This is a genomic window from Collinsella aerofaciens, assembly GCF_028209395.1.
In the GTDB taxonomy this organism is placed as follows: domain Bacteria; phylum Actinomycetota; class Coriobacteriia; order Coriobacteriales; family Coriobacteriaceae; genus Collinsella; species Collinsella aerofaciens_AZ.
Map to the genome: position 1 here is coordinate 57,672 of NZ_JAQLDQ010000004.1, position 100,939 is coordinate 158,610.

The following is a 100,939-nucleotide window of genomic DNA, read 5'->3' on the forward strand; positions in this document are numbered from 1 at the left end:
TTTTCGGCGTCCTGTTCGACAAGGAAGACGAGGCCGCGCACCTGTTCAACGAGCAGAAGGCCCGCGTCGAGCAAACGTCGAGGCTCGCGTCGTCAGGTAAAACCGTGGCGTATTTCTACATTAACTCGAACGGGGCCGCCGTCACGCGGCGGGCGGGCGACTACGTGGCGCAGATGATCGAGCTTGCAGGCGGCAGCTACGCGCTCGATGACGCGCAGACGGCGTCGACGTCAGGTTCGTCAGTAACGCTCGAAATGGAGCGCTTCTACGCGACGGCGAAGGATGCCGACATCATCGTCTACAACGGCACCATCGACGAATCGGTTGCCACCTTGAACGACTTCGTAAGCAAAAACGCGCTATTGTCGCAGTTCAAAGCCGTGAAGAACGGCAACGTCTGGGTCACATGCGCCGACATGTACCAGCAGATGACTTCTACCGCCGACATTATCGACGAGCTGCACGGAGCGTTCACCGGCGATGACGCGAGCGACTTCCATTATCTGAGGAAGCTTGGCTAGCGTCATGAGAAGCCGGCTTTCCATGACATACGACGAATCGGGACGCGCCGCGCGGTGTCGCGTCGTGACGGCGCTGCTCGCTGTTGTCCTCATCGTGCTCGTCGGGGCCAACCTGTGCATCGGGAGCGTGCTCGTGCCCGCAGACCACATCCCCGGCATCCTTTCGGGCGGCGCGGCCAATTCCATGGAAAGCCAAGTCATCTGGGAGATTCGCCTGCCGCGCGTGCTTTCAGCCGTGCTTCTCGGCGGGGCACTTTCGCTCTCCGGGTTCCTGCTGCAGACGTTTTTCTACAACCCCATCGCCGACCCGTTCATCTTGGGCGTCTCCTCGGGCGCAAAGTTCGTCGTCGCGCTTACGATGATCGTGCTTCTGGGCGCGAACCAGGCCATGTCCTCGCCGGCCATGGTGGCCGCAGCGTTTCTGGGATCGCTTATCACCATCGGCTTCGTGCTCCTCATCGCACGGCGCATAAGTTCCATGGCCATGCTCATCGTGGCGGGCGTCATGGTGGGATACATCTGCTCGGCGGCGACGAACTTTCTCATCGCCTTCGCCGACGACCAGTCCATCGTGAACCTGCACAACTGGTCTTTGGGTAGCTTCTCGGGTTCGAACTGGGACGACATTGCGGTCATCGCGGTCGTGGTGATCACCGTGAGCGCATGCGTATTCGCGATATCGAAGCCCCTTTCCGCCTTCCAGCTGGGAGAAGCCTACGCGAAAAGCGTCGGCGTGAACGTCGCACGCTTCCGCGTGGTGCTCGTCCTTCTAGCGAGCATGCTCTCCGCCTGCGTGACCGCGTTCGCTGGTCCGGTGTCGTTCGTAGGCATCGCGGTTCCGCATCTCGTAAAGTCGGCGCTGAAGTCGTCGAAGCCCATCCGCGTGATTCCTGCGTGCTTCTTGGGAGGCGCCATCTTCTGCGCGGGTTGCGATTTGATCGCGCGCACGCTGTTCTCTCCCGTCGAGCTTTCCATCAGCGCCGTCACCGCCATCTTCGGCGCGCCGGTGGTTATCGCACTCATGTTGAAGAAGCGGGTGAGGTAGATGGGGGAATTCGTGCCGCGGCCCAAAACGCTCGGAGGGGAGTCGAACCTCGAAACCCCGGTCGAAACGCAGGCTGACGGAGCGCCGTTTTTCCGCATAAGCGACCTGTCGGCGGGCTACGACAAGAAGGTCGTAGTCGAAGGCGTCGATCTGGAGGTTCGCGCGGGCGACGTCGTGGCGCTCATCGGGCCGAACGGCTCGGGCAAGTCGACCATCTTGAAAACCATCACGCGCCATCTGGCACCGCTTGCCGGCGCGGTCGAGCTCGACGGGCGGGAGATTTCCCGATGGAAGACGGCGGAATTCGCAAGGAACCTTGCCGTTATGCTGACAGATCGACCCCGGACCGAGCTCCTCACCTGCCGCGATATCGTAGAGGCGGGAAGGCATCCCTACACCGGGCGAATGGGAACACTTTCGCCTGACGACCATAGTCGGGTCGACGAGGCCATGAAAACCGCACATGTGGAAGAGCTCGCCGAGCGCGACTTCATGCAGATAAGCGACGGGCAACGCCAGCGCGTCATGCTCGCACGCGCCATCGCGCAGGATCCGCGTGTGCTCGTGCTCGACGAGCCCACATCGTATCTCGATATCCGCTACCAGATCGACCTGCTGCGAATACTTCGCCACCTTGCGAAATCGCGGAATGTGGCTGTCATCATGTCCATCCACGAACTCGAGCTCGCGCAGAAAAGCGCCGACAAGGTGATTTGCGTGAAGGACGGTCGGGTCTTCCGCGCCGGCGCACCCGAGGACATATTCACGCGCGAGACGATTGGCGAGCTCTACGGCCTTCAACATGGCACCTTCAACGAGCACTTCGGCAGCGTGGAAATTGGGCGCCCACACGGCGATGCGCACACGTTCGTCATCGCCGGCGCAGGTACGGGGTCAGCTGTGTTTCGCCAGCTCATCCGGCAGGGCAAGGCGTTCTACGCGGGCATTCTGCACGAAGGGGACATCGACTGCGAGCTCGCGCGCGACCTGGCGACGGAATGCGTGGCCGAGCGCGCCTTCGAGCCGATCGGGGATAAAACCATAGCCCGCGCCAAAGAGCTCCTCGTCCACTGCGCGCGCCTTATCGTGTGCCCCGCTGACTTCGGCACCATAAACGCCCGCAACGCAGAGCTCGTCGAATTCGCACGCTCGCATGGTATCGAGGTCATGCGAGCGTGCGAAGGTGCATCGGAGGATTCCCAATTGGAGTGGGAAGGATAAACTGGACTTTCATTTAAGGATCCTCAGGCTACAGCTCCTACGCCGGCGAGGTCTCCAAGGCGCCGGAGAACCTCGTGAACAGGAATTTCCACGCCGACGAGCTCAACTAGGCCTAATCCAAACGAGATTCCAGACTCGACAGACCGTTGAGAGTCAGATCGTTGGCGACCTCAGAGACGCGCTCGATAGGAACCGAGCCGTCAGACAGTGCCCACGTGCGATAGATACCGATAATACCCGACAGCAAAAACGCCAGATAGTAGTCGAACATCTCGTCCTTGAGACCTTGGGGCAGCAGATCACGCTCGGCAATCTCGTGTTCGAGCGGCGCACGAAGACGAGCCATGAAATCATCGAGCGGAATATTCTCGATCAGCTGACGATTGAGCACTAAGTTGTTGCACAGTGCCTCGTTAACGGTTTTAAAGAAGGTCGCCGCCGCGCCAAGAGCGCGCTCGTTGGTGTCGCCGTCCATAGAAGCAAGCGTTTTCTCGACCGAGTCGACAATCATCTCCACCACATCGACGGCAATGGCATCGAGCAGGCCGTCAACCGTACCAAAGTGAACGTAAAAGGTCTTGCGGTCGACATTGGCCTCGCGCGCGATGGCACTCACCGTAATGTCTGCCAGCGGCTTTTCCATGAGCAGGCGCTCGAAAGCCGAAAGGATGGCATTACGGCTGCGAACGATGCGGCGGTCAAGACGCGGTTTGCTGGTTGCCATGGAAGTGTCCCTTCGATATGCGAGCATTCATCAACAGATGAGAGATAATCTACGTAAGAGGATTATCCCCCATACAGCACAAATATGCCCCGCATCATGAAGAACGCACGACTGCCCTACTGCGACTTAGGGTGCTTCTTCTTATTGAGTGCCGACGGAGATACGCGAATACCGTCGCCTGTCTGGCGCACATAGGCTTTATGAGCCGGCTTAGCGGTCCCAGAAGCCTTCTGAGCGCGCTTCTTGGGATCACCGGTAACAGCATTCGTGGGGTGCGGCATAGTGGGCGCAGAGGGCGTCTGAGGCGTGCGGCCGAGCTTGCGCATCACGCGATCCCAGCGCGCATGGATACTCTCGTTGTGGGCGCTCTTAAGGCCCAGCAGGGGCGCAGCCAAAATGGTCGGCGCGATAAACGTAATGAGACGCCACAGCAGATAGCCGGCGGTCGAAGCCGACCCAAAGAAATGACCCAAGAACAAAGCAAAGCCGCCCTCGGCGCCACCAGTTCCACCGGGCAAGGGAACCGCAGAGCTCAGCAGCTGGACAAAGGCGCTCGCGGCCATGACCGAGAAAAAGTCGACTTCGTGGTGACCAAAGGCAAGCATCAGGAAATACGGCACGAGGTAGAAAAACGCGAGCTGCAGCATGGTGATAAACACGGTGAGCAGCATGGAAGAAAAATGTCCGGCCGAAAGCTTGAACTTCTCGGAGAAGGAGTAGATCTCGCCATCGACAAACGAGCGCCATCCATCGATCTTAGTGGCCGAGACACCTATGCGCTCGAGCCAATTGATGATGCAATGGGCGACGCGCGTGACGGTCTTAGGCATGAGCGCGACGGCGAAGATGCCGAGCAGGATGCAGCAGTGACCGCCAAAACTAAAGACGCACAGCAGCGTCATGTCGCCATAGCGCTCGGCAAAAAACGGCATGCGAGCAAGCAATAGGATAGCGCCCCAGGCAACGAGGCCAAACTGATAAACAATAAATCGGGTGAACTGCGTGGCACCCGCTTCGCCCACGTTTTGGCCCGCTTTGGTCAGGCGGTAGATCTGGGCAGGCGTAGAGCCCATCATCATGGGCGTCAGGTTGCCAAAGAAGATGCCACTCGCCTCGACCGAGATCAGGTCGCGAATGCCGACGGGTGAATTGGGGTCGAGCCAGACGGCGATCGCATAGGCCACAATGCCAAAGAACAGATACATAAACATGCAAAGACACGCGACAACGAGCCAGGGCGCCTGGACGCTCGACATAGCAGCCCAGAACTGCCCCATCTGCCCGGTTACCACCAGATAGACGATATAACCCACCAGCACAACGCCGATAAAGATTGCGCCGCGGCGTGCGCTCTTATTGTCATCGCCGCCCGAGGCCTCAACCTCGACCTGGGGCTTGGACGTATGCTGAGAGGACTCCGTCATGAGACTCCTTCTAACAGTCAAAATATCTTGGATATTGTACCCGTAAGGGCCATAGGCAGAACGCAAAGCTCTGGTTCAAACGGGAATTGCAGACGGTTGTTTGAAAATAAAAACCCGGGCTTCCATAGGAAGTCCGGGTATCAGATGCGTGGTAGCCCGTACCAGATTCGAACTGGTGATCTCCGCCTTGAGAGGGCGGCGTCCTAAACCGCTAGACGAACGGGCCACATGACATCTGCACTGCCGTGCTGCGAGGAAATATATTACGGGACAAAAAACATCAGCGCAAGAAGAAATTCCAAATTGCCGAAAAAATTGTCGGCAGGTTATGGAACGCGCAGGTCAACTGGTTAGCTAGTTCAAGTTGAGATGAGCCAGGAGGGCTTCGCGGTTGTTGGGGATGTTGTCCTCGATCACGGCGTCGAGGGCGGCGTTGAGAAGCTGTCCCAGCTCCGGCCCCGGCTTGACGCCGGCGCGGATCAGGTCGCCACCATTGATGGCAAGCATCTTGCGTGTATAGGGCTCCCCCGCCTGCAGCAGATCGTGGGCGAGCGTACGCATCTCCTCGATCGTCTCGACGTAATAGAAGCACGAGGGCGCCTTGCCGAGCGTGTCGCCACGCTTAAGGTCCATGAGCTCGTCCATCAGACGCGGCGTATCGACACCCTCGCCCGAAAGCGCGCGCATCATATTGAGCAGGCAGGAGCGCTCGGGGCGCAGCGGCTTGTCATGGTATTTGATCAGCAGGCACACATCGCGCACCAAATCGTGCGAGAGCGCCAGGCGATCCATGATGACACGCGCCTTCTTGGCGCCGAGCTCGGGATGACCGTAGAAGTGGCCGCTGCCGTCGTGATCGACCGTAAAGCACTCGGGTTTGGAAACGTCGTGCAAAAACGCCGCCCACATAAGGCTCGACGAGGGCGCGACGCCGTCGCACAGCGCCAGCTCCCCTGCCACCGTCAGCACGCGGGCGATATGCTCGTAGACGTTAAACGCATGATAGACGCTGCGTTGATCAAACCCGCGAGCGGACGCGAGCTCGGGCACGGCGGCGCAAACAAGCTCGGGGTAGCGCAGCATCGCGTCTCCCCCATGGCCGGTCGAAAGGATACCCTCGAGCTCAATGCCCACGCGCTCGCGCGCCACAGCATCGAGCAGCGGCGCGCACTCGGCAAGCGCCTGTTTAGTCTTAGGCTCGATCATAAAATCCAGACGGCAGGCAAAACGCACCGCGCGCAGCATGCGAAGCGCGTCCTCGTTAAAACGACGCTTGGGATCTCCAACGGCGCGGATGAGCTTGCGGTCTAGGTCGCCCTGACCATCGTAGCGGTCGACAAGACCACGCTCGGGATGCCAGGCCATAGCGTTAACGGTAAAGTCACGACGCGCCAGATCGTCCTCAAGCGACGCCGCACGCTCCACACTCTGGGGATGGCGGCCGTCGGTGTAAAAGCCGTCTAGGCGGTAGGTGGTGACCTCAATGCGCTCATCATCGCAAATAGCCGTGATGCCGCCAAATTTTATGCCCGACTCAACCACGGCAATATCAGCCGCTTCGAGCGCCTCTTTGGACTCCTGCCACAGGCCGCTGCAGCACATGTCAACATCGTGGCTGGGGCGTCCCATCAGGGCATCACGTACCCAACCGCCCACGTACCAAGCCTCAAGACCTGCTGCCTCAAGCGCACGCAGGACACGGATAGAGGCATCGGTCGGCTGCGTACCGTTGAGCGAAACATTGCACATGCCTATGGCCTCCTGCGACTATCAAATTGGCTATCGATTGCGTCTGCAAGAAGTCTAGCAAGAAACAGCCTCCACTGCACACGCAAGTCCGATAAACAAAAACGCATCCGTCCTGGTCTAAGACGGATGCGAAATAATTGAACTATTCAGGCAAGGTGCCGGAACTAGCAAACCTGACGGATTGCAATACCCTTCTGATACTCATCGACCTTGGCAAAATCGCCCAGACCCGGGCACTCGACCACGTTGGCGCCGGTGGCCATCGAGAGGCGCAGGGCATCCTCGACGCGCTCGGGGGCGTCGTGCCACACGGAAAGGAAGGCGGCCAGCGAGGAGTCGCCCGCGCAGACGGTCGACAGCAGCTTGACGTCGAAGGTGCGGTTGGCAAACCAGATGTGCTCGCCGTTGGAGAAGTACGCGCCGTCGCCGCCGAGCGTCAGCAGTACATTCTTAGCGCCCTTGGCGTGCAGCTCGGCCATGGCGCCCTTGACGGACTCGTCGTCGCCACCGCTCACCTTAATGCCAAAGATGTCGAGCAGCTCGTCGTCGTTGGGCTTAATGAGCAACGGCTCCATAGCAATGAGGTCGGCCAGCTGATGGCTCGAGATATCGAGCACGAACTCGGCGCCCTTCGCCTTCACGCGACGCAGGACCTCTGCCAGAAAGCCCTCGGAGGTGTTGGGGGGCAGCGAGCCGCTGATAACCAGGCAGGTCATGTCATCGAGCGAATCGATAAGCTCAAACATCTCCTGCTCGTTGGCTTCGTTGATGGCGGCACCGGCGTTGACCATGTTGTACTCGGTGTCGGGACCGGCATTGAGGAACACGTTGACGCGCGTGATGCCGTCAGTCCACACGGGCTTGACGGGCACGCCCAGGGCCTCGGCACCCTTAACGATAAACTCGCCCGAGAAGCCGGCGAAGAAGCCCAGGATCGTGGTGTCGACGCCGTAGTGGTCGAGCGTAAACGAAACGTTGAGACCCTTGCCGTTGGGGGTGTAGACAGCGTTACGGGTGCGGGTAACGGTGTTGGCGGACAGGCCATCGCAGGAGATGTTGTAGTCAATAGCGGGATTTGCAGTAAGCGTGTAAATCATGAATGTTCCTTTCACGAAGCAACGTGTTAATGAAAGTATATTCCACGCTTCGGTAAAAGGCTACAACAACTCGGTGAACGGTGTGGAACGCGTGAAGCGCGGCTCCGAGGTTCGAGTGGGACAAAAAAACGGCGCCCCGGTCGAAACCGGGACGCCGTATGCGCACGAGTTTGTCGCGTTTCGCTTACTTGCGATCGAGCTTGCGGACAGCAACGCGCTTGCTGTACTCGTCGACGTGACCAAAGTCGCCGATGCCGACGGACTCAGCAACGTTGGCGCCGGTGGCCATAGCGAGCTTCATGGCCTCCTCGACGTTGTCGCGATCCCTGTACCACTTGTGCAGGAACGCAGCGAGGGTGCAGTCGCCGGCGCAGACGGAAGAGACAAGCTTGATGTTGAACTCACGCTTGGCATACCAGATGTCCTCGCCGTTGGAGAAGTAAGCGTCACCGCGGCTACCACGGGTGAGCAGCACGTTCTGGACGCCGGCCTCGTGAGCCAGCTTCATGGCAACGCGGACCTCGTCGTCGGTGTCGACCGGCACGCCGAAGATAGCCTTCATCTCGTGATGGTTCGGCTTAATGAGCAGCGGCTTCTTGTGAGCGAGCTCCTTGAGCTTGTCGGAGGACAGGTCCAGGACGACGTCGGCGCCGCGGGCCTGAGCGTGCTCCATGACCTGAGCCAGGAAGTCAGGCGTAGCTTTGGGAGGCACGGAACCGGAGACGATCAGGCACTCAAGGTCGCCCGCGGTGTCCAGGATGTTGTAGAGCTCCTCCTGGTGCTGCGGCGTGATCGGAGCACCGGGGTTGAGGATGCCGTACTCGTGCTGGCCATCGTTGACGTAGGTGTTGATGCGCGTGATACCGTCGGTCCAGACCGGGCGGCAGAGGCAACCCAGGTTCATGACCTCCTCGACGATGAACTTGCCCGTGAAGCCGGCGAAGAAACCGAGCGCGACGGTGTCGACGCCCATCTTCTTAAAGGCGAAGGACACGTCGAGGCCCTTGCCGTTAGCCGTGTAGCTGGCCGAGCCGGTGCGGACGTTCTCGTCGGGCTCGAGCGGAGAGCTCGAAACCGTCATGTCGACAGCCGGGTTAGCGGTTAGCGTGTAGAACATTTACAGTACCCCCTGTATATGTGAGGGCCGCGTGGCCGGCCCATTCCAACCACGCGGTTACCTCTGATACCAAATTAGCGAGCTGCGGACTCGAGCAGTGCCTTGACCTCGGCAGCGGTGTTGCAGGCGAGCGCCTTCTCGGCGAGCTCGTCGCACTCGGCCTTGGTCCACTGGCTGATGGTCTTGCGGGCGCGCAGGATGGACGGAGCGCTCATCGAGAACTCCTCCAGGCCCCAGCTGATCAGCAGCGGCTCGAGCAACGGATCGGCAGCGGCCTCGCCGCACATACCGACCATGATGCCGGCCTTCACGCCGCTCTCGATGATGTTCTTGAGCGAGCGGAGCACGGCGGGATAGTAAACCTGGTACAGGTTGGAGATGGTGTCGTTGCCACGGTCGGCGCACATGGTGTAGCCGATCAGGTCGTTGGTGCCGATGGAGAAGAAGTCGGCGACCTCGGCCAGGCGGTCAGCGAGCAGCGAGGCTGCAGGCGTCTCGACCATGATGCCGACCTCGATGTTCTCGTTGAACTTGCGACCCTCTTCGGTCAGCTCGGTCTTGCACTGCTCGACGAGCTCCTTGACAGCCAAGACTTCCTCGACGCAGGTGACGAGCGGGATCATAATCTTGACGTCACCGAAGGCGCTGGCGCGCAGCAGGGCGCGGAGCTGGACCTTGTACTGGTCGGGGTTGGCCAGGCAGTAACGCACGGCGCGGAAGCCCATGAAGGGGTTCTCTTCCTTGACCATGTGCAGGTACGGAATCTCCTTGTCGCCACCCACATCGAGCGTGCGGATGATGACCGGAGCGCCCTTGAGCGCGCTGGCGACCTTACGGTAGGCGTTGAACTGCTCCTCCTCGGAAGGAAGCTCAGCAGAGTCCATGAACAGGAACTCGGAACGGAACAGGCCGATAGCCTCGGCGTCGTGATCGAGCGCGTTGGGCACGTCATCGGGGTTGCCGATGTTGCAGGCAATGATCTTCTTGATGCCGTCGGCAGTCACGGACGGCTTGCCGCGGAAGGCCTCGAGAGCCGCCTTCTCGGCAGCGAAAGCCTCGGCCTTGGCAGTGTAAGCGGCGAGCGTCTCCTCATCGGGATCGGCCTCGACGATACCCTTGCCACCGTCGACGACAACGGTCATGCCGTTGCGCAGTGCGGTGCAGCTGTTGGAAACCGAAAGGACAGCAGGGATCTCGAGGGCGCGCGCAATGATTGCGGAGTGCGACGTGCGGCCACCAGTCTCGGTGACGATACCGGCAACGTGCGCCTTATCGATCGTGGCGGTCATGGACGGCGTGAGGTCGTGCACGACAACGACGGTGTTCTCGGGCAGGACGGAAAGGTCGACGACCTCCTTGCCCAGCAGCTCGGCCAGAATACCGGTGCGGATGTCGGCGATGTCGGCCGCGCGCAGACGGAACATCTCATCGTCCATGGACAGGAACATGTTCTCGAACATGGTCGAGGTGTCCATGAGCGCCTGCTCGGCGCAGGTGCCGCCGTCAATGGCGGCGTTGATGGCGTCGGTCATGCCCGGATCCTGAGCCAGGACAATGTGTCCGCTCATGATCTCGGCCTCGGCCTCGCCCACCGTCTCCTTCATGTGGTCGGCCTGAGCCTGGGTCTTCTCGCAGAAGACCGAAAGAGCGGTCTGATAGCGCTCCTTCTCTGCTGCCGAATCAGCAACCTCGTGCGGCTCAAACGTCAAGTCGGGATCGACGGCGACCATGACGGTGCCGATACCGATGCCCTCGGAAGCGTTGACTCCCTGATACATTCCCATTCCTCTCTCCGTGTCATGTGATAAAGCGTTTTGCCATATCCATGACAAAAGAGCGCAGCTACCTTAAGACAGGTCACTGCGCCCCCAAATATGAACTTAGTTGTTCAACATGCGACCCGTTTGAGTTCTACTCGCCAAGACCGCTCTTGATGAGCTCGATGGCAGCAGCCAGAGCCTCGGCCTCGTCGGCGCCGTCGCACTTGACCTCGACCTCGGTGCCGCAGGGGATACCAGCAGCCATGAGGGCCATCGGGGACTTGCCGTTGACCTCCTTCTCGGGGGTGACGACCGTCACGTCACAGGCGTACTTGCCCATGGTGGAGGCGAACAGACCAGCCGGACGCATGTGCAGACCCTGAGGATTAACGAGGGTAGCCTTCTCAGAAACCATAGTTGACTCCTTTTTTGTGTTTAACCCCTGTCATGCATGTGGCAGGAGTCAGATTCACGACGTTGTTTATATTAACTCACATCAAACGGTTTTTCATTGTGTTTCGCACGAATTGTTGGACGGATGTCTGTCTTGTCCGCTCGCCTGCCGGGCGGGGCGGTTAAGTTTTCTGCTCTACAGTCCTGCGCAAGACGGAAAGCACATTAAGTGCTTTCCTTTGCGTGCGGAACTCGCGACAAACTTAACCGCCCCGCCCGGCAGGCGAGTTGCGGAAACTCGGATGGTCCAGAGCAATATCGTGCGAAAGGAATTCTGGCTGAATTATTGTTCGCGTGGGTGATTCAGTCGATGAGGGCTATTAATGCCCTGTTGGGGACTAAGGAGTGTCCCGGGGTGCCGGCAGGAAAAGGACGTCCCTAAGTGCCGGGTGGCATGAAAAAAGGCGAGGACCCGTAGGGAGTCCTCGCCTTTGTTACAGGGGGCGATGTTATTCGCGTACTGTTGAATTAAACCAGGCGGGCGTTGATCGTCTTGGCGATCTCGGCGGCGTCGGTGGAACCCTTGACGGTGGCACGGAAGTCCTCGTCCATGAGCGCCTCGGCGACCTTGGACAGGATCTTGAGGTGCGTGGTGCCAGCCTGTGCACCAGGGATGAGCAGAGCGATGGCCACGTTGACGGGAACGCCGTCCATGGTATCCCAACCGGTCACGCCGGACTCGTCCTTAACGACGATGACGGCAGCCTCGGTAATGGCGTCGGACTTGGCATGCGGAATGGCGAAGCCCTCCATCATGCCCGTGGTGCCCTCGGCCTCGCGGGCCAGGAAGGCGTTCATCACAGCGTCGGCGTCGCTGGCGATACCGGCCTTGACAGCCTGGTTGGAAACGAAGCTCAGAGCCTCGTCACGAGAAGCGAAGTCCTCGGCGACAAAGACATTCTCAACCTTCACGAAGTCGGCAGCCTCGGCCTTAGGGGCCTCAACGGCAGCGGCCTTGGAAGCCTCAACCGGCTTGGCTACAGGAGCGGCCTTCTGGTTCTTCTCGAAGTCGTACTTCTTGAAGGCCACGAACAGGATGCCACCGACCACAGCGCCGATGAGGATCGCGAGGACCCACAGCGGACCGTTCTCGACAACGGGCAGGACCAGGAAGCCACCGTGGGGCGCCGGATCGTGGACGTTGAACATAATGGTCAGGATCGAGGCGATGGAGGAACCGAGCATCATGATGGGCATGACCGGCCAGATGTTCTTGGTCATGAACGGAATGGCGCCCTCGGTGATGTGGGTGCAACCAAGAATGAGGTTGACGATACCGGCGTCGTGATCCTCCTGGCTGAAGTACTTCTTGCCGACAACGACAGCGAAGGTGGTGATCAGCGGCGGAACGATGCAGGCGGCGGAGACGGCAGCCATGAAGTTGGTGCCGAAGTTGTAGGTGTCGGTGCCGACGCCGGCGGCCAGGGCCTCGGTGAGCATAGCGGTACCGGTGACGTAAGCAGCCTTGTTGACCGGGCCGCCCATGTCAACGGCGCACATGCAGCCGATGGCAAGGCCCAGGACAATGGCGCCAGAGGCGGACAGGCCCTTGAGGAAGTCCATCATGGCGGTGTTGATGGCAGCCATGGGGCCGGAGATGCCGAGCATGACCAGGCCGACGATGGCAGTCGAGAACAGCGGGTACAGGAAGATAGCCTTGAGGCCGTCCAGGTTCTTGGGCAGCTTGGAGAAGACCTTCTCGAGCAGCAGGATGACATAGCCAGCGAGGAAGCCGCCGACGATGCCGCCCAGGAAACCGAAGCCCACGCCGGCGCCGCCGGCGTCGATCATACCGGTCTCGGCGTTAACGGGCAGACCCTGGATGGCGATCATACCGGCAACAAAGCCGGGGACGAGTGCCGGGCGCTTGCCGATGGACTCGGCGATGTAGGCGGAAAGCACGGGAACCATGAGGTTCATGGCGATGCCGCCGATGATCTTGAGCATAGCGGCAAAGCTGTTGTAGTCAGACGCCGTCGAATCGAAGGACGTGATGCCCCACAGGAACGAAACGGCGGTCAGGACACCACCGGCGACGACGAAGACCAGCATGTGGCTGACGCCGTTCATGAGGTGCTTGTAGATGATGTGGCCGATGGACTCCTTCTCCTCGACCTCATCCTCGACATCGGCAGCAGCCGCAACCGAGTCGTCACCCTTGGCGGCGAGCGCGCGGTCGATCAGCTTACCGGCTGCCTCAACGGACAGGGCCTTGGAAACACCAACGGAAACCATGCGCTTGCCGGCGAAACGCTCCGCCTGGACATCCTTATCGGCTGCGACGACGACGGCCTTGGCACCGGCGATCTCGCTCTTGGTGAGCTCGTTCTCGACACCGACCTGGCCATGGGTCTCAACCTTAATGGTCAGACCTCGCTCGGCAGCTGCCTTCTCCAGCGCCTCCTTCGCCATGAAGGTGTGCGCGATGCCGGTCGGGCAACCGGTGGCGGCGATGATGTCAAACTTAGGCATGTGTCCCTCCTTCTTGAGTACTGCGCCCGCAGGCGCTCCCCTACACGCGCATCCTTGCGCGCTTTTCCACAACTGAAAGATACCAACCTACCGTCCGCGTGAGAAGAGACAAGGCGCAATTCTCCGGTGAAAGGTTCTTTCATAACCGTAAACGGTAAGTGAAAGTTTACCATCAACACTTGAAACGGCAAGGTGTATCTTGTGATTGAAAATGCCCGTATACTATGGCATTGCAAATCAAGTTAGATTTTCATGCCAACCAGGAGCCATCCATGACCGATAGTAGCAAGAGCGCACTTTCCCTCATTAGTACCCACCAGGGATACAGCGAGTCCGAGCAGCGCATTGTCGACTATATATTGGAGCACCAGTCCGAGGCGCCGCGCCTGACGGCCGCCCAGCTCTCACGAGCCGCCGCCACGTCCGAGGCGACGGTTTCGCGCTTTTGCCGCAAGCTGGGCTTTGGCAGCTTCCGCAGCTTTCAGTTTTCGTTGGCGAGGGATTTGGAAAGCCAGCGCAACGAGGGCCTGACTGACGAGGTCTCGCTCGACAATATGGAGCAGAGCCTCAAGAACATCCTGGCTGCCAAGGTGAGCGAGCTTAATGCGACCATCGACGGGATCGACCACGATACGCTGGCGGCTGTTGTGCATGCCCTTAAGCATGCAGGGGTTATTGAGTTTGCGGCTGTGGGCAATACCAACGCGGTCGCGCTCGATGCGACGTTTAAGTTTTCGCAGCTGGGCCTGCGCTGCATGGCGAGCACCATAAGCGAGACCTCGATTGGTTTTGCGCTCACGTTACGCCCGGGTGACGTTATCGTACTGATTTCGAACTCGGGCAAGTCGCGCCGTTTGAATCGCATGGCAAAAGCGGCTCGCGACTGCGGCGCAACCGTAGTCGTCATCAGCAGCGACAGCAAATCCCCGCTCGCGCGCCTGGCAGACTACACTTTTAATACCGTCAACCACGAAGCGCTGCTGACGACGGGCGACTTTGCGTTCTCCAAGATCAGCGCCACGATGATCATCGAAGTTATCTACAACTTCCTGCTGCCCGAGATTGAAGACGCTCGCGAACATATCAGCTACTACGAGGAGCTCATCCAGCCGGACAAGGTCGTTGAGTAAAACGCGTAGTGGGACAAAAAATTTCAGTCTATTTTGTCCCACCAACACCGCTGATACGACCTAGCCTCGAACTTCTTCGAGCATCTGCTTTGCGTGGGCCAAGCTTGCCTCGGACTGATCGCCGCTCAACATGCGGGCAATCTCGGCGGTACGCGCTTCGCCGGTTACCTCGTCCAAATGCGTCTGGGGAACATCGCCCGGCTCCTTGCTGACAACATAATGCTTGTCGGCCATGACGGCGACTTGCGCCAAGTGGGTTACGACAATCACTTGATGCGTAGCGGCAAGATCGGCCAGCACACCAGCAAGAGCACGAGCCGTGGAGCCGCCGACACCGGCATCGACCTCGTCAAATACCAGTGTGTCGACGCCGTCAGCATTACCCAAGACCACCTTGCTCGCCAGCATGACGCGGCTGAGCTCGCCGCCCGAGGCAATGCGGCGCAGGGGACGCGGCGTCAAGCCGACACCGCTGCGATACAAAAGCTCGTAGCTTGAAGGACCCGCCGGCGTCCACTCGGCGCGCGGAAGATCACGCGACTCCCAAACGAGCTCGGCGCCGCCCATCTCCAGGCGCGCCATTTGGCGGCCAACCTCGTGACAAAAACGCGGAGCAGCGGTATTACGCGCACGCTTGAGTGCCTTGGCGGCAGCGAACAGCTCGCGCTCGGCGCTCCCGAGTGCCTCACGCGCCTTTTTGATCTGTTCATCGCCATCATCGACCAGGGACATCAGCTCTTGCGAGCGATCGCGCATGGCAAAAACATCGTCCATGGTGGGACCCCACTGACGCAACAGGCCCTTGAGATCGGAATACCGCTCACGCATGCGAGCGAGCTCGCGCGGGTCGAAGGCGACGCCATCGCGATAGGCACGAAGCTCGTTCGCGCTATCCTCAAGGGAGATGCAGGCATCCGAAAGCGCATCGGCAATGTCGCCCAGTTTGCGATCGACGGTAGCCATACGGGAAAGCTCTGCCACGGCGCTGTTCACGGCATCGAGCGCTCCACCTTCGGCGGCAAGCGATGCATGGGCATCGTTAGCTGTGGCAACCAGTACCTCGGCATGTTCGGAGCGCGGCAGCAGTTCCTCGAGTTCCTCATACTCACCCGGCTTGGGGTCGACCTCGGCGATACGCTCCAGGGCGAAGCGCGCCTCCTCGACGCGACTCCCCTGCGCACGCGACGCCTCCTCTACGCGACGGACCTCCTTGGCAGCCGCACGCGACGCCTTGAAGCAGGCACGGTAACGGTCGAGCGCCTCGAGCGCAGAGCGACCAGCCCAGGCATCAACCATGGCAACATGATGCGCCGGATCGAGCAGACGCTGATGTTCATGCTGGCCGCACAGATCCATCATCACGCCGACGCGCTCGGAAAGCTCGCGCACGCTGGCGATGCGGCCGTCAATCTTGACGCGGCTGCGACCCTCGGCAGAAAGGCTGCGCTGCACGGTAAAGCCCTCCGTGTCGTGCGGGCCGTCGAACAAGCGTGCCTCGACGCTCGCCAGCGCCTCTCCCTCGCGCACGGTCGACGAATCTGCACGCTCGCCCAAAATGAGCTTGAGCGCCGAGAGCAGCGCGGTCTTGCCGGCACCGGTCTCGCCAGTCAAAACCGTTAGGCCCGCACTCGGCACCAGCGTCGCCTCGCGAATGAGTGCAATGTTGGAAACCTGCAGCTCATCGATCATGACGCACTCCGTAGAACACGCGGCTCACGGAGTTATAGAAGCTCTCGGGACCGTAATCGAGAAGCAGCACATCTCCGGGACCGCGACGCACCGCCACGCTCTCAACGGTGCCATCGCAGGTAATAAACTGTCCATCGATAGCGATCGCCGGAACACTCGGACGGTCATCAGACATAAAGATCTCGACGACATCACTCGGCGAGGTCAAAAAAGCGCGAGCCTGAATGGTATGCGGGGCGATGGGCACACAGACCATACCCGTGTAATCGGGGCTGACAATGGGACCGCCGGCGGAAAGCGCATAGCCGGTGGAGCCGGTCGCCGTCGAAACGACGACACCGTCGCCGCGCAGGCGATCGATATGATGGCCGGACACCGTGATGTCAAACTCAACCATATCGGACAGGGGGCCGCGCGTAAGTGCCATATCGTTGAGGGCAAACGTGCGCACGACATCCTTCGTGCCATCGTCGCGCACGGACACGATATCCGCGGCGATGGTGGCGCGGCGGCTCACGTGCAGCTCACCGGACAGAGCATCGCTCACGACCTGCAGAATGTCGCGCTCCTCGGGGCTCGCAGCAGTTAAAAAGCCCAGGTGACCATAGGAAAGACCAAGGATAGGAATCTCGCGATGGTTGAGGATGCGGGCAGCGCGCAGCAACGTACCGTCGCCGCCGAGCGTAATGACCAGATCTGAGCCATCAATATCAGGCGTGCTTTGAATCTTCGATCGCTGGTCGGCAGCCCATGCGACCTCGTAGCCCTGGCGCGAAAGCCAAAGCTCGAGCATCAGGCCGCTCTCGACCGCCTCTTGCTTGTAGTAATTGGGAACCAGAAAGACCTTCATAGCGTTGCAGCTTTCTCGCTCAAAGCCGATACCTGGGATTGCAGCTCATCGTCGGTGCGTTCACCAGGGGCAAACCTTGTGCCGTACAGGAAAAACTCAACGTTGCCCTTAGAGCCATGGATGGGCGACACGCACACGTCAAGCGGAAACAGGCCCTTGGCGGCAAAAAGCTCAATCGCCGCCACGAGCGTATCGCGGCGGACGGCGGGGTCGGTCACGATACCGCGCTCGCCCACCAGCGCAGCCGGCGCCTCAAACTGGGGCTTTACGAGCGTGCAGAACGAACCCGAAGGCTTCAGGCACGCCAGCACCGCATCGATAATGTTCGCGATGCTGGTAAACGAGACATCACAAACAGCCAGGTCGATGGCGCCGGCATAGCCAAGCTCAGGCAGCTGCGTCACGTTGGTGCGCTCATGCAGCGTCACGCGATCGTCCTGACGCAACGACCAATCGAACTGTGCGCGACCAACGTCCACCGAGACAACGGTCGCAGCTCCGCGTTTGAGCAGGCAATCGGTAAAGCCGCCGGTAGAGCAGCCTACGTCCAGGCAGGCAAGGCCCGTGGGGTCGATACAAAACGCATCGAGCGCACCCTCAAGCTTAAGGCCGCCGCGCCCAACGTACGGAATGCGCCCCTTCACGTGCAGCGGCAGGCCCGGCGTCACCTTGAGCCCCGGAGAGGTCAAACGCTCACCGCCGCTCGAAACCAAGCCGGCCATAAGAGTGCGAAGGGCATCCGCGCGATCGGCGCAGATGCCCTGTGAAATCAGTTCGTCATCAAGACGCACGCGTTTCATGAATGCCATCAACCATTCGTATCCGGAGATGCGGCTAGCTATCCTGGGATTCGTTTGCCGCATCCTCATCGTATTCCTGCTCGAGCTTATCGGCCTCACGCGGCGTCAGCTCAAACTTGTCGACCATATCGACCGCGCGGGAGCCCAGCTCAATCGCTTCGTCAAACAGATCGAGTGAACGCTCCAAGGACGTATCCTTGGAGCGAACGGTAGCGATGATCTGGTCCAGACGGTCCGAGATCTCGTCAAAGTTGCGGACAGAACCCTCTGGCATGGCTACTCCTCGACGGAGTCGGACTCGACGGCCTCAGCAGCGTCCACATCCTCGGCAAGTACACCGGCGGTAGCCTGAGCGGCAGCGACCTTGGCGGCAGCCTCAGCAGCCTGGGCCTCCTCGCGAGCGCGATCCTCGGCCAGCAGTTCCTGGTACAGGTCCTCGCCCGGCAACTCCTCGCTGCGCGCGATCTTGCCCAGCACGCCGTTGACGAACGACGCGGACTGGTCGATGCCATAGGCCTTGGCAAGTTCGACGGCCTCGTTGATCACGATAGCGTCCGAGACCTCTTCGTCGGTGAGGAAGCGCATCTCGTAGACGGCGATACGCAGCAGATTGCGGTCGGCGCCGGGCATGCGCATAAGATCCCAGTTCTTGGCGACGGCGCGCAGGGCACAGTCGATGCGATCGATATGCTCGTAGGCACCGCGGCACAGCTCCAGCGCATAGGGGTCGAGGGGGCCCTTCGAGATCAGGAAATCGCCCTCGAGGACGCGCTCGAGCGGACTGTCCGTGGCCTCGGCCTGGAACAGCAGCTGCAGCGCCTGACTGCGGGCAAGCGTACGCCCGCGATAAACCTTAAGGCTCAAAGGTTACTCCTTGGGGAAAACGAGGCCGTCGATGCAAACGTCAACGCGCTCGACCTCAACGCCCACCTGGGCATCGATGGCAGCGACCACGGCAGCGCGAACGGCCTCGGCGAGTTTCTTGAACGGATAGCCAAAGAACACCACAACGCGCACGGTGAGTGCGAGCTTGTCGCCGACGACCTCGGTCTCGACCGCCGGCTCGGAAGCCGGGGCCTTGGACGAGAGCATCATGGAGACAAGGTTGGTGGCAAGGTCCTTGACGCCAACGGAGGCGATGCCCTCGACATCGGACACGGCGCGCGAGACGATGGCGGTCAGAACATCGGGCGAAATGCCGATGCCGTCAATCTTGATTTCCTGGGGCATGAGTCCTCCTAGAAGAGTTGGTTGCTAGACGCGGGAGACGAACTTGCCGTCGCGGGTGTCAACCTTGATGACCTCGCCCTCGTTGAGGTACATGGGGACCTGGATGACAGCGCCGGTGTCGATCGTGGCCGGCTTGGTGGAACCCTGGACGGTGTCGCCCTTAAAGCCCGGGTCGGTCTGGACGATGGTGGTCTCGATGAACATCGGCGGAGTCACGCCCATGAGCTCATCGTCGGCGAAGAGCAGCTGGCAGATGTCGTTCTCGCGCAGCCACTTGGAGTTCTCGCCCACCATGTCCTCGGGAACGGGAACCTGCTCATAGGATTCGTTGTCCATGAAGATGTAGTCGGTGCCATCGTTGTAGAGGTACTGGAACTCACGGGTGGTGAGCATGACGCTCTCGAACTTGGTGCCGGCGTTGCAGGTGTTCTCGACGACGCGGCCGCTCTTGATGTCGCGGGTCTTGTAGCGCACAAACGCGCCGCCCTTGCCCGGCTTGACATGCTGGAACTCGACGATGGTGTAGACCTTGTCCTTAATGCGGAGACCGAGGCCGTTCTTGAAGTCGGCGGTAGAAATGGTAGGCATAGCGACCTTTCTTGTTATGGGCAGAACGCACAAGCGTCCAAATTACATACGAGCGAAATTATACACTTGCAGACGGCGCCTGCAGCGAGCGCATAAAAAGAGAACGCGGGGCGTCCGAATTGCTCCGGAGGCCCCGCCCCAAACTATCTACCGAAGTAGACTAGCAATCGATGACGTGAAGGTCATGCGGCGTCTTGGTGAAGGGCTCGTAGCCGTTCTCGGTGACCACGCCGTAGTCCTCCAGGCGCACGCCGCCCACACCGGGCAGGTACACGCCGGGCTCCATGGTGATAACCGAGCCGACCTCGATGATGTTCTTGCTGCGGTTGAAGTTAGGCAGCTCGTGGATGTCAATGCCCACGCCATGGCCCAGACCATGGTTGTAGTAATCGCCATAGCCGGCATCGCCAATGATCTTCTTGGAAAGCTTGAAAATGTCGTTGCCCTCGACGCCCGGATGAATGGCGGCAACGCACTCCTCGTGCGTACGGCGCACGAGCGCGTACAGGTCGAGCTGCTCCTGGGTAGGCTCGCCCATCACGACGGTGCGCGTCATGTCAGAACGATAATCGCAGTAGCCCGCGCCGTAATCCATGAGGACGAAGTCGCCCTTCTCGATCACGCGGTCGCTCGGAACGGCATGCGGGTTGGCGGTATTGGGGCCGCTCGCCACGATGGAGCCAAAGGCCAGGCTGTCGGCACCGTTGGCGAATATAAAGTTCTCGAGCTCGTTGCGAACCTGCTTCTCGGTCATACCGGGCTTAATATAGCCGAGCATGTGCTGGAAGGCGGCGTCGGTGATCGACTGCGCGTGGCGCATGAGCTCGATCTCCTCGGCGTCCTTGATGGCGCGCATCTTACGGATGTCGTCATGCATCAGCGGCAGCATGCAGGCAACGGAGCGGTCCTCCAGGCCACGCTGAATACCCTGGTAGAAATTGATCTGCATGTCGTCCTCGACAGCGCAGACGCGGCACTTGTTGGCCGCGATCTTGCCGGCGACCCAACCGGGGATGGTGCCCTCGTCCATGTCGTAGACCCAGGGGCTGCCGGCGGGCGTGTTCTCCTCAAAGCTGTTGAGATAGCGCGAGTCGGTATGGAACAGGCACTGGTCGGCCGTAATAAACGCAGCATGCGGGAACTCGAAGGTGTAATCGAAGACGCCCTTGACGCCCGTAAGCCAACGAAGGTTGGCCTCGTCGCGCACCACGATAGCGTCGTAGCCACGCTCAACCATCAGGGCACGGACACGCTCGATACGACCGGCAGGACCGGCAGCAAACTCTGACATGCAGATTCCTTTCTTGTTGTCTCTATAAAGACGGAACGGGTCTCAACCGAACGACGGAATCGCGCGCGATTCGCAACCGATTGGAAACCCGCCCCTCAACATGATACGAAAGACGATGTATGTCAATAAATCCTAGAGAAGTTCTTTGCGAGAAGCCAAGTAGGCGTGAGCATGGCGGTCGAGGACCTCGTCCTCAACGCTCGTTAGACGAATGGCGCCGAGTGCCGCGGGCAGCGGCAACATACTACGGTTCGAGCGGTCAAACTGCTGCCTGCGGAACTCCTCGATATATGAGGCAGGCTCCAGATCGAAGGCAAGCTCCTCGATACCAAAGTCCTCCAGGCAGTCATCGACCTCAAAGACGTAATCGATATCAAAGTCGCAGGCATCATGTGCTAAGCGCGCCTCAAAGCGCATGCCCTCAGACAGCAGCTGGTAGGCAGGAACCTGCGCCGCGGCTTTACCCAGGCAGGCGCGCAGGGTACGCTCCCCCATCTTGCCAAAATCGAGCGCATGGCGGGCGCTCGGGTTCGTGGCCATCAGTACGTCCTTACGGGCAGTCTGAGACCACTGAACGGCATTGACGAGCGCGACCTCCTCGCCCGCAAGAATCTCGGGGACGGTCTCAGTAAACTGATTCCAGCGGGACTTGCTGCTCGAAAGCATGGTGCCAACAAGTACCGCATAGCCGAGCTTGAGGTCCTCGGGGTCCGCCTCGCGAACAAGGTCGAGGTCGCACACGACCAAGCCCGGCTCGGGACGGAACGCGATAGCGGGAAGCGCATTCGTCGACGAGGCGACAAGCGGCTTCATGGTCGTCGCAACCGTGAGCATGGCGTCGAACGTCGTCGGCAGCAAGGCGCACTCGGTGCGACCGCACCACTGATTGGCACACCAACAAACGACCGAGCAGGTCGCCGTGTCACCGACAGCGACAACGAGATCGTCGCAGGTAATGCCGTTAGCCGACAGGGCGCCAAAGACGGTATCGGCATCGGCCAGCGTAGCACCGGCAGGAGAAACCTCGAGGACGAGCAGCGACACGGCAAAACCGGCGTCGACCAGCGCATGCTCGACGACCTCGCCAAAACGCTCGGATGTAGCGTCGTTCCAAACCACCATCGCGCGCTTAGGCTTGCCCACGGCCGAGGCAAACATGCGCGACAGCTCCTCGAACGCGCCCAATCCAACGCGGACATCGACACTGCGGTTTTGGAAATTGATAAGTTGACGGCGAATCATAGCAGTCCACGCTCCAAAAGCATCTCGGCACAAAGGTAGGAAACGTCCTCGAAGGACTTGTTGCGAATATCAAGGGTAATATCGGCGGCCTGGCGATACAGCGGACGGCGATGCTCAAACAGGCGCGCAGCGTGCTCGGGCGAGCGGAAATCGGGCCGGGTATCGGAGCGGCGAATCTGGCGCAACGAGTCCTCAAAGTCGCCTTCGAGGTACACGCATATACCCATCTCATGCATCAGCTCAATGTTCACCGGCGTCTCGACGATGCCACCCCCGCACGACACCAGCAGGCTGCGCTCGCTTTGAAGCGAACGGAGTGCCGAGGTCTCAAGCTCGCGAAAACGATCCTCGCCCTCGGTCTCAAATATCTCGGTCACCGACTTGCCACATCGACGCACAACCAAACGATCGGTATCGATAAAACGCCGCTTGAACATAGTGCCGACGTTGCGCGCGAGCGTCGATTTGCCCGCGCCCAAAAAGCCGATAAAGAAGATATGGTCGCAGCCGTGTTTGATGTGCTGAGACATGGCGAAACCTATTCCTCGCAGGGAAGGTCGCGCAGGGCCCGGCGCTCAAAGATACGGAAGATCTGCGTGTACCACAGGTCCTGGGTTGCCTGCGGCTTGACCAGAATAGTGTCAACGCCGGCAAAGTTACCGCTCCACACGTCCGTGTACAGCTGATCGCCGATCAGCACCGCCTCGTCTGCCGTGGCGCCAAGGCGCTTAAGACCCGCCTTCAAGGCAAACGGGGCGGGCTTCATGGCGTGGCTGATGGCCTCGAGTCCCAGCTCGCGTGCAGAGCTCATGACCTGATCGCGATGCCAGTTGTTGGACACCATGCACAGCTTAAAGCCTTTGGCGCGGGCGGTATCGAGCCAAGCGGAAACCGCGGCGGGAACCTGCTCGGTGTCGCGCGGAACCAGAGTGTTATCGCGATCGAGCAGAATGGCGCGTTTGCCGTCGGCCCACAGGGTATCAAGGTCGATGCGATCGACCGAGGCAACGTATCGTTTGGGGCTAAAAATCCTCATGCTAATTCCAAGACAGTTGATGCTCTTCGTAGGTTTGCGAGAAGTACTCCTCGTCCTGCGTAATGTAGAAATACAGGTCATCGGAGTCGGTTGGCTCAAGCGTGGCCTTGAGTGCCTCGAGCGACGGAGAGCAGATGGGCGTGGGTGGCAGGCCCTCGTGCTTATAGGTGTTATACGGGCTATCGCTCTGCAGGTCGTCGGCGGTAACCTCGCCACCGGTGACATACATCATGGTCGCATCGCTGTTGAGATAGCGCAGACCGTCGAGCTTGCCGGCAAGGCGGTTGTAGAAGACCGAGGCCACGTGTGCACGTTGATCGGCGTTGAGGCCCTCGCGCTCAACGATAGAGGCCAAGTTGACGATGTCGTAGTCGGACATCTCCACACCGTAGCGCTCCTTGATCTTGGCTTCGCAGCTCGCAAAGTCAAGCGACTTGTACTCGGTCTTAAACTGATCGAGCATGGCGCGAATCACGTCATCGGCCGTCGGCGAATCACCCAACGAATAGGTCTTGGGGAACAAGAAACCCTCGAGCGAGTCGTTGGCGGCGCCCTTAAGGAAGCTATAGTCGTCCACGTAGTTGGAGGCCTTGGCCTGGTTGAGGAAGTCTTCCTTAGAGATGCTGTCGTAGGCCTGGGCCACGCGATCGGCGACTTGATCGACTGTCAGACCCTCAGGGATAGTCAGCGCATTGGAGCCCGCGTTGGGGCCTTCCATGAGCTGCTGAACAACCTTGGTCGCATCCATGAGTGTGGTGAACGAGTAGGTGCCAGGCTTAAGCGACATATCGGCGTTAAGCTTTTTCACCGCCGCGTAGTAATCCTTGGGATTTTCGACGATATGGTTCTCGGAGAGAATCGAGGCGATCGTATCGCCCGAAGCACCGTCGGGAATGGTCACCGTAACTTGCTGGCCAGCAGCGACTTTCGCATCCTCACCGGCAAAGAAGCCCTTAACGGCAGGTACGACAAAGAAAGCGATAGTAGCAAGCGCGATTACGGCCACCACAACGCCGATGATCATAGGAACCGGAGAACTCTTCTTTTGAGCACCGCGACGAGCATGCGTGTTGTAGCTCGAGCGAGTCGCCGGAGCAACGCCATGCGACCCGCGAGCGTGATGCGAATGCGATTGGGGGGCCTGCGTTCGCTGGGTAGGTGCCTGTTGCTTAAAGCGAGCACCGCCTGCAGGCTGAGCCGAACGAGCAGTGGGCTGCTGAGCCGCGTGAGAAGCCGGATACTGAACCGAACGAGCAGAAGGCTGCTGACCCGTCCGTTGAACAGGTTGGGCCGAACGAGAGGAGGACTGCACCGGGCGCGCGGCAGACTGAGCTGCGCGCTGGGTCGGCTGTGCCGGACGCTGGCCAGGCTGGGCAGGGCGCGACGCCGACTGACGTGTACAATTCGGCTGGCGCGGATCGGAAGCGCTAGGCATGCGAAACCTCCTCGTTTTTACGATCAAGCCACGTCTGCAAAAACAGGCTGGCGGCAATCATGTCAATCTTGCCCCTCATCTGCTTTTCGTTGAGGCCCTGCTCGCGCAGGATACGCTTTGCCTCTTGCGAGGACAGGCGCTCGTCCTCAAACTCCAACGGAAGATCGAGCTCGTCGGCAATCTTTTGCGCAACAGCGGCAACGCGCTCGGCCTGGGGACCGGGCTCACCGGCCATGGTCAGGGGACGCCCACTTACCAGGATATCGGGCTCATAGTCCTCAACCAGGTAGCGGAACGTCTTGGCCATACCGGTGACCTCTGCAGCCGGGAGCACCTTGACAGGCATCGCCATCTTGCCATCACGGCTCGAGACGGCGATGCCGATCCTGGTCTCCCCTATGTCCAGCGCAAGCGCGACCACAGCGACTACCTAGATTCTTAGGCGCCGAGCGCGGTCTTAGCGGCCGCGAGGGCATCGGCGATGCCGGCGGCGTTCTTGCCACCGGCCTGGGCCATGTTGGGACGGCCGCCACCGCGACCGTCGACCAGGCCCGCGATCTGCTTGATCACGTTACCGGCGTGGAAACCGGCCTTGACGGCGTCATCGGAGCCGGCGGCGAGCAGGGCCGGGGTGCCCTTCTCGGTCACGCTGGCGACGACGCAGGCGACAGGACCGGCGACCTTCTGGTGCACGGTATCCCAGACGTTGCGCAGGTCGGCAGCCTCAAGGCCCTGGAGCTCAGCGACGACGAGCTTGTAGCCGTCGAGCTCGACGGCGCCCTCGATGGCGCTGGAGATAGCGTCGGAGGAGCCACCGGTCAGTGCCTTCTTGAGCTTGTTGGAAGTCTCGCGCAGCTCGGCCTGCAGGTTCTCCACGCGGGCGGGAACCTCATCCACGCGGCACTTGAGCGCAGCAGCGGCGGCGTCGACGAGCGCCAGACGGTCGGCCATGTAGTCGAGAGCACCCTTAGAGGTCACGGCCTCAATACGGCGGACGTTGGAGCCCGTAGAGGACTCGGAAATGATCTTGAACAGGCCGATCTCGGCGGTGTTGGCGGCATGGGTGCCACCGCAGAGCTCACGGGAGAACGGCTGGTCCTCGGCGCCCACGGAGACAACGCGGACGACGTCGCCATACTTCTCGCCAAACAGGGCGACAGCACCGGCGGCCTTGGCCTCGTCGATGCCCATGACGCGGGTCACGACCGGCTTGGAGGCGAAGATCTGCTGGTTAACCAGGTCCTCGACAGCCTTGAGCTGCTCGGAGGACAGGGCCTCGAAGTGCGTGAAGTCAAAGCGCAGGTGCTCGGGCGTCACCAGCGAGCCAGCCTGGGAGACATGCTCGCCCAGGACCTGCTTAAGCGCAGCGTCGAGCAGGTGGGTGGCGGTGTGGTTGCGGCGCAGGAAACCACGGCGCTCGGCGTCGAGCGCGGCGGTCACGGTAGCACCGACGGTCAATGTGCCCTCGGCAACGTGGGCGACGTGAGCATACAGGCCATTGTGGTTCTTGGTATCGGAAACGGTCAGCGCAACGCCCTCGGCGAAAAGCTCGCCGGCATCGCCCTGCTGGCCACCCATCTCGGCGTAGAACGGGGTGCGGTCGAGCACGACCTCGACGTCCTCGCCGGCGGCAGCGGACTCGACGGACTCGACGTTGCGCACGATGGCAACAACCTTGGCGCCTACGATCGCATCGTTGTCATAGCCGTCGAACTCAGTCGCGGCGACCTTGTCGGAAAGTTCGACCCACACGTCGTTGAAGCTGCCCCAGGCGTCGCCCTTGGCATTGGCGCGGGCGCGGGCCTTCTGGTCCTCCATGCAGGCGGTGAAGCCGTCCATGTCGACGTCGTGGCCAGCGGTGCCGGCGATCTCGACGGTCAGGTCGATGGGGAAACCAAAGGTGTCGTGCAGCTTAAAGGCAACGTCGCCCGGAAGGACAGCACCCTCGGCAAGCGCGGCCAGGGCCTCGTCCAGGTAGACGCGACCGTTGTCGAGCGTCGTGGAGAAACGCTCCTCCTCGGAAGCGACGATACCCTTGACGAGCGCGACGTTCTTGAGCAGCTCGGGATAGGCCTCGCCCATCTGGGCGTTGACCTCATCAATGAACTTGGTCAGGAAGGCGCCCTCGATGCCCAGCAGGCGACCGTGGAACACGGCACGGCGGAGCAGGCGGCGAAGGACGTACTCGCGACCCTCGTTACCGGGGAGAATGCCGTCCGAGATCATAAAGTCGACGGCACGAGAGTGATCCGCGATGATGCGCAGGGAGCGGCTGGCACCGGAGTAATCGTCGGCGTCATAGGTCTTGCCGCTGATCTTCTCGCCCAGCTTGATGAGGTGCTGCATCAGATCGCCGTCGTAATTAGCGGTCTTGTGCTGCATGATGGCGGCCATGCGCTCCAGACCCATGCCCGTATCGAGGTTGCGGTGCGGCAGCTCCGGCATGGAGCCATCCTCCTGGCGGTCGTACTGGGTAAACACGAGGTTCCAGAACTCAAGGAAGCGATCGCAGTCGCAGCCAGGCTTGCAGTCGGGGCTGCCGCAACCGACCTCCTCGCCCATGTCAAAGTAGATCTCAGAGCACGGACCGCAGGGACCGGTGGGGCCAGCGGCCCAGAAGTTGTCGTCCTCGCCCAAGCGGGAGATGTGGTCCTCGGCAACGCCCAGGGAGCGCCATACGTCATGGGTCTCGTCGTCCTCGGTAAAGACGGTGAAGTACAGGCGATCGAGCGGCAGCTTGAACTCCTTGGTGATGAGCTCAAAGGCCCAAGCGCAGGCCTGCTGCTTGGAGACGCCGCCAAAGGAGAAGTCGCCGAGCATCTCAAAGAAGGACAGGTGACGGCCGTCCTCGCCGATGCAATCGATGTCGTTGGTGCGGACGCACTTCTGGCAGGAGATCGCGCCGATCTCCTTCATGGTCTTCTTGCCCTGGTAGTACTCCTTAAACTGATTCATGCCGGCGTTGGCAAGCAACAGCGAAGGATCGTCGGGGACGAGGGACGAAGAAGGATAGAGCTTAAGACCGCGCTCCTCAAAGAAGTTGAGGAACTTAGAGCGAATCTCGGCCGTAGTCATTGACGGGTAGTCAGCACTCATAGAGGGAATCTCCTCGGTTTCACATCGAAACAGTTCAAACGTAACGATATTACCATCCCACCGCACCTGTGCAAAAAAGAGGGCCGCCAAACAGCGACCCTCCAGCGAAAGTGCACGTTATTTAGGTCTGTCAAATACTTTGAAAAAAAATGATTTCGGTATAATTGCATATAAGAATCGTCCGGAAGGAGCGATCGATGAATAGCAAACGGTTTGTCGTGAATGCACTAACCTCGGTAGCCCTTTTAGCAATCTTCGCTTACTCGAGCTGGTATGTGAACCAGCCGAGATTTGGCTACGCATTGTACGCAGTAACATCTGGCGATAAAGCGTATTACACCCTAAGCGCAATTGACGCCATCTTTTTCTATGTGGCTGGCCCCTTATCAATCACTTTGATCGCGTTTATTGTTATTTACAACATCAAGAAACGCTAACAGGGCCTATTTGGAATCCGAATCGTCCATGGAGCCGTCGATGCCGGTTTTGGTGTCGTCGTCAGAGCTTGTGTCGTCGTCCTTGGCAAAGGGGTTCTTAAAGAAACCCGTCGCGTCGGGCTGCAGGCCTGAGAGCTTAATCCAGGGATTATCGAGCTCGGGCTTGGGCATGGCCTTGGCCTCGGGCGCGGTCTCGTTGCCGATGAGCTCGGACTCATAGATGAACGTATCGTCGCCAAGCGCGTCGTAGGCGGCAACTGGGTTACCCTCGGTATCGCGATACGGAGTGCCCTTAAACACGGCGCCATCGTATGCCACGAGCTGACGCCCGGTCTCGTTCTCAAAGTAGTAGACGAAAATGCCCTTGAGGGCCGCGCACAGCGGAATGGCGATAACCATGCCGATGGGACCCATGAGTGCCGAACCGATAACGAGAGCCGTCAGGCTCATAACGGGATGCACCTGCACCGAGCTCTGCATGACCTTAGGCGAAATGACATTATCGGTGACGTTTTGAGCCACCATGGTCACGACAAGCGTCCACAACGCCAGCATGGGGCTGAACATAAAGCCGAACACCGTGGCGATCGCCGCACTCACCCAGGGACCGACAACCGGAACCAGGTGCATAATGCCGGTAAAGATAGCCATGAGTGCTGCATACGGATGGCCGATGATCGTAAAACCAATAAAGGCAAGAAAACCGCCACAGATCGATGTGATGACCATGCCACGCATGTAGCCGCCGACCGAACGCGAAAGGATGGCCACCATAAAGCGGTACGAGGTCTCCTTTTCCTGCCCGATGATGGTGCAGACCTCGTGGTGCATGCGGGGATAATCGCAGGCAAGCCAGTAGGCAAGCACCAGACCCAGGAAGATGACGAACAGCTGCGAGGCCGTGTTGGTAATGAGCGGAAACACACCGCGGCCGAGCTCAGCAGCGATTTGCGAGACGTACTTGGACGCTACGGTAACCAACGAAGAAAGATTGTCGTCCAGATACTCCTTGAGCGGCGTGTTGTTGAGCGTCTTAGCGTGCGAGAGCATCTCGTTGAGATCGCCACCCGCAACACGAAGCTGCTCGGGCAGGCGGCTCAGGACTTCCATGATTTGACCGAGCAAAATAGGCGATAGGATGCAGACGACGCCGACGAGCACGGCAACAACCACAATGAGTGCGATGAGCGAACCGAGGCCACGTCCGACACCGTGATGCTCGAGCCAGTTGGTGATCGGAGACATCACAAAAGCGATGATGGAACCGACAGCGAGAAACTCGATGACCGGTGCCAGGATGCCCATAAGGTTAAAGATGACGGCAGCGATGACAATGCAGCCGACGACGCCCCAAATGCGCAGCGTCAGAATGCGGGTATCGCGAAGCGTGCGGTCGATTTGTTGGGGGTGCTCACTCATGAACGAATCATCACTCCGTCGGGGTCAATCTTATCTTGAATCTTCTTAAGGGTACGGCGCAGCAGGCGCGAGACCTGCACCTGCGAGATGCCAAGCTTCTTGGCAATCTCGATCTGGGTCATGCCCTTAACGAAGCGCAGCTCGATAACCTCGCGCTCGCGCGGCGAGAAATCGCGGATGGCTTCCTCGATTACCAGGCGGTCATCGGTAAAGTCGAGCTCGTTGTCGTCGTCGGCATAGCGATCGAGAATCGAAGGCGCATCATCGGAATCGGACGCACCGGGGGCCTCGATGGGCACCGAGGTGTAAGCCGAGGACGATTCCATGGCTTCGAGCACCTCGTCGACGGTCACGTCCAGGTATTCGGCGATTTCCTCAACCTTGGGCGAACGCTGCAGCTCGTTGGTGAGCTTATCGGTAGCCTGGTTGACCTTGGCCGAGAGCTCCTGCAAACGACGGGGCACGCGCACGCTCCAGCCCTTGTCGCGGAAATGACGCTTAATCTCACCCATAATAGTAGGTGTGGCAAACGTCGTGAACTCGAGCCCGCGCTCAGGGTCAAAGCGGTCGATAGCCTTGAGCAGGCCCAAATAGCCGACCTGCAAAAGGTCATCGAGCGGCTCGCCGCGGTTCTTAAATTTGTTGGCAAGAAACCTTACCAGGTTCATATGGGACATGACGAGCTGCTCGCGAGCATCCGGATCACCGGTCTCCTTATAACGACGAAACAGCTCGCGGGTTTTCTCCTTGTCCCAAGCGGTCTTGCCGCTCCGGGAACGTTCGGTCATATTAGATATCCGCCTTGAGGTCGAGGGAAAGCGTTAGAGGCGCCGCAGTCTTTTCGTAGGAATCGCACACGCTTGCAAGAATGAGCTCGGCATACACAGCAGCCTGGTCATCCTCGTCGACGGTGGCCTGTTCCCCAAAGGTAAAGGTCATGCCGACGTGAGATTCGTCCACATCGAAATTGATCGTGATGTCGTCGCAGTCGACCGCGGTGCACCCAAAGATGAAGGCTTCCTCGGCAGCCATGCGGATATCCTCGATGCGATCGACGGACATAGAGCACAGGGCGCCGACGTTGGCGGCCGTCATGCGCACCAAGCGCGCGAGACGCGGATCACCGGCAACGCTCAGCGTAATGGGGCAGGTTGCTTCACTACTCATCGCAGGACTCCTCGGAGGTCTCGGCAGGCGTATAGGTGTAATACTGAGCAGGCTTAGCAGCGGGCTTCTGAACATCATCGTCGTCAGCAGCGGCATCGTCATCGTCAATCAGAACGCGCTCAGTAGGCTGCTCGGCCTCGGCGGCGGCAGCGGCGAGCTTGCGATCGGCGTCGGCTGCAGGAGCCTTCACCTTATTGAAGAGCTTCTGCACGGCGCCAGCAGCAGAATCAGTCACGCTCGATACGGCATTGCTAGCCTCGGCCACGCTGCCCGTGACCTCGGAGATGTCGCGAACGACCGCCTCAACCTCAACGAGGTTAGACGTCAGAGCATCAACGGCAGTCTTGCTCGACTTGAGGAGCGGCTCAACCTGGGCAAGTGCCGGCGTAAGCTCGTCAACGGCGCCATCGAGCTTTGCCACCACGGGCTGTGCCTCGGCGAGCGTATTGTTAAGGTCACTCACCGTCTTGTCGAGCGAGTCGACGACGGTGCGGGTCTTGCGCAGCGTGAGCGCGAGCTCGACAACAGCCCACACGCCGGCAACGGCGAGCACCAGCAGGGCGATTTGAATGGGACTCATACAAGCCTCCCGAAGGAATCGAAATACAGACGTTTTTCATGGTACCCCAAAGAAGGGCAAAGATACCCAAAGGGAATGCGCGAGGCGCCAATGGCCTACTTGGGAGCGTTGCCGCTACGGTCGCGCTCGCTTTGCTCCACACGCCACTCTTCCCAACCGCGGCCGGCAGGCTGCCAGAACGCACCGCGCTCCAACCCCTCGGGCAAATAGCGCTGATCGACCCAGCCTTCGGGATAATCGTGCGGGTACTTGTATACACCGTACTCGTCGCTGCCGGGACGGTGACGATCGCGCAGGTAGCTGGGCACCTCGCGAAGACCACTGCTGTGGATATCGGCCAGCGCCGCATCGATCGAGGCCTCACACGCGTTGGACTTAGGCGCCAGGCACACATAGAGCGCAGCCTGAGCCAGGTTGATGCGACACTCGGGATAGCCAATGACCTCGGCAGATTTAAATGCGGCATGTGCCACCAAAAGCGCCTGCGGGTCGGCGTTGCCAACATCCTCGGAAGCCTGAATCATAATGCGGCGAGCGATAAACTTGGGATCCTCCCCCGCATCGATCATGCGCGCAAGCCAATAAATGGTGGCATCGGGATCGCTGCCTCGCATGGACTTGATGAACGCGCTAATAATGTCGTAGTGCATATCACCGTTTTTGTCATACGAAAACCCACGACGCGGATTGGCGATCTTCACGTCATCCACGGTAATGGGATAGCGTTCCCCCGCCGCCGGCGCTGGCGTTCCCTCGGTATCGGGACGCGTAACGGCAATCTCACTCGCAAGCTCGAGCGTCGTGAGCGCCGAGCGCGCATCACCCGCGGCCAGCGTGCAAATGGTCTTGACTGTATCCTCATCGGCCGAGAACTTACCGTTTAAACCCTGCGGCGCCTCGAGCGCACGCTCAATGAGCGTGGCGATATCCTCGTCCTTCAGGTGCTCAAGCTCTACCACACGCCCACGCGAGAGCAATGCCGAGTTGACCTCAAAGTACGGGTTTTCCGTCGTGGCGCCAATCATAATGACGGTGCGGTTCTCGACCGCATGCAGCAGGGCATCTTGCTGCGATTTCGAAAAGCGATGGATCTCATCGATAAACAGAATGGTGCGGCGGTCGTAGGTGTTCAGACGGGTCTTAGCCTCATCGATTACGCGGCGCAGGTCCTTCACAGTGCCCGTCACGGCGCTGACCTCGACAAACTCGCTCTTGGTATGGTTGGCGATAATGTGGGCCAGCGTCGTCTTGCCCGTGCCAGCCGGGCCGTACAGAATCACGCTCGACAGCACGTCATGCTCAATCGCGGCGCGCAGCCACGAGCCCTTACCGACGGCCTTTTGCTGGCCCACATACTCGTCGAGCGAATTGGGGCGCATACGCACCGCAAGCGGCGCATTTTTAAAGGAGCGCTCGCGCGTCGAAGCAGAAAAAAGGTCGTCCATAGCCATCCCGTGCATTAATCAAAATCGTTGTTGACCAACAGTATACCGAAAGGATACGAACTACCGTTCGTTAATATAGGTGCGGTGCGGAAACTTTAGACCTGGGAACAATTTGCTCGTCAGCTCGCAGAAATAACCATCCGTCATGCTTGCGATGTAATCGACGACGGCCTGATCCTTGTCGTCCTGCCAAGCATAGGTGCGGCCATAATAGGAAAGCTGCTGCTCAATACGCGAAATGTGGTGCTTAAAGATGTAGGAGGACTCGTCACCCTCGTTTATATCCTGCAGGCAACGGTCGTAGAGCTTTTCGAAGGCCTCGCGCAGTTCCGCTTCAGAGTCGCCTTCGATACCGCCCTTGCTATAGATCTTCTCGTAGTTCTCGCGCTTAGCCCGGCGGATCTCCTCAAACAGGTCCCCGCTCATCTCGATACGCGGTTTGCCGTAGCTATGCTCAACGATATCGATGGATGCGTGCGTGAGAATCCAGCTGTTATAGGCGCCGCCCCGACCGTCGTCAAAAGCGTCGGGCGACAGCAGGCCAGCCGCAATGGCGTCCTGGCGATCGCGCCCAACGTAGGCAAGGATATCCGAGATGCGAACGACGCAGCCCTCGAGCGTCATGGGACGCAGGTGCTCAATCGCGCTATAGCCTGTGGCAATGCATTCCTCGACGGTTCGGTCGAACTGGTCAAAGGAACCCATGTCCGAAAGCTCAAAAACACGCTGCTCGTACTCGCCGTTATGGCATAGCACGCCATCGAGCGTTTGAAGCGACACGTTGCGACCGTACAGCGCATCGAGGACGCGGACCGACTGCACGTTATGGAAAAAGAAGCGACCCGTACGCTCGTGATAGATATCGTTGAGGAATCGCTCGCCGGCATGGCCAAAGGGCGTGTGACCCAAGTCGTGGCCTAAGCCAATCGCCTCGATCAGATCGCAGTTGAGCCCCAGAGCACGTCCGATATCACGCGCGATGCGCGAGACAAGCTGCACGTGCAGGCCTCGGCGCGACAGGTCATCGTTACTGCGAAAACTGAAGACCTGAGTTTTGCCGGCGTATCGGGCATACGCAGGCAGATGAAGAATCTTTTCGGTATCGCGCATAAAGGCCGGACGCATGAGCGTGCCCTCGTCTGCGGCTCGATCAACGCGACGGATGACCTGGTCATCGTCGCAACGGTACGGGTTGACATAGCCCGAAGCACGATCTGCGGCAATGCGCTCGACAAGTTCGGGCGATAACGCCGAGGGAATACGGTCCATGCGCGCCTTAATGACGGCCGTTTCTTGATTAGATGCCATGGCATGCTCCTTAAGAAGGATGCGCAATCGGTTACAATGTGCAGCCCACGACCTCGATTATGGCAAAAATCGGCACCAAAAACGGCAGCAAAGGCAGGGAGCGCGATTTTGTGAAGAGGCAGGAGAGGGCAAGGGCCAGGAGCGCAACGGCAAATGCCACGATGCCGCCCATAGGGTCGAGCGTGCAAAGCGCGAAGAGCGCCTTGGCGTCCCCCATGCCAATGCCAGGGACGTGGCGAACACGACGCCAGAGTGACTCAGTAAGCACAAGGGCAAGGTAGACGATGACCGCAAGACCGGCGTGGTCAAACGCCGTGTTAACACCCTTGTCGAGCCAAACGCCTGCAAGCGCCGCCACCGCACACGCGCCGGCAAGCTGATTGGGAAACCGCCGCTCACGGGCATCAATCACCGCGCCGGCAAAGAAACAAATCCAAAACGGGATATAGACCATCGTGCACCTCCATGAACAGCTGCTCAAAAGCAAAAACCACCACAAAGGTACAGGCACCTTTGTGGTGGTTTTGATGGTGGTTATTTGGCGCCTTGCATGACCTCGTCGAGGGTAACGTTGACGGCGTGCTGCGTCGGGACCCAGTCGACCTTTAGGAACAGCGCTGCCACCGTGATGGGGATATAGCTGAACATAAAGATCGGGAAGGTAAACAGGTTGGTCACCAGGCGCCACTTTTGCGCACAATGAATGTGCTTGTACTCAAAGATGGTCGTAAGTAGCGCCAGGATAAAGAAGGTCTGGTACATCATCGCGAAGGTCATAATGAGCGAGGCGGCACAAGCCTGCATCTCGACCTCGGTGGCCAAGAAGCCATGCGAAAGCCCGCCCACGATGAGAAAGGTAGCGTTGGCGAGCATGGAGATCAGGGACAGCAACATGCCCGGAGCGATGGTCATAAACATGTCATATGCGGCAAAGCGATGATAGCAAAACGTCGATTTGACCAGATGCTTACCGTAGGTAAAGAACACCTGGTAGAAGCCCTTGGTCCAGCGCATACGCTGCTTCCAAGACGCTTTAAACGTCACGGGTTGCTCGTCAAAAAACTCCGCCGGCGCATAGCCAATGCGAATGCCGTGAATGGCGCAGAACGTGGTGAACTGAATATCCTCGGTCAGCGTGTGGAACTGCCAGCCGTGCATACCCTCGATAACACTGGCGGAGATGAGGTAGCCCGAACCCGAGACGGCACAGGACGTCTTGCAGATATTACGCGCGTTGTTAAGGAAACGCGCCTCGCGCAGGTACCAAGTGGCGTTGGCAGCCGAGATCCACGAGCTGCCAAAGTTCTTGGAGTTGCGGTAGCTTGTGACCACATGGAATCCCTGGTCAAAGGCGTCATTCATCTTGGAGACGTAATCGCGGGAGATAACGTTGTCGGCATCGAAGATAAAGTAGCCCTCAAAGGTATCGGGATACTCGTTAAGAATGCGGTCAAAACCAAAGTCCATGACCCAGCTCTTGCCTTTACGGGCCAGGTCGTTTCGCTCGTACACGACAGCGCCCGCCTCGCGCGCGAGCTGCGCGGTGTTATCGGTGCAGGCATCGGCGACGACAAAGACCTCGATGAGCTCGGACGGATAATCCTGGTCCTTGATGGAGCGAACGAGGTTGGCGATAACGGCCTCCTCGTTGTGTGCTGCAATAAAGAAGGCATACCGGTGGAGTTTTTTGGCCTTGGGAGGCGCGACCTCGCCGCGGAGAGCACCGATGACAAAGAAGACCACCTGGTACAAGAAGCAGACCGTGAGCAGCGTGACGACAATCTGGTTGAAGATCACGATGGGTGTGTTGGTTTGTAAAAAGGCGAGCATGCAGGCTCCCAGGAACGCGTTACGTAAACAACCGTATATCTTACCGCAGGCTAGGGGCGTTCAAGAAACCACCTAATACTGGCTAGGCTTCGAGCAGGCCGAGCTGCGGTACGATTTCGTCGCCGGCAGCAGTGCGACCAAGCGAACGCGGGGCCAGGTCGTCAAGAACCGCAGCGAGATCCCACGGCAGCTCGTCGCGGCGCTCAATGCGCTCCCCCGTCACGGGATGATCGAACGCTACGCGCCAGGAATGGAGGAATTGCCTGGTCAGACCCTGATCGGCGCGTGCATCGCACTTGCCGTAGAGCGGATCGCCCACGCAGGCGTGGTTGATATGGCGCATGTGCACGCGAATCTGATGCGTGCGACCGGTAAACAGGTGACACTCAACGAGTGTGTAGCCGTCATCAAAGCGCGTGGAATCAAAACGCTCAAGGACCTTGAAGGTCGTGATGGCTTGGCGCGCAAAGGGATCGTCCGAAACCGCCATCTTCACGCGGTCGCGCGTCGATCGGGCAATACCGGTGTTGATGGTGCCCTCGTCCATGGCGATGTGCCCGTGAACGAGCGTAATGTAGCGGCGGTCGAGCGTGCGCGTACGGATAAGATTTTGGAGCGCGCGCTGGGTGTCGTCGTCCTTTGCCGCAAGCATAAGACCTGAGGTATCGCGATCCAAACGATGCACGATACCGGGGCGGTCCTCGCCCTGCACGGTGCCCAGATGGTCGATACCACAGTGATAGACCAGGGCATTCGCGAGCGTACCGCTCTCATGACCATGCGCAGGATGGCACACCAGGCCGCGCTGCTTGGAGAGCACGATGAGATAGTCGTCCTCGTAGCGAATGTCGAGCGGGATGGCCTCGGGAATCACATCGGTGGGATCGTGCGGCTCGGGCAAATCAACCGAAATACGGTCACCGGCTCGCACGGCGTACTTTTTGGACAGGCAGGTCTCGCCATTGACCACTACGGCCCCACCCTCAATCAGATGCGCGCAGGCAGAGCGCGTAGGGCAGCCGTCATTGGCGCCCAGATAGGCGTCAAGACGCTGACCAGCGGCATCGTCGGCAACAAGGATATGGATGTCGGCCATTAGCGCTCATTCCTTTCACGAATCTTGCGGGCACGCTCCCCACGTTGTTTAGCCTTGCGCTTGGCGCGGGCCTCATCACGGGCGTTAAGCTCGGCGGTCGCATCGACCTCACGGGCCGCGGGGCTCAAGAACATGTAACCGAAGAGGGCGAGCACTACACCGACCGTAATGCCGATATCGGCCACATTGAAGACGGGGAAGTCGATGAAGGTGGTGGCAATAAAATCGGTCACGAAGCCAAAGGCCAAACGATCGATTGCGTTACCGATAGCACCGCCCGCAACCATCGCCATGCCCACAACCTCAAGATGGGCAAGCTGGGGTGCACGAACGAGGTACACAAAAATAGCGATAATGACCGCCAACGCCAGCACGGCAAACGCGATGCCATGCCCCTCGCCCATGCTAAAGGCGGCACCGATATTGCGGACAAACATAAAGTCGATGACACCAGGGATGACGGTCACATGCAAAGCGTCGCCCACGGCACGAACCGCAAACTTGGTCAGCTGGTCAAGAAGCAGCACAACCAGCGCCATCCCACCAGCAACACCCAACCGCCAACGCAAAGGCGGCGTCATATCCCCAGTACGACCCAAATCAATCCCCTACCCTCAAGAACATCGAATTACGTTTAACGCAAATCAATATCTTATATTGACCAGCAACGAAATAGCCGATGATTCGTTACCAACAGCGAAAACCCGCCAGAGCGAGCAAGGTGCCTTGAAGCAAGGCGGCATAGACCTTCTGGTCATGCCGCCGAAGCTGAAAGGCAGATTGCCGCTCTGGCGGGTTTGCAGCGTCAACCTGTTACGCGGTTTGGTAAAACCGCGTAACTACAAAGCGTTCGCACACCTCTCGCAGATGTGAGCGTGGCCGTTGTACTCGCCGACGGTGGTGCGGTAGTTCCAGCAACGGTCGCAGCACTCGCCCTCAGCAGCCTCGATGGCAACGGAGAGCTCCTCGCCCTGGGTCAACTCAACATCGGAGACGATGTAGAACTCGGCCAGGTCGACGGCCTTGTCGCCGGTCAGCAGCGCGTACATCTCGGCGGGAACGACCGCCTTGACGCGGACCTGCTGGCTCTTGGTGAAGGTACCGGCGGAGCGGGCGTCCTCAAGGGCCTTGGTCACGGCGCTACGGAGCTCGAGTGAAGCCTCGAGCACGCCCTCGAACTCATTGGCCTCGTCGACCGTAATGGGCGACTTATACCAATCGAGCAGCGCAGCGTACTTCTGGTGATCGACGCAGCCGGCAGGCGCATAGGCCATGGCCTCGTCGACCGTGTAGGACAGGATCGGCTGCAGGTCGCGCATGAGCATCGAGAAGAGCTCGGCAAGCACGGTCTGGGCGCTGCGACGCTCGAGCGAGCCGGGCTTATCGCAGTACAGACGGTCCTTCAGGGCGTCGAGGTACACGTTAGAGAGCTCGGTAACCACGAAGTCGTAGAGCGCACGGTAGGCGCGCGGGAACTCGTAGCAAGAGTAGGCGTCGTCAACCTCGGCCTGGACCTGAGTCAGGCGGGCAACCATGAGCTTGTCGAGCGGCAGCAGGTCGGCAAAGGCGACGCCGTCGGTCTCGGGCTCAAACTGACCCTCGAGCTCGGAGAGCAGGAAGCGCAGCGTGTTGCGGAAACGACGGTAGGCATCGGAGGTACGAGCAAGGATCTCGTGGTCGATGGACACGTCGGAGCTGGTATCGACGGAGGCAACCCACAGGCGGATGATGTCGGCGCCCATCTCGTCGCAGACCTTGTTGGGGTCGATGACGTTGCCGAGCGATTTCGACATCTTACGGCCCTGGCCGTCGAGCGTGAAGCCCTGCGAGACGACCGCCTTGTACGGAGCATGGCCGTTGGCGCCCACCGAGGTGAGCAGCGAGCTCTGGAACCAACCACGGTGCTGGTCGGAGCCCTCGAGGTAGACGTCCGCCGGGTACTCCAGCTCGGGACGGTACTCGCAGACGGCCTTCCAGGAGACGCCGGAGTCCCACCACACGTCAAGAATGTCCTTATCGGCCTTGAGGTGATGGCCACCGCACTTGGGGCAGACGCAGGCCTCGCCCAGGTAGCTCTCGGGAGCGTCGGTGAACCAGGCGTCGGAGCCCTTCTCGTGGAAGAGCTTGATGACGGCGTCGAGCGTAGCGTCGTTCATGACCTTCTCACCGCAGTCGGCGCAGGTGTAGCTGGGGATAGGCACGCCCCAGTTGCGCTGACGGCTGATGCACCAGTCGGGACGCTGCTCGACCATGGCGCCAATGCGGTTGGCCGCGTGGGCCGGATACCATTTGACGTTCTCGCGGACCTCCTTGCCAGCCTGCTCGCGCAGACCGGTCTTGTCCATCGAGACAAACCACTGGTCGGTAGCACGGAAGAGCACCGGATGCTTGCAGCGCCAGCAGTGCGGATAGCTGTGCGTGATCTTCTTCTCGAGGACCAGGGTACCGCGCTCGCGCAGGAACTCGATGATGTGTGGGTTGGCCTCGTCGGTGTCCATACCGCTGAAGGGGCCACCGGTACCAAACTCCTCGCCGGTGTAGAACTTGCCGTCGTCATCGACCGGCATGCAAATGTCGGTGATGCCCTCCTTGAGGCAGGCGAAGTAGTCGTCGACGCCGTGGCCGGGCGAATTGTGGACGATACCGGTACCGTCATCGACACCGACGTAATCGGCCAGCAGCGCCACGCCCTCAACGCCGTCAAAGATCGGCTGCTTGTAGTGGATGTGGTGGAAGGTCTCGGCGGGCACCACGTAGGGCTTGCCGTCGACCATGACCGGGGTGTACTCCCAGCCAAACTCATCGCAGCACTTGGGAGCCAGGTCCTCGAGCATGACCTCGGCACGGCCATCGTGCTCAACGGCGACGTAGGCGGCGCCGGGCTTGAGGGAAACTGCCTGGTCGGACGGGATGGTCCACGGCGTAGTCGTCCAGATGATAAAGTCGACCGGGCCGTCGAAGTTCTCGAGGCCGGCGGGCTTGGAGGTCATCTCAAAGCGAACGAAGATGGAAGGGCTCGTCTCGTCGGAGTACTCGATCTCGGCCTCGGCGAGCGCGGTGTGACAGTGCTTGCACCAGTGAACCGGCTTGTGGCCGCGATAGATCATGCCCTTATCGAACATGGCCTTGAAGACCTCGATGTCGGCGGCGTCATGCTGGTGATAGAGCGTCAGATATGGGTTGTCCCAGTCGCCGAGCACGCCCAGGCGACGGAAGCCGGCCTTCTGCAGCTCGATGTTCTCGACAGCGAACTTGTTGCAGAGCTCACGGATCTTGGCCGTGGAAGTCTGGTTGAACTTCTCGGTGCCGAGCTTCTCCTCGACCTTGTGCTCAATCGGCTGACCGTGGCAGTCCCAACCGGGGACATAGGGAACCTCATAGCCCTGCATCATCCAGTAACGGTTGATCATGTCCTTGGAGATCTTGTTCATGGCGTGGCCGATGTGGATCGGGCCGTTGGCGTACGGAGGGCCGTCGTGCAGCACGAACTTCTTGTGACCCTCGTTCTTCTTCAGAACCTGCTCGTAGACCTTGTTGTCCTGCCAGTCCTTGAGTCGCTTGGGCTCGGACTTGGAAAGACCGGCACGCATGGGAAAACCGGTCTTGGGCAGATTCATCGTCTGCTTGTACTCGTTTGCCACGGTACCCCTTTCATGTCGTGGGCGCGCACGCCCTCTGGGCACCAAAAAAGCGCCCGTCCCTACAAGCTGGGACGAAGCGCCACAAAACGGGCCGTGTGCCCGCAAAAGCTCTTCGCTTAACCACCCAGCTTAGATGCCCTCGCCCGCGTATTCGCGCGCTCGCATCCGTTACTCGGCTGGTCTGTATCGACGACCATCTCGGCGATGTCTACTAAGACGTGTCTGCACGACGCGTCCGTTGGGACCGCAGCTCCGGGGTGATTTTCATCGGTCGCATGCGCGGGTTCTCAGCACTCCCCGCTCTCTGTAGCATGCGGATGGCCGACTACTCGTCCCCATCAACGCTTATGCGGAGTATGCTAGCACGTTCCGCGCCAGCGAAAAACCCTCAACATCGGTTTCATACTTTAGTAATTTCTCACGGTCGCAAGCACTCACTTGGAGCAAAATGCCTGTAAGCACTTTATCGAACGAAAGAAGGTTGCTATGCGCACGATTGGGATGAGCGATTATACCGTCGGCGAAGACTGCTTTGACGAGCTGCCCGGAGCGCTGGCCGAATACGGAGCGACCAAGGTCGCAATCATCGGTGGCAAGCGGGCACTGGCCGCAGCACTTCCCGGTATCGAAGCTGTGCTGGAAGGTACCGACGTCGAGATTCTAGAGACGCGCGTCTACGGTACCAACAGCACACGCGCCAATATCGCCAAGGTCGTAAACTCCCCCGCCTGCCAGGAAGCCGACGTGCTTATCGCATGCGGCGGCGGCAAGGCGCTCGACACCATGAAGACGGCGGCCATCGAGCTCAAGAAGATCGTCTTTACGGTGCCGACGATCTGCTCCAACTGCTCGGCCGCGACCGCCATTGCCGTCGTCTACAACGACGACGGCTCGCTCGAGGGCTATTCGTACCCCAACCGCCCCGCGCACATCTTCATCAACCCCAAGATCATCGCCGAGGCTCCGGCGGAGTACTTCTGGGCGGGCGTGGGCGATGCCCTGTCCAAGCAGCCCGAGGTCGAGTACGCCACGAGCGCCGGCAACCTGGAGCACACCGCAGGTCTTGGCCTGGCGCTCGCACACACCTGCTCCGAGCCGCTGTTTACCTATGGCGTGCAGGGTCTTGAGGACGTTCGCCAGAACCTGTCGACCGAAGCCGTCAAGCAGATCGCGCTCGATATCGTGGTCAACACGGGCTACGTCTCCAACCTGACCAACCAAAACGATTACTACTACAACTCGAGCGTGGCGCACGCGTTCTACAACGCTTCCTGCAGCATTCCGCGCGAGGGCTCCTACCTGCACGGCGAGGTCGTGAGCCTGGGTGTGCTGGTACTGTTCGCCTATACGGGCGATACCGAGAACCTTGAGCGCTACGCCGCCTTTAACAATCAGATGGGCCTGCCCGTGACGCTTGAGCAGGTCGGGCTTTCCGAGGCTGATATCCCTGCCCTGTGCGAGTACGCGCACGCCACCAACGAATGGAAGCAAGGCAACCCGGAGCCCTTCACCGACGAGAAATTCGCCGCCGCCATCAAGGCCGCCAACGCTTACGGCCACACGCTCTAGGACTGACCCAAAACCACCACAAAGGGGACGGGCACCTTTCTGGTGGTTTTTTATTGCTCCAGCATTCAGTTCGTACTCGAACCCGATTCTTTACGAGAAAGGGTTCGGGTACGTTTTTTGTTTATCGGAAATTCTGCGGAAGGACTACTCGGAACGGTAAACAGAAACGAACAGAGGCAGGGTATCATCGTGGTGATGGTATCCTGCCTTTTGTTTTGCAGGATCAAGGTCGCTTTATGCGAACTTGATCGCCACTTATATGGCGCATTGATGGCAATTGCTTCGTACGTGCATACCGGGAGCCTGTACACCTCTGGCAAGGCGTAGCACACTAGACTTTGTTCCAAAGTCCGTGTGCTAAGGGGGCAGGCCCCTTAGAATTCCTGTGGAGTGTGTACGCACGTACGCAGGAAAACGGCAAAATTTCGCTATATCAGGGCGTTCTTTCATTGGAGAGTATGGTATACACGGCTTAGTTCAACAAATAAGAATTTATATATAAAGGAGAATACTGATGAAACTGTTTTTATGTTCTCACTTTTCAAGTGTAGGAAGTCTGATTAAGGAAGAAGTTGAAAGTAAAAAAGACGCATTTATTCCAACAGCTTCGCTGCGTGAAGGCTACACCGGTTATGTCGGCTCGGCTCGAAAATTATTCAAAAAGTTGGGAGCAATCGTAACTGAAATTGATATTTCAACGGAGGCTTATTCAACGATACAGTCTCTTTTTGAAGATGCGGATGTGATCTATTTTACCGGCGGAAATTCTTTTTTCCTTATAGACCAGCTCCGTAAAACGGGAACGGATGAGCTGTTGAAGAAAGAATTGGCAAAAGGAAAACTGATGATTGGTGAATCGGCAGGTGCGATTGTATGCGCTCCAAGCATCCAATATATCGAGCAAATGGATGAAAAGCCGGAGGACTACTCACAAGAAGATGATGCAGGGCTTAATTTGATTGATTTCTATGTTCTTCCGCATTTTCTTACAGCACCATTTAAGAAAGTTACCGAGAAAATAATAACTGAGTTTTCGGATTTGAATCTATGCCCAATTAACAATCGTCAGGAAATTGTAATTGATGGTGAAGGTTCAAAGGTTATTTGCAAAGAGTAATTTAAAATTCCAGTTTGCTGCACTCGTTCCTAGCAGGGTTTGAGGCAGGCACGCCCCAACAAGAAGCCGTCCCAAAGGGGCAAGAATGGGGACTGCGGACGATTTCTTGGACCGTTACGCGGCCCTTCCCAGCGCGGAGCGGAACTCGGCCGGCGTGCGGCCGCCGAGCGCATCGCTGCGCCTCTCCGTATTGTATCGGCCGATCCAGCCCCCGAGTTCCTCGATGAAGCGGGCGGGGGTCCAGTCCGACCAGTCCCTGCCGTGCCAGAACTCCTTCTTGAGCAGGCCGAAGAAGCCCTCCATCGCCGCGTTGTCCGGGCTGCAGCCCTTGGCGGACTGGATTGGCTACGCTGATGTGGACAGTTCCGGGAGAGGCGCAAGAGACGGGAAGGCCGTGTGCGCGTTCCTGCGCGAGGGCCGTGGGGAGGGGCTGCCTGGGTACGGCGCCTGTCAACTCGGTCTACGTCTTTGATGACCGGGTCGTACTCAATATCAACTTCACGGATGATGCCAAAACGGTCACCCGTGAGGAAGTGTTGGGTTCGAGTGCTGTGGACAATGTTCCAGCATGCTGGGATCGAACTCGCTAGCCGGAATCACACGGTACCCGTGACGCAGCAGCAGATCGACAAAAACACCATTGCCCGCGGTGAGCGTACCGCTAAAGGTGCCATCGTAGACGTGACCCGTACCGCACGAGGGGCTGCGGTCCTGCAAAATGCACGCAACGATCTCGGACGGGCCGCCCGCCTGCTCGCACATATCGAGCGCGCGCTGAGCACCCTGGCGAAACTCGCGATCGACCGAGATGCCCTCGCAGGTACAAACCTCGCCATTCACAATCTCGGACGGCTTGCGCGGTGTGGGCAAGCCGCCAAAAACCTCGGGGCACACCAACAGGACCTCGGTCCCTGTGCGTTCGCAGGCCTCGACCAACGCGCGATGGTAATTGTCGAGCCCGTTATATTTGCAGCTCTCTCCCATCAAGCAGGCACTCACCACGATCTTCATACATATCCCTCCCAAACAAAACGCCCCATTTGAGATAGAAACTCAAATGGGGCGTTCGACGTTGTGCAACCAGCCTTACTGCTGCTTTGGCATCAGCGGATTCTCGCGCGTGAGGAGATTCATGAACTCCTCGCCCGTGATCGTCTCCTTCTTGTACAGATAACGAGCCAGCTCATGGAGCTTAAACTTGTTCTCCTTGAGGATCTGCAGGGCGCGGTCATGTGCGTCCTCGATCAGCTTGGCGACGATCGCGTCGACGCGCTCGGCCGTACCGGGGGCACAGGTGAGCGACGTGTCCTGGTTGAGGTAGGCATTCTGAACGGTACCGAGCGCCATCATGCCAAACTCTTCCGACATACCAAAGCGCGTCACCATGTTGCGGGCGAGCTTGGTGGCCTGCTCGATATCGTTGGCCGCGCCAGTCGTCATCTCACCAAAGATGAGCTCCTCGGCAGCACGTCCGCCGCAGTAGACAGCGAGCTTGTCGAGCACCTCCTGGCGCGTGGTCAAGAAGCGCTCGTCCTCCTCGACCTGCATGGTGTAGCCCAGAGCACCGCTCGTACGCGGCACGATGGTGATCTTCGTAACCGGCGCAGAACCCTTCTGGCGGGCGGCAACGATGGCATGGCCGATCTCGTGATAGGACACGACCTGTTTCTCGTGATCGGACAGCACCGTGGACTTACGCTGCTGGCCGGCGATGACGACCTCCACCGACTCCTCAAAGTCATCCTGCGTGGCGCGCTTGCGACCCTCGCGGACAGCGCGCAGGGCGCCCTCGTTGATGATGTTGGCCAGGTCGGCACCCGAGGCACCGGGCGTGGCGCGGGCGATCGCGGTCAGGTCGATCGGCGGCTGCGTCTTCACGCTCTTGGCGTGCAGTTCAAGGATATTCTTGCGACCGGTCAGGTCGGGCAGCTCAACGGGGATGCGGCGGTCGAAGCGGCCGGGGCGCAGCAGGGCCGGATCAAGGCTGTCGGGACGGTTGGTCGCAGCGAGGACGACGATACCCTTGTGGTTATCGAATCCATCCATCTCGGTCAGCAGCTGATTGAGCGTCTGCTCGCGCTCGTCGTTGCCACTAAAGCCGCCGCCATCGCGCTTCTTGCCGATGGTATCGATCTCGTCGATAAAGACGATGCACGGGGCCTTTTCCTTGGCCTGCTTAAACAGGTCGCGAACCTTAGCGGCGCCGCGGCCGACAAACATCTCAACAAACTCAGAACCAGAAATACTAAAGAACGGCACGCCCGCCTCGCCGGCCACAGCCTTGGCGAGCAGGGTTTTACCGGTACCCGGAGGGCCGACAAGGAGAGCGCCGCGTGGCAGTTTGGCGCCGATCTCCTCGTAGCGCTGCGGCTTCTCCAGAAAGTCGACGACCTCCTTGAGGGACTCCTTAGCCTCTTCCTGGCCGGCGACATCCTTAAAGGTCACGCCCACGTCCTTGGAGGCGATCACGCGCGCGCCGGACTTGCCCAGTCCGCCGCCGCCAAAACCACCGCCGCCAAAGTTCATCGACGGACCGTCATCACCCATGGCCTTCTTCATGCGGCGGTTGAGCCACCAGCCAATCAGGAAGAAAATCACCATGGGAAGAATGAGGGTGAGCAGGTAGTAGGTCATCAGGCCCGAGTTCTTATCGGGAACGACCGACTCAAGCGAAGCACCGGACTCAAGCACGCGATCGGTAAAGCCCGCGTCATTCGGCACACCGGTCGTCTTGTAGGCGATATTCTCGTCCTCGCCCTTCTTGGTGTAATAAATCGTGTAATCGTCCGTGTTGTACTCGACCTTGTCGACGCTCTTCTTATCGAGCGCTTTGACAAACGTCGAGTAATCGGTCTTCGTAATCTGCTGCGTGTGACCGATGTTGGGGAACAGAACGGTCGAGAGCACGAGGTAGACGACGAAGGCGATGAGCACGTAGAGGATCATATTCCGTCTACGTTTATTGTCATCCATCTCCATCTGCTTGAACTCCATCTACTGGGGTTGATAATTTTTTCTAGAATACCCAACCCGGACGGCGATAAACCGACGCCGGGCACGAAAGGACAGAGAAGGCATCACTGGGAGTCGGCAAGGTTCAAATCTATACGGGCGACGGCAAGGGCAAGACGACGGCTGCGCTGGGGCTTGCGCTGCGCGCCACGGGCTATGGACTTAACGTACTCATGCTTCAGTTTGCCAAGAAGCTGCACTGCGCCGAGCATGATGCGGCGCCCCGTTTAGGTCTGCGCATCGTACAAGCCGACCGCGACACGCCCGAAGCCTGTGCCGCACAGATCATGGAGCTGGCGCGCGAGCAGATTAGCCAGGTCGACGTGCTGATCTTGGATGAGCTGGGAGAAGCCATGCGCCGAGGCTTTGTGACGCGCGAAGATGTCGAAGCGTTGATCGCAATGAAACCGACCACCACAGAGCTCGTGCTCACCGGCCGCGGCTTGCTGCCACTGGCCGATCTCGCGGACCTAGTAACCGAAATGCGCCCCGTCAAACACTACTTCGACGAAGGCCTCCTAGCCCGCCAAGGCATCGAATACTAAATGATCCGAAGGGGACGGAGGAAAACGGATCATTTTGCCTTATCGCCAGGTCAATGATCCGTTTTCCTCCGTCCCCTTCGGATCATTAGGCGGTGGCGCGGCCGAGCCAGTTGCCGCTGTGGTGGTAGATGGTAAACATCGTGGCCGTGATTAGCCAAGTTACGGGGTAAACCAGCAGCAGGTGCTCAAGCGACGGATCGAACGGCATAATCGCAAACACCCAGATCACCCTGAGCACGACGGTGCCAAAAATCGTGAGCATCATAGGCTGGAAGCTCACGCCAGCGCCGCGGATGGAGCCGGACGCGTTTTCGATAATCGAGAAGATCGCGTAGAACGGCGCGATGAAATGAAGAATCGTCGTGGTGTAGGCCGAAATCGAAGCATCGTCGACAAACAGACGCGACAACGGACCCGAGAACACCAGTAGCACGGCAGACGGGCCACCAATGAGCATAAACGACAGCACAAGCGACGTATGGTAGCCCTTGCGCATGCGCTCGTAGTTGCGCGCGCCAAAGTTCTGTGCCGAGAACGTGGTGATCGAAACGCCAAGCGCCTCGGTAACCATCCAGACAATGCCATCCAAACGGCCCGAAAGACCCCACGCCGTGGTGACATCGGCACCAAACGAGTTGACCGACACCTGAATCAAAACGTTGGAGATCGAATACGCCGCAGACTGAACGCCCAGCGGCAAACCGCACGAAAGCATGCTCTTGCAAATGCCGCGATCGATACCGAGTTTGAATAGCGACAACCGCCACGCCCCCGGAGCGCGCATCATGCGGATCACAATCATCGTAGCATTGGTGCAGATAGTCAGCGCCACCGCGATGCCGCAGCCCAGCGCTTCCATGTGCAGCACGGCGACAAAGAGAATGTCGAGCGCCACGTTAACGAAGCAGCCGGAGGCAATAATGACCGCCGGACCGCGCGTGTCGCCCACGGCGCGCAACAACGCCGTCCCCATATTGAGCAGCAGCGCTGCAAACATGGCGGCAAAGTAGCAACGGGCATACGCCACACCCTCGGCCAGCAGCTCATGCGGTGTATTCATCAGCACAAGCATCGGCTCGACAAACACCATGCCCAGAATGGAAATGACAATGCCGCCCACCAGCGCGAGCGTCATGGCCGTATGGACCGATCGGCTCAAGCGCTCGTCATCGTGCTGGCCAAAAAACTGGCCCGTAATGACCGCACAGCCAGCACCCACACCGACGCAAAAACCAATGCAGAGCTCCGTGAGCACCATCGTGGCTTGAATGCCACCCAGCGCGAGCTTGCCGCCAAACTGACCGACGATATAGGCACCGATAAGCGTGTAAGCCTGCTGAAAAAACGAGCTAAAGAAGATAGGGACGCACAGCGAAAGCAGCTGCTGCCAAATGACACCCTGCGTCACATCGATAGCCGTAGATTTCTTAGCCACACGCCCTCCCCACCAGCGTACATCAAACAACAAAACGGCAAGTTAAGACCAAAGCCAACACCAGCTTAGCACCGACCGGTATCGGCCGAAACGCCCCGAACCAGAGCCCAATGCGAAATAATTGCCTAGTGATACAGCCCCGGCTGGTAGTGGTACTCGTTGCTCACATGCGGGCACAGCTGCCAAAAGGCGACAGCACTTGCCGCGGCCACGTTAAGCGAATCGACCCCGTGCGCCATCGGAATACGCACGGCGCGATCGCAGCCCGCAATGGTTTTGGCGCCCAAGCCAGCACCCTCGGTGCCCATAAAGATTGCCAGGCGGTCAATCTCCTGCAGCGCGGAATCGTCCAGCGACACCGAATCATCCGTCAACGCCATGGCGGCACACGAAAAGCCGGCATCGTGCAGCGCCGCCAGCCCATCATGCGGCCATACGCGCGCCTCGCTGCCAATGCGCGTCCAGGGCACCTGGAACACTGTGCCCATGCTCACGCGGGCCGAGCGACGGTACAGCGGGTCACAGCAAGTGGGGCTCACCAAAATGCCATCGACGTTCAGCGCAGCCGCCGAGCGGAAAATCGCGCCGACGTTGGTGTGGTCGACAATGCCCTCGAGCACGCACACGCGCACCGGGCGCTCCCCCGCTGCCTCGACGACGCCGCCCAAGAACTCATCAACCGGAATCTGGCGTGGACGACGGAATGCCGCGAGCGCACCGCGCGTCACGTTAAAACCCGTCAGCTGCTCCATAAGCTCCATCGAGGCCACGAACACGGGAACCGGACCCGCGCCCTCGCGCACAACCAGGCGTTCAAACAGTGGCATCATCTGATCGAGCCAGCGTTCGCCCAAAAGAAAGCTCACCGGGTGGTATCCGGCGCGAACCGCGCGCTCGATGACCTTGGCACTCTCGGCGATAAAAATGCCCTTCTGCGGCTCCAGCACGCAGCGCAGCTCACGCTCGGTCAGTCGCACGTAGGCATCAAGCCGCTCGTCCTCGAGCGAATCGATTCGCAGCACCTCAACGGCATCAGTCATAGCAGCCAGCCCGCACCTTTCTTTACAGCGCATCTATACCAAACGAGGCGACGCTAAGCGCCGCCCCATGCATTCAAACAATCCGATGATACCGTTCACGCCGGACGATTTACGCCTCAACGCGACGATACGTTACGAACTCATAATCGACACCCTCGTCGCCCTCGCCCGAGGCAATCGTGGCAACACCGCCACGCCGCGCAATCTCCCACGCGGGATCGGCATCCAGATCGGGAAAATACGTATCCACGTCATGCACGCAATGGTCATGCGTAACCTCGGCCTCGGCGCAATACGGCAAAAACTGCCGATACACCTCGCCGCCACCGATCACCCACGCAACGGGCTCATCGGCTACCGCGGCGAGCGCTTCGTCGATGCTATGCACCACGTCGACGCCCATGGGAGCAAAGTCCCCATCGCGCGTGAGCACGATATTGCGTCGATTCTTGAGCGGCCGTGCGCCGGGAAAACTCAGCAGCGTCTTGCGTCCCATAATGACCGGACAGCCTTTGGTGCACGCCACAAAATGGCGCATATCGGAGCGATTGGACACCACCATGTCGCCCTCGCAACCAATGCCCCAGTCGTCACACACGGCGACAATGGCAGAAAGCTTACACGTCATGCGCGTCACCTACACCGCAATGGGGATGTTCTTGACCTGAGGGCCGTGCTCATAGCCCTCGACGATCAGATCATCGGTCGTAAACGCATAGAAGTCATGCACATCGGGGTTGAGCGTTACCTTGGGCGCGGCAAACTGCGGACGCTCAATAAGCTCGCGAACGATATCGACATGACGGTCGTAAATGTGGGCATCGGCAATCACATGCAGCAGCTCGCCGGGAATCATATCGACCGACTGCGCGACCATCATCAGCAAAATGGCGTACTGGCACACATTCCAGTTGTTCGCAGCCAAAATATCCTGGCTGCGCTGGTTGAGAATCATGTTGAGCGTCGGTTTATCATCCTGCGGACGCTGCGTCACGTTATACGTCACGCTGTAGGCACACGGATACAGGTGCATCTCGGACAGGTCGCTAAACACATAGGTGTTCGTCATAATGCGGCGGCTGTACGGCGTGTTCTTAAGGTCGTACAGAACGCGGTCCATCTGGTCGAAATCGCCCTCGGCATAATGGCTCTTCTGCCCAATCTGATACCCGTAGGCCTTGCCGATGGAGCCGGTCTCGTCGGCCCACTCATCCCAAATATGGCTGTTGAGGTCATGCACGTTATTGGACTTCTTTTGATAGATCCATAGGATCTCATCCATGGCAGATTTGAGGGCCGTACGACGCAGGGTAAGCGCCGGAAACTCCTCACGTAGGTCATAGCGTGCCGTGACACCAAAGTTTTTAATGGTATAGGCAGGAGTGCCATCCTCCCACACCGGGCGGACCTTTTGGCCCTCGGTGGTGGTGCCATGGTACAGAATATCGCGGCACATGGTTACAAACTGTTGATCAGCCTTGCTCATTGACCCTCCTGTCAGTCGCCTATAAGCGATTTTAATTGTAGCCCAGGCGCGCAGTGTCGGATTGGACACTTGGGTCGGCACACGCAATGCACGGCAGCCAGCACCCCCACAATCGCAGACGTAACAACTTTGAATTTCTGACATATGCTAAAAAAGCTTGCGCGGAACCGCATACACGCTATCCTATTACTGACATATGTCAGATTTGGAGAGAGTATGGCAGGAAGACGCGAAAAATTACGCCGTGTTGGGATCATCCCCGAATATCGCGGCTTTACCCCCGACGGCCTTGCCAGCGGAGACGCCATCGAGATGACGGTCGATGAGCTCGAAGTACTGCGCCTGTGCGACCTGGAAGGCCTCAACCAAGAGGCAGCCGCACAGCAGATGGGCATCGCGCGCGCCACGGTGGCGGCTATTTGCAGCCGAGCGCATCGCAAGGTGGCAAACGCGTTGGTCAATGGACGGGCAATCGTCATCGAAGGCGGCAATATCGCGTACTCCCCCATTACCACGGCAACGGCCGTATGGCCAGCAAAGGAGATCGACACCATGAGGGTGGCAACCACGTACGACAACGGCAACATCTTTATGCACTTTGGCCACAGCGAGCAGTTCAAGATCTACGACATTCAGGATGGCAAGGTACTCAACGAGCAGGTCGTGGGCACCGACGGCACCGGCCACGGTGCCCTTGCGGGCCTGCTCGACAACGGTGGCGTGGACACGCTCATCTGCGGCGGCATCGGCGGTGGCGCTATCAACGCGCTTGCCCAAGCCGGCATCACGGTGTACGCAGGAGCTCAGGGCAGCTGCGACGCTTGTGTCGAGGCCCTTATCGCCGGAACGCTCGCACAGAACGGCGAGGCCACGTGCAGCTGCCACGGCCATGACCACGACCACGCCCACGAACATGGCGAGTCCTGCAGCTGCCACGGCCATCACGAGCCCGAGGGCCACGAGGGTTGCGGCTGCCACTAACGGCACGGCACCGCGAGCTCGGGGCGCGACGCTGAACGCAGCCCAACTATCAAAGCCAACAACAAAGGCCACCCGGTAACTTCCGAGTGGCCTTTGCCATATCAAGCTGGAATTACAGCCCTATTTCTTATTGCGCATCTGCGCTTCCATCTGGCGCAGCAGCTCCATATCGGACTTGGGACCGCCCGTACCCAGGCCGCCCATGCCGCCCAGACCCATAGCGTCCAGCCCAGGGATATTGGGCATGCGCATCTTCTTGCCCTTCTTGCCCTTTTTGCCCTTCTTGCCGCCGGCCTGTGCCTGATTGGCCATCGTGCGCATGCGGCCCATCATCTTGTTCATCTCGCCCCACTGCTTCATAAGGCTATTGACCTCGGTGGGGGTCACACCGGCGCCCTTGGCGATACGCGCGCGACGCTGGCCGTTGATGATGGAGGGACGCAGACGCTCCTCCTTGGTCATCGACATGATGATGGCCTCGTTCTTGTCGAAGATGCCCTCGTCCAGGTTACCGCCCATCTGGTTGAGCGCGCGCTGGCCACCGGGGAGCATGCCCAGGATACCCTTCATGCCGCCCATCTTTTTGACGGCTTTCATCTGGTCGAGCATGTCATTCATGGTAAAGCCCTCGCGCAGCATGCGCTCGGCAGCCTCGAGCTGTTCGGCATCGGCGGCCTCCTGGGCCTTCTCGATGATGCCGACAACGTCGCCCATGCCCAAGATTCGCTTGGCCATGCGATCGGGATAGAACGGCTCAAGCGAATCGGGTTTCTCGCCCATGCTCACAAACTTGATGGGCTTGCCGGTCACCTGACGCACCGAAAGCGCGCCGCCACCACGAGCATCGCCGTCGAGCTTGGAGATAATCACACCATCAAAGTCGGTGCGCTCGGCAAACGTCGAGACCACGTTGACGATATCCTGGCCGGTCATGGCGTCGACGACCATCAGCACCTGGTCGGGCTTGACGGCCTTCTTGATGTCGACGGCCTCCTGCATCATCTGCTCGTCGATCTGAAGACGACCGGCGGTATCGACGATCACCACGTCACGAAGGTGGTCGACGGCCTCCTGGATGGCGCCCTTGGCGATGTCGACCGGGTGCGCACCGTCGCCGCGGAAGACCGGCACGCCGATCTCGCCACCGAGCGTGGCAAGCTGATCGGCAGCAGCGGGACGGTAGACGTCGCACGCGGCGAGCAGCGGCGAGCGGCCCTGCTTCTTGAGCAGGTAGGCAAGCTTTACGGCAGCCGTGGTCTTACCGGAGCCCTGCAGGCCCACGAGCATGATGACATTAGGAATGCGGTTACTAAAAACGAGCTTGCTCTCGGTGGAGCCGAGCATCTCGGTGAGCTCGTCGAGCACAATCTTGACGACGTTTTGCGCCGGCGACAGCGACTCCATGACCTCGGCGGTCATGCAGCGCTCCTTGGTCTTAGCAACGAACTCCTTAACGACCTTAAAGTTAACGTCGGCCTCGAGCAGCGCCATGCGAATGTCGCGCATGGCCGAGGTGATATCGGCCTCGGTCAGCTTACCCTTGCCGCGCAGGCGGTCAAATGTGTCGTTGAGGCGATCGCTCAGAGAATCAAACACTAGTCACTCCTTAATTGGACTCGCCCACCAGGGCGCGGCAGAAATCTTTGGCGTTAAACTCCTGCAGGTCATCGACCTGCTCGCCCACGCCGATGCGCAGGATCGGGAGCTTGAGCTTCTCGGCCACGGCCATGGCGATACCGCCCTTAGCCGTGCCGTCGAGCTTAGTCATGATAATACCGTCCAGGCCCAGCGCCTCGTTAAACTCGAGCGCCTGGTTCAGACCGTTCTGACCAGTGGCGGCATCGATCACAAGCACGACCGAAACCGGCATGGGGCCGGCGGCCATATTGGCGGCGCGCTTACGCGTCACGTTGACCACCTTGGCGAGCTCGCGCATGAGCTCGGGGCTCGTATGCAGACGACCGGCGGTGTCGATAAGCACCAGGTCGCTGCCGCGCCTGTCGGCCTCGTCGAGCACGTCGTAACAAACGCTCGCCGGGTCGGAGCCGCGGTCGCGCTTGATGACGGGAACACCGGCGCGCTGACCCCACACATCGAGCTGCTCGATGGCGGCGGCGCGGAAGGTATCGGCCGAACCGATCACGACATTCTTGCCGCGGGAAGCCATGGCGCTCGCAATCTTGCCGACCGTCGTGGTCTTGCCGGCACCGTTGATGCCCACAAACAGCACGCAGCTCGGCGTATCGGAGAACGGATCGCGCTCGATGGGCACAAAGTGCTGCTCAAGCTGCTCGGCCAGAGCGCGACGAAGCTGCGGTGCGGTCTTGAGGTTCTTCTTGGCGGCCGTCTCGCGCAGGTCATCGGAGACCTGAATAGCGACCTCGGCACCCATGTCACCCATAACGAGGGTGTCCTCAAGGTCCTCCCAAAAGTCCTCGTCGACCTCGCCGCCAAAGTAGAAGACCTCGTTGAGGGCCTCGCGGCTGCGCTCAAGTCCGCGCGAGAGAGCGTCAAAGAATCCCATTATGCATTCACGACCTTTCCGGTTTCGCGATCGAGTTTTTGCGAGACGACGCGGCTGACGCCGTCGGCTTGCATCGAGACGCCATAGAGAACGTCAGCGTCCTCCATAGTACGGCGCTGATGCGAAATGACCAAGAGCTGTGTATCGGAACGCAGCACATCGAGGGCTCCGATGAGCTTGGACAGGTTGGCGTCATCAAGCGCCGCCTCGACCTCGTCAAGCACATAGAACGGCACCGTGCGCGTGCGGTACACGGCAAAGAGCAGGGCGAGCGCCGTCAGACTCTTCTCGCCACCCGACATGAGCATCATCTTAGTAATGCGCTTGCCGCGCGGCTGCGCCACAACCTCAATGCCCGTCTCGGCAGGATGCTCGGGATCGGTCATCTCAAGATGAGCCTGGCCACCCGGGAACAGCATGGCGAAGATCTCGCGGAAGTTCGCGTCGACCTTCTCAAACGTCACCAGAAACGCCTTGCGCATCTTGCGATCAATGGCCACCGTGATCTTGGTGAGCGCCTTGCGCGCGCTCTCCAGATCGGCCAGCTGGTCCTCGATGTAGTCGGCGCGGCGCTTGAGCTGCTCGTACTCCTCCATGGCAACCTGGTTCACGGGGCCCAGATTGTTGATATGACGCACGAGCTGGTTGAGCTCCCGCTCGGCGGCGTCGCGGTCGGTGGGAGCAGGAAGCATGAGCGCTTCCTCGAGCACCGTGGTGCCATCGGCGGTAATGGCCTTAATGGCGGCCTCTACCTGCACCTCAAGCTTGCCGCGTGCGACCTTGAACTCGTTTTGCGTGGCAGTGGCGGTATCGACCCGCTCCTTAGCGCGGGCAACCTCGGCCTTGGCATCCTCGATGGTCTTCTTGAGCGAAGCGGAGTCCGCCTCTTCCAGAGAGGCCTGGTCACGCAGGCGCTCTGCCCAATCCGATGCGCGTTCCAACAGGGCAGAATAGCGTTCGTGCATGGGGTCGACGCGCAGGCGCAGCAGCTCGAGCGAGCGCGAAGCCTGGCGTGTTCCGCGGATACGACGGTCGATGCCCTCAAGACGATGCTCAAGGTCGGGCACGCGGCCCTTCAGCGAACGCAGGCGCTCGCTCGTCTGGGCCAGGCGCACCTTGGCATCGGCGAGCTTACCGGCGGCCTCGGAATCGTCACGGCGAACGCGATCGAGCTCATCGTTGGCCTCGGCAATCTGGAGACCCAGGTCGCTTGCCTGTGCACGCGCCTCGTCACGCGAACGGGTGAGTTCGTCAACGCGCGGGCGCGCAGCGCGAACGGCCTCGGCGGCCTGCTCGCGGCGCTTGGAGATGCGCACGCGCTCGACCTCGGCGTTGTTGGCGCTTTGCTCCAGGCGGCCAATCTCGGAGAGCAGCGAGCGGCGCTCGCCCTCAAGACGGGCGATCTCGCCGGCGGCATCGCCCTCGGCAGCACGCGCCTCCTCAACGGCCGCATTGGCCTCGACGACCTGATCCGACACATGCTCAAACACAGCAGCCAGATCGGGTTCCAGGCCCTCGAGCTCACGGATGCGGCGCTTGCGCTCCAAGGCACCCGAAGCCTCGCCGGCATCGAGCCCCACGCGCACCAGACCACCACAGCTCACGCGGGCGCCATCGGGAGTCACGTAGGTCACACCGTCAACGACAGGGGCAGCCAACGCGGCAGCCAAGTCATCGACCACGTAATAGCCGCCGAGAAGGGCCTCGACAACCGGGCCATAACCGGAGCGCACGGACAGACGATCGACCAGACGCGTACCGGCAGCGCCATTGGCAGCAGCACCGCCGCTCACGCCGCGCGCCATCAGCAGTGCCTCACCCGAGGCCTTCTTCTGGTCCAGGGCAGCGCGACCGGCGCGCTCGAGTGCGGCAGCGTTATCGAACAGCAGGGCATCGATATCACCTGCGAGCAGCTGCTCAACCAGACCCTCGAGCTCACGCGGTGCCTCGAGCACATCACCCAGACGGCCCGAAACATCGTCGCCCAGCGCGCCCACCAGACGGCTCACCAGCGGCGAGCTGTCTGCCATGCGGGCATCGAGCTTCTTTTGGCTGGCAAGCTCCGAGCGAACCTCGGACAGCTTGTTGCGCGCTTCGCTCTCGCGATTACGCAGGTCCTTGAGGGCAGCGCGTGCCGTCTCGGTGGCCTCGCGCGCATCGTTCTGGGCCTGACGAGCCGCCTCAAGGGCACTCTCAAGCTCCTCAGCACGGTCGCGACGGCTCTCGAGCGAGGCCGTGACCTCCTCGAGCTGTTCATCGATCTGCTCCAAGCGCGAGGCGTACATGTTGTCCTCAACCTCGGCGTTACTCAGCGAGTCCTTCACCTTGGCGAGTTCGAGCGCCGCGTTATCGGCCCGACGCTGCACATCGCGTTGCTCACGCGTAAGCTGCGAAATCTGATTGTCGAGCGCAACGCGACGCTCGTGGAGCTCGGCGGCGGCAGGTCCGGCGGCGTCAACGTCCTCCTGGGCCTGCATGTGCGCGCCGGTCACTTCCTCAAGCTGTGCACGCGCGTCCTCGAGCTCCTCGACCACGCGACGACGCTGATGCTCGGAACTCGAGATCTGGCCACGCATGTCGGACAGGCGCGACACCATGTTGTGGCCCTTTTCCTCGAGCAGGCGCATATCGGAGTTAATGCGGCCGACCACGTCTTGCATATGGCGGCGCTGCTCGCCCAGGTCGCCCACAAACAGGCCCTTTTCCTCGAGCATAACCTGGAGCTTCTCGAGCTCGCGCTCCTTTTCGCCCATGCGGTACTGCGCAAGCTCCAGCTCGGCGGCGCCTTCCTTGGAGCGGCTCTCCAGGTCGTTCCACTGCGACTGCAGCGAACGCAGCTCGTCGACGGCTAGCATCTGCGTAAGCTCGTTCGCGCGCGAGGACAGCTCTTTGTACTTGCGCGCACGATCGACCTGACGCTCCAGCGGTCGCAGCTGACGGGCAATTTCCTTATTGATGTCGCGGGCACGCGTCAGGTGCTCGTCCATCGACTTAATCTTTTTGAGCGCACGCTCCTTGCGGCGCTTGTGCTTGGAGATGCCGGCGGCCTCCTCGATGAGGGCACGGCGCTCCTCGGGGCGGCTCTGCAAAATGGCATCGAGCTTGCCCTGGCTGATGATGGAATGCGTATCCTTGCCCAGGCCCGAATCGTGCAGGATGTCCTGAATGTCCATCAGGCGGCACGGACTCGAGTTGATGAGGTACTCGCTTTCGCCCGAGCGATACATGCGGCGGGTGATAGCCACCTCGTCAAAGTCGACAGGCAACATATGGTCCGAATTATCGAGCACCAGCGTGACCTCGGCCACACCCACCGGCTTGCGCGCCGACGAGCCCGAGAAGATGACGTCCTCCATGGCCTGGCCGCGCAGCTGCTTGGCGCTCTGCTCGCCCAGGACCCACAGAATCGAGTCGGAGATGTTCGATTTTCCCGAGCCGTTGGGACCGACGATGACGGTTAGGCCCGGCTCAAACGTCATATGGGCGCGGTCGGCAAACGACTTGAACCCTTTGAGCGTGAGGGACTTGAGATACACGGTTCCTCGCTTAAACAGGCTTCTTGTTGAGAATCACGCCGTTAGTGGTGTAACCCATGCGGTCGAGCGCCTCGAGCGCAGCGGCTCCCTCGGCCTCCTTCTTGGAGGAACCGGTGCCGCGGCCCTGGCGAATACCGTCGATGAGCACCACGGCGGTAAAGGTCGGTGCATGCGCCGGGCCTTCAGAGCCAACGAGCTTGTACGCCGGAGGCTCGTGGCCGTCGGCTTGCACGCACTCCTGCAAAAACGACTTGGGGTTCGCAGGATGCTCGGCACGCTCGGAGGCCAAATGGGGCTTAAGCGTACGGTGGATGAACTCCGCCGCCGCATCCCAGCCAGCATCCAGATACAGCGCACCCACGAGCGACTCATAGACGTTCTCGAGCGCCGAGTGCAGGCCGCGCGTGCCGGTACCGGTCTCGGAGGCACCAAAGATGATGATGTCGTCGATGCCCAGCTCATGGGATACCTCGGACAGCGTGGCACCCGAGACGAGCGACACCTTCAGGCGCGTAAGCTTGCCCTCGTCAAACTCCGGATAGGACTCAAAGAGCGAACGGGCGACGACGGCGCCCAAAATGGAATCGCCCAAGAACTCAAGGCGCTCATAGCTGGCAGAAACCGGCTGGCCCTCGACGGCCGAGGGATGCGTAAGCGCCGCGCGCAGCAGCACCTTGTCATTGAACTCGTGGCCAAGAATCTCCTGGGCGCGCGTAAGTCGTTCGGATAAAGCCAAGACCTAAGCCTCCCTGGCGTTTTCGATCGCGTCGACGGCGTCGGCGACAGAGTTGAGCGAGAGCAGGGTCTCGTCATCGATCTCGAGATTGAACTCGTCCTCGATAGCCGTAACCAGTTGCAGGCGCTCGAGCGAGTTGGCATCGAGGTCGTTAAAGGTGGTCTCATCGCTAATTTCGGCAACATCGACGCCCAGAACGTCAGCAGCGACCTCGGCGATCTTGTCGAAGATTTCGGAGCGGTCCATAGCGCTTCCTCTCATAGTGCATGAATACCAAAAGAATGGTACCGCCCGGGCGGTACCAAGACACGGTTCTGATTCTACCCCACGAAGCAGGCCGCGAGGCACATAACAGCGCTCTAACTCGCTCTTACAAAACGATGCCGTCCATGGAGTTGGCGACGTTCTCGACCAGCCCCGCGCGCACGGCTTCGGCCGCCGCAAGCGTACCGTTTTTAACAGCCTCGACCGAGGTGGCGCCATGGCCGATCAGGACCACGCCACGCAGGCCCAAAAGAATCGCGCCGCCCTTGGCATCACCAGAGAGCTTGGCCTTAATCTCGCGCATCTGCTTTTTGATGAGCAGCGCGGCGATCTTGGTGCCGAGCGAGGCCATAAAGGCGCCCTTGAGCTCCTGCAGCAAAAACTTGGCAGCGCCCTCGGTAGCCTTGAGAGCGATATTGCCCGACATGCCGTCGGCAACAACGACATCGAAATTGCCCGAGGTGAGGTCGGTGCCTTCGCAGTTGCCCACAAAGCCCGGAACTGCGGCCTTCATAGCAGGGAAGCAGGCCTTGGTAAAGTTAGAACCCTTCTCGTCCTCGGTGCCGTTACCAAGCAGGCCCACGCGAGGATGTTCGATGCCCAGGACGACGCGGGCATAGGCGCTACCCATCTGGGCAAAACGCACCATGTCATCGACCTCGACATCGGGGTTGGCGCCCATATCGCACAGCACCGTCAGACCGCCGGCGCGATTGGGCAACGCATTGGTCAGACAAGGGCGCACCGGCTGCTTCTTGCCTTCGGCCTGATACCTAAACGGCGTCACGTATGCGGTAGCAGCGGCGGTCATGGCGCCGGTGGAGCCGGCGGAGAAGAACGCGTCCGCGTTGCCCTTTTTGATGGCGCGGCAGGCAAGCACGATCGAGGACTTGCGCTTGGTCATCACGGCGCGAATAGGATCGTCATCCATGGCGATGACGTCAGGGGCTTCCAGAGCCTCCACACGTGCATGGGCCGCGGCAAAGGGATTGACGATTTCGGCGGGGCCAACTGCCAAGACCTCGATATCGGGATCGGCGGCAAGTGCGGCCTCGATACCATCGAGAACAACCTGAGGCTTCTCGTCTCCGCCCACAACGTCTACACAAACGCGAACGTTACTCATATACATGCTCCTTATACAAAAATGGCCGACTCATTGAGCCGGCCATTGTGGTTCCATTTGGAACGGCATCGCATCCAGAGTATACCGTTACTCGGTAACGATAACCTCGCGGTCCTTGTAGAAACCGCAGCTGGGGCACACGTGGTGCGGAAGCTTGACAGCGCCGCAACGGGGGCACGTGGACTGAGCCGCAGCCGAGATCTTCATGTTGGCGGAACGGCGGGTGTGAGTGCGGATACGACCCTGCTTTTGTTTAGGTACGGGCATAGTGACCTTCCTTATGAACTATCCAGTGTGGCGATTACGCGCAAGTAGCGATACTACCACAGTTTTACTCGTCAAGCTTGAGATTCTTCAATGCTGCAAATGGATTTTCCGTGGCAGCGGCCCATTCGGCCTCTGCTTGAGCGGCGCAATCGCATTGCTCGACGTTGAGATTGCAACCGCAGGTGGGGCACAGGCCGCGACAATCGGGCTTGCACAGGACAACGAACGGCGTGTCCATGACAACCGCGTCGTTGATGGGCTCACCCAGATCGACGATGCGATCCTCGCCCAGGAGCTCGTAGCCGTCTTCGTAGGCCTCGGGATCCTCGGGCTCCTCAAAGAGGTAGAACTCCTCGATCTCGCCGGCGATATCAAACGAAGCAGGCTCCAGGCAACGGTCGCACTCGCCGGTGGCGTGCGCGCGGACCATGCCCGTGAGCAAGACACCGGTACCGGCATTGGTAAAGACAACGTCGTAGTCGATGCCGTCCTGTAGCTGGTACTCCTTCTCGCCCACCGTATAGGTGGCGACATCGACCTTGCCGGTCAGCGGATACGAATCTCCGGGAAACTCGAGCTGTTCGGAAAGATCGACGGTAACGCTCGGGAACTCAGCCATTACCACTGACCATTCTGTTGGGCGGCACCCTCGTTGAGCTGCTGACGGCAACGGGTAACGGTGCCGGTCAGGCTCTTGAGATTCTCCTCCAGGTGCGTAAAGACCTGCTCTGCGTAGTCCTCGGCAGCATAACGCGTCTCGCGCTCGTACTGCTGGGCACGATCGCGGATGTCGTCGGCCTGCTGCTGTGCCAAGCGGACGATCTCCTGCTCACCGGCAATGGTGAGGGCCTGCTGCTGAGCGTCGGCGATGATGGAATCGGCCTGAGCGGCGGCGGAAGCCATAAGCTCCTCGCGCTCCTTAAGGATACGGCGGGACTTCTGCCACTCCTCGGGATAGCTCATGCGGATCTCGTCGAGGATGTTGAAGAACACGTCGGCGTCGATGACCTTGAACTGAGCGTTCTTGCCGAAAGGCGGCTTGGCTTCCTCGATCAGCCCTTCGAGCTCATCGACCAAGCTGACGATCCTATCGCCAGGAAAATTCTCGCCCGGCATCCGGTCTCCTTTCATAGGTAACATATCATCGTGCTAGTTTACCACATGCCACCAGGCAATAAAAAACGTCACGAAAAGCGGTGTCTGAGCGCTTCGACCACGTTGGGCGGGACAAACGTCGATACATCGCTGCCGAGCGAGGCGATCTGGCGAACGACCGAACTCGAGATATAGCCGTACTGCGGCGCACTCATGACAAAGATGGACTCCAGCTCGTTATCCAAGCGATAGTTGAGGTCTGCCTGCTGCAGCTCGTACTCAAAGTCGGTCATGGCGCGCAGGCCCTTGACCACGGCCCCCGCCCCCTGCTCGCGAGCGAAGTCGACCAAGAGGCCGGTAAAGGGCAGGACATCGACGCCGTCGATATCACCGAGCGCCTCGCGAGCCAGCGCCACGCGCTCATCCAGCATAAACGTGGTGCCCACACCGTTTTTACCCTGCGACTCGGCGACAGCGACGATCACGCTGGGAAAGATGCGGCGGGCGCGGCGGATGACGTCGATATGGCCAAACGTGATGGGATCGAAGGTGCCCGGGACGATCACGCGGTTGATGGTGTCACTCATGGGCGTTCTCCTGAACCGTCATGGCATCGTTGTTGTGAGCATCGGTGCCGGTGCAATCTTCCTCACCATCGTCATCGCCGACCCAACGAAGCAGGTCGACCGAGGTAATGCCGTAGCGCTTCTCGCGCACGATCTCAAAGCCTGCCGGATGCGCGCCCGCATCGGCGGCGGCATGCTCAAACAGGGCATAAGCGCCAGGTGCAAGCAGACCCTGCTGAGCCAGGTTCTGCAGCAGTATCTCGACCGGCTCGGCACCAAAAGCATAGGGCGGGTCGAGCAGGACCAGATCAAAGGGGCCGCCCGGCACACGACCGCGCGAGGCACTCGCCAGCATGTCGCCCGTTACCACGCGCCAACGCGCACGGTCACGGCAGAGCGACTCGATATTCTTGGTAATGAGCCGCGCGGCATTCCGATCGATCTCGAACGTCGTGAGTGAGCGGGCACCACGTGAGAGCATCTCTAACCCTAAGGCGCCGGAGCCGCCAAAGGCGTCCAGCACGCGGACCTCGTCCAGATCGAAGTCGAATGCCGACATGACCATAGATGCGCATGCCTCGCGCACGCGATCGGTCGTGGGGCGGGTGACATCGCGACCACGGGGCTCCTCGATCTTACGACCGCGCCATTCGCCGCCGATGATTCTCATCCTCCGCTGACCTCCTTAAAAATGTGTCGATATCGCATGGCGACCGCATCGCGCAGGGGGCGCGTCGCCACGGAGTCAAGGTTGCAAGCATACCGCAAGAGCTCGACTGCGTCCAAATGGGCCCACTCGATCAGCTCCTCGTCGGCATCCAGGTCGACAAAGCGCAGGGTCACCCCGCCATGCTGGCGGTACCCCAGGATTTCGCCCTCGTGGCGCAGACGAAGGTCCATCTGGGCGAGCGTAAAGCCGTCCGAGGTCTTTTCGAGCGACTGGAGACGGTCTTGCGCCGCCGAAGCGCCGCCGTTGCCCTTGGAGTGCGTCATGACCAGGCAGGTGCCCGACACGCTGCCGCGGCCCACGCGGCCGCGCAGCTGGTGCAGGGCCGCCAAGCCAAAGCGCTCACCGTTCTCGATGACCATGACGGTGGCGTTGGGCACGTCGACGCCCACCTCGACCACCGTGGTCGAAACGAGCACGTCGATCTCGCCGCGCTTGAAGGCGTCGATCACACGATCCTTCTCCCCTGCCGGCATGCGGCCGTGAAGACGCTCGATGGTAAGCCCCGGCAACGCCAGGCGTAGGCGGTCGAGCTCGGTTGCCGTATCGTGCAGCGGCACGGGCACGGTTACGCGACCCTCGTCGTCACGGACGATACCGGGCACATCCTCAAGCTCATCGGCCGAGTCGCTCGGCTCCACGAGCGGGCAAATCACGTAGGCCTGCTGACCCTTTTCATGCGCCTCGCGGATGGCGCCATAGGCAAGGTCGCGGCTCGACTCGGTAAGCACGCGTGTCGTCACGCCAGCGCCAGGGACGGGCCGATGGCGGATGATGCTCGTGTCCAGATCGCCGTAGACCGAAAGCGCCAGCGTACGTGGGATGGGCGTTGCCGTCATAACGAGCAGATCGGCACCAGGGCCCTTCGCACGCAGGGCGTTGCGTTGGCCGACGCCAAACCGGTGCTGCTCATCGATGACCACGAGCGACAGATGCTTAAACGCCACGTTATCCGAAAGCACCGCGTGGGTGCCAAAGAGGACATCGAGCTCGCCCGATTCCAGCTGGGCATGGATCCGCTCGCGCTCGGCCGCCGGCGTGGCGCCCGTCAGGAGCGCCCAGGTCATGCCAGCCTGCAAGAGCAAGGGGCCGGTCTTATCGGCATATTGACGCGCCAGCACGCCCGTGGGCGCCATAACGCAGGCCTGCGTGCCGCTATCGGCAGCCACAGCCAGCGCGCAGGCGGCAACGGCGGTCTTACCGGTACCGACATCGCCCAGCAGCAGGCGGTTCATCACGCGCCCGCCATCGCACATATCGCGCAGGATATCTTGGAACGCGGCCTCCTGCTCGTCGCTCAGAGAAAACGGCAGGGCCTGCTTAAGCGCGGCCAGGTGCTCGCCCGCGGCGTGGGCGTAGGGCACCACATCGACCAGGCTGCCGTCGTTGCGCAGGCGCAGCGCCAGCTGCAGGTAGAGGCACTCCTCGTAGGCAAGCCGTGCGCGCGCGATATCGCGCTCAGCCATGCTCGAAGGAAAGTGGATCGATCGAAGCGCACGAGCATCGCTCATCAGGCGACGTTTAACGCGCAAGCGTGCGGGAATCGGGTCGAAGGGATTGCCGACGACCTCGAGCGCGCCACTTACGATGCGGCGCATCCATGCCTGGCTCAGGCCGTCACTCACATAATGGACCGGCAAAATGGTGCCCGCAGCACGCCCGTCATCAAGCTTTTCAAAGTGCGGCGAGGCCATCTGCTTAAAACCGTAGGCAAACTCGACCTTGCCCATCACGGCCAGGCGGTCGCCCTGCTTAAGCTGCTGGGCAATCCAAGGCTGACGGAAAAAGGCGACCTGCAGCACGCCCGTCTCGTCAACGAGTGAGACCTCGGTCACCTGCATGCGCGGACGCGGCTTCTTTTGAACGATACGGTCGACCGTGGCGATGATGGTGCACACGGTACCGATGGGCGCCATCTCGATGGACCAGGAGCGCGTAAAGTCCAGGTATCGATGAGGGATATGGAGAAGGAGGTCCCCCACCGTCCGAATTCCCAGACGGCGAAGGGCCTCCTCACGTTTACCCGAAACATATTTGAGTCGCGCGATATCCTCGTCGAGCGCATTGCTCTGGGCAAAGCGATCCGAGACGCGCGGCACGGAGCAGAGCTCGGACATGGGCAGATGCCTACTCGATCGAGAAGATCACGGGATAGAGCGGCTGCTCGCCACGATGGGCGTCGATCTCCAGGTCGGGCTGAGCCTCCTCGATAGCGTCGACGATCTCCTGGAAGGCCTCGTCGGACAGCTCCTCGCCGGCCAGAATCGTCAGCGCGTCGCCCTCCTCTTCCTCCTGCATGCGGTTGATGCAATCGAGCGTGACCTGCTTCACGTCGGAGCCGACCACATCGATGGAGCCGGCAATGATGCCCATGACGTCACCGGAGTGAATTGGCGAACCGTCGGAGGCGCTGGAGTCGCGCACGGCGCGGGTGACCTCGCCATCGCGGACCTCGCTGATGGCGTCGACCATAGCGGCGACGGCATCCTCGAGCTCGGAATCGGGCAGGACCGCGAACAGCGCGGAGAAGGCCTGCGGAACGGTCTTGGTGGGAACGACGGCGACCTTCTTGTCGGTGCAGGCTGAGGCAGCGGCCTCAGCGGCCATGCGGATGTTGCCGTTGTTGGGCAGGATGATGACCGAGGTCGCGTTGACCTGGTCGACGGCGCCCAGCAGGTCTGCAGTCGAGGGGTTCATGGTCTGACCACCCGACACGATCACGTCGACGCCGAGGGACTTGAGGATGTCTGCCTCGCCGGACCCAGCGGCAACGGCGACAAAGCCCAGCGCCTTGGCGGGCTCGGCGGCCTTTTCCTGGTCCTCATGAATCTTGGCGGTACGGTCGTGGGCCTCCATCTCCATGTTGTGGATAAAGACCTCGTAGATCTGACCAAGCTGAAGCATGTGCTCGAGCACCAGGTTGGGGGTGTTGGAGTGCACGTGGATCTTGTAATCGGGGTAGGCGCCCACGAGTAGCTCACAGTCGCCCATGGAACCCAGGAACTTAAGGCACTCATCCTCGTCAAACGGGGCGTCGGCCTTAAAGAGGAACTCGTTGCAGTAGCGGAACTCCGAGCCCTCCCAATCGTCGTTGGCCTCGATCTCAACGCGGCCAAGAGCGGCATCGCGTGCAGAGCAGGCGGAATCAAACGTGGCGGAGAAATCCTCGACAACGGTGCTGCGGCCAAGAGCGGCGGCAACAAAGTTCTCAAGGAAAATAGCAAAGCCAAAGGCGCCGGAGTCGACCACGCCGTTCTCCTTCAGAACGGGCAGCAGCTCGGGCGTGCGGGCGACGGACTGGTAGGCCTCGACGACGATGGCGTCGAGCGCGTCCTCGGCCGAGAACTTCTTCTTTTCGCACTCGTCGGCCTTGGTCGAGACATCGCGCAACACCGTGAGGATCGTACCCTCGATGGGCTTACGGACGGCCTGGAAGGCAACCTTGACGGCACGACGGAAGGCGAAGGCGATGTTGGCGGACGTAATGGGCTCGTCGGCGGAGACAAGGCCCTCGGCCACGCCGCGCAAGATCTGCGAGGTGATGACGCCGGAGTTGCCGCGGGCGCCCATCAGGGAGCCGTGGGTGATGGCGCCGGCGATGGCCTCCATGTCGGCGTCGGCGGGAAGGGCAGAAAGCTCCTTGGTCACCGAGGCGAGCGTGAGCGACATGTTGGTGCCGGTGTCACCGTCGGGCACGGGAAAGACGTTGAGCTTGTTGATCTCCTCGGCCTTGTCGGAAACGGCAGCCGCAGCGATCGGAAAACAGGTGCGAATGGTCTTTGCAATCATGGGTATTTAAATCTCCGTTTTCGGATGCTAGTTCAGACGGCTCTTGAGCGCGTCGATATGGATGCCGATCTTAAGGCTGGCGGGATCGATCTGGGCGATCTCCTGCAGGGTGAAGGCAACGGAGCTCGAAAGATTGTGGCAGACGGATTTCATGTTGACGCCGTTCTCGAGCACGACGTGAAGATCGACCGTAAGGCCGTTCTCGTCGGCGGAGACAAGCACGCCCTTGCGGAGGCGCTGACCGGCAAGCAGGCGCACGCTCTCGGCGCCCTGGAGCTGCTCAGCCATACCGACGACGCCATAGCACGTCATCGCGGCATAACCGGCAATATCGGCAATAACGTCGTTCGAGACGCTCAGGCTGCCGTTAATGGTCTCAGACACAAGAATCTCCTTATCTGGTGCTCGCGGCACCATGTCGTGGGAGCAATCATTGCAATATTCTACAACGACCGCGCCATGTTGAGGTGGTGGGTCGCGGGATTACATCCTCGACACGAAATGTTGATATGGCAACGTTCGAGTCAAGTGGTCGCGGCATGAAAAAACCCGCCGCATAAGCGACGGGTTTTACAACCTGGCTCCCCGGGTAGGACTCGAACCTACAACAGCGCGGTTAACAGCCGCGTGCTCTACCATTGAGCTACCGAGGAATTTAAAAGCCCAGCGGAATGGGCTGAGAAATTCTGGCTCCCCGGGTAGGACTCGAACCTACAACAGCGCGGTTAACAGCCGCGTGCTCTACCATTGAGCTACCGAGGAATAGGTGCGTGCTCTCAAGCAACGAAGTTTATTATACGGACGAATCGGCACAGGGCAAGAACTTTTTTGAGAAATTTTCTAGCCTTGATCCCTTGGGGACGGCCTAACTGCCGGCACCGGCAACGGAAACGCCGATGTTTTGACAATGCCAGCGAGCGGGCACCAGAGCGAACAAATTGGCATGAAAAGAGGACGGCATAGACCTTCTGGTCATGCCGTCCTCTTTGAATGACAAGTTGTCGCTCTGGTGTCCGCGCAGCGTCGGCCAGTTACGGCGTTTGGTAAAACGCCGTAACCCTAAGACTCGATATAGTCTTTGAGCTTGCTGCTGCGGCTCGGGTGACGAAGCTTGGCCAGGGTCTTGGACTCGATCTGGCGGATACGCTCGCGCGTGACACCAAACTCGCGACCGACCTCCTCGAGCGTGCGGGGATGCCCGTCGACAAGGCCAAAGCGCAGCTCGATAACCTTGCGCTCACGATCGGCAAGCGAGTCGAGCACCTGGGTGAGCTGCTCCTGCAGCATGGAGAAGCTGGCGGCATCGGGCGGAACGATAGCCTGGGAGTCCTCGATGAAGTCGCCCAGCTGGGAATCCTCTTCCTCGCCGATGGGGGTCTCGAGCGACACGGGCTCCTGCGAAATCTTCTGGATCTCGCGGACGCGGTCGGCGCTCATGTCCATCTCGGCACCGATCTCCTCAGGGGTCGGGTCGCGACCCAGGTCCTGAAGGAGCTGGCGCTGCACGCGGACGAGCTTGTTGATGGTCTCGACCATATGCACGGGAATACGGATGGTACGGGCCTGATCGGCAATGGCGCGCGTAATGGCCTGACGGATCCACCACGTGGCGTACGTGGAGAACTTAAAGCCCTTCTGGTAGTCGAACTTCTCAACAGCGCGGATCAGACCGAGGTTGCCCTCCTGGATCAGGTCAAGGAACAGCATGCCGCGGCCGACATAGCGTTTGGCGATGGAAACGACCAGACGCAGGTTTGCGCTGATGAGTGCCTGCTTGGCTTCGAGGCCCACGTTCTCAATGCGCGTAAGACGACGCATCTCGGCACGCGTGAGCTCGAGCTCGCCGGCATCGGCAGCCTCGAGCTTCTCGGTGGCCTCGAGACCGGCCTCGATCTTCATGGCCAAATCGACCTCTTCGGAGGCGGTCAGCAGGTCGACCTTGCCGATCTCCTTGAGGTACATACGAACCGGATCGCCGGTCAACATCACCGTGGAGGCATCGATGCCACGCACGCGGGAGCGTGAACGGGACGTGCGCACGGTGCGCTTCTTCTTGCTCTTGGAAGAACCCATCTCGGCGTCGGCCTGACGGGCCATCTTGAGCTCGTGCTCGTCGTCGTCATCAAAATCGTCGGTATCGGTATCGTTATCGTCATCGTCGACGTCCATGGGGGCGTCGTCGTTACCGCTCGCGGAGATAATCTGGATGCCGCTGTTGCGCAGCGCGGAATACACCGCGGTGAGCTGCTCGTCAGAAACATCGATATCCTTCAGGGCGACCTGAATCTCGTCCTCGGTTACCGAAGTCCTGTTTGAGCCGTTGCCCATGAGCTTTGCAACGTAGGATTCCAGCCCAGTACCCGTGCTCTCAGTCTTTTTTGGCACAGATTCTCCCTTCATAGTCCACAGGACTCAATACTTTAGCACACACATAGACGTCTATACCCAAAAAGAGGACTGGATATAGGCGAGAATACGCTGGTTGACCACAACATCTAGGCCTGTTCGGTGCCTGCGGCCTCCATACCGATCAAACGGAACGGGTCCGCCACGCCGCCGATCGACTTTTGCAGCTCGCGTTGACGCTGCGAATCCTGCGCGGCCTGCACGGTCAGCGCGCGACGGGCTTCATCATCGAGCGAACGGTCCTGGCGCAGCTTGGCCTGTGCGGCACGCATGCGGCGCTTGATGGTGTAGAGCTCGAGCGTATCAAGCATAAACACGATGTTCGTCTCGGTGGGGTGCTTGCTCGTCGCCGAGATGCGCCCGGCACTCACAAGCGTTGCCGCCTCGGGACACACCGAGCGCGCCGCATCCATGCAGGCTGCAGGATCGGTTCCCGGCGGCGTTGCCAGAACGGCCCATGCGATGGACTCGTGACGTGGGTCAACCCACTCGATAGAGCAGATGCGGTCGGCATACGTGCGGAACAGGTCGGGGTAGCTCGTGAGCATCGTCAACAGCTCGCGCTCCCCTGCCAAGGACTTGCGCTCAAGATCAGTAAGAACCATCGGCGCCGCCGCAGCCGGAGCGCCCGAACCATCAGTCACAGGCACAGCACCCATATCATCAGGCACATCGATCGGCGGCAGATCGTCGACGAGCTCCACGGGCGCGGCGCCGTAGGCATCGAGCGGGACATGGTCGTACGGCTCCTCCTCGACCGGCGCGGACACCGGCGGCGTCGCGCCCGATGCCCAAGCACCGCGAGATGCCCCCTGCGAACCAGACGTCCGACCGCCCGCGCTACCAGAGCGCTCGGCTTGCGCCCGCTGGCGTTCATAGTTCTGCTCACGACGTCGTTCCGCATCTTCGCGCTTGGCGACATCGCGAAACACGCGACCCGAACTCGCGCGAACCGTCTCCAGATCCAAGCCCAGCAGATCGGCAATCTGGATAAAGTATGTGTCGATCATATAGCTATCGCGCAGCGGATAGATAAGCGTCAGCGCATCTTCCAGCGCCTTGGCACGACCGCCCGGCGTGGTGATGTCACTCGACTCCTGCAGCGAACGGTAGACAAAGTCCATGAGCGGCTCGGCAGCGTCGATGCGCGCCTGAAGCTCCTGTCCACCATGCGCCGTGATGAACTCCATGGGGTCGTTGCCGTCGGGCAGCACCACGCAGCGCAGGTCCATCGAATCCTGCTCGATAAACTGAATCGCACGGCGAGCGGCCTTTTGACCGGCGGCATCGCCGTCAAACATATACACGATGCGCTTAGCAAAGCGGGTGAGCGTCTTGACGTGATGCTCCGTGAGCGCGGTGCCCAGCGTGGCGACAACGTTTTTAATCCCCGCCTCCCAACAGGCGATGCAGTCGGTATAGCCCTCCACCACGATGGCGGTATCCTGCGCAACGATAAACTCCTTGGCCCAGTTAAAGCCATAGAGGTTTCGTTTCTTATGAAACACGCTCGTCTCGGCAGTGTTGAGGTACTTGGGGTGACCATCGCCCATGATACGCCCGCCAAAGGCGATATTGTGACCCTGCTCATCAAAGATGGGAAACATCACGCGGTCGTAAAAGCGGTCGGCAAGCTGCCCGCGCCCTCGACTCACGGCAACGTTGGCGTCGATCATCTCCTGCGGAGTAAAGCCCGCCTGCGACAGATGAGCCACCAGCATATTACGACCCGGCGCAAAGCCCAGGCAGTAGCGGCGGCAGACGTCGCCGCCCATGCCGCGGCTGGCAAAGTACTCACGTGGACGGCCATCCTTACCGCGCATAAGCATGGTGTGGTAGAACTGGGCGGTCTCGGCACACAGATCGTAGATGCGGGCACGCTTGGTACCGCGCTCGCGGCGATCTCCGGTGTCGTGCAGCTCAATACCTGCACGATCGGCCAAATAACGGATTGACTCGGGAAAGCTCAGGTTCTCGCGCTTCATGATATAGGTGAAGACGTCGCCACCCTCGCCGCAGCCAAAGCAATGCCACACCTGTGTGGCGGGGATAATGTGGAAGGACGGCGTCTTTTCGCCATGAAAGGGGCAGCAACCCCAAAACTCATGGCCGCGGGGCTTGAGCTCAACCGTTTCCTGCACGATGGCAACTAGGTCGGACGCAGCGCGTACCTGGTCTTTTTCATCATCGCTAATCACGGATACTCACCCCCTGCTCGCCCAAGTTGTGACGAATATCCTCGATATTACCCTCGACGGTCGAGATCAACTCATCCAGCGATTCGAACACACGCGAGGGACGCAGCCAGCGCGTAAACGCCAGCGAAACGGAAGCGCCGTACAGGTCGCCCGTATAACCAATTAAGTTAGCCTCGAGATGCGATGAAGCGGCATCGTCGGCATACGTCGGCGGCAGGCCGACGTTAACGGCAGCAGGCCATACGGTGTCATCGACGAGCACCAGGCCCTCATACACGCCATCGGCAGGCACCTGAATGCCGTCGGAAACCTGCAGGTTTGCCGTGGGAAAGCCCATGCCAGAGCCCTCGTGACGGCCGCGAACAACACCGCCGCGCAGCATATACGGGCGGCCGAGCAACTCAGCAGCCAGCTCCACATGGCCCTGTCCCAGCTCATGACGGATGCGGGTGGCGCAAATGGCCTCACCGCCCTCGCAAAGCAGATCGTGACCATACACGTCAACGCCGTGCTCGGAACCCCAGACGCGCATCTCGGCAACACCAGAAGCACCGCCACGACCCAGCCTAAAATCGCTGCCAACGCGAATCGAACGAATGTCGACCACGCGTGACAACAGTGTGAGAAAACCAACATGGTCGAGTGCCGCAACCTCAGGCGTAAAGGGAACGGCCACCACTGCATCGACCCCGGTCTGAGCCAAGGCATGTAGACGGTCGGCCGTCGTCATCAGTTTTTGAGCGGGCGAAGGACTCACCACAACGTCCGGATCGGGATCGAAAGTGACCACGACCGCCTTGCAGCCATGGGCACGGGCATCACGGACAAGCGCTTCGATGAGTTCCTGGTGTCCACGGTGCACACCATCGAACACGCCGATGGCAATCGATGCAGCACCCAAGTGCTCGCACTCATCAAACGCATCGGCAGTGACGATGCGGGCCTCGTCCGACTCGCCCTCGAAAAAGATACGCGCGAGCTCACGAGCGGACAACATCATCGAACACCGCCGATTGCCTGCGGAAACACGTGCTCCATGACAAAGCGGCCACTCTCAATGCGGGCAAGCGCCTTGAGTCCCCCATCGAGCACCAACGCAAAAGGCGCCTTCGCGGAATCGAAATCGGCAAGCGCACGCTCAACGGGAATGCGTCGGCCGCAGAGCAGGTCGTCGGCAAGATTGCCCGGCAAGTCAACACGCGTGGCGCCCAAGGCCGCAATGGGATCCAGGGCAAAGCCAGCCGCGGACTCGGGAGAAAGCTCCTCGACCGCATGACAAGCGCCAATGGAAACAACACCGGAGGCCGTGCGGCGCAGCGCGGAAATGTGCGCGGCGCTCTCGCAGGCGCGGCCCAAATCGCGAGCGAGCGCACGGATATAGGTACCCTTGCTCACTGAGAACGCCACGGTCCACACACACGTATCACCTTCGCCTCCCACGGCGATCAGGTCGGCGGCATAGACCTCGACGGGGCGCGGAGGTAGGTCCACCGCATTGCCCTCGCGAGCAGACTTGTAGGCGCGAACGCCATTGACCGAGATAGCCGAAAACGCCGGCGGCACCTGCATCTGCGGACCCAGCATAGCGGCCAAGCGCTCACGGGCATAGGCAGGATCGCGGAGCTCGTTGGCAACAGCCACCGTGCGGACCGCCTCGCCCTCCGCATCATCGGTATTGGTCTCGGCGCCAAACGAAATGTCGGCGACATAGCTTTTGGTATCGAGGGTTAGCATGCCCAGCAGACGGGTGGCCTGGCCCACACCCACCACCATGACACCCGATGCCATGGGGTCGAGCGTGCCGGCATGGCCGACGCGCCGCTCATGGAGGGCGCGTCGGCATTTCGAAACCACATCGTGGGACGTGCAGCCCACCGGCTTATCGACGGCGAGCAGCATATTCAGTTGAGAAGGCGTACGACGAGCCATGTACCATCCAAAAAGTTAAAGCTCGACGGTCACCGAAGCGGGATCCTCCCCCACCAGCTCGGCCAGCATGGGAAGTGCCACGGTAAGCGTCTCGAGAATCGTTCCGTTGTTGGAGAAACCGGCGGCAGCGGGATGTCCGCCTCCGCCAAAGGCAGCAGCGATCTCGGACACGTTGAGGTCGCCCTTGGAGCGCAGGTTGCCGCGCACCTTGGTATCGCCCTCAATGCCCTTCAGGAACAGACAGACCTCGACGCCCATCACCGAGCGCACCACGTCAACCAGACCGTCGCACTCGTCCGAGGTGACACCGCAGGCCTCAAGGTCACTCTGGTACGCGTAGCTATACGCGACGCGCCCGTGGGCCACCGTCTTAATGCGGCCCATAACGATGGACTTGAGGTGCAAAAACTCAACGCGCATGCTCTGGTAAACCTCGAGTGCCACACGCGCCGGATCGGCACCGTGGGCAACCAGACGCGAGGCTGCATGGAACGCGGCTGCATCGGCGTTTTGGTACTGAAAACGGCCGGTATCGGTAACCAAGCCACACAGCAGGCAGGTCGCAACGCCATCACGTGCGACAATGCCGCAATTGTCCAAGAAGCGGTCGATGATCATGGCGCAGGCTGCAGCTTCGACGCGCCTCAGGCTGAGCTCGGCAAACTCCTCGCGCGCCGGATGGTGATCGAAGCACACCACATGCTTGGAGCGACGAAGCACCTCGGCGGAATTATTGAGACGCTCGACGACCGGCACGTCCACCGAGATGAACAGGTCCGGATTGTCGGTGTACGCAGATGCCGGCGTCAGGCGATCGGAGCCTTCCATAAAGCGGTAAATGCGCGGAACTGGGTCATCATCTGCCAGCAGCAGCGCAATGTCCTTGTTGGGGAAAAACTTCATGAGCGAAAGGCCCAGACCCAAAACGGAGCCCAAGGCATCGCCATCGGGAGAAGTGTGTCCCGAAATCGCAATGGAGGACGCACCCTCGATGAGCTCGAGGATGCGTCGCTGAATATCTGCAGACTCGCACGAGGTGAGGTCGGCGGAATTAGTCATCTAAAGCTGCCTCCTGGGCGGCATCCGCTATCGGATAGCCGTCCTCGTCCTTTTCGATCGCAAGCGTGGCGGGAACGTTTTCCAGCGCACGCGTGATGCGCTCGGCCTCATCGGTCGAACGATCGATGCGAAAATCGAGCTCGGGCGTAACACGCCAATCGAGCGAGCGAGCCAACAGGCTGCGAATACGGCCCTTGGCGCTTGCGAGCGCCTCCATGACCTCATCGTAGCGGCTCGCATCGCACGACACGTACACGCGCGCGAACGAACGGTCCACCGCGACCTCGACCGCGGTCAAAGTAACCAGGTCGAGACGCGGATCGGAAACCTCAAAGAGCAGGATATAACCGAGCTTCTCGCGAAGCTGCTCGCCCAGACGGCGGGTTGCCTGCGTTTGCTTCATAGCGCTACCCCCTACTCGGTACGGGCAACCTGGTCGATACGGTAACCCTCGATCTGGTCGCCGGGCTTGATGTCCTGGAAGTTCTCCAGGCCAATGCCGCCCTCGGAACCGCTCTTGAGGCTCTTGGCCTCGTCCTTGTAGTGACGCATCGAGGCGATCTTGCCGTTGAAGACCACGATGCCGTCGCGCACCAGACGCACGGAATCGGTCGCGGCGATCTCGCCCTCTTCGACGCGGACACCGGCGGCGATACCGACTTTGGGCACCTTAAAGGTGTCAAGGACGGTCGCGGTACCCGTGGAGACCTCGACCTCGGTGGGCTTAAGCATGCCGATACGGGCAGCGTCGAGTTCCTCGAGGCACTTGTAGATGACGTCGTAGCAACGGATCTCGACGCCCTCACGCTCGGCGGCGGAGCGGGCCTTACCGTCGGGACGGACGCCAAAGCCGATGATGATGGCGTTGGAGGCGTCGGCCAGGACGACGTCGGTCTCGTTGATGGCACCAACGGCGGAGTGGATCGTGTTGATGCGAACCTCGGACTGATCCATCTTGTCGAGCGAATCCTGAAGGGCCTCGATGGAACCCTGGACGTCGGCCTTGATGATCAGGTTGAGCTCCTTGACCTCGGCGTCGGCAATGGTCTCGAAGAGGTTCTCGAGCGTGACGTGCTTGACGCGGCTCTGCTCCTCGATACGGGCCTTGAGCGAACGCTCGTCGGCAAGGGCACGAGCCTCGCGCTCGTCCTCGAACACGCGGAACTCGTCACCGGCGTTGGGCACGGACTGCAGGCCCAGGATCTCGACGGCGTCGGAGGGACCGGCCTCGGTGACGGCGCGGCCCTTGGGGTCGAGCATGGCGCGGACGCGGCCGTAGGTGAGGCCGGCGACCAGCGTATCGCCCACGTGCAGGGTACCGCGGGTCACGAGCACGGTAGCGACCGAGCCGCGGCCCTTGTCGAGCTTGGCCTCGAGGACGTTGCCGGAGGCAAAGGTGTCCGGGTTGGCCTTGAGCTCGAGCACGTCGGCCTGAAGCAGCACGGTCTCGAGCAGATCATCGATACCAATCTTCTGCTTGGCCGAAATGTTGACGAACATGTTCTGTCCGCCCCACTCCTCGGGGATGACACCGTACTCGGTGAGCTCCTGGCGCACGCGGTCGGGGTTGGCGCCCGGCTTATCGATCTTGTTGACGGCGACGACGATGGGTACGCCGGCGGCCTTGGCGTGGTTGATCGACTCGACGGTCTGGGGCATGACGCCGTCGTCGGCAGCCACGATCAGAATGACGATATCGGTCACCTTGGCACCACGGGCACGCATGGCCGTAAAGGTGGCATGGCCCGGGGTATCGATGAAGGTGATCTTGCGGTCGTTGATCATAACCTGCGAAGCGCCGATTGCCTGGGTAATGCCGCCCGCCTCGCCGGCAGCGACGCCGGTGTGACGGATGGCGTCGAGGAGGCTCGTCTTGCCGTGGTCGACGTGGCCCATGACGGTGACGACCGGGGCGCGCGGCTTAAGGTCGGCGGGATCGTCGTAGAACGAGAAGGTGTTCTCCTCCTCGGGGGTGATGATCTTGATCTGACGACCCAGGTCGTCGGCAACGAGCTCGACAAGGTCATCGGACATGGACTGCGTCATGGTGAGCGGCGTACCCAGTAGGAACAGGCGCTTGATGATGTCGTTGGCCGGAACGTCGAGCGCCTCGGCGAGCTCCTGGACGGTAACGCCCTGGGAGACCTTGATGGCGTCGAGCTCCTCGGGGTTCACGCCCTGGGCCAGCGCCTCCTCTATCTTGCGCTCCTCCTGAGCCTTGGCAGCCTCGCGCTCGCGCTTCTCCTTGCGCTTCTTGCGGCGACCGGTGGACTCGCGAGAGGCCTCCTCGACGGCAGCACGAGCCTCCTCGAGTACCTTCTCGCGGCTATACTCCTCGGCCTCGCGAGCCATGCGGCTATAGTGGTCCTCTTCGTTGTTGTGACCGCCCTTGCGCTTCTTGCCCTTGCCCTGCTTATCGGGGTTGGGGAAGTCCATGCCGGCAGCGACGTTGTTGCTGGCGTTGGTGCGATGGCTGTGCGGACGGCTCTCGGAGGCGTTGCGCTCGGAGTTGTTGTCAGAGGCGTTGCGATCGTTACGACGGCCACCGCGGCGGTCGTTGTTGCCGCCACGACGGTTACCGCGCTCGGCGGCGCGCTCAGCTTTGGCCTTGTCCTCGGCGTCCTTCTTCTCCTTGAGCACGGTCTCCTGTGCGGCGATCTGGTCGAGCAGCGAACGGAAGCGCGAACCGGAGTCGGAAGCGGGAACGGCGCGGCGCTGGGCCTCGCGAGCAGCCTCCTCCTTCTCGCGAGCAAGGCGCTCCTGCTCGGCCTTCTTCTTGGCCTCGGCCTCGGCGCGGGCAGCCTCCTCGGCAGCCTGGGCTGCGGCAAACTGGCGGCGCTCCTCCTCGCGGGCCTTCTCGGCGGCGATGCGCTCGCGCTCGGCCTCGGCAGCGCGGGCGGCCTCCTCGGCGGCAGCCGCCTGCTCCTCGGCCTGCTTGGCGGCCTCGACTTCCTGAGCGCGGGCCTCAATCACCGAGGCGAGCTGCTTGCGGACCATGGCAACGTAGGCATCCTCCAAGGTGGAGGAAGCGGACTTAGCGGGAATCTTCATATCGGCGAGATGACCCATCAGTTCCTTAGAGGTCATGCCGAACTCTTTGGCCAGGGTGGACACACGGACTTTTGCCATATGACTTCACCTACCCTTTCTGGCACCTTGGGTGCCTAGAGACTGAACGAGCGTGGGAGATGCGCCGGGACCTGCCCGGCGCGACCGCGCGCTAGATCAGGTCCTCCGCATCATCGAAGGCGTCGGTGTCGTGGACACCGCAGAAACGGGAGCCGGGACGGGCCTGGTTGCGGCACTGGATGCCGTCCTCGGACACGTACTCGCAGCGACGGACGTCCTCGTCCTCCTCGTCACCGATCAGGTCGGCGGCGGGCTCCTCGTGAACGGGAACGTTCTTGAGGATGTCGGCGGCAAGCGTCTCGGACTTGATGTCGATGTGCCAGCCGGTCAGGCGCGCAGCGAGGCGGGCGTTCTGGCCCTCCTTGCCGATGGCGAGGGACAGCTGGTCATCGGGCACGATGACGCCGGCGTAGGCCTTCTCCTCGTCGATGAGGACGCGGGTGACCTTGGCAGGCGACAGGGCGTTGGCAACGTAGACGGCAGGATCGGCATCCCACAGGATGACGTCGACGCGCTCGCCACGGAGCTCGCCCACGACAGCGCGAACACGGCTGCCCTTGGGGCCGACGCAGGCGCCCACGGGATCCAGACGGTCGTCGAGCGAGTGGACGGCGACCTTGGAACGCTGGCCGGGCTCGCGGGCGATCGACTTGATCTGGACGGTGCCCTCATAGATCTCGGGCACCTCCTGCTCAAACAGACGACGCATGAGCTCAGGGTGGGTACGGGAGATGACAATCGGCGGACGGCTGTGTTCGCCACGAACCGGCTGCAGGTTGGAGTTGGGGTCGCGAACGTCGATGATCACGGCCTTGATGTGCTGGTTGTGCAGGTAGCGCTCGCCCATCGGACGCTCGTTGCGCTCGTTCTCGTAACGACGCTGATCGAAGTGCGGCAGCTCGGCCTCGACGCCTTCGCGAATCTTGACAATCGTGAAGTCGGGCGTGGACTGCAGCACGGTACCGCTGATGAGGTCACCGATGCGGCCGGAGAACTCCTCGTAGATCTGCTCTCGGGCGGAGTTGCGCACGATGGCGTTGATCTCGGCCTTGGCGTGCTGGGCAGCGATGCGGCTCGTGTTCTTGGGGGTAACGTCGATCTCCTCGAACTCGGTGAAGTTGCCCTCCTCGTCCATGGAATCGTCGATCGGCTCCAGGCGGTAGACGTAGATCTTGCCGGTGGTGCGGTCGATGGTCACCTTGGCGCCCCACTCAAGATGCAGGATCTCGGCATAGCTCTTGGCGAGCGACTGCTCCAGGCGGTCGATCAGGTAGAGCTGGTCGATGTGCTTCTCCTGGCAAAGCTCCATCAGGGCGGACATCATGTCGGATGCTGCCATCTTACTTTCCTTCCTTCGCGGGCTTGAAGTCGTAGGTGGGCTTCAACTTGCACTTTTTAACATCAGAGAAATCGAGGGTGACGGACTCGCCGTCCTCGAGCTCGAGGGTCACGTCGGTCTCGGTCGCAGCGGCAATCTTGCCGGCGTACTTGCGACGGCCCTCGGTGGCGGTGGAGGTGAGCTCACAGTTCTCGCCCACAAAGCGGGCAAAGTCGCACGGGCGGCGCAGCGGGCGCGCCATACCCGGGCTCGACACCTCGAGCGTATAGCTCGAAGAGATGGGATCGAGCTCCTCAATCACATCGCCGACCCACTTGGTGTTGGCCGTGACGTCATTGAGCGACAGGCTCTGGCCCTCGGCACCCTCGATACGCACACGCACGCAGGGGGCCTTGGTGGCACCCACGAGCTCGACGTCGACGATGTCGACATCGTGCTGGGGAGCAACGGCCTCGAGCGCGTCGATGATCGCCTGCTCGGTCTTGGTCTTGACCATTGCGGCACCTCCATCCATACAAAAAAGAAGCGGGGCCGAAACCCCACTTCTTTCAATACAACTTCATTTGCAAGCAAACTATACCAATAGCTGCGGAAACGCGCAAGCACAGTACGAATCTGCAGGTCAGCGTGCGCACAGGTTCTCCACAAGAATAGAACAATTGACCGCGGGCGCTTTGGGCAGGCAAAACAAAACGAGGGACGACCCAACCGGACCGTCCCTCGTTTATTGCATGTCAGCTTTACACGCAGAGCTTATTTGACCACCAGGTTGACCAGCTTGCCGGGCACGCAGATGGCCTTGACGACCGTCTTGCCCTCGAGCCACTTGGCGACGGCTTCCTCAGCGGCAGCCTGCATCTCCTCGTTGGAGGCGTCGCGGGCGACGTCGATGCGGCCGCGGACCTTGCCGAGCACCTGTACGACGATCTGCACCGTGTCCTCGATGGACTCGGCCAAGTCGAACTCGGGCCAGGCGGCGGTGTAGGCATTGCCCTCGCAGCCGAGCGCCTCATGCCACAGCTCGTCGGCCCAGAACGGGCAGATGGGGGCAAGGACGCTCACGATATCCTTAGCCACGCCGTAGCACATCGCCTTGTCACGGGAAGCGCCCTCAGTAGCATTGAGGTAAGCACTCGCGGCATTGACGAGTTCCATGACGGCCGAGATGGCGGTGTTGAACTGGCCTCGGTCAAAGTCCTCGGTGCACTTGGCGATAGTGCGGTGACGCTCGCGATAGAGCTTCATCGCGGTCTCGTCGAGCGCGGACTTGTCGAAGGCCACGTTGGCGTCGCCGGACTGGACGAGCTGCCAAACGATACGCCAGGCGCGCTTAATGAAGCGGTTGGCGCCCTCAACGGCCTTGGGATCCCAGTCGAAGTCCTTCTCGGGCGGGGCGATAAACAGGATCGCCAGACGCATGGTGTCGGCGCCGTAGGGCTCGATGACCGAGCTCGGGGGCACGACGTTGCCCTTGGACTTGGACATGGTGTCGCCGTTCTCGTCCTTAACCATGCCCTGGCACAGCAGGTTGGTGAAGGGCTCGTCCACACTCAGCAGGCCCAGGTCGCGCAGCGCCTTGGTAAAGAAGCGGCTGTAGAGCAGGTGCAAAATGGCGTGCTCGATGCCGCCGATGTAGTTATCGACGGGCATCCAACGGTCGGCGGCTTCGCGGGAGAAGGGCAGCTCGGTGTTGTGCGGGTCGGTATAGCGCAGGTAATACCAGCTGGAGCAGGTAAAGGTGTCCATGGTATCGGTCTCGCGCTTGGCCGGGCGGCCGCAGACCGGGCAGGTGGTCTCGTAGAAGTCCTTGCACTCGGCAAGCGTCTCGCCGGCGCCCAGGTCCAGGTTCTCGGGCAGCGTCACCGGCAGCTGATCCTCGGGCACGGGCACAATACCGCAGTGCTCGCAGTGAATGGCCGGGATGGGGTTGCCCCAATAACGCTGGCGGCTGATGAGCCAGTCGCGCAGGCGGAACTCGACCTTGCGACGACCGCAGCCCATGGCCTCGAGGTCGGCCACGATCGCAGCCTCGCCCTCGGAGTGCTTACCGCCGCGCATGCCGGTGTACTTGCCGGACTGGACGAGCGTGCCCTCGGCAGCGTGGGCGCAATCCCAGTCGACGGTCTCGGCATGGAAGGTATCGATGGTCTCGCCGCTGGCCTCGACGGCAGCGCGATCATCGTCGTCCAAGATGATCGGCACGATCGGCAGATCATACTTGCGGGCAAACTCAAAGTCGCGCTGGTCGCCGCAGGGAACGGCCATGACGGCGCCGGTGCCGTAGTCAGCCACGACGTAGTCGGCAACCCACACGGGGACCTTTTCGCCGTTAACGGGGTTCACCACGTAGCGGCCGGTAAAGGCACCGTGCTTCTCGAGAGTGCCCTGGGCACGCTCGACGGCAGAAATGTGCTTGGAGTCCTCAACGATCTTGGTGACGGCCGCCTCGTACTCCGTGCCCTCGACGAGCTCGTGCAGACGGGCGTACTCGGGAGCCAGGACAAAGAAGGAGACGCCAAAGAGCGTGTCGGCGCGCGTGGTGAAGACGGTGATCTTGCCCTCGTCGCCCTCGATGGGCTCGCCATCGGCATCGCACAGGGTAAAGTCGACCTCGGCGCCCTCAGAGCGACCGATCCAGTTGGCCTGCATCTGCTTGACGCGCTCGGGCCAGCCGGGGAGCTTCTCCAGGTCGTCGAGCAGCTCCTGGGAGTACTCGGTGATCTTGTAGTACCACTGCACAAGGTCGCGCTTCTCGGGCTCGGTGCCGCAACGCCAGCACTTGCCCTCGGTCACCTGCTCGTTAGCCAAAACGGTCTTGCAGGTGGGGCACCAGTTAACCGGATTCTTCTTACGATAGACCAGGCCCTTTTCCCACATCTTCTCAAAGATCCACTGGCCCCAGCGATAGTAGTCGGGGCTGCAGGTCTTAACGGTGCGATCCAGGTCGTAGGAGAAGCCCATGCGCCTCATCGTGGCGAGCGCCTGGTCCATGTTCTTATACGTCCAGGCGGCAGCCTGCGTGTTGTGCTTGATGGCAGCGTTCTCAGCGGGCAGGCCAAAGGCGTCAAAGCCGATGGGGTGCAGCACGTCAAAGCCGCGCATGCGGGCCTGACGGGCCATGGCATCGCCGATGGTGTAGTTGCGCGCGTGGCCCATGTGCAGGTCGCCCGACGGATACGGGAACATTTCGAGCACGTACTTCTTGGGCTTGCTGGCGTCGGTGTCGACGGCAAAGAGGTTGGAGTCCTCCCAGGCCTTCATCCACCTGGACTCGATGGCCTGCGCGTCGTAGGCAGGGATCTCGTCCTTATGATCTGTGCAATCGCACATATCAGCTCCTTTAATCTTAGCTGGGGTCGGTCGGCTAGGCTTTGCTCGCTGCTGCGGACAGTCCTGCTCGCACGAAGGCCACATTAAGTGGCCTTCGGCTCGTGCGGAACTTGCAGCGAGCAAAGCCTAGCCGCCCGACCCTAGGGTTAACTTGGATGATTCTAGCAAATACAACAAGCGAGATGCCTGCGACTTGCGGGCATCTCGCTTTATCTAAATAACGTGGCTGAGAATCAACCTTTGTCTGAAACTCGTTCTAACACGAACGGGTTTTCCAGGTGCCGCAGATTGCCGTGAAAGAGGAGCGACGCGTACTTTGGTACGCGAGCGACGGTTTGAACGGCAAGGTGCGGTGCTTGGGAAAGCCGCTTAGCGGTAGCTGACGCTTTGCTGAGAGTCTTTCACGACTACATCGTGGGCGCCGCCTTCGACGATGGAGGTGGAGCTGACCAGTGTCAGGCGTGCCTTTTCCTGGAGCTCGGGGATCGAGAGGGCACCGCAGTTGCACATCGTGGACTTGACCTTGTAGAGCGTGCCGCCCACGCCGTCCTTGAGGGAACCGGCGTAGGGAACGTAGGAGTCAACGCCCTCGACGAAGCTGAGCTTCGCGGCGCCGCCCAGGTCGTAGCGCTGCCAGTTGCGGGCACGCGCAGAGCCCTCGCCCCAGTACTCCTTCATGTACTGGCCGTTGACGTTGACGCGCTCGGTCGGGCTCTCGTCAAAGCGGGCGAAGTAGCGGCCCAGCATCATAAAGTCGGCGCCCATGGCAAGGGCGAGCGTCATGTGGTAGTCGTAGACGATGCCGCCGTCGGAGCACACGGGCACGTAGACACCGGTCTCCTCGTAGTACTCGTCACGGGCGCGGCAGACGTCGATCAGCGCGGTGGCCTGGCCACGGCCGATGCCCTTGGTCTCGCGGGTGATGCAAATGGAACCGCCGCCGATACCGACCTTGATGAAGTCGGCCCCGCAGTCGGCCAAGAAGCGGAAGCCCTCGGCGTCGACGACGTTACCGGCACCGACCTTGACGTCCTCGCCGTAGTTGGCGCGGATCCACTCGATGGTGCGCTTCTGCCACTCGCTGAAGCCCTCGGAAGAATCGATGCACAGGACATCGGCACCGGCCTCGATGAGCAGCGGCACGCGCTCGGCATAGTCGCGGGTATTGATACCGGCGCCGACCATATAGCGCTTGTCGTTATCGAGCAGCTCGTTGGGGTTGGTCTTGTGGCTGTCGTAATCCTTGCGGAAGACGATGCCCATGAGGTGATCGTTGTCGTCAACGATGGGCAGAGCGTTGAGCTTGTTGTCCCAGATGACGTCGTTGGCAACCTTGAGGCTGATGTTCTTGTCGCCCACGATAAGCTGCTCACGCGGGGTCATGAACTCGGAGACCTTCTTCTGGTGGTCATCGCGGCTGGGGCGATAGTCACGGCTGGTGACGATGCCCAGGAGCTTGCCCTTGGGGGTGCCATCGTCGGTGACCGGCATGGTGGAGTGACCGGTCTTCTCCTTGAGCTCGATGACCTGTTCCATGGTCATGTCGGGGGTCAGCGTGGAATCGGACTGAACAAAGCCGGCCTTGTGATCCTTGACGGCCTTGACCATGGCGGCCTCGGACTCGGGGGTCTGAGAACCGTAGATGAAGGACAGGCCGCCCTCGGTAGCGAGCGCGACACCCATGTCGACGCCCGAGACGGACTGCATGATGGCGGAAACCATGGGGATGTTCAGGGTGATTGCCGGCTTCTCACCGCGCTTAAAGCGGGTTAGCGGCGTCTTAAGAGAGACGTTGTTGGGGATGCACTGCGAGGACGAATAGCCAGGGACCAGCAGATACTCCGAAAACGTGTGGGACTCACCGGGAAAGAACGTAGCCATGTTTCTCCTTTTTCCATGCGACCGGTCGGCTGCAGGCCTCGTAGGACCCAGCCCAACCTTGGGCGCCCAATACTGGGGAAGTATCTTAACGCACTTTGACTGCTACAATGCATGATTTAAGAAGAGCACACGAGGGTTTGACGCAGGCTTTGCGTTTGCCCAGCAAACACTTTAGCGGGGAGACGTGGAGCGTATGAAGTACAAGACGACGGCAAAGTTGGTCATTCAAGCGTGCGACAAAGACCTGCCGGGCGTGTTCGGTCACGGCTGCGTCTTGCTGCTGCAGGGTATTGCCCACGAACACTCGCTCAACCGTGCCGCCAAGAGCATGGGTATGGCGTATTCCAAGGCCTGGCGCATTGTGAACGAGGCCGAAGGACAGCTGGGCTGCAAGCTCATCGAGCGCGACGGCGCCCGCGGATCCACGCTTACCCCCGCCGGCGAGCGAGCCATAGCGGTCTACGAGGAGCTGCAGACCGACATCAACAACGTCATCGCCACCAAAGCCGACGCCCTCATCGCCAGCATCAACGCAAAGTAGTCTATTTGGTCTGATTATTGATTCGCCGCACGAACGAATTAAGACGCGCGCCATAAAATGGGCCTATCTACTACGTTTAGTTGAACACCCTCTACCACACCAGATTTCGTGAAAACAAAACCGCTGGTAGACAGCTTGCCAGTTTTCAAAAAAGGCAGGTATGGTCGACCCCTAAGGGTTAAACGTAGTAGATAGGCCGTTTTCGTGGCGCAGTCCCCCACGGCCCAGTCCCAAAGTAGCTAAAAAAGCCCATCCCAAAAAGACTACCCCGAGACAAGCCCCAAAATAGCTAGTTGCGGAGGGCGTTGTCTAGGGCGGCGGCTACGGTTAGGGGGTCGTCGGTGCCGGCGAAGAGGCGGATGGTTCCCCCCTGCTTGCCGCGTGGGGCCGAAAGGCGTGTCGTTGCACCGCCGGCGGGCGACGTGCGGAACTCCCCCGGCAATGTGTCGAACAGCTCACCCGCACTTCGCACGATAAGGTCAAACTCAACTGCCGGGCCAAAGCCGTGCTCGAGGATTCCCGTTGCAACCGCATGATCGGGATGCGAACCCAGCCCAGGATAGCGAACGTTACACACCATCTCGTTAGCAGCCAGATACTCGGCCAGAGCACGGGCGCGATCGAAGTGCGCCTGCATGCGGGTATCGAGCGAGTCCAGCCCGCGTTCTAGCACGTCGGTCTCCTCGGCAGACAGGTCAAGCGCGGGCGCACCGCAGCCCGCAAACAACGCGTGCGCGCACTCTGCAGCGGCATCCACGCGATGGCGCTTAAGCTGCGAGCGCGCCACCGAAGCGGCGACGAGCTTGCGCGGCGCAACGCCGGCACACACGCGGTCGAGCGCCTCGAGCGAAAGCACGGCGCCCAGACGCAACGGGTTGCACCCAAAGACGCCCGACACAGTGTTATCAACCACGAGCAACGCATGCGACTCACGAGCCGCGCGGCCCAGAGCGCGAAGGTCGGGCACACGCAGACCAAACCCGCCAATAGAGTTGACGAACCACCACAGGTGAGGCCCCTCGACCTCAAACGAAACATCAAAGCCCTCGGATGCAACAGCAAACGCCGCAACCGACGGCTCCCCCACGAGCACAACGTCGCAGGCATCAAAGCCGCGCGCAAACGCATCGGCAAAGTCGTCCGCAAAGGCCACCAAGCGATCGCCGGGCTGCACAATCCCCAGCATCGACAGCGCCGCCGGCACATGCGAGGCCGCAACAAGACACGTTTCACGTGCGCCGGCCCTTACGGCCCAGGTCTCTTCAAGCTGCTGCACGTCCAAGCGACACCGCCCCTTAAATAAAACTGAACCAAACTAGCCGTGATATTCGCCGTTGTACTGGATGAGCGTCAGGTCCTCAACGCCATCGAGCGCGCGGATGGCGTCGGCGTAGGGCATGTCCACACCGTCCGAGAAGACCTCGACGGCCATCTCGACCTTGTCACCGCGCATCGTCTTGGATTTGACGGTGAACTTGGTGCGTCCAAACGCGCGAACGATATCATCGCCGGTGGTCTGCCCCGTGTAGTGGATGACCATCATGTACACGCGTGCCTTGTCCTGGTGGCTCGCAAAGCCAGCGATCATCACCACGATCACCACTGCCGTGAGTCCTACGAGCGCATACATGCCGGCGCCCGCCGTAATGCCCGTGGTAATGGCCCAAAACAGATACAGCAGGTCGAGCGGGTCCTTGACCGCCGTACGGTAGCGGACGATAGACAGAGCACCGACCATACCGAGCGAGATGACCACATTCGTCGAGATCGCGAGCGTGACCATGCAGGTGAGCACGCACATGCCCACGAGCGTTACAGCAAAACTGCGCGAATAGACCACGCCGGTAAAAAAGAGCTTGTACACGTAATAGATCAGGATGCCCATGGCGAGCGCCACAAGCAGCGAAAGGCCGATCTTGGCAGGGTCGACCTGGCCAAACGCCTCCAAGACGGAGTTCTTAAAAAAGTCCCTGGTGCTCATGGTCTAAATATCCCCTCGGTTCCCAAAATCCGATTCCCAGTAGTTAAAACCGCGCAGGTAGGCGGTCTTGTCATAACACAGGCAGTACTTAGAGACCGCCGTGAGTTCGGCCGCACCTGGCGGCACCATATCGCGCACCAGCTGTGGGCAAAACTCGGTAAACTTGATCTCCATCACCAGCTTGCCGGGCTCCAGCACGGGCAACGCGGGCAACGTCGCGTCAAAGATGTCAAAGCTTCCCACCGCCGCACGCACGTTGCTATCAAAGGTAATGCGCACGGTGCCCTCGTCCATCACCCACGGCTCACGCTCGTAGTCCACGATGGTCCGCGGGCGCATCATGTTGCAGATGCACTCGATGTAGAACTCGCGACAGAGCGGATAAGGGCTCCTCAGCAAAAAGTCGTAGTCGCCGGCCAGAATCTGCTCAAACTCGCCACGCGTGAGTGGCGCGTCCTCCTTGTAGATCCAGCTGCCGTACTTCTTTTTGCGCTCGAGCTTAATCACCTTGTCGCCGCCGTTATAGATGCGCACGCGATATTTTTTTCGCATAAGAATACCGGCGTCTTTTTCCTCGTAGGCCGAGTTGCAGTAGTCGTCAAAGTACAGGCTGCGAATGGTGTAAACACCCGCCCGCGCATACTTGTCCAGTTTAAAAACCGGCGCCATGCGGCAGGCAAGCGCAGCGTGCTCGCCCTCGTTAATGAGATATTTGAGCTCGTGGCGGTAACGCTCCTGCGTGGCGCGTGCGGGCGGGGCCGCCAAGCGCTCAAGCAGCGCGCTAGCCCTCCTCATACGTGTCCTCCACGACCTTACCGCCGTCTTGCACGTAAAAACACTTCATGCCGTAGTGTTTGCCGTCGTCGGTCACATAGTAGTCAAACGCATCTTGGGCATAGCCGTCTGAGTTGGTGGCGCGCACGCGCACAAAATACTGGCCGGCATCGGGCGCATCACAGGTCACCTCGGGAAGCAGCACGTCCTCAGCCTTAAAAAGCACGTCGCTTATGGCATAGTCGCGCGCCAGCTCCACGGTATAGCGAACGTCACGCGCCTTAAAGTCGTAGGACGCATCCCAGTTAATGCGCAGCTTACCGTTATCAATCTGCGGCACGCCAATGTAGAACGGCATGGGCTTTTTATAGCTCTCGCGAAAGCTCTTATAGTTCTCCTCGATCTCGTAGGGAATCGCCGCGGCAATCTGCTCGTATTCGTCCTTGGTGACAGGCAGATTGTCGATATCGGGCGAAGCAAAGACCAGCGATTCGGTAACCTCGCGATAATGTTTGATCATCTTGCTCAGGCGCGCCTCGGTCATATACGAGCGCAGGTCCTTGACGGCGCGGTCGAGCTCGCTGCGGAACGATTTGCTGCGCAGCGCACGATTGAACAGTACGTTGCCCCAGTAGTTGCTTGCGCCGCGCTCCCAGCTCGCGTAGTCCGAAAACCCGGTAAGAGAAAGCTCCAGCTTGCGCAGCATGCCGTCGTTGTCCCAATCGAGGATGTACCACGTATTGGAGTTGAGCGGGCTGTACAGATAGCAGTTACGGTTCTGCGTATCGCAGTTGCCCGTCAGAATCTGAAACGCCAGCCAATAGACCAGGTTCTCGGTATCAAAGTAGGTGTCGAGTACGTCATCGATCTTTTGCGATTCGTCGTTGAGCTCATCGAGCATCTCGATGAGCTTGGTGTGGTCCGAATCGCCCTTAATCTCGAGCATGCCCTCAAAGCTTGCCTGATTGTAGTCGGGATCGTCGGCAAGCTTAATGGTGTCCTCGTAGCGATGGAAATCAAAGCTGTTCACCTTGTACAGGTGCCCGCTCTTATCCAGGCCATGTGCCTTAAGCGCCGTCTTGTTGAGCTGCTCCACCTGCGTAAACAGGCCGTAGTCCTCAAAGGTATCGTTGGACTTTTCAGTCTGGTCGCACACCCACAGATGCACAAACTGCGTGCGCAGGCCCATCATCTGGGGGATTCCACGGATAAGGTCGTAGGCCATCTTGTTGCGAAAACGCATACCTTCGCCCATGTGCTTGTTGAGCGCAATCGCGCGCTGTTGGCGCCAGGTACCCTTGCCCTTTTTGAGCTCCACCTTGTAATTCTTTTGCGTGTAGGAGCTCGATGTCTGGCCGCGCACCTGCACGGTGGCATTGGGCGCTTCCTCGCCATAGCCAACCTCGCCGGCCACCGGGCCGTCTTCGTCGCCCGGCTGCAGCAGACCCATAACCTGATAGCGCGTCACGCCCATGTCGGCATAGTCGTAGACCGAGTACGTGTTGATCTCGGCCCAGCTGTGGTCGGTGTTCTCGGAACTGTTGCCGCGCGAGACCGTCAGGTACATGGTCACGATGCCCGAGTCGTCGTAGACCTCGTACAGCTCGTCTTTATCGCGTAGGTGCTTGGTACCGTCCGAGGACTCGGCCTTTTTAATCTTGTCCTGCTTTTTGACCTTTTTGGTCGAGGAATCTTCCTGCACCGAGCAGCCCGAAAGCAACAGCGTACCGGCAGCCGCCTCAAACAGGCGACGGCGAGACATCATCCTATCGGTCATCAGAACCTCCCCAATGGTTGCGATACACACGGACCACCGTGCGCTCAAAAGCGCCATGCGGCTCACCCTTATGGCGGCCTTCTTCATAGCGCTGCTCGGCACGGTCGAGCAAGCGACCCAACTCCGTAAAGCGACCCGTTTTGTCGGTCGCCACCATGGGCTGCTGACTCAGGATACGATACGGTAAGTTGGCAGTATAGGTATCGAGCCGCAACAGCGCCACGATAAAAAACACCGCCGCACCCAACAAAAAGCCAAAGCCATAAAACTGCTGCGGCAAAAGCAGCGACACGGCAGTCGCCAGCCCGGCCACACCGGCAAACAGGCCAGAGGCCAGCACGGCTCCCTTGTAGTCGGTAAAGTACAGCAAGATGAGCATCACCGTATTGCCCACGGCATACAGGCCATAGCCCACGCATAGCGTGCGAAAATACCCGTGCATAAGGTTGTTAAAGCCCAGCGGTAGGGCCGAGAGTACCGTGGTCTCGAGCGAAATGACCGCCGCGGTCACAAACAGCTGCTTGAGCGCGCAAAAGCGTAGTTCGCTATTGAGCGTGGCAAGCATTTCCTCCTCGGCCACCACAATGTCGCCCACCACGCCACCGTCGTTGAACAGGCTGTAGTAGTCGCGGTAGCGCGGATAGAAATTGACCTCGACCGAGACCACAAAGTTGACGGACGTGACCAGGATCGTCAAAAACGCGATGAGCGCCGGCACATCGTGGTAGGGCGCGCCATAAAACAAGCCCTTGACCTGCACGCCAATGGGACCGGCCCAAATAATCACCAGGTGCGCAAAGAGCCCCAGGTTGGTAAACAGGCCCGTGAGCGCCAGCGGCATAAACTGATCGAGCCATTGCAAAAAGAGCCAGGGGCTGCGGTCACTCTGCGGAAAATACCGGTAAAGCAGCACCACGTCCCAGACGAGCATGACGCCGTAGCCCAGAGCAACTGATGCCAACAGGCCCTCGACCGGCGGCAGCCCCAGTGCCAGCACGGCCAGGGCGCACAGGCACGCCACACCAATGGCAGCCGCAAAGCTGCACAGGATACCGCGGTAATCTTTGATGGCCGTGAGGTAGCTCATGCCATTCCAGTTGACGATCATAATGTTGAACAGCCACAGGCACAGCAGCCCCTGCAGCAGCGTGGCGCCCGAGAACAGCAAAAAGACGCCGTAGAGCACCGTGCCCGCAACGAGCATGATGGCATTAGATCCCCAAAACGAAGGCAGGATCTCATCCTCGCGCTCGGCAAAGAGCATGTCGGCCAAAAAGCGCGTGACCGGCATGGAGAAAAAGCTTGTGAGCGTGAGCGATGCCAGCAGCGTATAGGTCACCATGCACACCAGCAGATCCTGGTTGGCGCGGCCCACACCCCACAGACCGCACAGCACCAAGATACCCACCTGGAGCAGCACGCCAAGCAGCATGGGGCCCGTGCACACAATGCCGGCGTAGCCATAGGCGCGCATCGTAGCAAACAGACCCTTGCGCCTAAACAGGCGTTTGAGCTCAAAACCGATTCCGGCCACCGGCTACTCCCCCTCTCTGGGCAGGTTAAACGCACACGCCGTCTCGTCGTACAGCGCGCGATAGTTGGCGAGCATCTGCTCGTGCAAAAAGTACGTGGCAACGCGACGCTGCCCGCGCTCCCCCATCTCAATGCGACGGGCGCGGCTCACGCACATGCGCTCCATGGCATCGGCCAAGCCCTTGCGATACATGGGCGGCGTCACAAAACCCGCCACGCCAAAGTCGTCGCCCGGGGCGCCTTCGAGCAGCTCGCGACAGCAGCCCACCTCGGTCGTCACGCAGGGACGGCGCGCTGCAAGCGACTCCAGCACGCTGAGCGGCTGGCCCTCGGAGATGCTCGTCAAAATGGTAAAGTCGAGCTTTTCCATGTACTCGACCACGTTGACGCGGCCGGTAAAGATCAGGTCGCGCACGCCCAGGGTCTCAACCAGCGCATGGCATTCGGCCCCGTACTCCTCATCGTCCACGCCGCCCATAATGTGCAGGCGCACGCGAGGCAGGCGCTCGTGCAGCTCAAAGAAGGCATAGATCATGGTCTTGACGTCCTTGATGGGCGCCAGGCGCACCACCGCGCCAATGTCCACCCAGCCGTCATCGGGCTTTAAGGGGATGTCTTTAAAGCGATCGAACTGGATGCCATTAGGGATGACCAGGCATTTGTCCGCATCGCAGCCCATATCGATCTGCGTCTTGCGGGCGTTATGGAACAAACTCGTCACGCGGAAGGCGCGGCGGTAGATCTCCTCCGAAAGCAGGTAGAAAAAGCGAATCCAGCGATCCTTAAACGACGGCACCACCCAGTCAGCGCGAATGATCTCTTCCTCGCGCTCGCGGGTATAGATGCCATGCTCGGTCAGCAGCACCGGCGCATGGTGAACGCTTGAGCCCAGGCAGGCGAGCAGGCCACCGTAGCCGGTCGAGATGGCATGGTACACATCGGCCACCGGCACCTCGCTGCCCAACAGGTAGAGCACAGGAAGCAACATGGAGCGCATGGTGTGGAATGCATCGGCAAAGGGCGTGTAGGGGTACTCGGCCAGGCACACGTCGCGGAAGATGTCCATAAACGTTCGGCTCTGCAAAAACGAGAGCGGATGCACGCGACGGCGCTGAAAGATATCGAACAGCACGTCCCAGTCCGGATTGGAGAGCGACACCAGGCGGCGTAGCGCCTCGCGCTCGCGGTCGTTAAAACTGGTTTCATGTTGCTCGCCCGATAGGCGCAGGGCATCGTCTAGAAACACCTCGTGCACCTCGACCACGTTGCCGGGCAGCTCGTAGACAAACTTGCCGCGGTCGACAGCATGCGCGCCAATCACCCACAGCACAAACTCGTACTCGGGCATGGCCTGTATGTAGCCGTGCATCCAGGTGGACACGCCGCCGTGCACATAGGGGTAGCAACCCTCGAGTACCAAGCAGATTCTCATTTGTCGCCACCCTCCTTGCGTGCAATGGTCACCGTCTTGTCCGTGGCTTTGACCAGGTACAGGTCGCCCATCAGATGCGTAATCTCGCCACCCGTGACTGCACCTGGCTCACCGTTGTTGGCGCGGAACATGAGCCACGCCTCGTCGTGGAAATTGCCCAGGCTGAGCGTCCAGGCATCCGCACTTGTATCCACGCTCACCGTCACGGACGAAAAGCGCTGGATGGCGCCCGAGCATTCCGAACCGGTCTGGCGCCGCAGGTCGGGCGCAGACTTGGTAAGCCACTCCAGGTAGTTGGTCAGACCGCCCTTGTAGACCTCCCAGCCCTCCTTGGCTCCGCGACCGGGATCCAGTAGGTCGTCCGGATGCATAAAGTGCGTACTCACGTAGTGCATGTTGAGCTCGGACACGGCTGCCAGACGCATATAGGAATCGTTGACCATGCCGCCCGAGACAATACGTGGCTGCTCCACAATGCCATCGCTCGCCACGCCAAACTCCTGCACATAGGGCAAGTCGGTGCCATCCTCAAAATACGTACTGGCGATGGTCTTAATGCGCGGAACGTCAGTGCCGATAAGCTTGCGCGCACGGGCCGAAAGGATATTCGACGGTGGCACATAGACCGAGCCATGCGCGTTGGGCAGTACCTCGTCCTGGAAGGCTATAAGCTCGTTGAGCGATGCGACGAGCGCCTCCTTGTTCTTCCACGTCTTGTAGTCGTACAGTGTGCCATAGTCGGTATCCCAGAGCGCCAGCGGCTGATGGTTGTAGCCGTGGAAACCCAGCTCTCCGCCCATCTGCAGCAGCATGCCGCCAAAGTAGCGGAACTGCGTGGTATCGGCCTGGCGCGCGGGCTCGGTCTGGTTGACCGCGTCCTCGTAGTTTTCGATCATCACGCCGGTAAAGCGAACGCCATATTTTTGCGCGAGCTTTTGCAGATCGGGCCACCAGACCTTGGTATAAAAGTCGGCGATAGAAAGCCCGTAGTCGCGCTTGATATAGGTGCCGTCGCCCGAGGGCACGGGGCTGGGAAAGTCGTCCAGATAGAAGACGGCGCTGTTGATGACGGGGTAGGCCGTGGCATCGCCCAGCAGACTGATCGCCGCGGCGTAAAAACCGCGCATGACCTTGTCATAGATACCGATATTGCACACCACGGTGCGACCGCTACCGCAGTCATTCGACCAAATGAGCGGGGCGCCCGCATCGCCGGTCTTAGCCCACACACGAGCCGTCTCGCGCAGCGAAACCGAAAGCGACGAATCAAAGGGGTCCGAGAGCTCGTAGCGCTCTCCCCCGCCCAGCATAAAGTCCTCGCTCGGCACAATGCTTTCGGCTTTTACATAGTCATATCCGGCAGATTCAATGCCAAGCTTGGGAGCAATCACTTGCAGATAGCCCGAGTTATCCGGAGGCATGGCGAGCATAAGCGAACCGCCGGCACTCACCCAACTCATAATGTCGCTCAGGTGCGTACCGAGCCCATCGAGCGACGGCATGAGCAAAATCACGCGATCGTAGGAGGTCAGCGAGGGAATGGCATCCGCGCCGTCCAGCGCAAGGTCCACGTCGCGGTGCGCGATCTTCATATCGAGCAGAATCTGGTCGAACTGCTCCTTTACGTCCTCGACGCCAGCTTGATCGGAATCGGTAATGACCAGGCACGTGGGCTTTTGGCCAAATATTGCCGAGGAGGCCGGAACCGCATCGTTGGCGGCAAGCATCCCCAGCTTATGCTGGCCCGCACTGTACTGCACGCCGGCGCGCTCCACCAGCAGCACGGCCGCCATGGCAATAAAGACCGCCCACACCACAAGCAGCCCCATCCAGCGAAAATGGCCCGCACGGTCGCGGATATGCTGTACCACGCTCATCGGGCCTCCTCTCCGTTGCGCCAAAACGCCAGTTCCTCGCGGTTGGCGGCGCTCAAGTATACATGCTGTTTGTCAATCGCATCAATCACACGGTGGACCTCGTCACCGTCGCGGCGCATCACCGCAAGGCGCAGACAAAGCATCCAAACCTCCTGCTCCTCGGGCACATCGAGCACCAGCTGGTCGGTCACGGCCTGCGCCTCGTCGATCTGTCCGACATCGGCCAGCGCCGTCGCGTATCGAATGCGAAGCTCAAGGGTGTCCTCGCGCTCGCAGCGACGCGCAAGCAAACGCGCGTACTGTTGGCGCTGAATCTGAGCCACGCGCCCCTCGGCCAGACCCGAGCCCAAGTATTCACCAAGAAAATCGCAGTATTCGTTGAGGTTTTGCGCGCTCGGGTCCGTCTTAAAGGCACGCTCCAGCTGCTGCAGTTTAAGGTCGGACTCCTTGGAGATCTGCGCCACCGCCGTCGCGGCATAGTGAGCCACCTCAACGTCGTCGTTAAGCTTAGCCGCCTGCAGCTGCGCCAGGTACGCTTCGGGCTCCTCGGTGAGCATGGAGAGCATTAGGCGACGCCGGTCTGCCGGATCGTTGACGATGAGCGCCTCCTCGAGCGGGATCACGCCCGCATCGGCTTCACGGTCGTGCACTAGGATGCTGCGATGAAGGTCGTCGTTGAAGCGCAGCGACTCCAGCGCAGACTCTTTCAGCCCCTCGCCAAACACCGCGCTGCGGACCGATAGCAGAACCACCAGCAACGGGCCCCACAGCGGCACCAACACTATTACAGCCAGCATGTGCCCGCGCACCGGCAGCAGGCCCAACTTCATGAGCGTCCACAGTATCAGGCAAACCAGCGCATGAATCAGCAGCAAGACGGCAGCAACGACAAGCGAGATCAAGCGACACCTCCCTCACCGTCGCCGGTGTAAGCGATGTGCTGCAGCAGCGCCACGATGTCCTCGCCGTCGACGGGCTCCACCGCAATCTGCTTTGCGCTCAGGCGCTCGCGGATAATGGGCAGATCGCACGCCTTTGCCTGGCGCATAAGCAGGTAGAGCATGTCACCATCGACCAGGCCCGCCGCATCGCTCTCGCGGATTGCCGACCCAATTGCGCCCACCAGCTCGCCGACAGGCTCCATGCCCGGTACCACGCGCAGGAGCAAAAAGCTGCCCATCTTGCCATCTGCCAGCGCCTGCACGGCCGCGAGCTCTTGGCCAAAGGCAGCCTGCTTGAGCACGCAAGTGCCGTCAACGCAGCGTTTATCCTGTGCCACCGCCTCATAGTCAAAGGCACGGCCCAGCGCGCTTTCGACCAGGCCGCACAAGATGCGGAACAGGTTTTGGTAATAGAGCGTCATTTGGTTTTCGGCCGCACTACGCACAAAGATCAACACGGCGGGTGCCCCATCGCGCTCGATTGTGTATCCAAACATGGGAAGCCCCGGCGTCAGCTCGCGGTTCACCCACAGGTTCGAACGACCCCCGTCGCCCAAAAGGGGCGCAAGCTGCTCAAGCGTAAGCGAGCGTGCGGCATCTTCGGCAATCGCGGGACTTGCTGCCACCAGGCGTGCAAATGCTCCGCCAGAAACATGGTAGATCGTCACCGAATCGTTCTCGAGGATCTCGCCCAGAAGCTCGCAGCACTTGCGATAGATGTCGCGTGGGTTGAACACGTCGAGCTCCTGCGTCACGGCAAAGATCTTGCCAAAGCTGTCGTGGCGACCCACGATCTGGCGCCTGTACGCGCGCTTGTCCTCGATCGCGTCGTGGTAGAGCTGCGTAAGGAACGTATTGCGGTTGCGCACTAACTCGTTATGATCGCGCTCCGCCCTAATGGCTTCGCTGTTGCGCAGCTGCACATAGCCGCACACGGCACCCACAACAAAGTATGCAATAAACGGCAGCCAGTTGGACGGCTCGTAGAACAGGCTCTGGAAGGTATAGCCGTACAGAGTAAAGTAACTCGCAGCCAAACCCACCGACGCCAGCAGCGCCGCAACCAGGCCAAAGTCCAAGCCATACAGCGTGCCGATCAGCACCACGTAGAGCAGGCGATAATCGAGCACGTTGAGCTGGGTCGATTGGGAGAACAAGCGCTCCAGCACCTCGAACAGAACCCAGGCAACGCCCGTCTCCAAGCATTTGACAGGCAGCGTGCGCATTTGAATGCGGTCGATGGCCGCGCGCAAGGGGTTGACCTTCTTTGCACGGCCAGCATCCCAGCGAGCCTGAATGGTCGAGAGGTCGCGCAGCAAGTCGTAGCGCTGAAACCAGCCATAGCGCACGCGAGCGACGTCGCTGGCGGGCAGGGCGTAGCCGGCAGAATCGCCATAGGCAACTGAGAGCCCTGGGAACAGCGCCTTGAGGGCGTCGCCCACCTCACCCACCGTGTGATGGAAGGTATCGACTACGTCGAGCGTCTCAAAGTTAGCATTCCAGCTGTCGAAGATACGGCGTACCAGCACCGAAAGCTCCTCGGCACACAGCAGGGGAAACGCCGCATCCTGCGCGCCCTGCAGAGCAACCGATCCGGTTGAGCACGCGTCGAACAGCGGCACCAAAAACGGATCTTCCAGCGCGGCAGACGCGGTATACAGGAACGGCACGCGCAGGATCTTGGTCTGAACGCCCTCGCGAGCAGCGTAGTAGCGGCACAGGTCGTTGGCTGCGTGCGCGATAATGCCCTTGCCCGTTCGCCCCGCGGCATCGGCGGCACCCTCGGCACCCGCGGGCCCCGCTACATACAGCAGTTGGACCCGGCGACCCGCGCACGTACGAAAGACCGAGCGCAGCAGCTCGATATCGCCCACGGTATCGGTATGCGGGGTAAGGTAATTGGATAAGTAGACCACGCGGTCGAACTCGTAGGCCTGCTCCAAGTGCTGGAGCAGCTCTTTCCACGAGGCATGGGGCGACGACCCATCGCGGCGCGCTTCCGCGGCAGCGACGACCTGGACATGGTCCCCGGGGAACGCCTTGGCGCAAAAGTCATCGTCAACATATGCGGTGTTGCCAACAACCAGCACCTCCATGGCGTACTCCTCCCCTAAAATCCACTTTAGTCATAGTCAAACATGCGTATTTTACGCTGTCAACGCGAGTTGGAACGCCTTTAAGGCTGTTTAAGAACTATTTTAGGGGATGTGGAGACACCAAGGTTGCTAAATGAGCGCCCAATCCAGAAGTATGCGGCAAATTCTAGACATGCCGACCATACCGTATAGCGACATCGCTTCTACCTGCGGTTTCTTTTCATAAAAAGGACAGCGTACCCGAGGGTTCCGAAATTTACCGCATACTTCCGGCGGATGATTCCGGAAGTGCGGTGAAAAACCGAGACCTGTCGACCAGACCCCTGTTTTGGGCATCCGCGACCTGCGGTTTTGTTGCCAAAAATCGGGGTGTGCTCGGCGGTTTTCGGTTTTTCCTCGCACTTCCGAAAAACACGCTTAAACCGCGCGTCCCGAAGCATAAAACCGCCGGATATTTGCTTTTCCCCAAATGGGATCCTTGTTTTGCCAAGCCGAATCTTACATCTAAATAAAAAAGAGGGCCGACGCATCAACCCTCTTCAGGTGTCGCCCGAAGGCTTCCACCGCAATTAAGTGTATTCTAGTCGTTAACCTATGCTTGTGAAAGGCAAAGATGATTCAACTAGCCAACAAACATCCAGTCACTACCGGCAGTACTCGGAATCTTAGACGAATCGCCGATGCACACGATGGTCGCCGAAGCGCCGGCCACATACTTGACCTCAAGAACGGAAACACCTTGCTCCTTAAGCCTTGAGGTCATCTCGGTTATCTGAGTTTTATTCACGTCATTTTTGCTGACCAGCTTAACGCCATTGGCATCATTTTCATTCAGGCAGGATTCAACCATATTGTAATCGGACCAATAACAGTACTCTCCAGAAAGCCATCCAAGCTCAGTGGCGCATATCGATCCAGTCGCAGAAACCGTCTTTGGAAGCAATCCGTAACGTTGCCTTTCCTCAAATTCCAGAACATCGCAAAATACGTGATTAGCATTAAGTAATCTCGTTCCACAATAGTCCCCATAAAATGGCGCAAAGTGATTGCGGATAGTCCGCGACAACATCAAGTAGTCGTAGGTGTAATAGCCCATGAAAATTCGCAGACCGTCTCCCCCGGATCCCTCAGCAGAACGACCGAATTCAACAAGGAACTGGTCCCACATGCTCTCAATATAGGGAATTGCGAGTTTAACGCTATCCCTATCAGACAGAGGAGTCTCGCTCTTCTGCTGCATTATCCCCGTAGTATTTGCCAAATGGAAATGAGCGGCCATACGCTCGATCGTTCGGATGAACTCAGGACGATTCCCATCCTCTATAGCCATAATTGCGAAGAAAACACTTCTCAACAGGAGATCATTCGAAAAACGCTGAGGTAAAAGATCACCATATTCACGCTCGTATGCGAATAGCCTGGCTTCGCCCGTATCAATTGAAGAGTAATTAAATACGGAGTACGACGGAACAACATATGACGGAATGACATATGAGCGCACACGGCTACGCTTAATTTGATAACGCTTAAAAAAGGTGGAAATCCAAAAGGTCACAACACCAAATAATGCCAGCTCAAACTCAAAGGCAATACTCGAAGTATCAAGCACATCTAGCCCCTGTCCTCCGAGATAGCCATCGATAACAAAGTGATCGAATGCGACGGACAGCAAAAGAGACATGAACGCCTCGAATGAGAAAGGAAGGGTCCGGTACCGCAATTTACCCCTTGCATGCTTGATTACCCCAAGAAACAACCAATAGAAAAGGGTGGGCATGTATCGCAGCGAAGGACCTGGAACTGAAAACGCATCGCAAATCGCAGCCACAATAAACACGGGGAGCTGGCAACAAATTGTTGGAGCGAGAATTCGGTAGGCAACGTTCAACCTGCCCGACTCATCGGAGGGGTACAGTTCTTCGACGGTGTATTGCCCTCCAATCGCCAAGGGCCCAGCAAAGCGGACAAGCTGAACGCTCACCAAACCGGTAAAGACATAAAAGACAATCCAAAGAATAGTGACCGATTCCACCTGTAAACAATCTCCTCAAGTCATACGCTTGCGATTAATTGTAGATAGACAAAATTGAACAGGAAGCGACAATATTTGAAACTGTTGTTTTACGCTCCCCGGATCAAATGCCTTCAATTAAGAAACCCGGCGAAAAACCAAGACTACAAAATCGAAGAATACGCCCATGCAGAGCTTGACCTGAGCAGCAGCCTCACTGGCTTTTCCTGGAAGGTCTCGGTAACAAGTCTCGAAGAGGCGCAAGACGGCCTCATGTTGAAGCTGCCGCATCGCGTATAGTCAACCCAGCACGGGTCAGAGCGCCGCCGGGGACCAAAGCGGGCCCACCATCCGTCCCCTCCCCAACATTCCCCAGAAAGCTCGCTGATGTTGACTGGTGTTCCCGTAAAATAAACCTCAACAAAATATGTGCGGAGTGCTGGCCTGGAGCTGCCTTCGGACCCTATTGGCTGCTCACCGAGAGGCTCCGCTATGAAACGACCCCTTTACTACCTGCTCTGCGCGATCTCATGCGCATCCAACTTGTAGGGTAAATTCATCGCTCGCGTCGATTACGACCCCAATATTTCCTTAGGAAACACGCTCGGCAAATCGTTAACGCCCATAGCGAAAAGCACTTTTGCGCTGGCATCGTTGCTGAGCTCGTCGCTCAACTTAAGTGCATCAAGCAGTATATTTCGGCGTAAAATCTTATAGTCATCCTCAGTCAGCACTAGCTCAAGATCGCTTAAAACCCCTACTAGATTGACATCGTGAGACGGAGATACCCTGGCGCAGAATAGACGCTCGTCATGCGCACAGATATTTCGAAAATCTTTAATGTGATCATATGCAAGTCTTAGCCTACGTGGGCTGATGCGCTTATCGACTTCATGGGTCTCAGAATAGAGATCGGAAAACGACTTGGCAATGGAATTTCTCATGCTTTCTGGCTGAAACTCGTAGAACTTGAATGCCTGACCAAGCATCAAATAATTCATAAGAATCCATACCGGCGTATTATCGTGATTATTCTCATAATGCCGAATATAGTCCCTTTTATAATCGCTTTTCCATTTTTGAGACCTACATAGCACCTTCTCGAAATCACAAATGAGCGTGTCGATCTTTTTTCGATAACCAGCATCAGCACGGTAAGATCTTCTATCCAGGTATGCTTCCGGGCTATCTTTATGGGCCATTGCGAAACGATAAGAACAGACAGTTTTAAGAATCGCTTCCGCCTTGTTAAAGTACTCAAACATGAGCAGACGCAATGAACGGTCAAATTCGAATAAACGATATATATCAGAAAACTTCGTACCTTTTACGAATAGCTCGTGGCAAGAATCTCCGCGCTGGTCGAGAAATAAATCCTTGTAACCGTTAATAACCGGATAGTATCCCTCGCGCTCCAAAACTAAACGAGTATTGTTATCGCATTCGAGTCCACGGCTTTCAAGAATAGCAATCTGCTCATCAATAGATTTAAATGGTTTATCCATTAGGACCCCTTAAACGCGAAAACCGCCTTTCGGCGGTTCCCACGGACCAAGCCGGACGTACCGTCGCAAGGCCTCATCACAACGATTACTTTAAGGGAGAACTCGGGGTCCGTCAATCCAATACCACGAATCCCCCAAATCAACCCTTTGAAGAGACCAAACAACCAATTCAGGTAAAATAGCCCCAAGCTCGTATTTCGCCACAATGAAGAAGTCATTTAGCGACAACGGACGCGATATAACGGGCCGTTGTCGGCATGGAGCCGACCCCTTATCCCCTCGGTGGGAAGGGGTCGTGGCCATGGGAATCCCTTGCGCGGATTCTGCCGTCACGACGATGGATGATCAACTCCGACTCTTGATTGGAGCAGATGCGTCGACCGAGCTTTATTGCCTCGCTCTGCGTTGTCGTAACGGTGACGCATAATTTCTTTCGCAAATTGACAACCGCATAGCGGAACACGGCCCGCGCCCCGTCATATGATTTCTAGC

The 100,939-nt window shown here is 59.9% G+C and carries 88 protein-coding genes and 3 tRNA genes (1 of these 91 running past the window's edge); 11 read left to right on the forward strand and 80 right to left on the reverse strand.

Annotated features, from left to right (window positions below):
* The 3 genes in view from PMW67_RS03090 to PMW67_RS03100 are tightly spaced (at most 22 nt apart) and all read left to right on the forward strand, a layout consistent with a single transcriptional unit that may run on beyond the window.
* A protein-coding gene (locus tag PMW67_RS03090) for an ABC transporter substrate-binding protein (RefSeq protein ID WP_271738727.1) crosses the window boundary here: on the forward strand, nt 1-521 show its end. It extends 1,051 nt beyond the left edge of the window; 521 of the gene's 1,572 nt are visible here — the last part of the coding sequence; its start codon lies beyond the left edge, outside the window; its stop codon occupies nt 519-521.
* Nucleotides 522-543: 22 nt separating this feature from the next.
* Nucleotides 544-1,566: a FecCD family ABC transporter permease gene (locus PMW67_RS03095; RefSeq protein ID WP_271738728.1), complete on the forward strand. Its 1,023-nt coding sequence runs from the start codon at nt 544-546 to the stop codon at nt 1,564-1,566.
* Nucleotides 1,567-2,787 carry an ABC transporter ATP-binding protein gene (locus PMW67_RS03100; protein ID WP_271738729.1) on the forward strand — a complete coding sequence of 407 codons (1,221 nt, stop codon included), beginning with the start codon at nt 1,567-1,569 and terminating at the stop codon, nt 2,785-2,787. It abuts the gene before it with no gap.
* Between the two features lie 112 nt (nt 2,788-2,899).
* On the opposite strand, the gene PMW67_RS03105 is transcribed toward PMW67_RS03100, so the two are convergent.
* From PMW67_RS03105 to PMW67_RS03145, 9 genes are all read right to left on the reverse strand, one after another.
* Nucleotides 2,900-3,511, reverse strand: coding sequence for a TetR/AcrR family transcriptional regulator (locus PMW67_RS03105; protein WP_157757975.1), 612 nt, complete (start codon nt 3,509-3,511; stop codon nt 2,900-2,902).
* A gap of 116 nt (nt 3,512-3,627) precedes the next feature.
* Nucleotides 3,628-4,935 (reverse strand): lysylphosphatidylglycerol synthase transmembrane domain-containing protein, encoded by a 1,308-nt coding sequence (locus PMW67_RS03110; protein WP_271738730.1) that lies wholly within the window; start codon nt 4,933-4,935, stop codon nt 3,628-3,630.
* 149 nt (nt 4,936-5,084) lie between these two features.
* Nucleotides 5,085-5,161: transfer RNA gene (locus PMW67_RS03115), tRNA-Glu, on the reverse strand.
* A 128-nt stretch (nt 5,162-5,289) separates the two neighbouring features.
* Nucleotides 5,290-6,684, reverse strand: a complete 1,395-nt coding sequence (locus tag PMW67_RS03120; RefSeq protein WP_271738731.1) for a CCA tRNA nucleotidyltransferase — start codon at nt 6,682-6,684, stop codon at nt 5,290-5,292.
* Between the two features lie 164 nt (nt 6,685-6,848).
* The gene (locus tag PMW67_RS03125; protein WP_118266420.1) at nt 6,849-7,781 is read right to left on the reverse strand and encodes a 1-phosphofructokinase family hexose kinase; all 933 of its coding nucleotides are present in this window, start codon (nt 7,779-7,781) and stop codon (nt 6,849-6,851) included.
* A 184-nt stretch (nt 7,782-7,965) separates the two neighbouring features.
* The gene (locus tag PMW67_RS03130) at nt 7,966-8,898 is read right to left on the reverse strand and encodes a 1-phosphofructokinase family hexose kinase (protein ID WP_055250439.1); all 933 of its coding nucleotides are present in this window, start codon (nt 8,896-8,898) and stop codon (nt 7,966-7,968) included.
* 74 nt (nt 8,899-8,972) lie between these two features.
* The gene (gene ptsP / locus PMW67_RS03135) at nt 8,973-10,676 is read right to left on the reverse strand and encodes a phosphoenolpyruvate--protein phosphotransferase (RefSeq protein WP_055250441.1); all 1,704 of its coding nucleotides are present in this window, start codon (nt 10,674-10,676) and stop codon (nt 8,973-8,975) included.
* Between the two features lie 133 nt (nt 10,677-10,809).
* Complete coding sequence (locus PMW67_RS03140) at nt 10,810-11,073, reverse strand: HPr family phosphocarrier protein (RefSeq protein WP_022094575.1); 264 nt, start codon at nt 11,071-11,073, stop codon at nt 10,810-10,812.
* A gap of 506 nt (nt 11,074-11,579) precedes the next feature.
* Nucleotides 11,580-13,583: a fructose-specific PTS transporter subunit EIIC gene (locus tag PMW67_RS03145; protein ID WP_271738732.1), complete on the reverse strand. Its 2,004-nt coding sequence runs from the start codon at nt 13,581-13,583 to the stop codon at nt 11,580-11,582.
* Between the two features lie 272 nt (nt 13,584-13,855).
* Between PMW67_RS03145 and PMW67_RS03150 the strand changes: the two genes are divergently transcribed.
* A complete protein-coding gene (locus PMW67_RS03150; protein WP_117806188.1) occupies nt 13,856-14,713 on the forward strand; it encodes a MurR/RpiR family transcriptional regulator in 858 nt (285 codons plus the stop codon).
* Nucleotides 14,714-14,773: 60 nt separating this feature from the next.
* On the opposite strand, the gene PMW67_RS03155 is transcribed toward PMW67_RS03150, so the two are convergent.
* From PMW67_RS03155 to alaS, 14 genes are all read right to left on the reverse strand, one after another.
* On the reverse strand, nt 14,774-16,402 hold the full coding sequence (locus PMW67_RS03155; RefSeq protein WP_271738733.1) for a DNA repair protein RecN: 1,629 nt from the start codon (nt 16,400-16,402) through the stop codon (nt 14,774-14,776).
* Nucleotides 16,392-17,252 (reverse strand): NAD(+)/NADH kinase, encoded by an 861-nt coding sequence (locus PMW67_RS03160; protein WP_117758136.1) that lies wholly within the window; start codon nt 17,250-17,252, stop codon nt 16,392-16,394. Before PMW67_RS03160 ends, PMW67_RS03155 begins: the two co-directional genes overlap by 11 nt.
* Nucleotides 17,249-18,052, reverse strand: coding sequence for a TlyA family RNA methyltransferase (locus tag PMW67_RS03165; protein WP_271738760.1), 804 nt, complete (start codon nt 18,050-18,052; stop codon nt 17,249-17,251). The genes PMW67_RS03160 and PMW67_RS03165 overlap by 4 nt, the downstream gene beginning before the upstream one ends.
* Before the next feature lie 34 nt (nt 18,053-18,086).
* Nucleotides 18,087-18,326 carry an exodeoxyribonuclease VII small subunit gene (locus PMW67_RS03170; protein ID WP_006233978.1) on the reverse strand — a complete coding sequence of 80 codons (240 nt, stop codon included), beginning with the start codon at nt 18,324-18,326 and terminating at the stop codon, nt 18,087-18,089.
* A gap of 2 nt (nt 18,327-18,328) precedes the next feature.
* A complete protein-coding gene (nusB, locus tag PMW67_RS03175; RefSeq protein ID WP_271738734.1) occupies nt 18,329-18,916 on the reverse strand; it encodes a transcription antitermination factor NusB in 588 nt (195 codons plus the stop codon).
* A 3-nt stretch (nt 18,917-18,919) separates the two neighbouring features.
* A complete protein-coding gene (locus PMW67_RS03180; RefSeq protein ID WP_117629319.1) occupies nt 18,920-19,282 on the reverse strand; it encodes an Asp23/Gls24 family envelope stress response protein in 363 nt (120 codons plus the stop codon).
* 24 nt (nt 19,283-19,306) lie between these two features.
* The gene (gene efp, locus PMW67_RS03185; protein WP_006233983.1) at nt 19,307-19,870 is read right to left on the reverse strand and encodes an elongation factor P; all 564 of its coding nucleotides are present in this window, start codon (nt 19,868-19,870) and stop codon (nt 19,307-19,309) included.
* A 160-nt stretch (nt 19,871-20,030) separates the two neighbouring features.
* On the reverse strand, nt 20,031-21,161 hold the full coding sequence (locus PMW67_RS03190; protein WP_271738735.1) for a M24 family metallopeptidase: 1,131 nt from the start codon (nt 21,159-21,161) through the stop codon (nt 20,031-20,033).
* Between the two features lie 132 nt (nt 21,162-21,293).
* On the reverse strand, nt 21,294-22,403 hold the full coding sequence (locus PMW67_RS03195; RefSeq protein WP_117790358.1) for a hypothetical protein: 1,110 nt from the start codon (nt 22,401-22,403) through the stop codon (nt 21,294-21,296).
* Complete coding sequence (locus PMW67_RS03200) at nt 22,400-22,933, reverse strand: shikimate kinase (RefSeq protein ID WP_117736305.1); 534 nt, start codon at nt 22,931-22,933, stop codon at nt 22,400-22,402. The genes PMW67_RS03195 and PMW67_RS03200 overlap by 4 nt, the downstream gene beginning before the upstream one ends.
* Nucleotides 22,934-22,941: 8 nt before the next feature.
* Complete coding sequence (locus PMW67_RS03205) at nt 22,942-23,439, reverse strand: YqeG family HAD IIIA-type phosphatase (protein ID WP_099431674.1); 498 nt, start codon at nt 23,437-23,439, stop codon at nt 22,942-22,944.
* 1 nt (nt 23,440) lies between these two features.
* Nucleotides 23,441-24,874 carry an endolytic transglycosylase MltG gene (gene mltG / locus PMW67_RS03210; RefSeq protein ID WP_231500808.1) on the reverse strand — a complete coding sequence of 478 codons (1,434 nt, stop codon included), beginning with the start codon at nt 24,872-24,874 and terminating at the stop codon, nt 23,441-23,443.
* On the reverse strand, nt 24,867-25,295 hold the full coding sequence (gene ruvX / locus PMW67_RS03215) for a Holliday junction resolvase RuvX (protein ID WP_035138185.1): 429 nt from the start codon (nt 25,293-25,295) through the stop codon (nt 24,867-24,869). Before ruvX ends, mltG begins: the two co-directional genes overlap by 8 nt.
* Before the next feature lie 17 nt (nt 25,296-25,312).
* Nucleotides 25,313-27,970 (reverse strand): alanine--tRNA ligase, encoded by a 2,658-nt coding sequence (gene alaS, locus PMW67_RS03220; protein WP_118225837.1) that lies wholly within the window; start codon nt 27,968-27,970, stop codon nt 25,313-25,315.
* Nucleotides 27,971-28,167: 197 nt separating this feature from the next.
* Between alaS and PMW67_RS03225 the strand changes: the two genes are divergently transcribed.
* Nucleotides 28,168-28,407: a hypothetical protein gene (locus PMW67_RS03225; RefSeq protein WP_124786219.1), complete on the forward strand. Its 240-nt coding sequence runs from the start codon at nt 28,168-28,170 to the stop codon at nt 28,405-28,407.
* Between the two features lie 6 nt (nt 28,408-28,413).
* Here PMW67_RS03225 and PMW67_RS03230 read toward each other — a convergent pair whose 3' ends face one another.
* From PMW67_RS03230 to ileS, 11 genes are all read right to left on the reverse strand, one after another.
* On the reverse strand, nt 28,414-29,826 hold the full coding sequence (locus PMW67_RS03230) for an AI-2E family transporter (protein WP_271738736.1): 1,413 nt from the start codon (nt 29,824-29,826) through the stop codon (nt 28,414-28,416).
* Nucleotides 29,823-30,614, reverse strand: a complete 792-nt coding sequence (locus tag PMW67_RS03235) for an RNA polymerase sigma factor SigF (protein WP_117790364.1) — start codon at nt 30,612-30,614, stop codon at nt 29,823-29,825. Before PMW67_RS03235 ends, PMW67_RS03230 begins: the two co-directional genes overlap by 4 nt.
* A gap of 1 nt (nt 30,615) precedes the next feature.
* A complete protein-coding gene (locus PMW67_RS03240; RefSeq protein ID WP_117629310.1) occupies nt 30,616-30,993 on the reverse strand; it encodes an ATP-binding protein in 378 nt (125 codons plus the stop codon).
* Complete coding sequence (locus PMW67_RS03245; RefSeq protein ID WP_124786221.1) at nt 30,986-31,573, reverse strand: hypothetical protein; 588 nt, start codon at nt 31,571-31,573, stop codon at nt 30,986-30,988. The genes PMW67_RS03240 and PMW67_RS03245 overlap by 8 nt, the downstream gene beginning before the upstream one ends.
* Nucleotides 31,574-31,668: 95 nt before the next feature.
* The gene (locus PMW67_RS03250) at nt 31,669-33,018 is read right to left on the reverse strand and encodes a replication-associated recombination protein A (protein ID WP_164473304.1); all 1,350 of its coding nucleotides are present in this window, start codon (nt 33,016-33,018) and stop codon (nt 31,669-31,671) included.
* Between the two features lie 60 nt (nt 33,019-33,078).
* Nucleotides 33,079-34,326, reverse strand: a complete 1,248-nt coding sequence (locus PMW67_RS03255) for a deoxyguanosinetriphosphate triphosphohydrolase family protein (RefSeq protein WP_117790368.1) — start codon at nt 34,324-34,326, stop codon at nt 33,079-33,081.
* Between the two features lie 31 nt (nt 34,327-34,357).
* A complete protein-coding gene (locus tag PMW67_RS03260) occupies nt 34,358-34,780 on the reverse strand; it encodes a prepilin peptidase (RefSeq protein ID WP_117773845.1) in 423 nt (140 codons plus the stop codon).
* An 80-nt stretch (nt 34,781-34,860) separates the two neighbouring features.
* Nucleotides 34,861-36,156, reverse strand: coding sequence for a glycosyltransferase family 2 protein (locus PMW67_RS03265; protein ID WP_117773846.1), 1,296 nt, complete (start codon nt 36,154-36,156; stop codon nt 34,861-34,863).
* An 82-nt stretch (nt 36,157-36,238) separates the two neighbouring features.
* On the reverse strand, nt 36,239-37,252 hold the full coding sequence (locus PMW67_RS03270) for an RluA family pseudouridine synthase (protein WP_117773847.1): 1,014 nt from the start codon (nt 37,250-37,252) through the stop codon (nt 36,239-36,241).
* A complete protein-coding gene (gene lspA / locus PMW67_RS03275) occupies nt 37,252-37,779 on the reverse strand; it encodes a signal peptidase II (protein ID WP_231501590.1) in 528 nt (175 codons plus the stop codon). The genes PMW67_RS03270 and lspA overlap by 1 nt, the downstream gene beginning before the upstream one ends.
* Nucleotides 37,780-38,091: 312 nt before the next feature.
* Complete coding sequence (gene ileS / locus PMW67_RS03280) at nt 38,092-40,869, reverse strand: isoleucine--tRNA ligase (RefSeq protein WP_369832565.1); 2,778 nt, start codon at nt 40,867-40,869, stop codon at nt 38,092-38,094.
* Between the two features lie 510 nt (nt 40,870-41,379).
* On the opposite strand from ileS, the gene PMW67_RS03285 reads away from it, so the two are divergent.
* Nucleotides 41,380-42,462 carry an iron-containing alcohol dehydrogenase family protein gene (locus tag PMW67_RS03285; RefSeq protein ID WP_117773850.1) on the forward strand — a complete coding sequence of 361 codons (1,083 nt, stop codon included), beginning with the start codon at nt 41,380-41,382 and terminating at the stop codon, nt 42,460-42,462.
* A 514-nt stretch (nt 42,463-42,976) separates the two neighbouring features.
* On the forward strand, nt 42,977-43,579 hold the full coding sequence (locus tag PMW67_RS03290; RefSeq protein WP_271738737.1) for a Type 1 glutamine amidotransferase-like domain-containing protein: 603 nt from the start codon (nt 42,977-42,979) through the stop codon (nt 43,577-43,579).
* Nucleotides 43,580-43,693: 114 nt separating this feature from the next.
* Here the strand turns inward: PMW67_RS03290 and PMW67_RS03295 are convergent, their stop codons facing one another.
* From PMW67_RS03295 to ftsH, 3 genes are all read right to left on the reverse strand, one after another.
* Nucleotides 43,694-43,921, reverse strand: a complete 228-nt coding sequence (locus tag PMW67_RS03295; protein ID WP_369831449.1) for an IS3 family transposase — start codon at nt 43,919-43,921, stop codon at nt 43,694-43,696.
* 177 nt (nt 43,922-44,098) lie between these two features.
* Complete coding sequence (locus PMW67_RS03300) at nt 44,099-44,590, reverse strand: 2-thiouracil desulfurase family protein (RefSeq protein ID WP_117765687.1); 492 nt, start codon at nt 44,588-44,590, stop codon at nt 44,099-44,101.
* Nucleotides 44,591-44,665: 75 nt separating this feature from the next.
* Nucleotides 44,666-46,558, reverse strand: a complete 1,893-nt coding sequence (gene ftsH / locus PMW67_RS03305) for an ATP-dependent zinc metalloprotease FtsH (RefSeq protein ID WP_187364973.1) — start codon at nt 46,556-46,558, stop codon at nt 44,666-44,668.
* Nucleotides 46,559-46,680: 122 nt separating this feature from the next.
* Between ftsH and PMW67_RS03310 the strand changes: the two genes are divergently transcribed.
* Complete coding sequence (locus PMW67_RS03310; RefSeq protein WP_255413096.1) at nt 46,681-47,136, forward strand: cob(I)yrinic acid a,c-diamide adenosyltransferase; 456 nt, start codon at nt 46,681-46,683, stop codon at nt 47,134-47,136.
* A gap of 85 nt (nt 47,137-47,221) precedes the next feature.
* On the opposite strand, the gene PMW67_RS03315 is transcribed toward PMW67_RS03310, so the two are convergent.
* The 4 genes from PMW67_RS03315 to thyA all read right to left on the reverse strand — a co-directional run bounded on the left by PMW67_RS03315 (nt 47,222) and on the right by thyA (nt 51,097).
* Nucleotides 47,222-48,571 (reverse strand): MATE family efflux transporter, encoded by a 1,350-nt coding sequence (locus PMW67_RS03315; RefSeq protein WP_271738738.1) that lies wholly within the window; start codon nt 48,569-48,571, stop codon nt 47,222-47,224.
* A 125-nt stretch (nt 48,572-48,696) separates the two neighbouring features.
* The gene (locus PMW67_RS03320) at nt 48,697-49,611 is read right to left on the reverse strand and encodes a TrmH family RNA methyltransferase (protein ID WP_271738739.1); all 915 of its coding nucleotides are present in this window, start codon (nt 49,609-49,611) and stop codon (nt 48,697-48,699) included.
* Between the two features lie 109 nt (nt 49,612-49,720).
* Nucleotides 49,721-50,239 (reverse strand): dihydrofolate reductase, encoded by a 519-nt coding sequence (locus tag PMW67_RS03325; protein WP_271738740.1) that lies wholly within the window; start codon nt 50,237-50,239, stop codon nt 49,721-49,723.
* Between the two features lie 9 nt (nt 50,240-50,248).
* The gene (thyA, locus tag PMW67_RS03330) at nt 50,249-51,097 is read right to left on the reverse strand and encodes a thymidylate synthase (RefSeq protein ID WP_271738741.1); all 849 of its coding nucleotides are present in this window, start codon (nt 51,095-51,097) and stop codon (nt 50,249-50,251) included.
* A 216-nt stretch (nt 51,098-51,313) separates the two neighbouring features.
* On the opposite strand from thyA, the gene PMW67_RS03335 reads away from it, so the two are divergent.
* Complete coding sequence (locus PMW67_RS03335; protein WP_195535312.1) at nt 51,314-52,078, forward strand: DUF134 domain-containing protein; 765 nt, start codon at nt 51,314-51,316, stop codon at nt 52,076-52,078.
* 120 nt (nt 52,079-52,198) lie between these two features.
* On the opposite strand, the gene ffh is transcribed toward PMW67_RS03335, so the two are convergent.
* The 27 genes from ffh to PMW67_RS03470 form a co-directional block, all read right to left on the reverse strand.
* Nucleotides 52,199-53,674 carry a signal recognition particle protein gene (ffh, locus tag PMW67_RS03340; RefSeq protein ID WP_117637757.1) on the reverse strand — a complete coding sequence of 492 codons (1,476 nt, stop codon included), beginning with the start codon at nt 53,672-53,674 and terminating at the stop codon, nt 52,199-52,201.
* Between the two features lie 10 nt (nt 53,675-53,684).
* Nucleotides 53,685-54,602 (reverse strand): signal recognition particle-docking protein FtsY, encoded by a 918-nt coding sequence (gene ftsY / locus PMW67_RS03345; RefSeq protein ID WP_117798131.1) that lies wholly within the window; start codon nt 54,600-54,602, stop codon nt 53,685-53,687.
* Nucleotides 54,602-58,138 (reverse strand): chromosome segregation protein SMC, encoded by a 3,537-nt coding sequence (gene smc / locus PMW67_RS03350; RefSeq protein ID WP_271738742.1) that lies wholly within the window; start codon nt 58,136-58,138, stop codon nt 54,602-54,604. Before smc ends, ftsY begins: the two co-directional genes overlap by 1 nt.
* A gap of 10 nt (nt 58,139-58,148) precedes the next feature.
* Nucleotides 58,149-58,874: a ribonuclease III gene (gene rnc / locus PMW67_RS03355; protein WP_271738743.1), complete on the reverse strand. Its 726-nt coding sequence runs from the start codon at nt 58,872-58,874 to the stop codon at nt 58,149-58,151.
* Between the two features lie 3 nt (nt 58,875-58,877).
* On the reverse strand, nt 58,878-59,120 hold the full coding sequence (locus PMW67_RS03360; protein ID WP_271738744.1) for an acyl carrier protein: 243 nt from the start codon (nt 59,118-59,120) through the stop codon (nt 58,878-58,880).
* Nucleotides 59,121-59,244: 124 nt separating this feature from the next.
* Nucleotides 59,245-60,264, reverse strand: a complete 1,020-nt coding sequence (gene plsX, locus PMW67_RS03365; RefSeq protein ID WP_035138131.1) for a phosphate acyltransferase PlsX — start codon at nt 60,262-60,264, stop codon at nt 59,245-59,247.
* 87 nt (nt 60,265-60,351) lie between these two features.
* Nucleotides 60,352-60,531, reverse strand: a complete 180-nt coding sequence (rpmF, locus tag PMW67_RS03370; RefSeq protein ID WP_022094017.1) for a 50S ribosomal protein L32 — start codon at nt 60,529-60,531, stop codon at nt 60,352-60,354.
* A 64-nt stretch (nt 60,532-60,595) separates the two neighbouring features.
* Nucleotides 60,596-61,150 carry a YceD family protein gene (locus tag PMW67_RS03375; protein WP_055309521.1) on the reverse strand — a complete coding sequence of 185 codons (555 nt, stop codon included), beginning with the start codon at nt 61,148-61,150 and terminating at the stop codon, nt 60,596-60,598.
* A complete protein-coding gene (locus PMW67_RS03380) occupies nt 61,150-61,647 on the reverse strand; it encodes an ATP synthase subunit B family protein (protein WP_040358176.1) in 498 nt (165 codons plus the stop codon). Before PMW67_RS03380 ends, PMW67_RS03375 begins: the two co-directional genes overlap by 1 nt.
* A gap of 68 nt (nt 61,648-61,715) precedes the next feature.
* Nucleotides 61,716-62,213 (reverse strand): pantetheine-phosphate adenylyltransferase, encoded by a 498-nt coding sequence (gene coaD / locus PMW67_RS03385; RefSeq protein WP_117842503.1) that lies wholly within the window; start codon nt 62,211-62,213, stop codon nt 61,716-61,718.
* A complete protein-coding gene (gene rsmD, locus PMW67_RS03390) occupies nt 62,206-62,862 on the reverse strand; it encodes a 16S rRNA (guanine(966)-N(2))-methyltransferase RsmD (protein ID WP_117842504.1) in 657 nt (218 codons plus the stop codon). The genes coaD and rsmD overlap by 8 nt, the downstream gene beginning before the upstream one ends.
* Nucleotides 62,859-65,036: an ATP-dependent DNA helicase RecG gene (gene recG, locus PMW67_RS03395; protein WP_271738745.1), complete on the reverse strand. Its 2,178-nt coding sequence runs from the start codon at nt 65,034-65,036 to the stop codon at nt 62,859-62,861. The genes rsmD and recG overlap by 4 nt, the downstream gene beginning before the upstream one ends.
* Before the next feature lie 10 nt (nt 65,037-65,046).
* Nucleotides 65,047-66,708 (reverse strand): DAK2 domain-containing protein, encoded by a 1,662-nt coding sequence (locus PMW67_RS03400; protein WP_271738746.1) that lies wholly within the window; start codon nt 66,706-66,708, stop codon nt 65,047-65,049.
* 27 nt (nt 66,709-66,735) lie between these two features.
* Nucleotides 66,736-67,125 carry an Asp23/Gls24 family envelope stress response protein gene (locus PMW67_RS03405; RefSeq protein ID WP_187361832.1) on the reverse strand — a complete coding sequence of 130 codons (390 nt, stop codon included), beginning with the start codon at nt 67,123-67,125 and terminating at the stop codon, nt 66,736-66,738.
* Nucleotides 67,126-67,286: 161 nt separating this feature from the next.
* Nucleotides 67,287-67,361, reverse strand: a tRNA-Asn gene (locus PMW67_RS03410).
* Nucleotides 67,362-67,395: 34 nt separating this feature from the next.
* Nucleotides 67,396-67,470: transfer RNA gene (locus tag PMW67_RS03415), tRNA-Asn, on the reverse strand.
* Between the two features lie 297 nt (nt 67,471-67,767).
* Nucleotides 67,768-69,093, reverse strand: a complete 1,326-nt coding sequence (rpoD, locus tag PMW67_RS03420) for an RNA polymerase sigma factor RpoD (protein WP_271738747.1) — start codon at nt 69,091-69,093, stop codon at nt 67,768-67,770.
* 110 nt (nt 69,094-69,203) lie between these two features.
* Entirely contained in the window at nt 69,204-71,312 is a 2,109-nt protein-coding gene (dnaG, locus tag PMW67_RS03425) for a DNA primase (protein ID WP_271738748.1), read from the reverse strand.
* A complete protein-coding gene (gene ribF / locus PMW67_RS03430) occupies nt 71,305-72,312 on the reverse strand; it encodes a riboflavin biosynthesis protein RibF (RefSeq protein ID WP_233540419.1) in 1,008 nt (335 codons plus the stop codon). The genes dnaG and ribF overlap by 8 nt, the downstream gene beginning before the upstream one ends.
* On the reverse strand, nt 72,309-73,241 hold the full coding sequence (gene truB / locus PMW67_RS03435; RefSeq protein ID WP_089571697.1) for a tRNA pseudouridine(55) synthase TruB: 933 nt from the start codon (nt 73,239-73,241) through the stop codon (nt 72,309-72,311). The genes ribF and truB overlap by 4 nt, the downstream gene beginning before the upstream one ends.
* Before the next feature lie 15 nt (nt 73,242-73,256).
* Nucleotides 73,257-74,300, reverse strand: a complete 1,044-nt coding sequence (locus PMW67_RS03440; protein ID WP_271738749.1) for a DHH family phosphoesterase — start codon at nt 74,298-74,300, stop codon at nt 73,257-73,259.
* Complete coding sequence (rbfA, locus tag PMW67_RS03445; RefSeq protein ID WP_006234038.1) at nt 74,293-74,703, reverse strand: 30S ribosome-binding factor RbfA; 411 nt, start codon at nt 74,701-74,703, stop codon at nt 74,293-74,295. The genes PMW67_RS03440 and rbfA overlap by 8 nt, the downstream gene beginning before the upstream one ends.
* An 11-nt stretch (nt 74,704-74,714) precedes the next feature.
* The gene (infB, locus tag PMW67_RS03450) at nt 74,715-77,429 is read right to left on the reverse strand and encodes a translation initiation factor IF-2 (RefSeq protein WP_089571695.1); all 2,715 of its coding nucleotides are present in this window, start codon (nt 77,427-77,429) and stop codon (nt 74,715-74,717) included.
* Nucleotides 77,430-77,520: 91 nt separating this feature from the next.
* Nucleotides 77,521-78,768, reverse strand: coding sequence for a transcription termination factor NusA (gene nusA / locus PMW67_RS03455; protein ID WP_006234042.1), 1,248 nt, complete (start codon nt 78,766-78,768; stop codon nt 77,521-77,523).
* A 1-nt stretch (nt 78,769) separates the two neighbouring features.
* The gene (locus tag PMW67_RS03460; protein WP_117629483.1) at nt 78,770-79,264 is read right to left on the reverse strand and encodes a ribosome maturation factor RimP; all 495 of its coding nucleotides are present in this window, start codon (nt 79,262-79,264) and stop codon (nt 78,770-78,772) included.
* A 257-nt stretch (nt 79,265-79,521) separates the two neighbouring features.
* Complete coding sequence (gene leuS / locus PMW67_RS03465) at nt 79,522-82,098, reverse strand: leucine--tRNA ligase (protein ID WP_271738750.1); 2,577 nt, start codon at nt 82,096-82,098, stop codon at nt 79,522-79,524.
* A 369-nt stretch (nt 82,099-82,467) separates the two neighbouring features.
* Nucleotides 82,468-83,979 (reverse strand): IMP dehydrogenase, encoded by a 1,512-nt coding sequence (locus PMW67_RS03470; protein WP_089571691.1) that lies wholly within the window; start codon nt 83,977-83,979, stop codon nt 82,468-82,470.
* 193 nt (nt 83,980-84,172) lie between these two features.
* Between PMW67_RS03470 and PMW67_RS03475 the strand changes: the two genes are divergently transcribed.
* Nucleotides 84,173-84,520 carry a winged helix-turn-helix domain-containing protein gene (locus PMW67_RS03475; protein ID WP_117862100.1) on the forward strand — a complete coding sequence of 116 codons (348 nt, stop codon included), beginning with the start codon at nt 84,173-84,175 and terminating at the stop codon, nt 84,518-84,520.
* 289 nt (nt 84,521-84,809) lie between these two features.
* On the opposite strand, the gene PMW67_RS03480 is transcribed toward PMW67_RS03475, so the two are convergent.
* From PMW67_RS03480 to PMW67_RS03525, 10 genes are all read right to left on the reverse strand, one after another.
* The gene (locus PMW67_RS03480) at nt 84,810-85,796 is read right to left on the reverse strand and encodes a PLP-dependent transferase (protein ID WP_233543589.1); all 987 of its coding nucleotides are present in this window, start codon (nt 85,794-85,796) and stop codon (nt 84,810-84,812) included.
* Nucleotides 85,797-85,835: 39 nt separating this feature from the next.
* On the reverse strand, nt 85,836-86,501 hold the full coding sequence (locus tag PMW67_RS03485) for a DUF4956 domain-containing protein (protein ID WP_271738751.1): 666 nt from the start codon (nt 86,499-86,501) through the stop codon (nt 85,836-85,838).
* A 3-nt stretch (nt 86,502-86,504) separates the two neighbouring features.
* Nucleotides 86,505-87,296, reverse strand: coding sequence for a polyphosphate polymerase domain-containing protein (locus PMW67_RS03490; protein ID WP_271738752.1), 792 nt, complete (start codon nt 87,294-87,296; stop codon nt 86,505-86,507).
* Entirely contained in the window at nt 87,283-89,052 is a 1,770-nt protein-coding gene (locus PMW67_RS03495; protein WP_271738753.1) for a CotH kinase family protein, read from the reverse strand. The genes PMW67_RS03490 and PMW67_RS03495 overlap by 14 nt, the downstream gene beginning before the upstream one ends.
* Complete coding sequence (pelG, locus tag PMW67_RS03500; protein ID WP_271738754.1) at nt 89,042-90,586, reverse strand: exopolysaccharide Pel transporter PelG; 1,545 nt, start codon at nt 90,584-90,586, stop codon at nt 89,042-89,044. Before pelG ends, PMW67_RS03495 begins: the two co-directional genes overlap by 11 nt.
* Before the next feature lie 3 nt (nt 90,587-90,589).
* On the reverse strand, nt 90,590-92,017 hold the full coding sequence (gene pelF / locus PMW67_RS03505; protein WP_271738755.1) for a GT4 family glycosyltransferase PelF: 1,428 nt from the start codon (nt 92,015-92,017) through the stop codon (nt 90,590-90,592).
* Nucleotides 92,014-93,894: a DUF2194 domain-containing protein gene (locus tag PMW67_RS03510; protein ID WP_271738756.1), complete on the reverse strand. Its 1,881-nt coding sequence runs from the start codon at nt 93,892-93,894 to the stop codon at nt 92,014-92,016. The genes pelF and PMW67_RS03510 overlap by 4 nt, the downstream gene beginning before the upstream one ends.
* Nucleotides 93,891-94,796 (reverse strand): hypothetical protein, encoded by a 906-nt coding sequence (locus PMW67_RS03515; protein WP_271738757.1) that lies wholly within the window; start codon nt 94,794-94,796, stop codon nt 93,891-93,893. Before PMW67_RS03515 ends, PMW67_RS03510 begins: the two co-directional genes overlap by 4 nt.
* Nucleotides 94,793-96,931, reverse strand: coding sequence for a DUF4118 domain-containing protein (locus tag PMW67_RS03520; protein WP_271738758.1), 2,139 nt, complete (start codon nt 96,929-96,931; stop codon nt 94,793-94,795). Before PMW67_RS03520 ends, PMW67_RS03515 begins: the two co-directional genes overlap by 4 nt.
* A 622-nt stretch (nt 96,932-97,553) precedes the next feature.
* Nucleotides 97,554-98,963 (reverse strand): hypothetical protein, encoded by a 1,410-nt coding sequence (locus tag PMW67_RS03525; protein ID WP_271738759.1) that lies wholly within the window; start codon nt 98,961-98,963, stop codon nt 97,554-97,556.
* Nucleotides 98,964-99,038: 75 nt separating this feature from the next.
* On the opposite strand from PMW67_RS03525, the gene PMW67_RS03530 reads away from it, so the two are divergent.
* The gene (locus PMW67_RS03530) at nt 99,039-99,242 is read left to right on the forward strand and encodes a hypothetical protein (RefSeq protein WP_117638224.1); all 204 of its coding nucleotides are present in this window, start codon (nt 99,039-99,041) and stop codon (nt 99,240-99,242) included.
* A 272-nt stretch (nt 99,243-99,514) separates the two neighbouring features.
* On the opposite strand, the gene PMW67_RS03535 is transcribed toward PMW67_RS03530, so the two are convergent.
* Both PMW67_RS03535 and PMW67_RS09760 read right to left on the reverse strand, forming a co-directional pair.
* Nucleotides 99,515-100,447: an Abi family protein gene (locus PMW67_RS03535; protein WP_117779136.1), complete on the reverse strand. Its 933-nt coding sequence runs from the start codon at nt 100,445-100,447 to the stop codon at nt 99,515-99,517.
* Nucleotides 100,448-100,718: 271 nt separating this feature from the next.
* On the reverse strand, nt 100,719-100,910 hold the full coding sequence (locus tag PMW67_RS09760) for a DUF2188 domain-containing protein (protein ID WP_347486670.1): 192 nt from the start codon (nt 100,908-100,910) through the stop codon (nt 100,719-100,721).
* Nucleotides 100,911-100,939: the final 29 nt, after the last annotated feature.

What these genes read in the sequence shown, in the direction of transcription:
- ftsH (WP_187364973.1), bottom strand. Translation starts at nt 46,558, where the DNA reads ATGGAGATGGATGACAATAAACGTAGACGGAATATGATCCTCTACGTG.
- PMW67_RS03130 (WP_055250439.1), bottom strand. Translation starts at nt 8,898, where the DNA reads ATGTTCTACACGCTAACCGCTAACCCGGCTGTCGACATGACGGTTTCG.
- rbfA (WP_006234038.1), bottom strand. Translation starts at nt 74,703, where the DNA reads ATGAAGCAAACGCAGGCAACCCGCCGTCTGGGCGAGCAGCTTCGCGAG.
- PMW67_RS03105 (WP_157757975.1), bottom strand. Translation starts at nt 3,511, where the DNA reads ATGGCAACCAGCAAACCGCGTCTTGACCGCCGCATCGTTCGCAGCCGT.
- plsX (WP_035138131.1), bottom strand. Translation starts at nt 60,264, where the DNA reads ATGAGTAACGTTCGCGTTTGTGTAGACGTTGTGGGCGGAGACGAGAAG.
- PMW67_RS03100 (WP_271738729.1), top strand. Translation starts at nt 1,567, where the DNA reads ATGGGGGAATTCGTGCCGCGGCCCAAAACGCTCGGAGGGGAGTCGAAC.
- ribF (WP_233540419.1), bottom strand. Translation starts at nt 72,312, where the DNA reads ATGATGTTGTCCGCTCGTGAGCTCGCGCGTATCTTTTTCGAGGGCGAG.
- PMW67_RS03520 (WP_271738758.1), bottom strand. Translation starts at nt 96,931, where the DNA reads ATGGAGGTGCTGGTTGTTGGCAACACCGCATATGTTGACGATGACTTT.
- PMW67_RS03155 (WP_271738733.1), bottom strand. Translation starts at nt 16,402, where the DNA reads ATGATCGATGAGCTGCAGGTTTCCAACATTGCACTCATTCGCGAGGCG.
- PMW67_RS03240 (WP_117629310.1), bottom strand. Translation starts at nt 30,993, where the DNA reads ATGAGTAGTGAAGCAACCTGCCCCATTACGCTGAGCGTTGCCGGTGAT.
- PMW67_RS03285 (WP_117773850.1), top strand. Translation starts at nt 41,380, where the DNA reads ATGCGCACGATTGGGATGAGCGATTATACCGTCGGCGAAGACTGCTTT.
- PMW67_RS03440 (WP_271738749.1), bottom strand. Translation starts at nt 74,300, where the DNA reads ATGACTAATTCCGCCGACCTCACCTCGTGCGAGTCTGCAGATATTCAG.
- PMW67_RS03145 (WP_271738732.1), bottom strand. Translation starts at nt 13,583, where the DNA reads ATGCCTAAGTTTGACATCATCGCCGCCACCGGTTGCCCGACCGGCATC.
- PMW67_RS03245 (WP_124786221.1), bottom strand. Translation starts at nt 31,573, where the DNA reads ATGAGTCCCATTCAAATCGCCCTGCTGGTGCTCGCCGTTGCCGGCGTG.
- PMW67_RS03320 (WP_271738739.1), bottom strand. Translation starts at nt 49,611, where the DNA reads ATGACTGATGCCGTTGAGGTGCTGCGAATCGATTCGCTCGAGGACGAG.
- alaS (WP_118225837.1), bottom strand. Translation starts at nt 27,970, where the DNA reads ATGAGTGCTGACTACCCGTCAATGACTACGGCCGAGATTCGCTCTAAG.
- PMW67_RS03460 (WP_117629483.1), bottom strand. Translation starts at nt 79,264, where the DNA reads ATGGTCAAGACCAAGACCGAGCAGGCGATCATCGACGCGCTCGAGGCC.
- PMW67_RS03325 (WP_271738740.1), bottom strand. Translation starts at nt 50,239, where the DNA reads ATGACGTGTAAGCTTTCTGCCATTGTCGCCGTGTGTGACGACTGGGGC.
- PMW67_RS03150 (WP_117806188.1), top strand. Translation starts at nt 13,856, where the DNA reads ATGACCGATAGTAGCAAGAGCGCACTTTCCCTCATTAGTACCCACCAG.
- PMW67_RS03380 (WP_040358176.1), bottom strand. Translation starts at nt 61,647, where the DNA reads ATGCCGGGCGAGAATTTTCCTGGCGATAGGATCGTCAGCTTGGTCGAT.
- PMW67_RS03250 (WP_164473304.1), bottom strand. Translation starts at nt 33,018, where the DNA reads ATGGACGACCTTTTTTCTGCTTCGACGCGCGAGCGCTCCTTTAAAAAT.
- PMW67_RS03360 (WP_271738744.1), bottom strand. Translation starts at nt 59,120, where the DNA reads ATGGACCGCTCCGAAATCTTCGACAAGATCGCCGAGGTCGCTGCTGAC.
- PMW67_RS03205 (WP_099431674.1), bottom strand. Translation starts at nt 23,439, where the DNA reads ATGAGGATTTTTAGCCCCAAACGATACGTTGCCTCGGTCGATCGCATC.
- PMW67_RS03475 (WP_117862100.1), top strand. Translation starts at nt 84,173, where the DNA reads ATGAAGTACAAGACGACGGCAAAGTTGGTCATTCAAGCGTGCGACAAA.
- PMW67_RS03490 (WP_271738752.1), bottom strand. Translation starts at nt 87,296, where the DNA reads ATGAGGAGGGCTAGCGCGCTGCTTGAGCGCTTGGCGGCCCCGCCCGCA.
- PMW67_RS03160 (WP_117758136.1), bottom strand. Translation starts at nt 17,252, where the DNA reads ATGAAGGTCTTTCTGGTTCCCAATTACTACAAGCAAGAGGCGGTCGAG.
- PMW67_RS03235 (WP_117790364.1), bottom strand. Translation starts at nt 30,614, where the DNA reads ATGACCGAACGTTCCCGGAGCGGCAAGACCGCTTGGGACAAGGAGAAA.
- PMW67_RS03190 (WP_271738735.1), bottom strand. Translation starts at nt 21,161, where the DNA reads ATGTCAGAGTTTGCTGCCGGTCCTGCCGGTCGTATCGAGCGTGTCCGT.
- PMW67_RS03400 (WP_271738746.1), bottom strand. Translation starts at nt 66,708, where the DNA reads ATGATTGCAAAGACCATTCGCACCTGTTTTCCGATCGCTGCGGCTGCC.
- PMW67_RS03495 (WP_271738753.1), bottom strand. Translation starts at nt 89,052, where the DNA reads ATGACCGATAGGATGATGTCTCGCCGTCGCCTGTTTGAGGCGGCTGCC.
- PMW67_RS03470 (WP_089571691.1), bottom strand. Translation starts at nt 83,979, where the DNA reads ATGGCTACGTTCTTTCCCGGTGAGTCCCACACGTTTTCGGAGTATCTG.
- thyA (WP_271738741.1), bottom strand. Translation starts at nt 51,097, where the DNA reads ATGAGCAAGGCTGATCAACAGTTTGTAACCATGTGCCGCGATATTCTG.
- rpmF (WP_022094017.1), bottom strand. Translation starts at nt 60,531, where the DNA reads ATGCCCGTACCTAAACAAAAGCAGGGTCGTATCCGCACTCACACCCGC.
- PMW67_RS03225 (WP_124786219.1), top strand. Translation starts at nt 28,168, where the DNA reads ATGAATAGCAAACGGTTTGTCGTGAATGCACTAACCTCGGTAGCCCTT.
- PMW67_RS03095 (WP_271738728.1), top strand. Translation starts at nt 544, where the DNA reads ATGACATACGACGAATCGGGACGCGCCGCGCGGTGTCGCGTCGTGACG.
- PMW67_RS03180 (WP_117629319.1), bottom strand. Translation starts at nt 19,282, where the DNA reads ATGCCCCAGGAAATCAAGATTGACGGCATCGGCATTTCGCCCGATGTT.
- rsmD (WP_117842504.1), bottom strand. Translation starts at nt 62,862, where the DNA reads ATGAGAATCATCGGCGGCGAATGGCGCGGTCGTAAGATCGAGGAGCCC.
- PMW67_RS03270 (WP_117773847.1), bottom strand. Translation starts at nt 37,252, where the DNA reads ATGGCCGACATCCATATCCTTGTTGCCGACGATGCCGCTGGTCAGCGT.
- leuS (WP_271738750.1), bottom strand. Translation starts at nt 82,098, where the DNA reads ATGTGCGATTGCACAGATCATAAGGACGAGATCCCTGCCTACGACGCG.
- PMW67_RS03200 (WP_117736305.1), bottom strand. Translation starts at nt 22,933, where the DNA reads ATGTCTCAGCACATCAAACACGGCTGCGACCATATCTTCTTTATCGGC.
- nusA (WP_006234042.1), bottom strand. Translation starts at nt 78,768, where the DNA reads ATGGCAGCATCCGACATGATGTCCGCCCTGATGGAGCTTTGCCAGGAG.
- PMW67_RS03485 (WP_271738751.1), bottom strand. Translation starts at nt 86,501, where the DNA reads ATGAGCACCAGGGACTTTTTTAAGAACTCCGTCTTGGAGGCGTTTGGC.
- ftsY (WP_117798131.1), bottom strand. Translation starts at nt 54,602, where the DNA reads ATGGGATTCTTTGACGCTCTCTCGCGCGGACTTGAGCGCAGCCGCGAG.
- mltG (WP_231500808.1), bottom strand. Translation starts at nt 24,874, where the DNA reads ATGCCTAGCGCTTCCGATCCGCGCCAGCCGAATTGTACACGTCAGTCG.
- PMW67_RS03140 (WP_022094575.1), bottom strand. Translation starts at nt 11,073, where the DNA reads ATGGTTTCTGAGAAGGCTACCCTCGTTAATCCTCAGGGTCTGCACATG.
- PMW67_RS03375 (WP_055309521.1), bottom strand. Translation starts at nt 61,150, where the DNA reads ATGGCTGAGTTCCCGAGCGTTACCGTCGATCTTTCCGAACAGCTCGAG.
- coaD (WP_117842503.1), bottom strand. Translation starts at nt 62,213, where the DNA reads ATGAGTGACACCATCAACCGCGTGATCGTCCCGGGCACCTTCGATCCC.
- PMW67_RS03405 (WP_187361832.1), bottom strand. Translation starts at nt 67,125, where the DNA reads ATGGTGCCGCGAGCACCAGATAAGGAGATTCTTGTGTCTGAGACCATT.
- PMW67_RS03335 (WP_195535312.1), top strand. Translation starts at nt 51,314, where the DNA reads ATGGCAGGAAGACGCGAAAAATTACGCCGTGTTGGGATCATCCCCGAA.
- PMW67_RS03165 (WP_271738760.1), bottom strand. Translation starts at nt 18,052, where the DNA reads ATGAAACGCGTGCGTCTTGATGACGAACTGATTTCACAGGGCATCTGC.
- PMW67_RS03170 (WP_006233978.1), bottom strand. Translation starts at nt 18,326, where the DNA reads ATGCCAGAGGGTTCTGTCCGCAACTTTGACGAGATCTCGGACCGTCTG.
- PMW67_RS03110 (WP_271738730.1), bottom strand. Translation starts at nt 4,935, where the DNA reads ATGACGGAGTCCTCTCAGCATACGTCCAAGCCCCAGGTCGAGGTTGAG.
- recG (WP_271738745.1), bottom strand. Translation starts at nt 65,036, where the DNA reads ATGTCCGAGCTCTGCTCCGTGCCGCGCGTCTCGGATCGCTTTGCCCAG.
- PMW67_RS03300 (WP_117765687.1), bottom strand. Translation starts at nt 44,590, where the DNA reads ATGAAGATCGTGGTGAGTGCCTGCTTGATGGGAGAGAGCTGCAAATAT.
- pelF (WP_271738755.1), bottom strand. Translation starts at nt 92,017, where the DNA reads ATGAGAATCTGCTTGGTACTCGAGGGTTGCTACCCCTATGTGCACGGC.
- infB (WP_089571695.1), bottom strand. Translation starts at nt 77,429, where the DNA reads ATGGCAAAAGTCCGTGTGTCCACCCTGGCCAAAGAGTTCGGCATGACC.
- PMW67_RS03255 (WP_117790368.1), bottom strand. Translation starts at nt 34,326, where the DNA reads ATGGCATCTAATCAAGAAACGGCCGTCATTAAGGCGCGCATGGACCGT.
- PMW67_RS03265 (WP_117773846.1), bottom strand. Translation starts at nt 36,156, where the DNA reads ATGCTCGCCTTTTTACAAACCAACACACCCATCGTGATCTTCAACCAG.
- PMW67_RS03510 (WP_271738756.1), bottom strand. Translation starts at nt 93,894, where the DNA reads ATGAGCGTGGTACAGCATATCCGCGACCGTGCGGGCCATTTTCGCTGG.
- ileS (WP_369832565.1), bottom strand. Translation starts at nt 40,869, where the DNA reads ATGAATCTGCCCAAGACCGGTTTTCCCATGCGTGCCGGTCTTTCCAAG.
- efp (WP_006233983.1), bottom strand. Translation starts at nt 19,870, where the DNA reads ATGCCTACCATTTCTACCGCCGACTTCAAGAACGGCCTCGGTCTCCGC.
- PMW67_RS03290 (WP_271738737.1), top strand. Translation starts at nt 42,977, where the DNA reads ATGAAACTGTTTTTATGTTCTCACTTTTCAAGTGTAGGAAGTCTGATT.
- ptsP (WP_055250441.1), bottom strand. Translation starts at nt 10,676, where the DNA reads ATGTATCAGGGAGTCAACGCTTCCGAGGGCATCGGTATCGGCACCGTC.
- truB (WP_089571697.1), bottom strand. Translation starts at nt 73,241, where the DNA reads ATGGCTCGTCGTACGCCTTCTCAACTGAATATGCTGCTCGCCGTCGAT.
- PMW67_RS03535 (WP_117779136.1), bottom strand. Translation starts at nt 100,447, where the DNA reads ATGGATAAACCATTTAAATCTATTGATGAGCAGATTGCTATTCTTGAA.
- PMW67_RS03260 (WP_117773845.1), bottom strand. Translation starts at nt 34,780, where the DNA reads ATGGTCTATATCCCGTTTTGGATTTGTTTCTTTGCCGGCGCGGTGATT.
- PMW67_RS03125 (WP_118266420.1), bottom strand. Translation starts at nt 7,781, where the DNA reads ATGATTTACACGCTTACTGCAAATCCCGCTATTGACTACAACATCTCC.
- PMW67_RS03195 (WP_117790358.1), bottom strand. Translation starts at nt 22,403, where the DNA reads ATGATTCGCCGTCAACTTATCAATTTCCAAAACCGCAGTGTCGATGTC.
- PMW67_RS03230 (WP_271738736.1), bottom strand. Translation starts at nt 29,826, where the DNA reads ATGAGTGAGCACCCCCAACAAATCGACCGCACGCTTCGCGATACCCGC.
- PMW67_RS03120 (WP_271738731.1), bottom strand. Translation starts at nt 6,684, where the DNA reads ATGTGCAATGTTTCGCTCAACGGTACGCAGCCGACCGATGCCTCTATC.